A 115,343-nucleotide genomic window follows, 5' to 3' on the forward strand; every position below is an offset into this window, starting at 1 on the left:
CGGAAAACGCACGGCTGGCCGCGCTCGCCAATGACACACCTGCCATCATCCTGAATGTTCAGCGCCAGCCGGGGGCCAACGTCATCGCGACGACCGACGCGATCAAGGCCGAATTGCCAGAGCTTTTGAAAAGCCTGCCTGCGGGGCTTAACGCAACTGTCCTTGCCGACCGCACAACCGGAATCCGCAGTTCGGTTCACGATGTCGAATTCGAACTCGTCCTTGCCGTCGTGCTGGTGGTCATGGTGATCTTTTTCTTCCTGCACTCGGCGCGAGCTACGCTCGTTGCAGGACTGGCCGTGCCGATCAGCCTGATCGGCACGTTCGGCGTCATGTATTTGCTGAACTACAGCCTCGATAACTTGTCGCTGATGGCGTTGACGATCGCGACCGGATTCGTGGTCGATGACGCCATCGTGATGATCGAGAATATCCAGCGGCACATCGAGGATGGGATAAAACCGTTCGATGCGGCGCTTCGCGGTGCGCAGGAAATCGGCTTTACCATCATATCGCTGACCATTTCATTGATCGCAGTGCTGATTCCGCTGCTATTTATGGGCGACATCGTGGGCCGTCTTTTCCGCGAATTTGCGGTCACTCTGGCGGTAACGATCCTGATTTCGGCCGTCGTATCGCTGACGCTGACCCCGATGCTGTCGGCCCGCTGGCTGAAGTCTCCCGGCGAAGAAAAGCAAAGCCGGGTCGCAAAACGCTCTGCCGCCGCCTTCGCGTGGGTCGAACATCACTATGAACGCGGGCTTGATTTCGTCCTGGCCCGCCGTTTTGCGACGCTCGTGGTGGCCGTCACGACACTGGCCCTTACCGTGTTGATATACCTTATTATTCCCAAAGGACTCTTTCCAACACAGGACACCGGCCAACTCCAGGCTCGCATTATCGCCAGCACTGGTGTGTCCTACGATCGCATGGCCGAATTGCAGACACAGGCTGCGCGGATCATTTTGAAGGACGATGATGTCGAAACCCTGTCGTCCTATGTCGGCGTCGACGGATCAAGCAACGCTTCGCTGAACACCGGAACGATGCTCATCAATCTGAAGCCGAGTCACACCAATCAAGCCAAACTGATGACTCGGCTAAAACAAGCGGTCGATCAGATCCCCGGTCTGACCCTCTATCTCCAACCCACTCAGGATTTGACGATCGACGCCGAAAGCGGCCCGACGCAATATCGTTTTTCGGTGCAGGGTTCGAACACCGCCGACGTCGTCTCCGAAACAAAACGCATAACAGCCGCGCTTCAACCCGTGACCAAAATCGCCAACGTCTCCACCGACGCAGGAGCGATGGGAGCGGCTGCATTTATCAACATAGATCGTGACACGGCCGCGCGGCTGAACATCACTGCGTCGAGTGTGGACGATACGCTTTATTCCGCATTCGGTCAGCGGATCGTGTCCACGATCTTTACAGAAACCACGCAATACCGGGTCATCCTCGAAGCGGCACCGGGTCTTGTCACCGATCCGCAATCGCTTGGGCTTCTCCATCTCCCTGCATCCGGCGGCGCTACGCCATTGAACGCCGTGGCGCGCATTACCGAGGGGCAATCGCCACTCTCGGTGAACCATGTCGGACAGTTTCCGTCGGCCACGGTAAACTTCGATACTGCGTCGGGCGTGTCGCTCGGCACTGCGACTGGAGCTATCCAGAAAGTCGTCGACGGCTTGCAGTTAAAGCGCGGCGTTACGATCACGTTTCTGGGTGCAGCGGGAACCTTTGCCAATTCACTGAACAATCAGTTGTGGTTGATCCTTGCCGCGATCGTTTGCGTCTACATCGTCCTTGGGGTGCTGTACGAAAGCTTCATTCACCCGATTACGATCCTGTCGACGTTGCCGTCCGCAGCTCTCGGCGCGCTTTTTGCCCTGTGGGTGACGGGCCATGATCTCGACATCATCGGCATCATCGGCATCGTCTTGCTGATTGGTATCGTGAAGAAGAACGCTATCATGATGATAGATTTTGCGATTGCCGCCGAACGCGATGAGGGGCTTACTCCTGTCGCGGCGATTCGACAGGCGGCGCTGTTGCGGTTCCGGCCGATCCTGATGACAACACTCGCTGCCTTGTTTGCCGCCGTTCCACTGATGGCAGGGTTTGGCGAAGGTGCGGAATTGCGCCGTCCGCTCGGCATCGCGATCTTCGGCGGGCTGCTGGTTAGTCAGTTGCTGACGATGTTCACAACCCCGATCATCTATTTATATTTCGATCGCGCTCAGCAGCATTTCGCCAAACGGGGGTGGGGCGCTGGGCCTGCCTCCGCCGTTGGACCGGAAGCCGAGGCTTGAATCTCTCGGCGCCCTTTATCCAGCGGCCAGTCGGAACCGTCCTACTGACGATAGGGCTCGCTCTGGCCGGGATAGCGGGGTTCTTTTCGCTCGCGGTTGCCCCCCTGCCCCAAGTCGATTTTCCAACGATCAGCGTTTCGGCCAGTCTGGCCGGTGCCAGTCCCGACGTGATGGCGCAAAGCGTCGCCACACCGCTTGAGCGGCGATTATCCGCAATCTCGGGCGTGACCGAGATGACTTCGCAAAGTTCGCTGGGATCGACCCGGATCACGCTTCAGTTCGATCTCTCGAAGAGCATCGATGGTGCCGCGCGTGAGGTACAGGCGGCGATCAACGCGGCACGCGTCGATCTGCCCGCTACGCTCAAACAGAACCCCACTTACCGAAAAGTCAATCCGGCCAACCAGCCGGTCATCACGCTCGCGCTGACCTCCGACACGCGCACGCCAGGTCAGGTTTACGACGCGGTTTCGAACATCATTCAGCAGCGGATGCTCCAGATTCCAGGTGTCGGTGACGTCGAGCTTGGCGGAGGATCGCTGCCGGCCGTTCGCGTCGATATCAATCCCTATCAGTTGAACAGCTATGGTATTTCCATGGAGGACGTTCGCGCCGCGATCGAGGCCGCCAACGCCAATCGTCCAAAGGGTCTGGTACAGGGCGTCAACGGGCGGTCATGGCAGATTTACACCAATGAGCCGGGCCGGGTTGCCGCCGATTATCGCGTCCTGGTTGTTGCATGGCGCAATGACGCTGCCGTGCGGTTGGAAGACATTGCGACCGTCAGCGACGGCGTGGCCGACACGCGAACGATGGGCCTGTTCAACAGCAAGCGGGCGATTATCGTCAATATCACCCAGCAGCCCGGTGCCAATCTGATTGAAATGGCCGATGCCATTCAGGCCGAATTACCGGGCATCCGCGCGCAAATCCCGCCGACATCAAAGTCGCGGTGGCGATGGACCGAACGAGTTCGATCCGGGCATCGATCAAGGAGATCGAGATCACGGTCCTGATCGCGCTCATTCTGGTGGTGCTGGTTGTGTTTGCATTTTTGCGCGACTTGCGTTCCACCATGATTCCGGCTGTCGCGACCATCGTTTCGCTACTCGGCACGTTCGGCGTGATGTATTTGCTCGGCTTCAGTCTCGACAATCTGTCGCTGATGGCAATTACGGTCGCCACAGGCTTTGTCGTCGATGATGCTATCGTGGTGCTGGAAAACACGACGCGCCATCTGGAAGCGGGAATGGGACGTGTCGAAGCAGCGCTGAAAGGTGCGTCCGAGGTTGGTTTCACCGTATTGTCGATGTCGGTAAGTCTGGTGGCCGTTTTCATTCCGCTGCTTTTCATGGGCGGAATTATCGGCAGGCTCTTTCGGGAGTTCGCGGTCACACTATCGATTGCTGTTCTCATCAGCCTTGTCCTCTCACTAACGACCACGCCGATGCTTTGCGCATGGTTCCTTCGTGCCAAAGCTCCCGAGGACGAACGTCAACCGGGGCGGCTCTCAAGGAACCTCGAGCGCGTCTATGTCCGGGCCGAGCGGACCTATGCGAAATCGCTCGACTGGGCGCTCGCCATGAAGCCGCTGGTCCTGCTGTTACTGGCCTGTGTGATAGCACTCACCGGCTATCTGTACATCGTCGTTCCAAAGGGGTTCTTCCCGCAGCAGGAATCGCCGTTACTGATGGCGGGCGTTCGCGCCGACGAAAGTGTTTCCTTCCAGTCCATGCAGCAAAAGCTGCAACAGGTCGTCGGCATCATCAAGAGCGATCATGCGGTCCAGAGCGTTGTCGGCTTTACCGGGGGCACCCGAGCAGGTGGCGCGTTCATGATGGTGGCACTGAAGCCGGTCAATCAACGGCATGGGCAGACCAGTAGCGTCATCATTCAGCGGCTTCAGAAACACCTTCAGCCGGTGAAGGGGATCAGGTTGTTCCTGAACCCCGTGCAGGATTTGCGGATCGGCGGCCGACAGGGCAACTCCACCTATCAATACACGCTGATGGCCGACAATACCGCCAATCTGAAACTCTGGTCTCAAAAGCTAACCGATGCGCTCAACGATAGCCCCGTGCTGCGCAACGTCGACAGTGATCTTGCCGAAAACGGCGTCGAAAGTTTCATCACGATCGATAAGGATGCAGCAGCGCGAGTGGGCATTGCACCGGGCGATATCGACAATGCGCTTTACGATGCGTTCGGACAGCGTAACGTCGCGACTATTTATGAAGATATCAACCAGTATAGCGTGATCCTCGGGTGGAATCAGAACGCAACCGTGGGACCAGCCAACCTTCAGGACGTGCGTATTCCGGCCGGTGCCCCCTCGGTTAATACGCCGACGACAACATCTACGACCCCTGCGACGGAAACGACCACGGCTGCTGCGGCTGGGGCTGCGGCGATCTCGACCAACCCGGCATTGCGCGCGCCATCAACCGGGTCGGCGCTGGCGACGTCCGCGCACAACATGGTGCCGCTGAATGCGATCACGTCTTATGCTCAGAAAGCCACCGCTGCGAGCGTCAACCATCAGGGGACCGAAGTTTCCGCGACTGTCTCCTTCGACTTGGCGCCCGGCAAATCATTGTCCGATGCCACGATCGCAATCGAACAGGCTGAACGGCAGATCGCGTTGCCAAACACCGTCCACGGCGCATTTTCGGGAACTGCGCTAACGTATCAACAACAGCAAGGATCGCAGCCGCTGCTCATTCTCGCGGCGATCGTTACGATCTATATCGTGCTGGGTATATTGTATGAGAGTCTGATCCACCCGTTGACGGTGCTTTCCACGCTTCCTTCTGCGGGGATTGGAGCAGTGATTGCGCTGATGATCTTTGGCATGGATTTCTCGATCATCGCGCTGATCGGAGTCTTTCTGTTGCTCGGTATCGTGAAAAAGAACGCGATTCTGATAATCGACTTTGCAATCCATGCGCAGCGGACGCGTGGGATTTCAGCCGAAGCCGCAGCACGGGAGGCCAGTCTGATGCGTTTCCGACCGATCCTGATGACAACAATTGCGGCGGGTCTTGGCGCACTGCCTCTCGCCATCGGCTTTGGCGAAGGAGCTGAGCTGCGCCGTCCGCTCGGCATTGCCATCATTGGCGGCCTTATCGCAAGCCAGTTGCTTACACTTATCACCACACCTGTCGTCTATGTCGTTCTTGACGGACTCGCGCGTCGTCGCGAACGCCGGGTGGCAGCAAGACGCGTTCGCGAGCTTCCTGTATGACCAGCAAAATGACGTACCGCCAAACACTCGCCCTATGTGCCGCATTTGGTGTCGCAGGCTGTTCGCTTGCGCCGCCTTATCATCCCCCTGTCCTCGCCGCGCCCGCGCCGCCCGCGTGGAAAACGGCACCGGGATGGCGAGTTGCCACCCCTGCCGACGATGCTCCGCGCACAGATTGGTGGATGGCCTATGGCGATACCCAGCTCAACGAACTGATTACGCGGGCGATTCTCCACAATCAGACATTGGCACAGGCGGCGGCCACGTATCGGCAGGCTCATGCAACGACCAAAGAGGCTCGCGCCAGCCTGTTTCCGACCGTGACTGCCAACGGTCAGGTTACGCACAGCTATTCCGGAAGCAGCAGTTCGGTGATCTCGGGCAGCGGATCGACTGGCGGCACCACGACGACGACAAACTCGGGCAGCGGCAACGCTTCGAACAGTTACAGGCTCAGCGTGGATGCATCGTGGACGCCCGATCTGTTCGGCCAGATTACCAATACTGTCCGAAACGCGCGGCTGACCGAACAGGCAAGGCTTGCCGATTTGGCGAACGCACGGCTCGCGCTACAGGGTGAACTTGCCACTGATTACCTGTCGCTGCGCGCAGCGGATGCCCAAATAGCCAGCCTCACCGCGACGGTGAACGCATATCAACGCTCGCTGACGATCGCGACAAATACCTATAACGCCGGGACGGCACCCCGCACCGACGTATTTCAGGCCCAGTCGCAACTCGCCTCCGCCCAGTCCGACCTGGAGGGAGAGAAGCAGACACGCGCCCAGTTCGAGGATGCTATCGCCGTTCTGGTCGGCGAAAATCCGGCGAGTTTCACGCTCGCCTCGCTTGGAGGTAATTGGAAACCTGTGGTGCCCGATGTCCCGGCGATCATCCCGGCATCGCTAACGGAGCGTCGCCCCGACATCGCATCGGCAGAACGCGCGGTTGCGGCCGCCAATGCCGAGATAGGTGTCAATCGCGCAGCCTTTTTCCCGACCGTCAGCCTGTCTGCCGATGGCGGTGTAGCCAACAATGTGCTGTCAGGACTGTTTTCCTCAGCGGCGTCATTCTGGTCACTCGGTGCTCAGGTGGCCCAAACTCTCCTGGACTTCGGAGCACGTAAAGCGCGCGTCGCTCAAGCCCGCGCCGCCTATGATGGGGCGGTTGCCAACTATCGTCAGGTAACGCTCACTGCATTTCAGGAGGTGCAAGACAATCTGATTGCCCAGCAAATACTTGCTCGTCAGGAAACATTCCTGCGTGTCGCTTCGGTTGCTGCGGATAAATCCGAAACCTCCATTCGCTATCAGTATCAAGCTGGCATCGTTGTCTTTACAAACGTCGTCACTGCGCAAGCTACGGCGCTGACCGCACGCCGCGCGTTAATTCAAGCTCAGGTTGATCGACAGAATGCGACCGTCGCTCTTGTACAGGCTCTGGGAGGTGGATTTAGCAAGGCAGACCTCGCGAATGGAACAGAAACCGTTCGCGCTGCTGCAATAGAACGGTCTCAAAAAGACGGGCAATAGCAGTCGGCTTCGCTTGGATAGAGGCCCGTAACCGGACGGTGGACTTAGCAAATCTTGCTCAAAACGGTGGTGCAATTTCACGACATTAAGCCATCAAATTGGCATCCCCGAAATTCATTGATCTTGGGATATCTGGCTATGTTGACGGCGCTGGGACATCGACAGTCATCAGCCCTTGGGCGTAACCCAGACCTCGACCGGTGCAGCGAACTTGCCCGGCGCAGGCTGGCCGATATGGATGCGATCCGCAGTGACCAGTTCGCCCGTCGCTAGATTGAAACTGGCCCAGGGCTTGGGCATCCGCCCGAACGTCATTTTTTGAATGGGTTGGCCAGTAGCCGAATTCATGATGGTGGCAACGATACTCATGCAGCCGCCGATAGCGACGGACCGGGATCATGGTCCAGAAGTAAATGCCGCATTCGGAGGTATCTTGCAGATCTGCGTAATACTTCTCTCAGAGACAGCTTTGCGCCCAAACTCTACCGTAAATGGTCCTGTGCGGTGCCGCGGCACGTAATGGTGAACCGCCTACCAGCGGTAACGATAGGGCAACAAACCGGGCACCGGGACGTCGAATCGGAATAATGCGCCAGCGAGCGGCTGGCTGCGGCGATCGTGCGGCGAAAGGCCGATTGCGGCGCTCGTGGCGTACACAGTTGTCAGGTCGGGGCCACCAAAGGCGACCTTCGTCACGTTCGCGCAAGGGAAACGGACGGTTGCGAGCAGCCTGCCGTCCGGGGCATAGCGCCGCACCGCCCAACCGCCCCATAATGCAACCCACAGAGCTCCCTCGGCATCGACGGTGAGGCCGTCGGGCGCCCCGTGTCGGGGATCGATCATTACAAAAGGCTGCCCCTCGCCCATCAGCAGCCCGTCTCGCACGGCGAATTGCCAGATCGATCCAGCGACGGAATCCGCCTGATATAGCGTGGTGCCGTCGGGACTGAATGCAGGACCGTTTACGATCGGGCAACGACGGCCGTGACGGGTCATCTCGACTCCGTCGTACCGATAAAGGCGACCGGCCGGTTCCGCACCCTGTCGGTCCATCGACCCGAACCACAGTGCTCCTGCCGCATCCACGCAACCATCGTTCACTCGTGCGCCGGGTGGCAGATTTATCATCGTCACAAGATCGAGCGCATCGTCGGTGAGCCGGTGGATCGTTGATCCGGCACCAAGCAGCAGTCCGCCCGCGTCATCATGCACCACAAAGGCCGGTTCACCCGGAAACGCAATATGCGCATCGGCATTCCCGTCGGGATAATAACGGTGGAGGTGTCCACTGGCGATGTCGAGGAACCACAAGCACTGGCGGACGGAATCCCAAAGCGGCCCTTCCCCAAGCTCGCACCCCACAGCCGACACCAATTGAACATCGCTTGGACCTCGCCGGCTAGCGGTGATGGTCGGCCGCACCTTACGCATCACCCTGCGGAATCGCCCTATCGGACGCGGTACTGGTGGCGGATCGAAACGGTCCTGCGGTACATATCCGATTACGGCACGCGTATGCTCCAGATCCCACCGACCGTCCGGGACCAGCGATGTCAGGTTGATTAGCGCGAAACCCTCAACCGGGGCATCAAGCGCGCAATCGATGCCCCGGCAGAAGTCGCGATTGCTCAGCCAGCACTGATCCTCCCAATCGTTTTTGCGGATCGGCGGATTTGGGCCGGACGGACAGCCTCCTATCCGTAATGCAATCGTGACCGGCCCCCCCATAATCCCCTGTTCGCGTGCCAAACGTTCAGCGAACCGCTTTGACGCGCCATAAGCGTTGTCACCCGGTTGCGCATCATCGGCGAAGATCGGGAGTCTGTCATGAGCGCGCCCTGCCATCGCCCATACCGAACTGGCAAAGATCACACGCGAAACGCCATGCAATGCTGCCGCGCGGTAGAGATTGCGCGCGTTATCGATGTTGGAACCGGCCAGTGCGGCGCTGTCCGCGTTTGCGTCGGCATTGCCCGCAAGATGGACAATCGTGTCGACACCCGAGAATCGATCAACCCAGCTTGAGTTCCATTCTGACAGGTCCGCAGAGACTATAGCGGGGTCGTCACGCGACGCGCAGTCAAGCAGAACCAGATCAAGATCGTCGCGTTCCCACCAATGTATGCGCAGTCGACGCCCGAGATTGCCCGCTGCTCCGGTGATAACGATCCGACGTTTTGGATCGGCAATCAACTCTCAGCCTGCGCACGCCGACGATCAAGCGCCCGCTTGAGAGCCTGAATCATGCCGAGTTCGACCCGCGTCTTACCCTCGGTCATGTTACCACCGTGACGCCGCACCACCAACGTCGTGCGCTCGATCCGGCGAAGATCGCCGCCCCGCTCTTTCAGTCGCTGGAACCAGTCCGTGTCCTCGGCAAAGCGCAGGCCGTCGTCGAACAGGCCAATCCGGTCGAACACGCGCCGGCGGTACAGCGCCGAGCCGATATAATAGGGATAGGCACCACCGGATTCATCATAGAACGAGTCTTCGCAGTCATCGATGATGCGCGCCATCTGCGCGCGACCAATCACGACATCGGCTTCTGGCGTCGCCTCCATAATTTCGAACAGCGCTTCTATCGTTCCTTCAGGCCACAAATCATCGACGTCAAGAAAGGCGATCAGGTCGCCTGACGCGTCCCGCAGGCCGCGGTTTCGTGCTGCCGCCGGCCCGGCATTCATCTGGCGGAAAAACCGCACGTCTACCGGCGATGCGGCGACCGCCGCCTCGATCTCATCGGTCGACCCATCATCTACGATAATGATCTCGAGTGCCGGATAGCGCTGAGCGACGATACTCGCGATCGCCGACTCCAGAAAGTGCGCGCCGTTGAAGACCGGCACAATTACTGTCACCAGTGGCCGTGCCGCATGCCGGGCCTGTTCCACATCAGCCCCTTCCTCGATCAACCGCACGATCGCGCCGGGCACCGCGCTCACATCGCTCCCCAGCGTCATCTGGGCACCGGGCAACGCATCGATCAGGCGAGCGACAAACGCATGCGTCGTCGCGCCCGCATGGGGTAGTTGCAACAAAGTCGTAAACGCCGCAGCCTGATGTAGCGCAACCTGCGAAATTGGTTCGAACCGCGTCTCTGGGCCTTCCCCGAAGCGCGGTGTTACGAGCCAGCGCAATGGCAATGATCGCGCGAACCGTTCGGCATGGTCGGGATAGAGGCGGATCACCGCCTTCTCGTCGCCCGGCCCAATCGGATCGGCGAGCGGCTCCAGGTCCGGAAACGCTGCCAGTTGCTGGGGCGTGACTTTGGCGGTGCAATAGAGGCTCCAAACCGTCGGTTCGGGGTCGAACCCTACCACGACATAGTCGTCCCCGGCGAAACGCAGCCCCCTGACGAGCGACGAGAGCGACGTGGTAGATTTGCCAACTCCCCCTTTGCCGACGATCAGCACGCCACCCGCATCAGTGCCGATTGCCGCCGCATGCAGCAGCTGACGTCCGTGACGCTCCATCAGCCAGTGGAACAGGGTCCGCATTGGCGAGGATCGTGCCCAATATGGCAGGTTCGAAGTACGATTGACCCAATAAGCGCCTATCTGCGTTTCGCTATCGAAAACGCAAACCGAATATTCGCTCCAATGAAAAGCGCTGCGATAGCGGAAGCTGGAAAAGCCCCACAGGTCGCCGCGGTCGGTGAAACTTTCGCTGGGGAGTGGCGGAGGCAACATCGCAACCCCGGTCGATTCAGTATCCCACAAATGAAAGGTAGCATCCGTCGCTCCGACCCAGTCGACAAGTTCGAGATGAGCGAGCGCACCCATGAATTCATCGAGTAGTCGCTGTCCCGCAAAAACCAGCCGAATGCGTATCCCGGCCAGTTCTATCAACCGCGTCGTCGCGCCCGCCTGCGCCTGTGCCTCCAGCGCGCGATCGACCACTGCAGTGTAGAAACCGCGTTGTTCCTCCTCGGATCGTTCGTTGCTGCTCATACGACCTCTGCTTGGACTTGCGGGACGAGTTGCCCGCGATCGAGCCGGAATATGCTTTCGGCGAGTGCCACGACCGCCGTGTCGTGGGTTATCGTGAGCAGGCCCAGGCCGTCGCGCGCTGCCACCAGTCGGCCCATGATCGAGCCAACCGTCGCCGTGTCGAGATGATTGGTGGGCTCATCGAAAATCAGCAACCGGGGATCGCCGACCAACGCGCGCGCAATCGCCAGTCGCTGCGCCTCGCCGCCCGACAGGAGCATGCCGCCTCTCCGATCGGCGTCTCATAGCCCTGCGGCAGATCACGGATAAATGCGTGCACCCCGGCGCGTTCGGCTGCGGCGACAATGTCCGCATTAGATCGGTCGGGTCGGCCATAGGTCAGGTTTTCGGCAACAGTGCCGGTAAAGAAAGTTGGTCGCTGAGGCACAAAGCCAAAGCTTTGCCGGAGTACTCGCAGATCTAGCTGGTCATAGGGTATGCCATCCGCAAGCAATACTCCTTGCTGAGGCCGGTGGAAACCAAGGATCAGATCGACGATCGTCGTCTTGCCTGACCCGTTCGGGCCGATGATGGCGACGTTGCACCCCGGTGCCAAATCCAGCGATAGCTGATCAAGTAAGGGCGTGTCCCCATGACGAAAAGTCACGTCGGCGAGCGTGATGCGACCCACGAAGCGCGATTTTTGTCGGCCGGTATAGGATGTCCCGGTCACGCCGGTCCTGAGGGCTTCAAGTCGCCCCAGTGATCCATCACAGGTGAGCACGTCGGGCAGCAGCGTTGTCAGCTGTGACATGGCGTTATTGAGAAACCCGGCACCGAGATAGAAGGCGAGCAGATCTCCGAGCGACAATGCGCCCGCGATGACCTGAAGTCCGCCCACGATCAGGACCAGTACGCCGATTGCCCCGATTGCGATCGATTGGAGCTGCCCATGGGCGGCAAAGCTCATCGCCATGCGGACGCCCGATCGTTGGAGATCGTCTATACGGCTGCTTTGCGCTTGGAACTCCCCTTCTTCAAACCCGCGGCTCCGGGTCAGATCCATCTGACGTACGACGAACGAGATGCCCTGATGAAAACGTTCGAAATTATGCTGGAACGCGGTCACTTCTCGTTTCACATGCCGTCCCGCGACCAGTCCAAGCGCCCATGCGAACGGTGCAAACACACCGGCGATCAGCAGCAATCGCCAGTTGATCCACGCGAGCGTCCCGATCAGCACCACGATCGTCAGCAGCGCGGGCAACACCGCACTGAGCAGCGTGCTCGACAGATTGTCGAGCCGTTCGGTCTCCTGGACTATGCGGCCCTGAACATAGGCAGCGTCGTTGCGCGCCAGATAGTCACGTGGCGAGCGATAGAGCCAGTCGACCAGTTCCTGCCGCAAGCCAGCCACAGTCCGCTTGGCCAACCGGACGCTGAAAAATCGGGTTAGTAGAAGCAGCGCGCTCGAAACCAGTCGGATCGACAGAATTCCAGCACCGACCATTATTACCGCTTCGACGCGCTTATGAGGAATAGCGGTGTCAAAACAATATCGCACGAGATGCAGCATCGGCAGAAACAGCAGCGACTGGAGGCTCCCTAGTGCCGCAAGCATGAATAGCTGGCCGCGCGACCGGCCCAATCGACTAAGGAACCCGCGCCACAGCGACCACCGTATCAGTGACAGTTTCGCTAGAGGGTTCGCAATACGCGTTGCCGCCGACGGTACGGTTGCGCTTTCTGTCATCGTAGCGCCCGCCGCGTCTGACGCAGCAGCACCGATCCAGCCGCGACCGGTATCATCAACGGATGGCGAAGCTGCCACCGACGCGAAAGATATTCGGGAAACTCACGCCAGAACCGCCCTGCGCCACGCACACGGCGATAACGCCAGTAATCGACTAAGGGATAGAGGTATGGGCTGTACATGCGCTGCGCAGGACCAAGATAGACTATGTTCTCGACACGCTCGACAAAGCTGATGCCAGCGGCGTCGAGCTGCTCGATCACCCACCCCGGCACCGATTGTCCGAATTGTTCGACAAGGTAACCGAGACCCATGGATAAACGACAGGCAAGCCGGTGCTGCCGGGCGAGTACGACGATGCCAGACCAGTCGATCGGGTCCGCAGTCTGGCTCATCAGTGCCGCCGCGTCGCTTACCCAGCGGATCGACGGCTCAAGATTGGATCGCAAGCCATGCAGCACCGTCTGGACCAGCATCTGTGTCGCGCCCGGTTGCAGCGTCTTTACACCTTCAAACGTGAAGGGTTTGGCGGTCGCCCAGAACCAGGCGTCGAGCGCATCACCAGGCGCTTCGCGCAGGCAATGCCAGTGCAGGTCGATCTCAGTGCCCTCCGCATTGCGCAAATCCTGTGCGTGGAGATCGGGAAGCTCGCGCGCGGGATGCTTCGTGGTTGCTTTCCAGCCGAGTTTCGCCAGCAGATGCCGCGCGGCATCTGCCTGATCGGTTCGCACCATAAGGTCGAGATCGGCCATGGGCCTCGTCGCATGGCTCGCGTGATAGGTGAGCGCGATCGGCGTCCCCTTTAAAAGCATCGTCTTGATGCCTGCGGCCTCAAGCGCAGCGACAGCTGGCACGACACGGTGGAACAACAGGTTATTCTCATACCAGGCGCGGCGATAGACGCCCTTCAGCCGTCCCATCAGAGGATCGTCGATGTCGAGCGCCGACAGTCGCGCATAAAGCAATGGCAACAGACGATAGGTACCGCCATCGACCGGCGCTTCGATATCGGTCATTGCACGCCATGCGTCGAACGCCGCGCGGACGCCTTGCGCCGGACCGATCGCGGCGCGCAACAACAGCGTTTGCGCTTCGCTCGGCCATGGCATTCCGCTGCCGGCGAGTTCAGGACCACCGCGATGCATCAGTTCGGATTCCCGGCAGCTGTACGGCGGCGGATCGCGGCACGCATCACGGTGAAATAATCCGCGTAATCGGTCTGGGCCAGCACAGTATTGCTGCCATGGATGCGCCGCCGCAGCACGAGCGTATCGACGGTGGTTAACCGAGAGCCCAGTGCGGTGAGTCGGGATATCCAGTCCATCGTCTCGCCGATCGCCAGGCTGCTGTCGAACGCGCCGATCTGCTCCGCAACCGATCGCCGCACCAGCAGAGCACCCATCAATCGGGCGGCGACCTGCCCCGACGGACAGTGGAGGCGCTCGCGCGCTTCTGCATCCATCATTGGGCACAGGAATTGCTCGACCAGCCCGAAACTGCCCGCCACCGCCGGATCGGCCTCGATCGGCGCGATCCGACTGGCAAGACTGTCCACCGGCCAAATATCGTCGGCATCCAAAAAGGCAATCAGGTCGCCCGTCGCAGCAGCCAAACCGCTGTTGCGTGCGCGGGCAATACCGCCCTGTGCTTGAGGAAAAATGATGATGTCGGGCGCAATCTCACGTGCGATATCCGCGCTGCCGTCGGTCGATCCATCATCGACGAGGACGATCTGATCCACCGCGCGTGACTGATCGAGAACGCTGGCGAGCGCATCGGGCAGATAGCGACCGTAGTTATGACAAGGAATGACGACGCTTACTGAAAGTCGAGCCGGCTGCGTTTCAGACATGGTACTCAGGAGGCGTGGAAAGGAGCGGTGTCCTCGCGTCGGGTCGGCCAGCCCATCGTATCGACGTCATGGATTGGATCGAGCATAATCAAATCCTGCATATCTGAATGCTGATGCAATTCCGGACGAACATATGCGCCGATCGGCCAGACGGACGCGTCCGCCCCAGAACCACCTGATGCGGTTTCGACCAGCAAGCCGTTGCTGACGAGCAAGTTCAGGAAGGTATCGGCATCGGTGCCCACCTCCGCTGCGTCTGGATAGGCCGCGATCACGCTGGCAAGCAATGTTTGCCGGTCGTGCCCCGCTAATGCAGCCAACCATAGCTTTGCGCCGAGCGCCTCGGTCGAAAAATAATTACCCGACCGCATATCGATGATGATTGCCTCGCCGTCGATTACCTCACTGACAATCGCCAGCGCTCCCAAAGCAAAGCTCATGTTGCCCATCCAATTATTTCAGCAGTTTGCCTGTAACATTTTGGTCATGGGGCGTCTTTCAGTCAAGCGAACATCCAGTATCGCCTTGGGACAATATCGCGCTGTTGCAGACGGAACGGCTTGACATTTTCTCTAAAAATATACCAGAAAATTGTGGAAATCAGCCCATTCAGCTCGCACCTGCGATTCAGGTGTTAGTAAATGTCGACAGAGCGCCCACTACTCACCGTTCAGGTGCAGTTTAAATGTCTTATAAATGAAATAAACTAATTTACTGAAAAATATAACCTAATAACTATAAATAAGTTCCTAAAATGTAACAATAGAGAAATACATAGCTACCATGGGAGTGCCTCCAATCGCTACGGGGGCTCCACAATGTTTTTTAATCATGCGCATCTGATCAAGAGAACGCCGACTGCTACTACTTTGTTTGCACTATGCTTTGCTCTAGCGGCAAACCCTGCCCGGGCGGCTGATGCCGCCCCAGAGGAGGCCGCGGCGGATTCGGGGTCGCTGGAAGAAATTACGGTGACGGCCGAGAAGCGACCGCAGAGCCTGCAGACAACGCCGATTTCCATTTCGGTCCTCAGCGGAAAAGACATGGTCAATCGCCACGTCCAGTCGCTAACCGACCTTGGCGACGGCGCGATCCCGTCATTGCGAGTGGCACCCTTTTTTTCGCGCCCGGGCGCGCTGATCGTCAACATCCGGGGCGTTGGCGTGCTGTCAGACAGCAACCAGCCCGCGCGTGACCAAGGCGTCGGCATCTATATCGACGGTGTTTATCAGGGCCGTCCACAGGGATTGGGCGCCGCGCTCTACGACGTCGAGAATATCGAAGTACTGAAAGGGCCGCAGGGCACGCTGTTTGGCCGCAACACCGAAGGCGGTGCGGTCAACATCGTCACCAAGCGACCGAGCGGCGAATTCAGGATGAACACGACCGTCGGTGCCGGAAATTTCGGCAGCTACAAAGGTGAAACCCATATTGACTTGCCCGAATTCCATGACGTCAGCTTCAAAATCGACGCCGTCGTCAGTCACCGTGACGGGCTGATCAAGAACCCGCTTGCCGGCGCGTCAGACTTCAACGGTTATGACAAGCGCGGCGTTCATGCCGAATTGCTTTGGAAGCCATCGCCTAACTTCACGGTCGATCTGGCGGGCGATGTATCTTACGATGCGACGACCACGCTGTATCAGCAATTGCTATCACCTGGTACGAACAAGCTCGCCGCGGCGGCCAAGATTCAGGATCGTCGCGCGGAAACCGCCGCGGTCGGTTCACCCGAACAGCCCAGCGTTGGCAAGTCGAAGGGCGTGCGCCTCAACCTCGAATGGCAGATAGCGCCGGCGCTCATGCTAAAATCGATTTCGTCTTATCGTAAGCTGACTCAGAGCCAGTTTGACAATGCTTCGGGCAGCACATCAATGCAGCAGGCGCTGACGACCGCCAACCCGACAGGCAACTTCAACAGCTTCGCCTTCTCACGTTACAGTCTCGCCTATTTCAAGCAGAATCAGATCAGCCAGGAATTCCAGGCGATCGGTGAGTTCGGCGACCATCTGAAATACGCTTTTGGCGCGTTGTTCTATCAGGAAAAGGTGACGGACAACGCGCAGGCGTTCAACACCAACACGTTCACGAATGCCGACGGTAGCTCCTATACTACGGCGAACATCGATCCTGCCACGCAACGCATCGATCGGGCCAGCCATGTAAAGACCACCAGCATCGGCGCCTATGGTCAGGCGACCTACACACCGGCGCTGATGGAAGATATGTTCCACCTGACGGTCGGTGCCCGCTTCACACGGGACAAGAAGGTTGGTTCGCTATTTATCGTCAACAATGCGCCACCGGTCATTCCGATCAACGGTGTCAACGTGTCGGGGCCGATCGGCCTTAATTCGTCGTGGTCGCGGGTCGATCCAATGATTAACCTGTCGGCCGATCTGACGCGGGATGTGCACGTCTATGGCAAATGGAGCACCGGCTATAAATCGGGGGGCGCCAATTCACGTGCGCTGGATTATGAACCATTCAACCCGGAAACGGTCTCAATGTTCGAGATCGGGGCCAAAACCGAGTTCTTCGACCATCACGCACGCTTCAACGTGGCAGCCTATTACGGTCACTATAAGAACATTCAGCTCGATTTCAGCGGCCTTTACGAGGATGTCGTCAATGGCGTGCGTGTGGCGACAACGCGCACCACGACCAACACGGTCAATGCCCCTGGCACTGGCAAACTGAAGGGCGTGGAAGCCGAACTCACGCTCGCGCCGCTATCCGGCCTCACCTTGACCGGGAGCTATTCCTACAACAGCGTGAAGATCCCCGACACGCTCAACCCCTTCCCACAGACAGGTGGCGTCCTCATTACCGTGCCAATTCCGATTTATCAGGTCTATACGCCAGCGCATTCAGCGAGCGGCTCGATCGATTATGAAATCCCCATGAATGGCTTTGCGATCCGCGCCCATCTTGATGGGAACTATGACTCGGGCTTTTATGGCGCCTACACGGACTCGGCCTATAATTCGGTGACGCGCGCAGTGACCTACAAGCAACCCAAGGGCGATGCAGGGCTTATCTTCAACGGACGCCTTGCGCTCGCGGACATCGTGCTAGGCAACAGCGACACCAAGATGACCGTCTCGGTCTGGGCACGCAATCTGTTCAACGAGCAGCATGTATTCTTGAAGTCCGGCGCTCCCACGAGTGGCGTAGCCGGATTCTTCAATGATGCGCGGACCCTTGGCGGCGAACTGAACATGAAGTTTTAAATCCACAAACTGGCACGATCTATTGATGGGATAGCGCCCGCTCACACGTTCGAATTTTTTAAGGACGCAAATGATGATTAAACGTTCCGCACTCTTCTTCACTTTGGCGGCTGTGATCGCCAGCCAGACAGCCTTCGCCGGAACCGTCGACAAAGCGCAGGTGGAACGCATCGCAACTGGACAATTGTCGGTGGAATGGATCGATAGCGATCCGGTTGATGTGTTTGTAACGGATAATCCTGCTGGCAGTATCGAACAGGCCACGCTGCTATCGGATAATAATCATGACGGTCGTTATGTTCTAAATGTCCCCGGAATCGATCGCCACTATTTCCTGCTACGCGACGAGAAGACCAAACATGTGGTCACTGTTGCCGAACGGGTATTGTCTCTGGAACGCGGTTCCAATTTCCGGGACATCGGTGGTTATCCGGGCGAAGGTGGAAAGCATGTCCGCTGGGGGCTGATCTATCGCTCGGGCGCTTCGGCGATGTTGACCGATGCGGACGTGCAGCAGGTCCAGGCTTTGGGGTTGAAGCAATTGATTGATCTGCGTTCCAGCGAAGAGCGCGTGCTCGCGCCGACGCGGATCGATGGCATACCTTATACAGCGGTCGGCTATTCGATGGCAGCGTTGTTAAAACCCGCAAGCGGCGGCGGTGAAATTAGGAATGGCGGGGCGATGTACCGCAACTTCCCGATTTTCCTGGCTCCACATCTTCGGATCGTGTTCAATGATCTCCTCTCGAAAAATGGGCCGATCGTCTATAACTGCTCCGCCGGGCAGGATCGCACGGGTTTCGTGACGGCCATGATTCTAAGCGCCTTGGGAACGCCGCGTGATGTGATCATCCAGGACTATCATCTGTCGACAAAATATCGGAAGCCGGTGAATGAAATGCCAAAGATCAATCTGGTGGCGCATCCGAATGATCCTGCCGCCTCACTCTTTGCCAAATATCAGGATGACCCCCGCGCAGCGATTGCTCAGCCATTGAAGGAAGCAGATGGAACAGCATTTCTGTCGTCCGCCTTTGACGAAATTGAAAAGCGGTGGGGCTCGACAGACTCATATCTCGAGAAAGAGATAGGGCTCAATAGAGTAGACATTGCCAACCTGCGTCGGATTTACTTGCAGTAACCTGGTTTCGGTCGGTGGCAGGAGTATCTGATCCGGCGAACGTCTGTAAATACCAGAGTATGGTTAAAAAGCGTCCGTCGGCCCTATGCTTCGTGAATGACCGTCCATAGATTCACCGTTATAGCTGCAGCCGTCATCATTGCTATAAGTTGAATCCTCATACTTATCCTTCACTTCCATGTTATCGATTGAGACCAATCTGGTGGATGGCTGGAAGTAGTGAGTTGAAGACTGTCCGATTTTACGGTTGAATCTTGGCAAGAAGACAGTCGTCCACCATCAATTCTGCGCTTTAATTCACGCTAATGAAGCGACTGTCTTCATCGAACCGGCATGTGAAGAACCGCGTGTCTTTGTTCCTGTCATACCAACCTTGCACGATAGTTCCGTTTCTTTGTCGAATAGGTGCATTTGTCGTAATGTCGCTAGGGCGGCGATCAAAAGCAGCAGCAGCTTCTGCCTTGCAGTTGCGCGAGAGATCGCCGCCGCCTCCATAACGCCCTCGATAATTGTCACGCGCTGGCGGTAAATAGCGAGGCGCTCGCTCCCGATCCTTCAATGGCGACTGTCGGCAGTCGGGAGATGTTGTTGGCGTGATCGAGTCGTACCGCCCATTCATGGTCGCGATGGACACGCACTGCCGGCGATCGGAGTTCCACCAATAAGTGTAACTACGGTCGCCCCCCTTTTCGCCGCGCATATTGCGGTACCCTCGACGTTGAAGCTCATTCTCTGCCTGCCCAGCACGCGCACCAACCATATCTTCCAGTCCGGTTGACTGGGCGAAGACGGGCGCAATCGTCGTTAGAGAGCATAGAAAAGCGGTAACCGTTATCGGCAACTTCGAACGCATGTGACCTCCTGTTTGCCGCTCTCATCAAGCAGGCTTGTGTGGATCGGTTATCCTATCAGGGTGCAGGGCAACGACAACGGCGGGTTTCGCTGTCATGCTGCGGCTGCTCATATGCTTGATTATGAGGGATGGCTCCTGCCGGTTCGTTTTGGAGCAGAAAAGCTGGCGATGCGGGCGGATCCGACACTGGACTATCAATATATCGCGAACCGGGCCTACAATCGTGGTCGTGGGCCAGCCAACGTCCTTGCCGTCCGGATTTACGGACAATACTGACCGCTACCGGTATGACTAAACATCGCGGGCTTGTCGTTTTCCTCTCAGGTTTGCTCGTGGTCCTTCTGGGCTACTCGCTCTTGCCGCGCGCCTGGCAATTCCATGAACGCCGTGTGGGTTCACGGGGAATTGTCTGGGTTACGCATACCAAACAGGGCATTCCCGGCGACCCCATCAACATCACGCTGCAAGGGTCACAAACCGAGGTTGCCTGTCTTTTTCACCGTGCCGGATGGCTCCCCGCAAGTGGTATCACCGCTCGATCGAGCATGAAGATCGTCGATAGCGTGGCGTTCCACCGCCCCGACCCCTCAGCCCCGGTCAGCGCCCTCTATTTCGAGGGCCGGCGTGAGGATTTTGCGTTCGAAAAGGAAGTCGGCAACAGCGCGAAGGAGCGTCACCATGTTCGCCTCTGGCGGTCGGGTGCCGCTTCGGACACGAATGATCGGACGATCTGGTTCGCCTCAGCCAGCTTTGACCGCGCGGCCGGTGTCAATCATTATACGTTTCGCGCCACCCACCATATCGATCCGAACCTCGACGCCGAGCGGGACTTCCTGAGCAACGCGCTGGTCGCGACAGGTCGCACCGGACAGCCTACAAAGGTGCCCGGCATCGGAGCGACCCAATCAGGCCATAACGGCGGCGGGGATCGCTATTTCACCGATGGAAAGATCACCGTCCTGCCCCTCAAACTTGGGTGTTAGTCTGAACCACGGGGCACCTCAGTCTTAAATACCTGGAGTTCAGCCGCTTGCACACAAATGTGTGATCCCAATTGGTCACCGGTCAACGACTTACACATAGTTTTGAGCCTAGACCGGCCACGGCCAAATTCAGATATTTTAGCCTAAAGGTAAACCCACGGACGCATTTTCAAATCATGGGTACGGAAGGCTTCGATTTCGCCACGATGACACAGCGTCAGTTCGATCGCGTCCAGACCGTGCAGCAACATTTGATGTGCCTCCTCATCAATGGGAAAAGTCCAGTGATCGCCACGACTGGTAGATACCAAGCGCTGTTCCAGATCGATTGTCACAGGGGCTGCTGCGGGGTTGTCACCAAGCGTGGCTGCAATCTTGCGTATAACGCGGGCTTCGAGCTCTACCGGGACAATGCCGTTGTTGACGCAATTGCCCCGGAAAATGGGGTTGAACGACGAAGCGATGACCACGCGGAAACCATATTCAGCCAGCGCCCATGCAGCATGTTCGCGACTGGACCCGCACCCGAAATTCGCGCCTGAAAGCAGGATGCGGGCTGAGGCAAAGCGTGGATCGTTAAGAATGAAATTCGTATCGGGCACACGACCGCTGTTGCCAACATAGCGCCACCCGGCGAACAGTCCGTCGGCAAGACCCGTTTTAGAAACCGATTTCATTTCACGCGATGGGATGATCGCATCGGTATCGATGTTATCGCGCAACAATGGAGCGGCGATCGCCGTCAGAGTCGTGAACGGCGTCATGCCAGTTCTCGCGGATCGGCAATAGCACCGGCGATGGCGGAGGCCGCGACGGTTTCGGGCGAGGCCAGATGCGAACGCGTCCCCGGTCCCTGACGACTTTCGAAATTACGGTTGGTGGAACTGATCACCCGTTGCCGGTGTCCAAAGCTTTCGCCGCCCGCAAAGAAGCACATGGAACACCCCGACTCTCGCCATTCGAACCCGGCATCGAGGAATATTCGGTGCAATCCTTCGGCTTCGGCCCGCAAACGCACCCCGGTCGATCCGGGTACGCAAATCGCATTGACGCCTGCCGCGACCTTGCGTCCTGTCAGTATAGCCGCCGCACGCCGCAAATCGGATAACCGGCTGTTCGTGCACGATCCGATGAATGCGGCATCAATCGGCAATCCTATCAGCGGCATTCCCGCTTCGATATCCATATAGGTCAGGGCACGGTCGTAAAGGTCACGCTGATCGCGCGATGCCACCGATTCGAATCCCGGAACTGGCTTTCCCAGCGCGACGGCCTGCTGCGGGCTTATACCCCATGTGACCATCGGCGCGATATCGCTGGCATCGATGGCATATTCGGCGTCGAATGCCGCATCGGCATCGCTGCGCAACAACCGCCACGACGCAATTGCGACGTCCCAGTCCGCACCCTTGGGCGCATAGGCGCGCCCTTTCAGATAATCGAAAACCTTGTCATCCGGCGCGATGATCGCAGAAAACGCCGCAAACTCGGTCGCCATATTGCAAAGCGTCATTCGAGCCTCAAGATCGAGCGCTTCGACCGCCGTACCCGCATATTCAACGATATAGCCGGAACCGCCGCTCGATCCGAAAAGGCTGAGCAGATGCAGGGCAAGGTCTTTTGCCGTCACACCCTGGACGAGTTGCCCGTCGATCCTGATCCGCATCGTCTTCGGGCGTTTCACCCGGAGCGTCGAAGTTGCCAACGCATGTTCAGCGGCTGTGGACCCGATGCCCCATGCAAGCGCGCCCATCGCCCCTTGCGTACAAGTGTGGCTGTCGGGACAAACAAGCGTGACGCCGGGCAGCACGATTGCCTGTTCGGGAGAAATGACATGAACGATGCCCTGATCCGGGTCGCCCAGATCGAAGAGCGTCAGCCCAGCGGCGATGGCCGCGTCGCGCGTAGCGGTAATAAATGCGGTGCCGGTCGGCATAATCGTCGCATCCGTCCGGCCCGGACGGGTATCGACAACATGGTCCATCGTTACGAACGCCTGATTCGGTGCCCTTACGGGACGCCCGGCGGCCGCCAGACTTTCAAGGGCAACGCCGCCCGTCCGTTCATGCAACAGCACGCGATCAATCAGGACAAGATCGGTCGTTTCGTCAATCGTGGCGATCCGGTGCATATCCCAGATCTTTTCAAAGATCGTCCCGGTCATACCAGACCGCATTCTTTCAGAATCGAGTCACGATCTCCATTTATGTTGGGCACATCGTGGCGCAGTCCCATGCGAACACCGTCGAATTCCAGCGGAAGCGCGGGCAGCCGGGTCGGCGCGCCGCCGGGAATGGTAATGTCCACCAGTCCCCCGCCAGCATTCAGATGCGGATCGTCGAACAGTTCGTCGGGGCGAGTGATCGGTGCAAATGGCAAGCCGATCTGCTCCAGTTTTGCCACAAGACTCTCGCGCGTCATCCCGGCGAAAAGCGCACGAACCTGCGGCACTATGCGGTCGCGGGCGAGAACGCGCTCGTTATTGACTGCCAGCGTCGCATCCGCGGCGAACGCGTCGAGCGCAAAGGACTTGCAGAATGCGACCCATTGGCTGTCGCTGACAACGCCCACAAACAATTGCTCATCGGCATTCAGGGTGTCGAACACATCGTAAATCGCCCACGCGGAAACGCGCACGGGCATCGGCTGCGCTGCTTCTCCTGTCACTGCCTGTTGTGCCATATGCTGGCCGACGAGGAAGGCAGTCGTTTCGAACAGCGAGCATTTCACCTCGCCACCCTTACCTGTCCGGTGCCTGCGCTGAAGTGCCGCCAATATGCCGATCACGCCGAACATACCGCCAGTGACATCAATGACCGACGCACCCGCGCGCAGCGGTCGTCCGGGAGGTCCGGTCATATAGGCCAGCCCACCCATCATCTGCGTCACTTCGTCCAGCGCGGTTCGATGCTGATACGGACCGCTGAGAAAACCCTTCGCGGTACAATAGATCAGCGCGGGGTTACCCTGCGCAAAACTTTCGTAACCAAGCCCAAGACGCTCGAGCGCGCCCGGTCGGAAGTTTTCGATCAGGACATCGGCATTTTCGACCAGTTGCCGGGCTGTCGCGAGATCGCCGGAGGCCTTCAGGTCAAGACAAATGCTGCGCTTGTTACGATTGAACATCGGAAAATATCCCGAACCCGAACCCAGCAGTCGCCGCGTTGGGTCTCCGCCGGGAGGCTCGATCCGGATGACATCGGCCCCAAGATCACCCAATATCATTCCCACGGACGGTCCCATGACCATATGCGTGAATTCGATGACCCGAATGCCGGCCAATGGATAATCTTCGTCGTTCATCATGCCCCGTCTCGTTAAACCACTCTCGACAAGTGATGTTCATTTGATATAGAAATAATACAATATTGCAACGACGCAACTATGGGAGCCGCGTTTTGAGTGTCGATATTCTGATCAGTGAAGTCGGCCCACGCGACGGATTGCAGAGCATTTCCGCGATCATGCCGCTTGCCGCCAAAAAGGCATGGATCGACGCCGAGGCCGCTGCGGGCGTGCGTGAAATCGAAGTTGGCAGCTTCGTGCCAGCCAAGCTCCTGCCCCAACTTGCCGATACGGCAGAGGTGGTTGCCCATGCAAGGACGATTCCCGGCCTCACCGTCGCGGTTCTGGTGCCCAATGCGCGCGGCGCCGAGGCCGCTATCGCCGCCGGAGCACACAAGATCACCCTGCCCTTGTCGGTCTCTGAAACACACAGCCTGGCCAATTTACGCAAGACGCATGTTCAGGTTCTGGACGAAGCCCGCGCCATCACCGGGATGATCCGGGCTTTGCCAGCGGACCGTCGCCCCCATTTCGAGGGGAGCCTTTCGACAGTGTTCGGCTGCACGCTTGAGGGCATGATTCCCGACGTGCAGGTCGCGCGACTGGCAGAAGGGCTGATGGCCGCGGGTTGCGACGAAATTGGCCTGTCCGACACGACGGGGTTTGCCGATCCTGTAGCGGTAAAGCACATGATCAGGCTCGTCAGAGGCACCGTCGGCGACGCTGCGGTGACGGGCATCCATCTGCACAACACACGCGGACTAGGTTTGGCGAACGCGCTTGCCGCACTGGATTCAGGCCTGACCACGTTGGATGCGTCGCTGGGTGGCCTTGGCGGTTGCCCGTTTGCACCGGGAGCAAGCGGGAATATCGTGACCGAGGATCTGGTCTTCATGCTTCAGGCAATGGGACTGGAGACGGGGATCGATATTCAGGCGCTGCTCCGGGTGCGCGAGATTCTGAAGGCTGCGTTGCCCGACGAACCACTTTACGGATTTACACCCGACGCGGGTCTCCCGCTCGGTTTTAAGCCCAAACAGGGCATGAAAAGGGAGTTGGCATGACGGTTGGCACACGCATGGTTTCCGATGGCAAGACCGCGCGGCAATTGTTCGAAGAGGTAATGGCAAACCCCGCCCGGACCAAGTTCGGGTTCGGTGAAAAACTGGCGATCGTGAATGTCGATTTCCAGAACGCCTATACCCGCATCGATGAATTCAAGACGGCGTATGAAACCGATCCGCGCCAGATCGAATATACCAACACAATCTCACAGCTCGCGCGGGCTGCCGGGATGCCGGTGATCTGGACGCACGTTGCCTATATGGACGACGCCAGCGACGCGGGTGTCTGGGGTACGCGAACGAACACGCCGGACAGCCTTCAGAATATCAAGCTCGGGTCGCGCCGCTACGCATTTGATGACCGCTGCGAGATCGATCAGGCCAAGGACGCTATCTATACCAAGCGTATGCCCTCGGCGTTCTTTGAAACACCGCTGCAAAGTCTGTTGGTGTGGCACAAGGTGGATACGGTTGTGATAACCGGTGGCTCCACATCGGGCTGCATCCGGGCCACGGCTGTGGATTCGCTCAGTCGCGGTTATCGCACGATCGTCCCGATCGAGACGTGTGCGGACAAACATGAAAGCTATCACTTCGCGAACCTCACCGATCTTCAGCTAAAATATGCCGATGTTGAACCGGTGCAGACAGTGATCGACTGGCTGGAGGCGCGCGCGTGATAGAGGGTGCGGCCGATCCCGGCCTTTACGACTATAACCCGTACCGCAACCGCGCGAAAATCGAATGGCCAGAGGGCAAGACGGTCGCCGTATGGGTTTCGCCAAATCTCGAATATTATGAGATCGATCCGCCCGCCAATCCTCATCGTAAGAGCTGGCCCAAACCGCACCCCGATGTCGTCGGCTATGGCCATCGCGACTATGCCAATCGCGTGGGCCATTGGCGTTTGGCAGAGGTTATGGAAAAGCACGGCTTCAAAGGGTCGGTTTCGCTCTCCGTCGCGCTTTGCAACCACATTCCCGAAGTCGTTGAGAGCGCTAATGATCTGGGCTGGGAATTCTTCAGCCACGGCATTTACAACACGCGCTACAGCTATGGCATGGACGAGGCGCAGGAACGCGCGATCATCGAGGATTCGATCCGCACTGTTAAAGAGGCGACCGGGCAGACGATCAAGGGCTGGCTCGCCCCCGCGCTGACGCACACACCGCGCACGCTCGATCTGATTGCCGAATATGGGATGACTTATACCTGCGACCTGTATCACGACGATCAGCCACAGCCGGTCCATGTAAAATCGGGAACGCTGATATCGATGCCCTACAGCATCGAGGTGAACGATCATTACGGGTTCTTCGTCTATAATATGTCCCCCGCGAATATGCCGACACCCTGATCCGCCAGTACGAGCGGCTCGCCGCCGAGGGTGCGGAATCGGGAACCGTGATGTGCATTCCGCTGCACAGCTATCTGATCGGCCAGCCCCACCGGATCGGCCCGTTCGAGGAAGTGTTGAGGCACATCGCCGCCGACGGCCGCGCGTGGATTACCCGATCGGGCGACATTGCCGATCACTATCTGGCTCAAACTTCGGGAACCAGTGCATGACCCTCGACCCCAGCTATCTGGAATATCCGAAACGCCGCAGGGGCATGGATCACGACCTTTATCCCTGGTCCAATATGTTCGAACGTCCGCCAATCGCGTGGCCGAACGGAAAGACTGTGGCGGTCGCGTTTCTGGTCAACCTCGAATGGTTTCCGATCACGCCGGAGGACAAACCCTTCCGCGCGCCGGGCCATATGCAGACCGCTTACCCTGATTACCGGCACTATACCGCGCGCGAATATGGCACGCGCGTGGGTATCTACCGGCTGCTCGATGCTTTCGAAAAGGCGGGCGTAAAAGCAACCGTGGCGGCCAATGCGGCGATTGCCGAGCGTTACCCCAACCTGATCCACGATGTGGTTTCCGCCGGGCATGAGATCATCGCACATTCCACGGATATGAATGGGACCATCGCGAGCGGCCTTTCCGAAGCGGATGAGAGCGCACTGATCCAGCGATCGGTCGAAGTGCTGGAACGTGTGACGGGCAAGCGTCCGCGTGGATGGCAGTCGATCGCGCGTTCGCAAAGTTTCAACACGCCGCGTTTGCTGGCCGAGGCGGGCTTTGAATATCATTGCGACTGGGTGAACGACGAATTGCCCTATCGGATGTCGACCGCTTCCGGTGAAATCATCAACGTGCCCATCAATCATGAACTATCGGACCGGCAGGTCATTACGGTGCAGCAGCAATCGGTGGACAGTTTCGCCGGACAGATCCGCGACGCTTATACGCTGCTGGCTGGAGAAGCGGCGCGTTTTGGTGGACGGATGCTGCCTATCCAACTCACGCCCTATGTGACCGGCCTCCCCTTTCGCATCGGGGCGCTGGAAAGCCTTATTGGCGACCTTGCGGCCCAGCAGGGTAGCTGGTTCGCCAGCACGGGCGACATCGTGGATGCCTGGACCGCAAGCTGATTTTCAGCGTGAGGCTGGCCGCCCGTCGGTCGCCTCACGCGGGTCTAGCAACACACGCAACACACGCAACTGCATTGCCTCCAGCGCAAGCTGACGATGCTTCACCGCCTCTTCGGTGGGTGCGGTTTCACGCAACTGTTGCGCATCGACACCGCGCGTTTCCGCAAGCAGATGTTCGAGGCGGTCGATCCGTTCGTTCGACGCGGCAAGCTCAACCAGCAATGCCAGCGCGATATTCAGCACCTGCTCGGTTTCTTTATTTTCCAGACTATAGGGGCGTGTTCCCCGGCCCGATTCAATGACCGCGGCTATGGCTTCGCTGTTACTTGTCATACTGGCTTCCTGCCGCTGATTATATACCAGCGGTTGATCCCGCTTACGGCTGCCATGTCATGTTCGGCGACATCGCTTCGAGCAAAGCCCGCCCCGTACATATCCGCCACGAGGTCGGCATTGTTATAGATGTTCCAGAAACGCTCGCCGTTGAAATGCGTGTCCCAGTCTTTTTCGACCTGATGGACAATCGACGGGGCCATGCGCGTATCGACGTCCTGCAGGATCACGATACCGCCGGGCCGTGTGACACGCAGCGCCTCTGCCATCATCAGCCGTCGTTTTTCCGCACCGATTTCGTGAAGCATGTTGTGTGAGACGACGAGGTCGAAGAAACCGTCTTCGAAATTCAGCACGGACGCGTCCATCTGGTGAAAAGTGACACCAACGCCCAATGCTTCGGCCCGCGCATGGGCATAACGCAGCATTCCCGCGCCAATATCGACCGCATGAACGTCTGCATCGGGGAAATTCGCCGCATAGGCGGCCGATGCCGCACCCGCCGAACAGCCCAGGTCCAATATGCGCAACGGTTTTATCTCAGGAAATTCGGCGTCGAGCAGCTTGAAGATCACACCTGCTTTGCTGTCCGACTTACCGGCACCCTGGCCGAAGGAAAACACGTTGCCGCCCGTCTCATAGAACACACCCGCAATGATATCATCAGGTCCACGATCGAGCGCATATCCGCCCGGCTGGAGATGAATATCCACCTCCGCGATTTCGGGCGAGGGAACGTAGGAGGGATCGAGGTGCAGAGCGCCTTTCTTGTCCGGCGCGTCGATCAGGCCGCGTGCGGCCGTCTGCATCCGGTCGAGATCGCGATAAAGCGGCTCGCCGACCGACATCCAGATCATTTCCTGCGCCGAACGATTGGCCGCGCTCCACATCCGATAGCCCGAGGATTCGAACAGCGCGGCTTCGATATCCCGGGGGATTGAGGCTGCCGACCGTTTTTCGCGGCGAAAGCAGGTGCCCCTTCTTTTTCGAAACGACTGACGTTGGCGGAACGAACACGCGCATTGAGCAGCTTGCGCAACGACACCACCGCGCGCTGCCTGCTAAGCTCCTCCTGCGTCGTTTCCGGAAGCATCGGATGCTGAACGTCGCGCACTTTCATCGGAACCATTCCTTCGTCGATTTTGATCAATCCTATCCGCAATATTGCCCCGGACAAGAGAATTGTTTTAGGTTTAGGACAAATGCTCAGCTATCTTCGATAAACTCTGCCAGTTCACCCGTCGGGCCAACCGCCGTACAGGTAAGCCGACCATCGTATCCGATACCGTTACGGACACGCGGCGGCGTAATCGCCAGATCGGCGACCAGAGCGATATCGGAAATGCCAAAGCTCGCTATCGCGAAACCCGGCGGCAATTCGCCAATGGTTTGCGGGCGCGGACCGGCGATATAGCCCGGCCCGGTCCGATATTCGTCAAACTCGATCAGATAACCCTGCTCGCGCAACCCTGCCGTCGTCATTCGGATCGTCGAATCCGCATCAAGTCCTTGCGCGGTCTGGAGGATGCTAATTTTGCTTTCTCTCAGCGGACGTCGTTTCAGGTCGAATTTCCCGCAATAATATTCACGCAGGGCATCGAAATCGCCGCCAGCAATGACAAAGATGAACGGGCGGTCGACGAATGATCGGGGTGACGGCAGGATCGATGTCGCGCGATCGCCGGTTTCCATCGTGAAATACAGGCATTCTCCGGCAGGGCCGATTGCCTGCATGGCGACGATGGACGGCATGAATTGCAAAGGTGTTGGTTCGGCCAATATCGTGAAGGACGATTGCCGAAGCCGGTCATTCACGGCGTAAACGTCATCGACGATGATCTCTATCGCTGCCCAGCCAAAGCTCGTGAGCGGTGTGTATTCGGGGACGGCATCTATCTGAACGACCCGGATATAATCGTCGTGCGCTCCGTCCGTGCTCATCACGATATAGGGCCGCCCCTCCATTGCGGGGGCACCCCAGCCAGCGGCCAGATCCGCATCGACCCGCCCGCGCTCGCGTTCCGAATATCCAAGCCAGTGGCTATACTGGGAAAGCAGGGCCTCCGGGTCGGGCGCACCGACCGTGGCAAAACGAAAACGGGTCAACAATGGGTCGGTGTCAGTGGTCCAGTCGCTCACGTGCACTTCCCTATCCTGGTTTCGCTCAGACTAGGGATTTATTACTCTTATATCTATATCAAATCATCCAATTGTGAGACAAGAAGTGCCATGCACGCCAGCACTCCCCATCCCTCGCCGCCATCAACGGCTATTGGCGGAATGAAGGTCGAGGCGGATCTGGTAACGATCGGGCCGAAACCGCGCGAGGATATGTTGCACCGGGCGCTTGTCGATATCCATCACGGTGCGGTTCACGCGGAGGATCGGCGATCCGATATCGACAGCAAGGACGTTGGCCAGCGTGGCATCCGCCAGCGAAGCGGATATCGTCTGCGTCGCCGCACCGATCTTTATACCTGCCTGTTCCAGCAGGCTGAGCATCGGCGTGGTCTTCAGCGCCGCGCGTGTCATCTCGATTCCCAGAGCCACCGGAATATAGCTGATGATATAGCTGAGCGGCAGCCCATCGAGCCAGCGCACACGAACCACGCGAAACACCGGTGTGCCATTGGGAATTTGGAGCGCTTCACTCACCGGAGGCCGCGCCGGCACCTTGTCCATCTCCAGAATTTTGACCTGCGTGCTGCGGCCAAAGGAAATGAGCGAATCGAGCGCCTGTTCTATGCTGCCTTCGATCGGCTTGGCGGGTGGCTGAAAGATGACGTGCGTGCCGACTCTGCGCTTCCGTTCGACGAGGTGCGTTTGCGCCAACTCGTCCATCGCGCGCCGGGCGGTGATGCGGGAAACGGAAAAGCTTTCGGCCAGTTCCTGCTCGGTCGGCATACGCGAACCGAACGCCCGCGCGCCGCTTGTGATCTCTTCGCGCAATTGAAGAAATATCTGATGGTAAAGCGGAACGGCCTGAAGTCTGTCGACCGCGGACACATCGTCATCCAGCGTTTTCAATATGTCTTCCCTTGAAGAACCGCACCGTTCATCGCCACGCCCAAAATCTGAACATAACACTTATTGTTTCTCGCCCTTTGAACATCCTGAAGGAAATGTCACCATGAACACCAAACCTATACTCACTGGAACCGAACTGGATGCCATGCTGAGTGCTGCGCTGATGGAGGCGGGCCGCCTTGGTCTTGCCGCCACCATCGCACTCGTCGACGACGGCGGATACGCCCTTCGCTTGCACCGTACGGATGGTGCGGGCCCGATGACTCCGACCGTCGCGCTGGCCAAGGCACGGACAGCGGCGTTGATGCGCGCGCCCAGCGGCGCCCTAACCGCGCGACTGAAAGACGAACCCGAATTGCTGCGTCTTACCGAATATCTGCCGATGCCCGGCGGTCAACCGATCCGCCACGACGGGATATGCATGGGCGGAATCGGTGTTTCGGGAGGCAACCCCGCGCAAGATGAAGCGATTGCTCAAGCCGGACTCGACGCGCTAAAATCCGTTTAACACCAAACGGTCAGTGCATCTCCTCACCACCTGAAACGTTCATCGATTCACCGGTAATGTAACGCGCCTGCCCTGAACAAAGAAAGGCGCAGGCGTTTGCTGTATCGGCCGTTTCACCCACGCGACCAAGGGGGATGCGTCCGCGCATCGCATCCATGTATTCATCGAGTGTCTGACCCCGGGCTTTGGCCATATAGTCGTTCTGCCATGATCCAAGTCCTGTGGTGACGTGGTTGGGACACACTGCGTTTACGGTGATCTGCTGAGGACCGAGTTCGATCGCGGCGGAACGAGTCAGGCCGACGAGTCCGTGCTTCGAAGCGATATAGGACGACGTCAGCGCCGATCCGGATTTGGAACCGCGACTTCCGATGGATACGATCCGGCCACGGCCCCAATTGGGTTGCTCTTCCTGCTTCAGCATCTGTCGCACAGCATGCTTCATTGCAAAGAACGCGCCGCGCAGGTTTACGTCCAGAACCGTATCCCATTGCTCCTGCGTCTGATCGATGAGCGGGCCGAACAGGAAACCGACACCGGCGTTATTCACCAGAATATCCAGCTTGCCGAAATGCTGCACGGCACTACCAACAAGAGCTTCGACTTCGCTTTCTACGCGCATGTCTGCCTGGCAGGTGGTGATATGCGGCGTGATCGCCCGAATTTCATCGGCGACTTGATCCAGTTCGGTTGATTTTCCGACGCCATGTTCGGGAGCCATTGCGCCTGCTACGCGGCCAATATCATGGAGAACAATGCGGACACCGTCCTCCGCCAGCTTCCGTGCGATAGCGGCACCGAGACCGCGGTGCCGCCCGGCACCAGTAATGACGGCAACTTTCCCATCCAGATCAGGATACACGATCGACACTCCTCATTATAAGTCCATTCCTGCACGATAGCCTTCGGCCGTAGCGACCAGCACGGTTCGCGGGGAAAAGGCATCGCCGATGACACGAACGTCCATGCCGGCCGCGCGTAATGGCTCCAGCAACAGTTCATCCGGCACCCGCGCTGTGGCATAGGTGAACATCGAAACGTCTGTGACTACGCTTTCGCGTCCATTGAACACGTTGGCATAAGCGACCTCACCCTCTTCGAACCGCGACGACGCCAGCGGTCGAACCGATGTTACGATTTCTATCTGCTTGCGATAAAGCCGGGCATAAATGCCCTGTCGCGTTACCAAAGCCTCGTCGCTCGCGATGCGCTCGCGTTCGGTGAGCAGCACCACATTATCGAAACGTTCGCTCAGCAATTCGGCAGCCGCATAAGTGAAAGCACCGTGATCTGCATCGTGGATCACCACTGTACCCCGTTGCCTGCCTGTCACCCGGCTGAACATTGCCACCGCCTCGCGCAGATCAGGGAACACGCCCTCACCTTGATATTCCTTAGGCAGATAACCCGGCCACGCAGGCGTAGAGCCTGTGGCCAACAGGACATGATCGGGCGTCAACGCCAGAATATCGTCAGCGGTGGCTCTTTGTCCGAGCACAAGCCGTGCCCCTGCCCGCTCCGCGCTCAGACGTTGAAAATCATAAATGCTGCTCAAATTCTCACCGCCGGGTAGCAGTGCGTGGAGCCGCGTCTTGCCGCCGGATTCCTCCGAGGCACCCAATACGGTCACGGCATGACCACGCGCTGCAGCGACCCATGCAGCCTCCATTCCGGCAATGCCCGCACCGACGACCACCACACGCTTTTTGGAAAACGTCGGTTCGGGTTGCCAATCTGCTTCGTCAGCAGTCCCGACCCGCGGATTATTATCGCACAAGAGCCCTCGACCGATATTGATCGAATGCCAGCAGGTATTGCACGATACGCAATAACGGATCTGCGCTTCTCGCCCCTGCTCCGCCTTGATCCCCCAGGCTGGATCGGTGACGAGCGGTCGCCCGAGCATAACCAGATCGGCCAACCCGTCACGCACGATACGTTCGCCCTCATTAGGATCGGTAATAAGACCCAGCGCGCCGATCGGTACGCCAGGTGCCGACTTTCCCAGCGCCGCAATGCGGTCGACATAGGGAGTTCGCGGGCCGTGAAGATCGGGTAAATGCTCGTACAGCGTGTTGCCATGCGCGCCCCAGCAATAGGTGAGATAATCGACCCCGCCCGCCTTATGGACAATCTCAGTAATCCGCGCGGCTTCGGCCAGATCGATGCCCCCCGCGATGCCGTCCTCGGCGGGCAATTTTACGCCAATAATGAAATCGGCCCCACAGCCGCTTCGTAATGCCGCAATCAAATCTGTTAACAGCTTTGCACGCCCGATGACGTCGCCGCCATATTCATCGTCGCGCCGGTTGGATTGTGCGGACAGGAACTGGTGAAAGATATGCCCATGCCCTGCAGATATCTCGACGCCCGCAAAGCCCGCATCGGCCAGACGTTTGGCCGAAAAGACGAATTCCTCGATCATTTGCCGCACTTCGCCAGCGGAAAGCGCGTGCGGCACGGTCCAGCTAAGGTCGTCGGGCAACGCCGATGCGCCATAAGCATAGGGATTACGGAAGCCCGATCGAAAACCCCGACCATTATCCTGAATTTGCCCGAGCATCAGGCTGCCATGCGCACTCACCGCACCGGCCCAGCGTCGAAGCGCCTCCTCATTGGCTCCTGAAAAGACAGCAGGTCGCGTAGGGAGTTTTTGCCAGCTCAGCATCGCCATCGGCTCGCTGACCAACATGGCCGCGCCACCCCGCGCGCGATTGGCATAATAATCAATCAAGCGGTCTGTTATCAGACCCCCGACGGCAAAATGCGTTGACATCGACGCATGGACAATCCGGTTTTTAAGTTCGCGCTGTCCGACGCGGGTGCGCGAAAAGAGGTGAGGATAAGCGTTCATTTCCCGGACGGAGAATGCATCCGCAAAACGCGCTTCACATAGGCGTCGCGGACAGCCGCCCGCTCGGCTTCCGCCGCCGCATCAGGACGATAGGCTTCGATGTCGTCGCGTGAGACACTGCCCTTCGTATCGAGCAGTCGCTCAACCGTGTCGAGGCGGTCCCGGATCACCGAAACCTCTGTCATCAGTTCAAAAAAGAACGTCATCATCTGATCGATCGCGGGGTCGTCAAAGAAATGCGGGCGCGGCCCCTTAGCTGTTCGTGGCAGCTTCACTTTGTCGGCACTGGTCAATTCGGCCATTTCTCGCCCACTTCCTGAAACTTGAATTTACCTGTCGCCCAATAACTGCGGCGGGACGCTGCCGTACCGTCCCGCCGCCTCTCATCGCTGAAAGATCAGAAGTCGAAACGGGCGCGCACTGTCCAGCGGCCGGGTTCGTTCAGATACGGGAAGATAAGATAAGACGCGACATAACGCTTGTCCAAACAGTTGGTGCATTCGGCGGAAAGCGTCAGGCCCCGCGCAGTGTCACGCAACGACAGTCCTGCGTTGAACAGGCTGTGCTTTTTTTGATACCCGCGCACGTCATTCTGTGCCGATGGCCAGCTTCCGTCGGTATAGGCCCATGTGACTGAGGGGATCAGGCTGAAATCATCGTTCAGGACAGCCGTATAATTCGCACCGAGCGTGGAATTGAACGGTGCCACACGCGATGGCAGAGCGATCGCACCAGCGGCGGTTACGATGCCCTGGTTACACTGAGCACGTTGCGTCGCCGTTCCTCCGGCAAGTCCGGCCTGACAAGTTGCGGCCTGCGCCAGCACCGACGGATTCACATTCTTGAAGCGCGCATGTTGCAGACCCGCAGACCAGAAGATGTTCAGTCCGCGCGTCGGCACCACGGTCAGTTCGGCTTCGAGACCATAGTTGCGCAGATCGGCGAAGTTCTGGGTCAGGTAAGTGATCTGCCCTGGAACCAGCGGATTTTCGCGACCTGCGGGAAGCTGGTTATCCATGTCATTGAAGTAAAAGCTTGTCAGGTTGAGGCGAACCCGGCGATCGAAAAACTCGGACCGCAGCCCTGATTCAAAAGACCAGATCGTTTCGCGCTTGAAAGGAGTCATATTGGCGGCGTTGTACGACCGCGAAACCCAGCCGCCTGACTTGAAGCCCTTGGTCGCAGAAGCATAGACCGAAATCGCAGGCGTGATCTTATAATCGAGTGCAAAGCGTGGGGTCCACACCTTCGCATTCTGTGTCACGGGAAGTCCGGCGTTGATGATATCCTGCGTATCGAATGGCTGATTGATGCCAACCGAAGGCAGCGGCGACGCATTCGGGCTGAACTGGATGTCCTTGAATTCCGCAGTGTAGCGGATACCGGCGGTAAAGGTCAGGTTTTCCAGAACTTTAAAGTCACCCTGGAAATAACCTGCATACGCACTGGTGCTGTTCTTCATGGTTCGGTCAGCAGCCAACGTAGGAACCCCGGCAGCCGTGACGGTAACATTCGCGAAGATCGTCTTATTATCTTCCCGAATATAATAGAAACCGCCGGTATAGTTCAGGCGACCGTCAAGAGCCTTGCCGTTGATCTTGATTTCCTGGCTGAACTGGCCGTGATAGCTGTCGTTTGCAAGGACCGATGTGCTGCCCGCGACTGGCGTAACAATGTCCGCAGGGTAGTTCAGGATAGTCGATGCGCTGGTCAGGCTCATTGCGCTGTCGGTCAGATATTCATTAAAGATGTGACGATAACCGGTGATGAAATTGACGGTGAGGTCATCGCTTGCCTGAACCTGGAAGTTCGATGTCGCCGACCATGAACGAGCAAGGTTGCCGAGCTTGTTATCGGCAAGTTCGGGCGACAGATAAGCTCTGCCACCGCTGACGCCGGCAAAGGTCTGCGCGACCGTCTGGTCCTGACGGAGACGCGTATAGCTGACCCGTTCTTTGGTGGCAGGATCATAGAAGTTCGGGAAGTTGGCATAGGACTGCGAATTGAAATCGGCGGTGCCGTCCCATGTCACTGAATCCGAAAGGAAAGCACGGAGCGCGCCGCGGAAGCCATAGCTCTTTTCGCCGTTAAGACGTTCGCCGGTTACGCGGTTATGCACATAACCATCGTCCTTGACGTAATAGCCCTGCACCTTGCTGAGCAATTTGCCATCGATGATCGGCACATCAACCGATCCGCGCACATTAAAGCGATCGTAACGGCCATAACCGATCTCGCCAAAGCCCTTGAACTGGTCGCTGGGCTTTTTCATGATCACGTTGATTGCGCCGCCGGTCGTATTACGTCCGAACAGCGTTCCCTGTGGACCACGCAGAACTTCGATCCGCTCGACATCGAACAACGAGAAATTATTCGCGCTCTGACGCGACATATAAACGTCATCGACATAGGTGCCGACCGGAAGATCGAAGGTCGAAATCGTCTCGTTGTTGTTCAATCCACGCATCGAATAGCTGTTGGCTGTTCCGACAGACGTGTTGTTATGACCAATCAGATTGGGGACGTAGGCAAAAATATCGACCGTGCGCGTAATCTGACGCCGCTGGAGATCTTCGGAGGAAAAAGCGCTGACCGCGATTGGCACGTCCTGAAGATTCTGTTCGCGACGTTGCGCAGTAACTGTAATGTCAGGAATGCCCTCTTCGACTGCCGCGACCGGAGCCACATCTGTCGAAGCCTGCTGCGCGTAGGCGGCATGGGACATCATTGCAAAAAGGCTCAGCCCGGCGGCAGCCCCCATCTTGATCGACTTCATTGTAATCGCTCCCTTTGCTATAGTTTGGGGCCTGAAACGCATGTTCACGCCGTACCGTCCTGCAATGTCCGCCAGATCTTCGTCCGACTTAGTTGTTCGAAATTGTTCTAATATTATAGTTATTTAGGGGGCAGACGAGCGCATAGAAAAGCTGGGCGCAAACGCTCACCCTTCCAGTAACTAGCCTATACAAAATACCAGAATGCCAGTTCTTAATTGTTCTATTACTATATCAAAATGAAATCGATGTCACGAGATTTTTTCGTGGCCACAGCTTGCTCATTCATGCTGTGATACATCGGCCACAACCTCTCTAGTCAAATGCCCGGCGTGTGACGCGATAAAGCCCAAAATGGGGGCAGCCCATTCGCTCGACCGTTCGAAAACCATGCCTGCTCCACCGGGTAACTCGGCGTAATCCCAGTCAGGTTTTCGCGCGACGATCATCTGGCCCATCGGAAACAACCGATCGGTGACACTGGAAATCACAAGCACCGGACAGATGATCCGGTCGAGATCTAGCTGTGGATCATAGGCAGGCGCAGCACGGTGCCCATGCTCCTTCCACGGACCGTTGGCGAAATAAGTCACCAGCCCTAGATGGACGGTCTCATCGCTCCATTCGGGGTCCGCAATCCGGCGGACGACTTCCCAACGATCGGTGAAATGGCTGCCGTCCGGCTTGATTTCCTGAACATCGCTCAATTGCGTTAGCCGTTCGATGCGCTGAGCCGCATTGTAATACGGCATATTGTCCGTCACCAGCGCACCTACCTTATCGGCGTGCTCCGCTGCGAGCCGCGCCGCCACCAGAGCGCCACCATGATGCCCAATCACAACCACGGGATTAAGGTCCAGTGCATTGATTATTGCAGCGACCGCTTCGGCGTAAAGCTCGACCGATGGATCGCCAGAGGGCGGGTTGGACATGCCGTGGCCGGGCAAATCGGGTGCAATCACGCGATAACCCTTTGCTGCCAGCAACGGGATCGCATGGCGGTATTGAATCGAACTCCAGGGTGCCTGATGGATCAGTATGATCGGTTGGCCCGTGCCCTGCTCCCGGTAATGGACCTGACCACAGGGACCATCGACATAGCCACGGCGTTCCCCCGGCAAACTGGTGGCTGATGGCAACATCAACGCAAACCCAATGGCAGGATGCGTTGGCCCAGCAAACGACCGAAGGTGAGCGCGGGCGTGACCATCATGCCACCACACGCAGCCTTCCCCATCGTCTGCCCAGACCCGAGCAGTTCGCCGGCGGCATAGAGATTGGGAATGATACTGCCATCTTCACGGATCACGTGCAGGTCATCATCGACGGCAAGCCCGACTGCGCCAGAGATCGAACTCCCCTGCATCCGAATGGCGTAGAACGGCCCGGAGCCAATCGGTTCGGGCGCATGATTCCGGCCAAGAAAGTCGTTGCCCGTCTGGATGCCATAATTGAATCCGACGATCGAACGATCGAGACCGCCCGCTTCGATTCCCGCTTTTTCCGCCAGCGCAGCTATGGTCGCCCCGGTAATAAAGGCGGGGCCAGCCTCGGCAAAGGCTTTCGTAATGTCCTCGCGGGTCCAGCCAACGATAATCGGTGGCGCGTTATCGAGAATTTTCTGATCGAAAACGATCCAATAGCGCCGGTCGGGCTGGTGCAGCAGAGCCATCTCGCGCGCATCGACGCTACGGATATCTTCGCGGATGAAACGCTGTCCAAGCGCGTTTACATAAATTTCCCACGGTTCGCGGCGCTCGGGGAAAGTCTCGACTGTAGCAAGGGCGCGCGCGGGAAACTGGTCGCTGTTGAAAAGCGCACCAAAATTATTGAACACATTCTCGAACCCGCGGAGGGTGCCACCAACCGACTGCCCAAGTCGGTGCCCTGCCCCGCGCGAAAACGGATAAGGCCCGGCATTATACTGTGGGTAGCCATTCAATTCGGCAAACATCTCTGTATTGGCCGCATAACCGCCGCTCGACAGCACCACGTTCCTGCCGTGGAATTCGTGTCGGTTTCCGTTGCCGTCTGTGGCGGCGACGCCGGTCACTGCGGATGAGGCATCGGTTAATATCTCGACCACTTCATGTTCAAGGCGCAACGTGATTGCCCCTTCCGCGACATGACCTTCGACGATCGGCACCAGCACGTCTTTCACACTGATCCCGCCTTCTGCGCCCCAATAATAACGCTTTTCGCGATAAGGTTCGTGCCCGAACCCGACGACTGGATGGTCGGGCAGCGGCGCGAAACCCCGGTCGATCAGCCAGTCGAATGTCTCTGCGGCATTATCGACGGCGAGCCGGACCAGTCCGCGATGCGCGGTTCCACGACTAATTCGCATCACATCATCGAAATGAGCATCGGCGGTGTCGACTATGCCCCGCTCGTACTGAAGCCTCGTACCTGCCGCGCTCATTTGCCCCGTGGCGACCCAAAGTGTCCCGCCAAGCCGTGGAGCATGATCAACGACCAGAACCGATGCGCCCCGTTCGGCAGCAAAAATCGCGGCGGGTAATCCTGCCGATCCCCCACCCACCACAATCACATCAAACCGGGTCGTCGCTTCACTCATGATCAGCCATTCTCATGATGTTCTACATTATGATACATCGTTCCATATTTAAGCTAGGACGATCACGTCCCTCGCGTCAAGCGCCAAACTTCTCTCCGTTCATGGGCGCAATTATCCCTAGGGATCGAGTATGAATCAGATGATCTACCAACTGACGGCAAACAGTCGGCAAGGACCGCTTAAGCGATCTCAAACACCCGCGGTGCCGCGTTAAAATCGACGGATGCACCAAGCGCGCGCGATGCATCGGCAGCGGCAGACTGAACATATTCGATCAACGACGCTGCATTGTCGTCGGTAAAGCGATCGAGCGGAAGGGTGAGCCCCATAGCCGCCACAATCTGATTGTTCGGACCCCATACGGGCGCGGCGACCCCGCCGACGGCTGCTTCCCATTCGCCGGAGTTCACGGCAACGCCGGTCCGGCGGACATCTTCAATCGCTGTCACAAGCGCCTCGGGATCGGTGATCGTACGCGGTGTGTAGCGCCGAAGCGATACGGCAAGGGTATCGCGCATTGCGGTTGGGTGAAATGCGAGAAAAATCTTTCCGGTAGCCGAGCAATGCGTGGGCGCGCGTTCGCCAATCTCAGAAAAAGCGCGGACCGAATGCCCCCCCTCCGCCTTATCGACATAAATCACCGATGCACCTTCGGAAATGCCGAGATGCACGGTCTCCAGCGTCGCACTGGCGAGGCGGTCCATAATTGGCCGCACGGTTCTTCGCAGATCCAATCGTTCTATGACCCGCGCGCCCTGCTGCCAGATTTTCAGCGTCGGCGAATAGCGTCCGCCATCGCCCACCACATATCCCAACGCGGTAAAGGTCTGCAGATAGCGGTGGATATTGCTCTTCGTGAGGCCAAGTTGTCGCGCCAGTTCGGATACGCCAAGCGGCTCCGGTGCTGCCACGAGTGCTTCGAGTACCGTGATACCCTTGACTAAAGTCTTATCCATTGCTTCCTCAAATCACGTTTCTCGCATCGTTTTGGCGCGCCCCATGGGATGCGTCGGCGTTTACACTTTCAATGCGGCCTCCAGCTCATGCACTGCACCACGATAATGCTTCAGGCCAAGGCAAACCAACAATATTGAAGGGATTCCGACGATCAACACATAAGCGGAAAGGACCATACCGATCGATTTTGGATCGCCACTGGCGTCGATCGCCCAACCAATCAGGGGTGGCCCGAACAACGGACCGATCAACGCGATCACCGTATTGAAGATTGCCATGGACTGACCACGAATTTCTCCTGGAGTAACCGCCATCATTGATGCCGGGCCGCCAGCCGTTGCGACCGATTTCCCGATGAAGGCAATAAACATCAGGACGACGGCGACGCTCGCCGAAGGCATGACCGGATAAATCGCGCTGGCAGGGATAGAGATTGCCAGACCTAACAAGAGCACAATCATCGAGCCATCGGCCCGCCCTTCACCGAACCGGCGGTGCGTCCAAACTGCAATCGCAGTGCCGATCGGTCCAGCTGTAAAATAAAAGATCCCCGTGACAGTGCCGATCTCCACGACACTCCAGCCCCAGACACGCTGGAACAAGGGGATGTTCCAGAAAGCAAGCGCGCTCATTGCAAAGTTACAGGTCGATCCCACGAAGACCGCACCAAAGCCCTTCCAACGCTTGATAATATAGCGAAATGCCTTGCCGCCTCCTTGTGCGGCTGCCAGTTGTTCCTGACGTTCGGGCTCGCGCACCGTCAACATCAGTGCAGCGAACAGGAAACCGGGCAAGCCCACGATCACGAAAGCGGACTGCCAGGGCGAGAGCGTTCCCAGCAAAGGCCAGTCGATGTGGCCAACCTTTTCGAGCCAACCAACGATCAGTGCGCCGCCCAGAAACGCGAGTCCTGCGCCAAGATAAGGGCCAGCCATATAAACACTGATTGCACGCGTACGTTGCTTGCGATCGAAATAGTCGCTGATGATCGAAACCGAACAAGGGCTGACCACCGCTTCACCAAGCCCAAGGCCAAGCCGCATCAACAGCAGCGGGATAAATGTGACGACAAGCCCACTGCCCGTCGTCATCGCGCACCAGATTATAATACCGGCGATGAGCAAATATTTTCGGTTCGAGCGATCCCCGTACCAGCCCAATGGAATGCTGACGAGCACATGGAAAAGCGAAAACGCAGGGCCGAGTAAAAGGCCGACCTGAAAATCGCTGAGGCCCATCGCCTTTTTAATCGGCTCGACCAGCAAGGTAACGATGTAACGATCAAGATAGGAAAGAATGAAGATCAACAATAGCAGGATGACGACATACCATCGGTACAGGCTATTTTTATTCGTGGTCATGTCGCGTTCCCCGCGGGTTGCCTCTCCATTCGAAAACCTCCCCGACTGCGTGTTGATATCGTTTGTATTTGTGAGCTTCAAAACGCTTTGCGGCTGCCAAAGACATACCATCCGCCCCGACCGTGCCGCGGACGGCCTGGTTCTTCCCAAGCAAACGCGTTCGAGCGGTCGGGATAGGCGCCAACATCCGGCAAGATCAGAGCGAACGAATTTTCACGATCGAAACCGGCTTTGACACACAGCTCTATCGGATCCTGATCACGAAAGGCGGTATAGGATGGCTCGTTATTGTTACGCGTATCCCAGTTCCAGAAATAGTTTTCCCATACATCGACAAGGTCATGCGCGGGTAGTTCCTGGTGCACGATCAGACCACCGGGTTTCAACATGCGATGGCATTCGGCGAGTATCTTCCGGGTCGCCCAAACGGGAACCTCGTGAAAAAAGAAACTGGAGACGATCAAATCAAAATGGGCGTCCGGGAAATTCGTCTTCTCAGCATTCTGCTGGCTGAAATGCAGGGGCACTCCCGCGTGCTCGGCCAAGGCATGGCCATAACGCAGCAGTGGCGCGCCGACGTCGATGCCATGGGCCTCCACACCGGGGAAAGCCTCTACATACGGCAGCAGGTTTTTGCCTGATGTCGTTCCCAGGTCCAGCATACGCTTTGGCTGCAGATCGGGGTATTCATGCTTGATCCAGCGGCTGACGACCTTTGCCACGCCGCCCCATGAACGATGACTTTGCTGCGCGGTAAACACGCGCGAACCAAGGCTGATAACGGCAGCCTGTGCCACATCGTCAGCGGTGTATTCCGTGTGGAAGCAGCCGGGCGTCAAATGGACGTCGAGCGCCGTAACATAAGGGGGTATTTCAAAATCCAAACTCAGCGCCAGCGAACCTCCGGCAGGGTTCAAGTCTACCGCAGCGCGAACCACTTCTATCATCTCTGGAAGTGCGCGTTCGACTTCATCCTGGACGGATAGAAAACACATCTCCTGCGCATTATACCGAAGCGTGCTGTAAAATCGGTACAGGTTTTCGCCGCGCAGCGCCTTGTCGACTGCACGCCAGTTGTCCAGAGTTTCGCCTTGCGCTTTTAACGCTGGAGCCACTCGTTCATTAAAATCGGCTTCCAAGGCCGCAGGAAACTCCTGAATCGCATGGCGACGGAGCAGGCTGCAAAAACGCTGCCGCGCGTACTCGTCATGAGTCGGAACGGGGATCGCTTCGATATCGGCAATGTGGCTTGTTTTCGGTGCCCGCTCTAGCAGTGACATGAGATCCTCCATCGCCTGAATGGCCGTATCACCATACGACACGCCGTTCTGAACCCAAGGCGTATCATCGAACAAAAGCAATCGCAATGAGCATCTCGGAATTAAGCGAAACTCCGCCAGACCTTCCACTGAAGCCCCGCTTGCCCGGCAAAAAAATTACTTGCGCCAGCTTAATTACTATTAGAAGTGATACAAATAACCGGGGCGGATTTTAGCATGGCGGCGATTGAGAACAGAGTTATTATCGTAGGCGCAGGGCCCGTGGGATTGATGACCGCATTCCTATTGGATTCCCACGATATTCCCTATCTTCTGATTGCGTCAGAAGCCGTGCTCGCAACCGATCTGCGCGCTTCCACCTTTCATCCCCCAACGCTGGATTTGCTGGACAACCACGGACTTGCCGCTCCGCTCATCGAACAGGGCCTGCGTAGCCCAACCTGGCAAATTCGACTGCATGAGACCGGGGAGCGAGCTGAATTTGACCTAACGGTGATCGGCGATGCCACGCGTCATCCCTTTCGTTTGCAATGCGAACAATCAAAGCTTTGCGAACTGCTACTCAAACGGCTTTACGCCAGTGGCAAAGGTGAAATCCTGCTCGGGCGACGCATCGACGGCGTATCGCAGGACGATGATGGCGTGACGATCATAACCTATGACGCGGATGCACCTGAAAACACCCATCCAATGACGTTCACGGGACGTTATCTGGTCGGCGCCGATGGCGCACGCAGCGTCGTGCGCAAAAGCCTGAGCTTTGGTTTCGATGGCAAAACTTATCCCGAAACAACAATTCTCGCGACCACGCTCTTTCCGTTCCACGATCATTTACCGGGTCTTTCAAACGTCAATTACGTCTGGAAAGACGGCGGCACGTTCAGTCTGCTCCGCTTGCCCCATCTGTGGCGTTGCAGTCTTTATCCCGATCACGAAGAATCAATCGAGGATGGGCTGAAACCAGAGAGCATTCAGCGCAAATTGCAGGCCATCGTGCCCAATTCGGCTGGCCATGAGGTGATAGAGAGCCGTGCCTATCGCATTCATATGCGCATCACGGATACCTATCGAAAGGGGCGTGTCGCGCTGGCGGGTGACGCGGCGCACGTAAACTCTCCTTCTGGCGGCATGGGGATGAATGGCGGGGTCCATGATGCCTTCGAACTGACGGCGGCGCTGGCCGAAATCTGGCATGGCGGTCGGATCGAACTGCTTGATCGCTATACTCGACGTCGGCGTCCTATCGCCGAGCAGGAAGTGCTTGCTCAATCCGATCGCAACCGTGCGCGTATGCAGGAGCGTGACGGCACGAAGCGCCGCGAAATGCTGACGGCCCTACAGCGTATTGCAGGCGATCCTGTGGCGGCGCACGAACATTTGCTCCGTACTTCGATGATCGCTGGCTTGCGCCGTGCCGCGGAGATTGCATGACGATCGGCCGTTATGACTATGGCCGCGCAGGTCGGATTGGCATCGGGACACCTCAGGCAAATCCTACTGTGGAGGCCGAGTTTGCAATTCTGACGCCGCCGAGTGTGAGCATGGCCGTCATTCGATTGACCAGTTCGCATACCGATCCGGCAGATCGTCTTCGGTCCTATCTTGAACGATTGGAGGATCATCTTGCGGCCTATGACACCTATCGACCCGACGTTTTCGGTTTTGCCTGCACGGCTTCGTCGTATCTCGTCAGTCAGGTAGACCAGCACCGGATAGTAGCAGCCTGCGAACAGCGATTTGGATATCCAATCGTAACCGCAGCGGACGCAATTCAGTGGGCGTTAGAGCGTATAGGCGCGCGCCGGATCGCGCTCCTATCGCCCTATCCTCCCGCACTTAGCCAAGCCGCCCACGCTTTTTGGCAGGGTCGCGGGTTCGAACTGATTGAAACTGGGAACGCCGGAGGACTTGGCGCAGGTGCGGACACTCGCGGAATATATGCGATGGGCAGCATCGACGCTGCCAATGCGCTGGCCCGGATTGATATAGCCGGGATCGATGCCGTGTTGTTCAGCGGCACAGGTATGCCCTCGCTTCCCCTGATTGCAGAACACCGGACCGGGCCACCGCTCCTTTCGTCCAATTTGTGTCTGGCGGCGTGCCTCTTCGACCAGCTTGGCCTTCGCAATTTGCTTGATCCGGACAGCGCACCTGAACTTTCCTGGCGCGACCGTTGCCGGGCTGCGACCACCCAATTTTGATGGAGACCCCAATGACTGAAGTGATTTCTGCCGTGATCGATGGAGCGATCATCAGTGCCGGGGAAGCCCCGGTCTCGATCATCAATCCCGCAAACGACAGCCTGATCGTCGATTTACCCGAAGCGGGCGCCGACACTGTGGACCGTGCCGTTCAGGCCGCCCGTCGAAGCTTCGACGAGGGCGTCTGGCGGACAATGCCCGTCGATAAGCGTCAGGCTGTGCTTCGCCGATGCGCTGATGCGATCGAGAGTAATGCGGATGAACTCGCCGGTATCGAAAGTGCGAACACCGGCATCCCATTCTCGCAATTGCGCAATCGATCGGTACTTCGGGCCGCCGACAATTTCCGCTTCTTCGCCGATTATATCGGTCAGAGCGTTGGCGAACTTTACGAACAGAATCCGGATTATCTAACGATGGTCCGGCGTGAACCAGTCGGTGTGGCGGCGCTCATTTCGCCCTGGAATTCGCCGATCGCACTTGGCTCGATGAAAATCGCCTCGTCGATCGCATTTGGTAATAGTTGTGTGTTGAAGCCATCCGAGCAGGCACCGCTCGGGATCAGCAAACTGGCAACATTGATGACAGGCGCCGGTGTTCCGGACGGTGTCGTCAATCTCATCAACGGGCGTGGCGCAACGACCGGCGATCAACTTGTCCGGCATCCGGATATCGATGTCGTGACATTCACCGGAGGCACTCATACCGGGCGACTGATCATGAAGGCCGCAGGCGAAAATCTGAAACCGGCCACGGTCGAACTTGGCGGTAAATCGGCCAATATTATTTTCGACGATGCCGATTTCGATCAGGCGGTCGATGGCGCTCTGCTCGGCATCTTCACGAACAACGGCCAGCAATGCCTGGCTGGATCACGCATATTGGTGCAACGTGGCATCGCCGCGCGCTTTATCGAAGCATTCATTGCCAGAGCAAAGGCAATCCGCGTCGGCGACCCCCTCGATGCCGCGACCGAACTGGGTCCATTGGTTTCACAACGGCACCTGCAACACGTGATGAGCTTCGTGCCAGACGCAAACCTGGCCGGACACCGAATACTGACTGGCGGCCATCGCGCACCCGGCTTCGACAAGGGCTGTTATTTTGAACCAACGGTCGTTCAGGTCGATTCGAACGACAGCCGCATCTGTCAGGAGGAAATCTTTGGCCCGTTCGCTGCGTTGATGATTTTCGACACGGACGAGGAAGCCTATGCTCTGGCCAACGCCAGCCGTTTCGGCTTGGTCAGCTACGTCTGGTCTCAGAACATCGGCCGCATCATGGAAGCGCAAGAGCGCATTGCAGCCGGCATAGTCTGGTGCAACACCCCAATGATGCGTGAACTGCGCGCGCCATTTGGCGGATATAAGGAATCCGGTGTCGGCTCGGATGGCGGCAAGGCGTGCGAAGCTTTTTACACACGTCAAAAAACCGTGACGATTCCCCGGCGCCCGATCATATTACGTAAACTAGGAGTATGAAGCACCCACGCTCGCCGATAGAGAGCATCATCCTTTATTGCAGGCATAATACCAAGCGATAATAGGTGAAAATCTGTTCTAAAAAGTTATTGAGTGGAACGAATCTGGTCTAAGATTACCAAAGTCGGATATTCCGCTTTCAAGCAGCCGTGCCGACGTCCGAAAAACAGACGGTCCGTTTTCAAATTCGTCCGCATCGGCACCCCCGATTAGCGCACCGAGCTGCCCATAGTCGAAATCCCCATAAGCCTACGCTTGTTGCCCCGCGGGTTAGGGCACCGCCGACGTTCGTGCGCCGGGCGGCGTCCGAAACTCGAAACGAAAGTGGCCTGACAGCTTATGAACTAAAACGACGGTAAACCGTCGTCGATGGATCAATTCGGTGCGTTTCGGTTATCTTTGCGCGCATGTGACGATATCCTTGGCGGTTATCTCGGCGGCGGCGAGGTTTGCGGCAAGGCCTGCCAGAATCGCCAACCGATAGCTTGCGGTCGCATCATAGAGCAGGCCTGCCGCAACCGGGCCGACGAGCGTTCCGATCGCGACGCTTGTGTAAAGCAGCCCCATGATCCCGCTTAGCTTCGCTGTTCCGAACCGGTCGGCGACGACCGACGGCAGCACCGCGACCCAGCCGCCATAAACAACCCCATAGACCAGCGCAAAGACGATGAGCGCCGTACTGGTCGACGCCATGACCCACAGCCCCATCGAGAGCGCCATCGCGACATAGGTCGCCGCCAGAAAACGATCGCGACCCAATCGGTCAGCCACGCTGCCCAGCAGGAAACGACCGACGGCGCTTCCTGCCCCGATCAGCGCCGACGCGCGCGCCGAGTCCACACCGAGGTCGAGAGCAAGGGGACCAAATGGACGAGCGGAACGAAGCTGCTGAGCCCGCACGTAAGGCAGGCAAAATAGAGGCGAAAAAACTTCGGCGTGCGCACCATGCTGCGGAGGCTCGCACCGCGATCGGACGCGGCCGTGGCGGCATCGACCAGAGCGTCCTTAATCAGGAGCCATGCCGAATCCCGGTAACGCGGCGATGGCGCCCAGCATCTCCAATCGAACGACCGACGAGATACCATCAAAAATCCCATCATCTGGATGGTATACAGTAGAATTGTACCGGTCTGAATGAAACGATCATACCACGAAAAGGTGGCTTAAAACAGTCAGTTATGGCGCCTTATGGCACCTCGTGAAAGCAAATTTTGGTGCGGGCGGTGGGAATCGAACCCACACTCCTCTCGGAACAGGATTTTGAGTCCAGCGCGTCTACCAGTTCCACCACGCCCGCACTGCGCTGTCCTATAACGCCGCTCGTTTAGGACGCAATGCCAAAGGATAAATTCTGATGAATCGCTATGCCCGTCAACTGCGAGGGGCTTGCCGCCGATAGCTGAGCGCCTCGGCAATATGGATGCGGCCCACTTTCTCGGCATTAGCGAGGTCGGCGATCGTCCGGGCGACGCGCAGGATTCGAGTGTAGCCACGTGCGGATAGGCGCATAGCTTCAGTCGCTTGGGCGAGCAGCTTTCGTCCAGGTTCGTCAGGGGTGCAATACTCATCGAGCAATGGGCCATCGACCTCGGCGTTAGTACGCGGGCCATCGACGCCATAGCGCACCGTTTGCAACGCCCGAGCTTCAGCCACGCGCGCTCTAACCTCGATGCTTCCCTCGGCGGGCGGTGGCAAGACTAGGTCGGCAGCACTGACGGCGGAGACATCGACGTGAAGATCGATACGATCGAGCATCGGTCCGGAAACTTTGGCCTGATAGTCGGCCGCGCATTTCGGAGCGCGCGAACACGCCAGCGCTGCGTCGCCCAAATGACCACAACGGCACGGGTTCATGGCCGCGATCAACTGTACCCGAGCAGGAAACGTGACATGGGCATTGGCACGGGCAACGCTGACGCTGCCCGTTTCGAGGGGCTGGCGAAGCGAATCGAGAGCCGCACGCTGGAATTCGGGAAGTTCGTCGAGAAACAGCACGCCAAGATGCGCAAGGCTTACCTCACCCGGCTTTACGCGCAGTCCGCCACCCGTCAGCGCCGCCATCGATGCCGAATGATGCGGTGATCGGAAGGGTCGCGTCCGCTTCAGGCGGCCTGCTGTCAGTTCACCCGAAACGCTGGCCACCATCGAAACTTCGAGCGCCTCGCCCGCCGTCAAATCTGGAAGGATACCCGGCAAACACGCGGCCATCAGCGATTTTCCAGACCCCGGTGGACCGACCATCAGCAGATTATGCCCCCCGGCCGCCGCAATCTCAAGCGCCCGCTTGGCCGTCTCCTGACCCTTGACCTGTTGCAGGTCGGGACCGTGCACACGTTCCTCTACCTCCCCCGCGACCGCGCCGGGCAACAACACCGATCCCTTGAAATGATTGAGAAGGCTCAACAAATCGGGCGCGGGGATGACCTCTACCGAGCCAGCCCACGCGGCTTCGGCACCCTGCGACACAGGGCAGACCAGTCCCTTGCCCTGCTCGGAAGCGTGGATCGCTGCAAGCAAGACCCCCGGAGAAGGCGCGATTCGACCGTCCAACCCAAGTTCCCCCACGACGACATAGCCCGCCAACGTTTCGGCATCGACGATCCCCATCGCACCCAGCAACGCCAGCGCGATCGGCAAATCGTAGTGCGACCCCTCTTTCGGTAAATCGGCGGGCGACAGATTCACGGTGATGCGCTTGGGGGGCAAAGCCAACCCGATCGCGGCGATCGCCCCCCTCACCCGCTCGCGGCTTTCGGCAACTGCCTTATCGCCCAGCCCAACAACGTTAAAGTTTGGAACCCCGGCGATCAGCGAGCATTGCACCTCAACGGCGCGCGCCTCCAGACCGAGGTAAGCCACTGTCGGCACTGTCGCGACCATTCATTACGCCCCCGTTTCGACCAAGCGCTTAGGCGCAGAGGTGCCGTCTTGCCAATGCAACACACGCAACCCAAATGGTGTCGATGAAGATTATCGACCGAATCCGGAGCGTCGACCATAAGCCCCCGTGCGGACAGCTATGTTCTCGCTCGGCTGCTTCCTGGTAATATTGTCACCAATCGTCGGTGCGATACCTGGCCCCGGCGGTATGTTTGTGTTCGCGGCCGGATTTGGGTTGATGCTGCGTTATTCGAAATGGGTGAAGCGGCGTTATGTGCTGTTCAAGCGGCGCTGGCCGAAACATGGTCGCTGGACAGACTGGGGCCTGCGCCGCGCCAGCGCAAAGCGTCGTGCAGAACGAAAAGCTCGCCTCTCGGAGTCCAGAAGCGATTGACTTTTGTTCGGGACCGCCATAGTGCCGCTCCAACGGTCGTCCCCCTGGGGCGACCTTTTCTTTTCAAAGTTTCGTATCAGGGCATGAGCGATGAAGCGCACTTTTCAGCCGAGCAATCTAGTTCGCGCACGACGTCACGGTTTCCGTCATCGGATGTCGACAGTAGGCGGTCGTGCAGTAATCCGCGCCCGTCGGGCACGCGGACGCATAAAGCTGTCCGCCTAAAAACTGTTTCGGCCCGCAAGGATTTCCTTGCGGCTAACAGTGCCAAGCGACGGGCAACCTCTGGTTTTGTTCTGTTGGTGCGTGATCGCGCTGACGGAAGCCAAGCCAAGCGACTCGGCATTACCGTCACCAAAAAAATTGGCAATGCCGTCGTGCGTAACCGCATGAAGCGGCGTTTTCGTGCGCTTGCTCGCGAAGTCATTGCCGATGGCGGTTTTGTTGGTAGCGACCATATCCTTATCGGACGCGCTGGCGGCGTCGAGCGCGATTATGCGACCTTGCGCGACGATTTGACGCGGGCGGTCGCCAAACTTGCCACATGAAACAAATTCTCATCTGGATAGCAAAAGGCTGGCAGCGCGGACCGTCGCTGATCTTGCCGCCGACTTGTCGTTATGCTCCCAGTTGTTCGGCCTACGCCATCGAAGCCATCGAGCGCCACGGCGCTTTGCACGGTGGCTGGCTGACGCTCAAACGCATCCTGCGCTGTCACCCATGGGGCGGCAGCGGTTTCGACCCTGTACCCTAAAGGACCTGCCGCGTGGATAATCAGCGTAACCTGATACTGGCGATCGTGCTGTCGGCGCTTGTCCTGATGGGATGGAGTACGATTTCGAGCAAATATTTCCCAGCCGCAAATCCACCGGTCACAAAGGTCGTCGATGGCAAGACGGTTGCGATCACACCCGCTGACACCCCGGCGCCGACTACCGCTCCGGTCTTGCAGGACCGGGCGAAAGTTCTCGCGGCGACCCCCCGTGTCGTCATCCGCACGCCAAAGCTGGCGGGTTCGATCAACCTGACCGGTGCGCGCATCGATGATCTGGTGCTCAGCACTTATCAGGAAACACTCGACAAGAACTCATCGCCGATCCGCCTGCTTGCGCCACAGGGTGCGGCCAACGCCTATTATGCCGGATTCGGCTGGACTGGTGACGGCCTTTCGGCACCCGGCCCAGCGACCGTCTGGCGGGCCGACGGCACCGAATTGACACCGGCAAAACCCGTCACGCTACGCTGGGACAATACCTCGGGCCAGACGTTCGTGCTAAAGTTTGCCGTTGACGCCAACTATATGTTCACCGTCGAACAGAGCGTAGCGAACACCGGCACCGCCCCCGTCGTCGCTCGCAGCTATGCCTATATCGGACGTGACGGAAAATCGAAGGATCCCGACGTCTGGACCGACCATGTCGGCCCGTTGGGCGTGTTCAACCGCGCTGCAAACTATAGCGTCAATTGGAAGACTCTCGACGAGGCAGGACAAGCGGGCACACGCTTTTCGTCCCCCGGCGGCTGGCTCGGATTCGGCGACAAATACTGGCTAACCGCACTGGCTCCTGTTGGAACAGGAACGATCGACGCGGGCTTTCGCGCGGCAGGCACAGTCTATCAGGCCGACTTCACGACGCCTCCTGCAACAGTAACCCCCGGCAAAGCTCAGTCGACCACGACCCATTTCTTTGCTGGCGCTAAGGAAGTGAATACACTCGACGGATACGAAACAGATCTGAAGATTCCTTTGTTCGGCAAGGCTATCGACTGGGGCTGGTTTGAAATCGTCGAAAAGCCGATTTTCCATTATCTCCATTGGTTGTGGGGCCTCGTTGGCAACTTCGGGCTGGCGATCATGCTGCTTACGCTCACAGTTCGTGGCCTTATGTTCCCTGTTGCACAGCGACAGTTTGCATCGATGGCGGGAATGCGTGTCGTCCAGCCAAAGATGAAGGCCATTCAGGAGCGTTACAAGGACGACAAAACGCGCCAGCAGCAAGAAATCATGGCCCTTTACAAGGCAGAGAAGGTCAACCCGCTCGCCGGCTGCCTGCCGATCTTCCTGCAGATCCCTATTTTCTACGCTCTCTACAAGGTCCTCGTTCTAACGATCGAAATGCGGCACCAGCCGTTCGTCTTGTGGATCAAGGATCTGTCGGCTCCCGATCCACTGACCCCGGTCAATCTGTTCGGACTACTGCCGTTCAGCCCGCCCCACGCAATTGCGATTGGCGTTCTACCGATCCTCGTGGGTGTAACCCAGTATATGCAGTTTAAGTTGAATCCGACGCCAATGGATGCTGCTCAAGCGCAGGTGTTCAAGTTCATGCCGTGGGTATTGGTGTTCGTGATGGCACCGTTCGCGGCAGGTCTCCAACTCTATTGGATGACCTCGAACACGCTGACGATCCTTCAGCAAAAATGGCTCTATTCAAAGCATCCCGGATTGAAGGCGTTACCGGCCGAAGCGAAGTGAGTGTTTTCGAAGAGGAAGATGTCGAGGCAGCGCGCAAGCTGTTTGCAGGGCCGGTTTCATTCCTGAAATCGGCCCCGACGCTGGAGTTCATTCCCGACCCGACCGTTCCCGAAGTCGCTTTCGCCGGGCGATCGAACGTCGGCAAATCGTCGCTGCTTAATGCGCTGACCAATCGCAACGGCCTTGCCCGCACCTCGAACACGCCGGGCCGGACGCAGGAGCTTAATTTCTTCGAAGTCGGCGAACCGATGCGGCTGCGGCTCGTCGATATGCCTGGTTATGGCTTTGCCGAAGCGCCCAAGGACATGGTCAAACGCTGGCGATTTCTGATTAATGACTATTTGCGTGGACGGCAGGTTCTCGCACGTGCGTTCGTGCTGATCGACAGTCGTCACGGGATAAAGCCCGTGGATAACGACATTATGGATATGCTCGACGCGGCCGCCGTCAGCTACCGCGTCGTCATGACCAAGGCCGACAAAATCAAGGCGACTGATCTGGAAGCAGTTGCCGCGCGCACGGCGGAGACGATCCGCAAGCGCGCAGCGGCGCATCCCGACCTCATTCTGACGTCTTCGGAAAAGGGAATGGGTATCCCGGAGTTGCGCGCGGCGGTTCTCGAGGCGATAGCGACGACATGACCCTAAAGCTTTTTATCGGCAATAAGACTTATTCGTCTTGGTCCCTGCGTGGCTGGCTCGCTTGCAAACAATCAGGCCTGTTGTTTGAGGAAGCTGTCGTCCCGCTTTATGATGAAGCCTGGGACAAACGACGAGAAGGCGACGAATTTGCGCCGAGCCAAGGCAAGGTTCCGATCCTGTGGGATAGCGAAATCGTCGTCTGGGACAGTCTGGCGATCGTTGAATATCTCAACGAGAAAACTGATGGCACATTGTTCTGGCCTGCCGATGAAGCCGCACGCGCTATGGCGCGTTCGATGGCTGCCGAAATGCACTCTAGTTTCGCTGCGCTCCGTCGCGAACACGGCATGAACATCCGCCAGATTTATCCTCCGCGTCAGCCATCCGAAGCCGTAGTCGCCGAAATCAATCGCATTATGGAACTATGGGCACAGGCACGAGCGCGTTTCGGTACGGGCGGCGACTTTCTGTTCGGCGAATTTGGCGCAGTGGACATCATGTTTGCGCCAGTCGTGACACGGTTCATCACCTATTCGTTACCGGTCGCACGCTTTGCCCATGCCTATATTCAGGCAGTGATTGCTCATCCATTCATGCAAGACTGGATCGCGGGCGCACAGGCCGAGGATTGGGTGATCGAGAAGTTCGAAGCACCTGTGGAGGCGTAAAGCCGCGAACCGCTAGGCAAACGCCAACCCCGCCGTTACCGCTGAAATGATGACAGAAGCGCTCACTCTCGCCAAAGCCCTGATCTCCGCACCGAGCGTTACTCCAGCAACGGGTGAAGTTTTCGCCATTCTGGAAGCAGCGCTGATTGCCCAAAATTTTACGGTCGATCGCTTCGTTTCAGGCGCAGCCCCCGACGGCCCAGTAGAAAACCTGCTCGCCACCCGTGGTTCGGATACTGGTCCCCATTTTGCATTTGCCGGGCATCTCGACGTAGTGCCTCCGGGGGTTGGCTGGGAAACCAGCGCATTCGACCCACAAGTGCGTGGAAACTTGCTCTACGGTCGCGGTGCCGTGGATATGAAAGGCTCCATCGCTGCCTTTGTCGAAGCGGCATCGCGCGTCGCCGATCATCGCGGCCGGCTCACCCTCATCATCACCGGCGATGAAGAAGGTCCCGCCATGTTCGGGACGGTCGCGCTGATCGAACGGATGCGCGCGGGCAATCTGATCCCCGACCTCTGCCTCGTCGGTGAACCCACGTCGGCCACCCGATTGGGCGACACGATAAAAATCGGCCGTCGCGGATCGGTCAACATCTGGATCGAAGTGGCAGGAACACAGGGGCACGTCGCCTATCCGCAACTCGCCGACAACCCCATTCCCGCACTCATCCGCATCCTGTCAGCAATCGATGCGATCGTGCTCGATGAGGGAACCCAGTGGTTTCAACCGTCGAATATCGAGGTTACCACAATCGATGTCGGAAACCCCGCGACCAATGTCATCCCCTTGCTGGCCCGTGCCCGTCTCAGTATCCGGTTCAACGACCTGCAAAGCGGCGAAGCACTCGTCACGCGCGTTCGGGGGTCGCGGAACGGGAAACTGGCCGCGCTACCGTAACCGCGCGTATTTCTGGCGAGGCGTTCCTGACACCGCCCGGTGCGTTGAGCGCACTTGTTTCGGCAGCGGTCGAAGATGTTACTGGCCTGACTCCCGAACTATCGACAACTGGCGGCACGTCGGATGCACGTTATCTGGTTGCCCTATGTCCCGTCGTCGAATTCGGCCTTTGCAATGCGACGATGCACAAGCTTGATGAAGCGGTTTCGCTGACCGATCTGGCCGCACTCACCGACATCTATGAAAGCATCCTCGCCCGCGTTTTCACCTAGACGGCAATGACCTGGGGATCGTGCTGACCCCACGCCAAAAATTCGGCCTCCGACATCGGGTGGGCGATCGCAAATCCCTGCGCCGCATCGCATCCCATAACACGAAGCACCTCCATCTGATCGGCCGTCTCCACACCCTCCGCCACGACTTCGAAACCAAGGCCATGCGCTAGGCCAATGATCGACTGGACAATTGTCCGGGCATCGACGTGCGTGGCAATGTCGGCGATTAGTGTGCCGTCGATCTTCACCCGATCGATGGGCAAATGACTAAGGCGAGTAAGGCTGGAATATCCCGACCCAAAGTCGTCAAGCGCGACACGTGCACCACCTTCGCGCAACTTGGCAATCTCGCTCAGCACGGCTTCGCCACATGACATTGCAAGCCCCTCCGATATCTCGAATTCAAGCGTTTTCAGCGAGATACCGTGATGTTCGATTGCCTTGCGCAGCCTTGGGAAAAAGTCGGCGCGATTGATCTGGCGCGGACTGATGTTCACCGCGAGCCGATAAGGCAAATCCGCCTTCGCCCATTCCGCTGCCATCCTGCCCACAGCGTCGATCGACCAGTGGCCGACCTCAAAGATAATCCCGCTTTCTTCAGCCGCCGCGATAAAGGTTTCCGGCGTCCGCATCCCGTCGACAGGATGGTTCCACCGCAAAAGCGCTTCTGCGGCGATGATGGATCCGTCCGCCAGCGAAAGCTGCGGCTGCAACGCGACGGTCAGTTCATCGCGTTCGACCGCCAGTCGCAGATCGTTTTCCAGCCGGGTCCGGTCGGCCAACTGCGTCGCGAGCGCGTCACTGTAAAACTGGAATTGCGCCCGCCCGCTGGCCTTCGCATGATACATCGCAAGGTCTGCCGCTCGCATCAGGGCTGGCAACGACTGACCGGCCGCAGGGCGCATCGCCACACCAATCGAAGCCCCGATGTCAAGCGAATGCCCAGCTAAATCGAAAGACTCAGTCATTACGGCAAGCAGACCGCGCGCAACCCGCGTTGCACCAGCCACGCCATCGACGTGTGGGAACAGAATGGTGAACTCGTCGCCCGCCAGCCGCCCGACCAGCGGAAGATCTACCGTTGCAGACCGTACACCTTCGGCATCTGCGACCACCCGGAGGCGGTTGGCTACCATCGCCAGCAACTGATCACCCTGCGCATGACCGTATGTATCATTGACCGCCTTGAAATTATCCAGATCAAGAAAGAACAACGCGGCCTCACTCTCAGCGGAAAGCGAACGCAGGATATGATCGGCCTCGCGGCGAAAGTTAGTTCGGTTCGCAAGCGAAGTGACAGGATCAAACATCGCCAGAGCATGGACACTATCGAGATTGGCACGGACCTGCCGAAACAGACTGTCGAGCGCCATCGAAATTTCCGGAAGTGTTTTCCCGACTGCAGCGGGCGTAGGGCTTATTAAATCACCCTGAGCCGCCGCGACGATCCGGACACTTGCCGCATCGACCGACTCTGCGACACCTGCGATTGATCGTTCAGCCGAAGCCCAACTCATCACGCCACAAATAATCGCCACAACCAAAGCGCGTGTAATGCCAACACTTTCGTGTGCGGCATCGGCGGTAGCCAGCAAGGCAAGGATGAAAGCTGTGGCACCGACACAGGCTGCAAAGGCAACCGCGCGCGATTTCAGCGAAACGCCTTCCATCTTTGCCCATGTCCCCGCACCCTACCAAGCCCACCGCCCGATATAAGTCCGGCTTCTAAATGACAGGTCAGAGTTAATATTGCCTTGCAACAGCCCCCATTTTTGATCGTCTCAAAATGAGATACAATGCGCCTGCGCCACCATGTTTTGGATGCGCCGGGCGGATCGCCGCAATCTGTCCGGCATGGCGTGAAGCCGCTACCCAGTCGTGGATCGATGCCCTGATGATACCCCGCAACGGCAAGTCGATACGGCTCGCGTCACTCTTCGGTGCCTTGCCCGTTACGACGAGCAGGACCCGAATCTCATCGGCCAGCGCCAGATCGAGTTCGCGAAGCAACCGACGATGCGCCTGATCAACACCACAGCCGTGCAGATCGACCGTGCGTTCGGGCGCAGCCCCTCCCGATGCGATCCGACGGTCCCAGCTTCCGTCGAGTGTCACCCCGGCCTTGATCGCAACCGGCACCGGCGGGCGGGCAGGTTTGGGAGCTGGCGCGACAACGGGCGCTTTTGCTTTCACGCACGTAAGTTTGTGGGGCGGTGCATCCGGCGTTGCTTCGATTACTGGCAATACGCCTGCCGCTCGGCGAACCGATGCAACGACCCGGGACCAGACCGCACGTTCTTCGGGATTAAGGCGTCGTCCCGCCACCGGTCGCGCTCCCCATCAAGAGCCGCGCAAGAACACCCTTCGGCAGCATTATGAACGCCGTCCCGCGTGCCGACATTCCGCCTGCAATGACCCGCGCCTGATCGCCCGCTCCCCAGAACGTGTCGAAACGATTTGCGCCCTTGATCGCGCCGCCTGTATCCTGCGCAATCCACAATCCTGTCGCATCGGCGCGGTCCATTGACAGAAATACGGGCGCACCAAGCGGCACAAATGCAGGGTCGGCGGCAACGCTGCCCTGTCCCGTAACGGCTATTCCGAGGGCACCGATCGGTCCATCGCCGCTAATTTCGCGAAAGAATACCCAGCTTTTGTTCTCGCGCATAATCGCCCGGCCTTCATCAGGATGGGCCCGGAGATATGTCATGATCCCCTGCATCGAAAGCTGTCCGGGGACGACCAGACCACGCTGGTGCATCAGCTCACCGATACCTGTATAGTCACGACCATTCTGCCCACCATAGGCAATCTGCATGGTCGTTCCATCGGGTAGTTTAAGGCGTCCCGAACCCTGAATCTGCAGAAAGAAGAACTCGACCGGGTCGGCGGCATAGGCAAGCTCAAGCCCCTTTCCCGCCAGTGCCCCATCCTCGATTTCGCTGCGGGTAAAATATGGAACCAGTCCGGTCCCCACCACGCGGCCCGTGATTTTCTTGCCTACCAACCTGTCCGAGAACAGACCCAGATCGACATCAACCTCATCCGGCGGTCGGCTGTATATCGGAACCGGATAGCCCGGCGCCGGAGTACGTGACCCGGCGATTTCGGGTTCGTAATAGCCGGTTGCGTAGGACGTACCCGCGCCGACCTGCACCGTTTCAAAATTGTCGGTAAAAAATCGCACGGCCTGCGCGCCGTCCCATGTGGTTGCAGCAGCACAAACGGCGGTCCAGTCGGCATTCGTTGTCAGTCCCGAATAATCCGACCGGCGGAGCAGCGCGGGGCAACTCAGTTGAAAAGCCTTCAGGGCACGACTTGCCGCAACCTTGTCGATCTTCAGCGATGCGACTGCCGGACCTGAAACCACACCGTTCGACAATGCGGTCGTTCCGGGCGCTACCAACACGGGCTTCTGAACTATTGCCGGAGCAATCGGAGTGGAAGGCTTGATCGGATAATTGGCGACAGAAGCAGAACCGGGCGATTTCGGCGGACCATTTGCCGCGCATCCCGCCAACACCTGCGCCGCCAAAGCGACGCCGAGCAGCCGCTTCATGCCGATTCGTCGGTGTCTGTCAAAATCCAGTTGGGGTCCGAGGCACGCACGGTTCGCGTGAACGTCCACGCATCGTGCGTCGGCACCGCATCGGTCAGTGAGCCAGCAACCACCGCATTGTCAGCATCGCGCGTCACCGCAGCAATATCGGCATCAAAGCGAACGGTGATGTGCGCGACCTTGCCATCCAGCGAAGCCGCAGAGATAATCGCCTTTTCGATTTGCACCAGCCTGTTATCGAGGACATGGCCCGCTACCTTGCGATCAGCGATGGAGGCCGCGAACGACTGGCGGACATCGTCGTCGGTCAATTCAGCCAGTTCGGTCTCGTCGCCGCGCCAATACGCTTCGAGGATCATGCGATATGCCGTCTTCGAACCGTCGATAAAGCGCGCAACGTCGAAATTGCTCTCAGCGGCGATGATCGCGCGGATGCCGGCTGCGGCCGCAGGTTCGAACACATTGTTATTTTCGATCACCACTTGTGGGCGCGCTTCATCTCCAGCCACGGTCGGAACCAATTTCGGCTGATCGACCGGCGCAACAAAAGTCTGCTCATGACCCGTGCGTTTGCCGAGTACGGAGTAAAGACGGAGCGCCAGAAACCCAGCCACCATTGCTAGAAGTACGATACCGACCACAAAACCTCCGAATACTTATGACAGATATAGGCGCGATCGGTCAGGACTTCAAACTGGCATTGCCCTTTTGCCCCGTCGCCTGCTAGTCGCGCCCGATATTCATTCCATCGAACCGCAGGACCGATACGAAATGGCCGACGAACTGAGCCCCGAAATGGGCAACGAACCCCTTGCCAACGGCGAAGACACGACCCCGCAGGCTGGCGTCCTTTCGCAATATGTGAAGGATCTGTCGTTTGAAAATCCGAACGCACCAGCCGTGTACCAATGGCAGGGCCAACCGCAGATCGATGTTCAGTTCAACATCGGTTCGACCCAGTTGGGCGATGATGCTTATGAGGTCGTGCTGAAGATCGACGTGAAGGCGACTGCCGCAGACAAGACCGCGTTTCAGGTCGAACTGGCCTATGCCGGACTGTTCGCGCTTCGTAACATCCCCGAAGATCAGCTTCAGCCGTTCCTGCTCGCGGAAGCGCCCCGGATTCTGTTCCCCTTCGCTCGACGCGTGTTGGCCGATGCCGTGCGCGATGGCGGCTTTCCACCGCTGATGCTGGAACCGATTGATTTCGGGCAGCTTTACATGTCGCAGGCCGAACAGACCGACTCGCTCGCTTCGGCAACACCGGCTGGCGAAGCGTAAATCTACGCGACAGCGCATGAACTCTAAAACCCTGTGAACCTCGTCCGGGCCACCGCCTCGATCGGTGGATTGACGCTCGTCAGCCGCGTGCTTGGCATGGTACGCGATATGCTGATGGCGCGCTTTGTCGGCGCGGGGTTCGCATCGGATGCCTTCCTGATCGCGTGGCGGCTGCCTAATCTGTTCCGTGCGCTGTTTGCCGAAGGGGCGTTCGCAGCGGTCTTCGTGCCGATGTTCAATCGGCGGATGGCAGAGGCCGATGGAGAAGTACCGGGATCGGGTCTCAGTGCCGCAACGGATTTCGCTGGTCAGGTTCTGTCAGTCCTGTTTCCATTTCTGGTGATTTTTACTGCAATCATGATCGCCGCGACCGGGCCGATCGTCTGGGCGATGACTGGTGGTTTCCCCGATGGCGGCGCTGAGAAATTCGCTCTTGCCAGTCACCTGACCCAGATCACCTTTCCCTATCTGGCGCTGATTTCACTGGTATCGCTGCTGGGCGGTATCCTGAATTCGCTCGGGCGGTTCTGGGTCAACGCCGCCGCGCCGATCCTGCTCAACATCGCTATGATCGCCGCAATCTTGTTTTTCCGCGGCCATACCGGCGTCCAGACCGCAGAAACGCAGGCGATCGCGGTGACGGTCGCGGGTGCGTTGCAACTGGCGTGGTTGATCTGGTCGTGCCGTCAGGCGGGCATCGTCCTGAAGCTGTCGATGCCGCGCCTGTCGCCTGACGTTAAGCGGATGCTGTTCCTGATCGGGCCGGCCGCAGTCGGTCAGGGCGCGATCCAGTTCAATCTGTTGATTTCAACTTCGCTCGCCGCACGGTTCCTCCCCCAAGGTGCGGTAAGCTATCTTTACTATGCCGACCGCCTGAACCAGCTTCCCCTCGGACTGATCGGCATTGGCGTGGGAACTGCGATCCTGCCCAGCCTGTCGCGCCAGATCGCGGGCGGTAATGCTGTTGCAGCCGGGCATACCCAGAACCGCGCGATGGAGTTGAGCCTGCTGCTTGCCCTGCCCGCCGCCGTCGCGCTGGTGGTGTCCTCGACGCCGCTGATCCGTGGCGTGTTCCAGCATGGTGCGTTCACCGCGATCGACACGATCGGCGCTGCTGGAGCCCTGGCGGCATTTTCCGTTGGCGTTCCGGCCTATGTGCTGATCAAGGTGCTGACGCCCGGTTTTTATGCACGGCAGGATACTAAAACACCGGTTCGGCTCGCGGTGATATCGATGCTGTTCAATCTCGTCGGCAATTTGCTTTCGGTGCTTGTGCTGAACGCTGGCTTCGTCGGTATAGCGTTGTCGACCGCGGCGGCGGCGTGGGTGAACGTGATTATGCTGTACTGGACGCTGCACCGGCGCGAGCATCTGCGGTTCGATGCGCGATTCAAATCGAAAGCGGTCCGCATTGCTGCGGCCAGCTTTGCGATGGGAATTACGCTTTATCTGCTGAACCCGGTGCTCGACCCCTATATGGCGGGTCGCTCATTCGAGCGCGTTGCTGCACTGGTCGCGCTTTGCGGCATCGGTGCGGCAGTCTATGGCGCGGTGGCGCTGGCGACAGGGGCCGTGAACCTCGGCGAGTTACGCACACAATTCATGCGGAAGGGATAATATGAGAGTCGTTTCGGGCATCCAGCCAACAGGCAGCCTGCATCTCGGCAACTATCTCGGCGCGATCCGGAACTGGGTGCGGATGCAGGACAGTGTCGAGGGGGAGTGCGTGTTTTTCCTTGCCGATCTGCATTCGCTCAGCACACACGAAGATCGCGATACAAGACGCGCCAACGTCAGGGAAATGGCGGCCGCGCTGATCGCTGCTGGTATAGATCCAAAGCGTAGCGTTCTGTTCAATCAGGCGCGAGTTCCGGCACATGCCGAACTCTGCTGGTTGCTGATGGGGACCGCCCGGATGGGGTGGCTGAACCGCATGACGCAATTCAAGGACAAAGCTGGAAAGAACCGCGAAGGGTCTTCCGTGGCGCTTTTTGCCTATCCAGTTTTGCAGGCGGCCGACGTGCTGCTCTACAACGCGACGCACGTTCCGGTCGGCGACGATCAGAAGCAGCATCTGGAACTGGCGCGCGACATCGCGACCAAGTTCAACGGCGATTTCGGCGTCGATCTCTTTACTCTGCCCGAAGCCTATATCCCGCCCGCTGCCGCGAGGATCATGTCGTTGCGGGATGGAACGGCAAAGATGTCGAAGTCCGATCCGTCGGACATGAGCCGCATCAACCTGACCGATGATGCCGACCTGATCGCGCAGAAAGTCCGCAAGGCAAAGACCGACCAGGATGTCCTGCCCTCTGAGCCGGCGGGACTCGCAGATCGGCCCGAGGCGCGCAATCTGGTGACGATCTTCGCGGCGCTGTCCGACGTGAAGAGCGATGCAGTGCTGGCGGAATTCGGGGGTTCGCAGTTCGGACCGTTCAAGGCTCGCCTGATTGAACAGTTGGTCGCAACGCTGTCCCCGATCCGGGAGCGGTTGTTGGATTTGCGCGACGATGCGACAATCGACGCAATCCTCGAGTCGGGGGGAGCACGGGCACGAGTCCTTGCGCAACCAACGCTCGACGCGGCCTATGACGCGACGGGTCTGCAAAGAGGTTTGTCGCGGTCAGCCCGTGGCTGAGATACGACGGATCGATTGCGTTCAACATTCGTTCACCCAATGAGTCGCATTTACTAAGTAATGGCGATTCAGCCAAAAAGAGGTCGTTCCCGATGATCCGTTTTCTGAAATACGCTGCGCCCATCGCACTCTTAACTGTCGCCGGTTGCGCTGAACCATTCCAGGCAAGAGTTTCACGTTATCAGGCACTTCCGGCCCCACAGGGTCAGAGTTTTGCGGTGGTTGCAGACAGTCCTCGCGAAAACGGTTCGCTCGAGTTTCGTACCTATGCCGACATGGTTGCCAACCGACTTCAGCAGGTCGGCTATGTCCGCGCTGGAACGGCAACGGGTGCAAACCTGATCGTTTCCATCAATTATGGCGTCGATCGCGGGCATGAGAAAATCCGCTCGACTGTCGGATCGGGCTTTGGCGGTTTTGGCTACGGCGGCGGCTTTGGATATAGCCGCTTCGGCGGTTATGGTGGCTTTGGTCGGCCCTATTATGGCTATGGATTCGGTCGTCGCGCGTTCGTCGGCGGCTTTTACGATCCATTCCTGTTCGATGATTATAACAGGGTGGAAAGCTACACCGTCTATAACTCGCAGCTTCAGATGACGATCGAGCGTCAGGGAACCAAGGAGCGCGTGTTCGAAGGTAAGGCGCAGGCCATTTCGACCGACGACGACTTGACCACGCTGGTTCCAAACCTGATCGACGCAATGTTCACCGGCTTCCCAGGCAATTCGGGCGAGACGGTCAAGATTACCGTTGCCCCTCCGGGAAAAACGCGGCGCTAATCCGTTTGCGGCGTCCCTGATGGGGCGCCGCGATACCGCAGCCTGAATTCATCGGCATAAGCCGTCAGTTGCCGCCCCGATATAGCGTCGCGCAATCCGCCCATAAGCCGCTGATAGAACCACAAATTGTGGCCGGTCATCAGCATCGCACCAAGCATTTCCCCCGATTTGACGAGGTGATGCAGATAGGCACGGCTCCACCCCGTGCAAGTCGGGCACGCACAATCAGCCGACAGCGGCGATTTATCCTCAGCGTGTTTGGCATTGCGGATATTGACCGGCCCATCCCATGTGAAAGCCTGTCCATTGCGCCCGCTGCGCGTTGGCAGCACGCAATCGAACATATCGACCCCGCGTTCAACCGCACCGACGATGTCATCGGGCTTTCCGACGCCCATCAGATAGCGCGGGCGGTCTGCGGGAAGCATATCGGCGGCATAATCGAGCACGCCGAACATTGCGTCCTGTCCCTCCCCAACCGCCAGTCCACCGATTGCATAACCATCGAAGCCAATTTCGACGAGTTTTTCGGTCGATTTTGCACGTAAATCGGCAAACATAGAGCCTTGCTGGATACCAAACAGCGCCGAAACCGCCGAATGTTCGGCTCCACTGTCGAACCCGGCACGCGATCGCGCGGCCCAGCGCATCGACCGATCCATCGATTTATCAGCAACTTCATGGGTGGCAGGAAACGGCGTGCACTCGTCAAAGGCCATGACGATATCGGAACCGAGCAGACGCTGAATCTCCATCGACCGTTCAGGGGTCAGCATATGCCGCGACCCATCGAGGTGCGATTTGAAGGCGACGCCCTCCTCTGTGATTTTGGTCAAATCGCCGAGACTCATCACCTGATAACCGCCGCTGTCGGTCAGGATCGGACGGCCCCAACCCATGAATTCATGCAGCCCACCCAGTCGCGCCATGCGTTCGGCACCCGGACGCAGCATCAGGTGATAAGTGTTGCCAAGAATGATGTCCGCGCCGGTATCGCGCACGCCATCGGGGGTCATGCCCTTCACCGTGGCGGCGGTGCCGACCGGCATGAAGGCAGGCGTGCGGATTTCGCCGCGCTTCATGGCAATAGTGCCGGTGCGCGCAGGACCATCGGTGGCGGCAATCGAGAAGTTGAAACGGGGGGAAGTCATGCGGGCGTTATTGGCGTGCGCGCTTGCCCGTGTCGAGTGAGCTAAATTTACTGATCGCCAAATCGGTGGCGATCAGAGGGGTGTCGACAAACCCCTAAACCGACGTTGTCGTACACTTTATCAATACGACAGGGTTTGTCGTACACTTTCGGCCATTTGCGTCCGAGAGAGGGTGACGACAAACATGTGTTTGGCGTCAGGTGTGACGCCTAATGCAGACGTGCTCGCTCAAAAGCTCAACAACGATTAAAAAATACTGTCCCTTGCTCACTCGTCGGTCGCGTTCCATGAATGCTCATGGCTGATACTGTCGTTTCAAATGATTTTTTCTCCGAGGCATTTCATGGAGTTCATTCCCTTCCACTGAGGGGATTTGCTTTAGTAGGCGGGATTGGGGTCATAAACATCCTTGTTGACCTTGCTCTACGGCACTCGGGTCCCAGCATTTCGGCATCAGGTTATACTGTGGCAGGCTTGCTAATGTTTGTGTCGCTTGCGACCGTCTATGTCGTTGCAATGATGATAGCCGAGGCTCCGCTATCTTGGCTCGGTGGAATAAGGTTTTTGGGAATAATGGCCCTGTGCGTAAGCATTCCCCTTGGTCTGCTGTTTGGTGGCCTTCTGCTCCTGCGCACTGGTGGCGGGATCACAGCAGTGATCCTCGGACTGTCTCTCTTGGCAGCTTTGATTGCTATCCCGCTGCTGTCGGCATGGCCCGTTACTCAAGCATTATCTGGGGTTTTTGTATCGCCGGTGAGAATATTGAGATCAACAAAAGGCTATAGATGGGGACTATTTACCGCAAGCTATGCCAGTACTGTACTAAACAAAATTTTACCGGCAACAGATACTGCAAAAAGCGGTGGCCAAGCTATTATTCTCGCAATTGGAAATGGCGCAATTAGCTGTATCAGCCTTCTCCTGTTAGCAAGCATCGCCGCAACAGCATGGAAATTTGCTATTCGTCAGGATGCCACACTTGCTAAATCGATAGAATTCCAAAACTACTAAACTATTGAGCCGCTCGTTCGGCTTGCCACTTTTGCCATATACGCCAACACAGAAGGCCGACGAATAGGATAATTCCGATTAGCCACAGGCGATTCCAGCCCGAAAGAATATCAAATTTTGAAGAGACCCATGCTCCTCCGATAACCGTTACAAGGCCTGACCAAACAAGCTGCCCCCACGTCATTCTCTTTAAAGCGGCAAGCTTGGCTTCACTTTTACCCAAAGCGGGACCCTCGCATTGTCTATCTGCCAATGCGCGAACTGGCGCTTTCCAAGCCCAACGCCAGAACAGGAAAAATCCAAGAACTGATATTCCGGCACCGATGTATGTGCCTCTGCTCATTCCGGCATCATCCATTCGCCCAAAAACAGCAGTTACCAAGGCAACGGTCGCGATCGTGCCAACCACTAATCCCCAGCTAGCTCGTCGCCTTGCTTTAATAAATCCATCGACAAAAGCAGTCCGCTCCGAGGACGAGACCTTTATTGGAGCACCACTTCGATTGTAACGATAGATAAAATAACCGTCATCCAGCGCCTCGAACTGATCTGCAAATACGTGGTCAGCACGGTTGGATGAAAATATGGCCAATCTTCGCCTCTCAGTCATTAGTTCAGGCCGCATTGAGTATGCGACCAAACGAGTTACAGCTTGCGGCTATACCGTCACGTCCGATGCACGACAAACAGGTGTTTCCCGACACCCGCCCCTCACCCCCGCGTCACGTTAATCTGCTGTTCGAACATCGTCGCGCTGCCGAATACCGTCATGAATGCAATGTCGGTGGCATCCCTGCCCACGCCGATGCGGACGATTTCATTGGCCTGTGCCATGCCGGTGGCGTCGACCAGATGCCATGATCCGTCGAGCCATACTTCGACCACCGCGTGGAAATCGGGCGGGGTCACGTCGGGGGCATAGGCGGCAACGAGTCGGGCGGGGATCATAGCAGCGCGCGACAGGCTGGCGAGCAGATGGGCAAAGTCGCGGCACACGCCCTGTCGCTGGACAAAGGTGTCCGCCGCAGTCGTGACACCGCTGGACGAGCCGGAAACATAGTCGATATGGGTCGCCATCCATTCAAGCATCGCAATGATCTTTCGACCGCCGCTCACTTTTGAAAACTCGCGGGTGACGAACGCTTCGAATTTGTCGCTTTCACAATAACGACTGGGCAGCAGATAGGGAACGACGAGTGCAGGGAGCGTCCGTGGGTTGTTCGCTTTCAGGTCGGTGAGGACGACGCGGGGGCGGTCGATTTCGACGCGGGCGCGGTATTCGACGCGAAACTGGCCGAGGCCGACCGCCCATGTGCGCTGGCCGATCGATTCCTCGCCCTCTACGGCGCGAAGGCGTTCGGGCGAGGTCACGGTGAGGTTGCTTTCGATAATCCGCTGGTCGGTCATCGCAGCAGCCTCGACCTGCAACAGCACGTCGTGGCGATCGGGTATTCCGTAATCCAATAGAACGTCGATATCGATTATCATGGCAACTCCGCGCACGCGTTGTGCCTCGAACAGGCTTACCCCTCCGATGTTCCGATCATTTGGATGGCAACAGCAAACTCGTGTCACCATAACTGTAGAATCGATAGCCGTCTGCAATGGCGTGAGCATAGGCGGCCTGCATGGTTTCCCGGCCCATCAAAGCGCTGACCAGCATGAACAGCGTCGATTTCGGCAGGTGAAAATTGGTCAGGAGGCCGTCGATCGCGCGGAATTTATAGCCCGGCGTGATGAAGATTGCAGTGTCCCCTTCGAAGGGGGCGATGCCCGCGCCGTCGCGATGAGCGGATTCCAGCAGGCGGAGCGAGGTGGTGCCGACGGCGATGACGCGGCCGCCTTTTGCCCGGATCTCGTTCAGTCGCGCGGCGGTTTCGGCGTCGATGGTTCCCCATTCCGCGTGCATCTTGTGGTCAAGGGTATCGTCCACCTTCACCGGCAGGAATGTCCCTGCGCCGACATGCAGAGTCAGGGTTTCATGGGCAATTCCGGCGCTGTCCAGCGCGGCCATCAGGTCGGGGGTGAAGTGCAGCGCAGCGGTCGGCGCGGCGACGGCCCCCGGCAATTCGGCAAACATCGTCTGGTAATCGCTGGCGTCGCGTTCATCGGTGGGGCGTTTACTGGCGATATAGGGAGGGAGCGGCATGTGGCCGGCGCGTCCCAGCAAGGTTTCGACCGGTTCGGTTCCGGCGAAGGTCAAAAGCCAGCTACCGTCCTCGGCGCGGTCGCTTGCGGTGGCTGAGACCTGGTTGCCGAAGTCGATTTCGTCCTGTTCACGCAGGCGCTTGGCGTTGCGGACGAAGGCGCGCCACGCACGCAGGCTTTCGCGTTTGTGCAGGGTCGCGCCGATGGTGGCATTACCGCGACGCCCCTGAAGCTGGGCCGGGATGACGCGCGTGTTGTTAAAGACCAGGCAATCGCCCGGACGAAGAATCGCGGGGAGGTCGCTGACGATCCTGTCGGTTCGGGTTGCACCATCCACGACCAGCATCCGGGCGGAATCGCGCGGAGATGCCGGGCGCAGGGCTATGCTGGCGTCGGGCAGGTCGAAATCGAACAGGTCAACGCGCACGGTTTATTTGGGCGGGACTGGTGCCGGTGCTGGGGTTGCCGGAGCAGCTTCCACTGGCGCTGGCGTTGTCACTGGAGCAGCGGGTGTTGCGGGCGTCGCCGGAGCTGGGGCTGGGGCCGTTACCGCAACGGGGGCGGGAATTACGAGCGGCACTTTCGCGGCGGTCGGGCCATCGGTTTCCATCCACGCATGGATGATTTTCGACGGATTGGCGGGTGGCTCGCCACGCGCGATGGCGTCGACATATTGCATCCCCGATATCGCGCGACCGACGACGGTGTATTTCCCGTCGAGGCGGAGGACCGGCATCAGGACGATGAAGAACTGGCTGTTCGCGCCGTTGATATCGGTGGGTCGTGCCATCGACACCGCCCCGCGCAAATGCGGCAGGTCGTTGAATTCGGCTTTCACGTCAGGAAGCGGCGATCCGCCCTCGCCGGTGCCCTTGGGATCGCCGGTTTGCGCCATGAAGCCTTCGATGACGCGGTGGAACACGACGTTGTCGTAAAAGCCGGCACGGGTCAGGACGCGGATGCGTTCGACGCTGTTGGGGGCTTTGTCAGGACGCAGGAGAATGACCACGCTGCCGCCGGTGGACAGGTCGAGATGCAGAATGTTCTTTGGATCGCTGGGGGGCGCAACCGGGGCGGGAGTAGGCGCGGCCACGGCGATGACAGGCTTTTTTGCAAACGCGGTGCCGGAAAAAGCCGCGAGCACCATAAAACCCAACATCAGACGCATCTTGATCGCTCCGTTACTTCTTGGCCGGGCGCTTTGCCCGGCGCGGGCTTAGCGGCGAATGAACCGAATTGCTAACTGCCCTTGCGACCGATTTGCTTCACGCGCGCCGTAACCTCGACCTCGACCTCGGGCATGACGAACCGCCCGATCGCGCCGCCGTACATCGCGATTTCCTTTACCAGTCGCGATGCAATCGGTTGCAACGCGACATCGGCCATCAGGAAGACAGTTTCGATACGGTTATTGAGCTGCTGGTTCATGCCCGCCATCTGATATTCATATTCGAAATCGGCGACCGCGCGCAGCCCGCGCACGATGATGCTGGCATTCTGGCGTTCGGCGAATTCCATCAGCAACAGGTCGAAGGGAACGACGCTGACGCCGGGTATGCCTGCGGTTTCGCGCATCACGGTCGCAAGGCGTTCTTCGACCGAAAACATCGGGGATTTCGATGGGTTGGTGGTTACACCGATGACAAGGTTATCGACCAGTTTGGCACCACGCCGGATGATGTCCATGTGGCCGCGCGTTATAGGGTCGAAAGTGCCGGGATATACCCCAATGCGCTCTTGCATATTAACGGTCTCTTTCAATGCTGTAACGCGCGATGGCACGGAGAAGGTCGGCGCTTTCGCCGTAGCTTTGCAGGTGTTCGATTGCCTGATCGACAAGAATACGAGCCTGTTCGCGGGCGCGCTCGACGCCGAGCAGGGACAGGAAAGTTGCCTTGCCAGCAGCTTCATCCTTGCGGAGTGCCTTGCCAGCAGCCGCTTCGTCACCCTCATAGTCGAGCAAGTCGTCGGCGATCTGGAATGCGAGGCCGATATCGCGAGCATAGCCCCGGAGCGGCGCGCGGCCTTCGGGAGGCAAACGGCCCATGATCGCGCCCGCCTCAACCGAAAATGAGATCAGCGCACCGGTTTTCATCTGCTGCAATCGGGTGACACCGCCAAGGTCGAACGTTTCCGTCTCGGCGACGATATCCATCATCTGACCACCCGCCATGCCGCTGGGGCCGCTGGCACGCGCGAGACAGGCAACGAGTTCACTGCGAACGAAAGGGTCGGAGTGGACGCTTTCGTCGGAAATCATTTCGAACGCGAGTGCGTGGAGTGCGTCCCCGGCAAGCACAGCCGTCGCCTCGTCAAAGGCGCGGTGGACGGTGGGTTTGCCGCGCCGCACATCATCGTCGTCCATGCACGGCAAATCGTCGTGGATCAGCGAATAAACGTGGATCGCTTCGACAGCACAACCAACGCGCAGAGCTGCCGCGCGGTCGATGTGGAACAGGTCGCACGCCGCCACGCAGAGGAGCGGGCGCATCCGTTTGCCGCCGCCGATGCTCGCGTGGCGCATCGCCTCATACAATCTGCGGCGGGGATCGTCAGGGATTTGTAAAACGGCATCGAACAGGGCATCGACGTCCATCGCAATACGCCCAAGCGCGTCTCCCAGGATGGGCGATACCGTTGCCACGTCAGTGTCAGGCCGCGTCGAAGGGTTGCGTGCCGGTCGGCGCACCATCGGCACCAAGGCTGATCTTTTCGATACGCATCTGGGCGTCCTTCAATCGTTTCTCGCACTGGCCCCGCAAACGGTCACCCTCGCTGTAAAGGGTAATCGATTCATCAAGGCTTGCGTTCCCACTTTCGAGGCGCTGTACGATCGCCTCCAGTCGTTTCAGCGCATCTTCAAAGGAAAGTTCGGAAAGTTCATCGGACATGAACGGCTTTTGAAGCCCCGGCCTATGGCGGTCAAGGTGGGACGGTCAGTTGGACCAATCAAGCCGGGCGCTTGGCCCGTTCTTCGGCGATCAACTCCTTGCGGCTGAGTTTCCCGACGAGGGTCTTGGGCAACGACGTTCGCACTTCGACTTCCCCGACGCGTTCGTGCTTGCCCAGTTGCGGGTTCAGCCATTCGCGCAATGCCGAGCCATCAATCTTTGCCCCTGCGTTCAAGGTCACGAACGCCTTGGGCAATTCACCATGATACTGGTCAGGGACGCCGATCACGATGGCCTCTTTTACCGCGTCATTGCGATAAAGCACGGTTTCGATCTGGCTCGGAAAAACCTTGAACCCGCCGACCGCGATCATGTCCTTCAGGCGATCGACGATGCGGATGAACCCTTCCGCGTCAATCGTTGCGATGTCGCCGGTGCGAAGGGCATTGCCGACATAGGTTTCAGCATTCGCTTCGGGACGACCCCAATAGCCCTTCATAATCTGCGGACCCTCAACCACCAGTTCACCCGGTTCGCCGACGGGTGCCGGTCTGGATGGGTCATCCCGATCGACCAGCCGCACGATCGTACCGGGCACCGGTTGACCGATCGACCCATCGTGTTCACCCCCTCATACGGGTTGCAGGCGACGACGCCCGCGCTTTCGGTCAGGCCATAGCCTTCGACCACATGGGCCTTGGTCGCAGCTTCGAAGCGTTCTTTCAGCGCGCGCGACAAAGGTGCGCCCCCCGAAATGCAGACGCGGAGTGAAGCAAAGGACGTGGCGGCCATTTTCGGATGGTCGAGCAAAGCCTGATACATCGTCGGCACGCCGGGCAGCGACGTTGCCTTGACGCGAGTGATCGTGGCGAGAACCTGTCCAGCATCGAATCGAGGCAACATTGCGATCATGCCGCCGGTCAGCACGGTTCGATTAAGGACACAGGTGTTGGCGAAAACGTGAAAGAAAGGCAGCGCGCCGACAATCCGGTCGGGCATTTCCTGATGCGGGTCGATTTCGTGAACCTGCCGCGCATTTGCCGTCAGGTTCTGGTGAGTCAGCATCGCGCCTTTCGGAACGCCGGTCGTTCCCCCGGTATATTGGATCAGGGCAACATCACCGGGATCGATAGCAACTTTTGGAGAAGCCGAGGCCTCTGGCAAAGCGAAAGCGGTCATCGTGCCAAGGCGGATAATGTGCGGGTCGCCCGTCGGCACCCGGGCGATCTGTTTGCGTTTGAAAAGCCGGAACAGGACACGTTTCAGCGGTGGAAGCCATTCCGAGACCGATCCGATAATGATCCGATCGACGGCGCGAGCGTCGAGCAGCGCCTTTGCCGTCGCGTACAACTGCGGCACATCACTGGTCACGATAATGCGAACGCCACTGTCGCCGACCTGATGTTCCAGCTCTTCGAGCGAATAGAGCGGCGACATATTCACAACGATCGCCCCCGCTTTCAATGCCCCGTAATAGGCGATCAGATAGTCGGGGACGTTGGGCAGATAGAGGCCGATACGATCGCCCTTTACAACCCCCTGCCCGGCCAGCGCGACTGCGAAACGATCAACCAAAAGGCCGACCGCAGCATAACTTAGCTGCGCACCCATAAAGTCGCTGAGTATCGCCCCCGGATGGGCGGCGACGCTGGCTTCGAACAATTGCGGCATGGTCAACGGCGGGAAGCTGCGGTCCCATTGGCCGGGGTGGGCATAATGCGTGCGCCAGATGGCGTCGGGGTTTGTTTCAGAAACGCTCATTCACAAAGGTGTAAGCATAGGAACGACAGCCAGCAACTAGGCTGCGGAATAATACCAAACACCGTCACGGACTTTTTTCACCGCACGCCCGGTAATTTCCAGATGACGCAAATGCGCCATTGCTTCGCCGGTCGCCAGCCCGAGAATGCTGTCGTTGATCGCCCGTTTGAATAACATGGTGAAGCAATCCACCACACGTCGCGGTTCGATTGCAATGTGCGCATGGAGGCGCTCCAGCCCCTCGCTATGCCCGTTTTCCAGTCGGTCGAGCCGCGCACGAAGCCCGAGAAATGGCTCGCCGTGCGCGGGCAGCACAAGCAGATGTTCGGGCAATGCGCGAAACTTGTCGATCGAAGCCAGCCAGTCGCCGAGCGGGTCGCCCTCCGGCTCGCTGAGCGACAGGGACACGTTGGACGTGATTTTCGGCAGCACCTGATCGCCGGCAATCATCAAACCGCCAGCGTCATCGACCAGACAGACGTGTTCGGGCGTGTGGCCGCTGCCGATCCACACCGTCCAGTCGCGCGCGCCGATACGGATAACGTCACCATCGCTCATACGGATATGGCCGACCGGCAGCGGTGACACGACCGTTGCAAACCTGCCCCAGCCGCTTGCTTTCATGGATGTGATTTGTTCGTCATTCCATCCGGCGGCAATCGCCTGAGCAATGGCCTCAACGGGCGGCCCATCGCGGACGTCGGCACACAGCATCCGGGCAAACAGCCATTCGGTGCGGTTCATCCACAAGGGAACGGCGTGAGTGTCACACAGCCAGCCAGCCGCACCGATGTGATCGGGATGGAAGTGCGTGGCAAAAACACGAGTGACCTTGCGCCCGGATAGCGCCTTTACCCACGCCTCGTGCGTGTCTGGCAAGTTGAGGCCCGTATCGACAATGGCGACCCCATCGCCATCGTCCAGCACCCAGACATTGATGTGATTGAGCAAGCCCGGCACCGGAAGCCGGGTCCAGCCAACGCCCTCCGCAATGGGATGGACGACGCCGTATTCGGGCGCAAAGCTGCCGAGCGGATAGGTCAGCCCGCGCGCGCTGAGAGGTTCGAAGCCGTGATCGGTCAGGCTTTGGTCGAACGGGACTAAACGCTTGGTCATGTCGCCCTCCATACCATCACACCGTCATCCTGAACTCGGTTCAGGATCCATGCCTCTGTCCGAACCGATTTTGCGGACGGACAGATGGACCCTGAAACACGTTCAGGGTGACGGAATTCATTAAAACCCAGCGTTCGGACTTAGCGTTTGAACGGATCGACAATGCCACCAGCAAGCAACGGCCGGTCGACTTCGCCGGACGCGATCTGTTCGGCCAGCTTCGTCGCATCGTCACGCTCTGTGCGAAGCTGCGAGATAAGCGCGGCACGGTCACCTTCGAGACGGTTATCGACCGGTGCTTCGAGGCCAGCAGCCTTGGCCGCTTTTGCAACGATGGCATCGAGTTCGCGCTGCGACGACAGGCCGAGCGTTACCGGATCTTTTGGCGTGATGTTCGCCATGTTCCAATGCGTGCGGTCGCGGATCGCAGCGATCGTCGTGCGGGTCGTGCCGATCAGCTTGCCGATCTGGCCGTCCGAAACTTCGGGGTGGTTACGGATGATCCACGCGATGCCGTCCGGCTTATCCGCACGCTTTGAAACCGGCGTGTAACGCGGCCCCTTGGTGCGGGTGACGGCCTCTGGTTCGCGGAACATCTTCAGCGAATAGCTGGGGTCGGCCTGGCCCTTGTCGATTTCGGCAAGCGTCAGTTCGAACGCGCGGATCGGGTCGCGCCCGGTCAGCTTGGTCGCCGCCGTGTCGTCCGCAATCGCCTGAACTTCGAGGATATGCAGGCCGCAGAAATTGGCGATCTGTTCAAAGCTGAGCGAAGTCTGATCGACAAGCCACGATGCGGTCGCATGGGGCATTAGCGGCTGAGCCACGGCGAAATCCTTATGATAAAAGAAGGGCCGCCCCTTTCGGAGCGGCCTGATAATGGGCAGAGCTTAGTCCGAATGGCCCATTGAGGCAAGAAGCATCGCGGCGCTCCTGGCCCATTCATATAACCGCTTCCCTGAGCCTGTTGAAGGGTTGTCCTGCTTCAACCTTTTAGAAAACTGGCGACTGTGTTTAAGCCGCTATCAGGTGCTTGCTGGCGGGCACGAGCGCGCTGAGGAATTGCCGGGCGCTGGCCTCCCATGTGTAAGCTGCTCCGCAAGCGGCACAATCGGATCGATTGCGGGACAGGGCGGCGGCGATGGCGGTTTGGATCGTTTCATCCAGCGCGCCGGTTGCGGGGGTTACGATATCAATGGGGCCGCTGACCGGGTACGCCGCTACGGGCGTTCCACAGGCCAGTGCTTCGATCATCACCAGTCCGAAAGTGTCGGTGCGGCTGGGAAAGACGAACACATCGGCTCCGGCATAGGCTCCAGCAAGTTCGAAGCCTGACAGCGGCCCCATGAAGCGGACGTGCGGGTAGCGCGCCTGTAGCGTGGCACGGGCGGGGCCATCGCCGACGACGATTTTGGTGCCGGGATGATCGGAGGAGAGGAAAGCTTCGATGTTCTTTTCGACCGCGATGCGCCCGACGTAGAGTTGGATGGGCCGCGGTAGTTTGGCGTATAGTTCGGGTGGTGGCGCGTCGGAGGAGAAGTTGGCGAGATCAACACCTCGGCTCCAATGGCGCGTGTGTGGGATACCGTGAGCGGTGAGCATGGTACGGACCGAGGGTGTCGAGACCAGCACGGCTTCGGATGGACCGTGGAACCAGCGGATATAGCGCCAGACCCACGCGGCGGGCATCCCGGTGCGGGCGGCGAAATAGTCGGGGAATTGCGTGTGGTAGGCACTGGTGAACCGATAGCCGTTGCGGACGCACCAGCGGCGTGCAGCGAGGCAGAGCGGACCTTCGGTGGAAAGGTGAACCGCATCGGGCGCGAAGGCGGCAATGCGTGCGCCGACCCATGTTGCGCGGGTCATTGCCAGCCGGATCTCGGGGTAAGTCGGACAGGGTATCGACGGGTAATAGTTGGGCGAGATTACCTCGACGACATGGCCCTGTTTTTCCAGTTGCGCGCGCGTGGCGAGGAGAGTGCGGACGACACCGTTTACCTGCGGGGTCCAGGCGTCGGTGACGATTGCAATCCTCACGCTGCGAGCCTGAGCGACGGTGCTTCGCGTTTGGCTATTTCATCGGCCCAGTGCAGCACCTCCATCCGTCCGTCGAAATGTTCGACCAGTGCGGTGCAGCCCTCTACCCAGTCGCCGTCGTTATAATATTCGATGCCCTGAATATCGCGCAGTTCGGCGTTATGGATGTGGCCGCAGACGACGCCATCGACACCGCGCGCACCGGCTTCATGCGCAACGATCTCCTCAAACCGACCGATAAAGGCGACCGCGTTCTTGACCTTATGCTTGGCGTGTTTGGACAGCGACCAGTACGGCAGGTCGAACCAGTTGCGCACCCGGTTCACGACATGGTTACACCGCATCAGCATTTCGTAAGCGGCATCGCCCACGAACGCCAACCAGCGGTGAGCAAGCATCACGGCGTCGAATTCATCGCCGTGCATGACGAGCAGGCGGCGTCCATCGGCGGTCTGGTGAATGGCTTTGCGTTTGATTTCCACGCCACCGAAGCTGAGGCCGCTGAACTGGCGAAACATCTCGTCGTGGTTGCCGGGGATGTAGATCATTCTTGTGCCACGCTTGGCGCGCTTCAGAATGCGCCAGATGATGTCGTTGTGCGCGGCAGGCCAATAAAATTTTTTCTTCATGCGCCAGCCGTCAATGATGTCACCAACAAGGAACATGGTCTCGCTATCGACCGAGTCGAGGAAGTCGATGAGCATCGCCGCCGCACAGCCGCGCGTGCCGAGGTGGACGTCGCTGATCCAGATCGTGCGAAAACGGCGGCGGATGCCCTCGCGTTCAGGGATGGCTGGCGTATCGCTGTGGAAGTCCGGCAGTTCATCGCCGAACGGAAACCGCGTGATAGCATCCATGAATCTGCTCCCCGAGGCTCCAGGTCCTCGGGCAATCCCTATGGCGCGGGTTTGTTACTTCCGTCCGGCAGTTTCATGCGATTATTGTGACATGGGCCGGGAGGGCAGCGACGTCGGCCAGCCAGCGTGAAACGTGGGGATAGCGGCTGAGGTCGAAACCGCCCTCCTTTGCTGTCGATGTGTAGGGGAACAGGCAAATATCGGCGAGCGTCGGCGTATCGCCAACAAACCACTTCCGTGTCGCAAGGTGGCGGGTCGCAAGATGATCTTCCATCAACCCAAGCGCACGATTGCCCATTTCAGTCCGCGTCGGGACCGCGGCGCGCTGTTCGGCGGACCAGTTCTCCTCAAACAGGAAGGCACGGAGGAAGCGCATAGTGCCGATGTGCGGTTCGTGGAAATACTGCTCCCAATTCATCCAGTGAAGCATATCCGCGCGTTCGAAACGGTCGATCGGAATCAGCGGCGACGAATCCGCCAGCCAAAAGCAGGCTGCATTGCTTTCGGGTAGGAAACGATCGCCGATCTGAAGCACCGGGATGCGGGCATTGGCGCTGATATTATTGACAAATTCCGGCGTCCGCGTTTCCAGTTTCAATATATTATATTCGCGCCGTTGCAGGACTGCGCCGACGTGCGCGGCGGTCAGCCGGATCTTGTAACAATTACCCGAAAGGGCAAATTCGTGCAGAATCAGGGGTTCGGTCATTTATGCAGTTTGGCACCCCGTCTTCGCACTCGCAACATTTCCAAACTTCTGCTACAGGGCCGCCCATGCTCAACCTTAATGGTATCACGGTGCGTCTTGGCGGACGCACGATATTGGATCGCGCCACGGCTTCGCTGCCGACGGGCGCTCGCGTTGGCCTGATCGGGCGTAACGGCGCTGGCAAGACAACGCTGATGAAGGCGATCACTGGCCAGCACGACCCCGACGACGGTGCCGTGGAGATGCCCCGCGCGACCAAGATGGGCTATCTCGCGCAGGAAGCTCCATCGGGTAACAGCACGCCATTCGAGACGGTGCTGGCCGCCGATCTGGAACGTGCCGCGCTATTGAACGAAGAAGAACATACCGAGGATCACCATCGAATCGGTGAAATCCATGAGCGCCTGATGGCAATCGACGCACACGCGGCCCCCGCCCGTGCGTCGCGGATTCTGGTCGGTCTGGGCTTCGACGAGGAAATGCAGCATCGTCCGCTCGACAGCTATTCGGGCGGCTGGAAAATGCGCGTTGCATTGGCGGCATTGCTGTTTTCCGAACCCGACCTGCTGCTGCTCGATGAGCCTTCGAACCATTTGGATCTCGAAGCGACATTGTGGCTGGAATCGTTCCTGAAATCCTATCGCGCGACAATGGTTGTCATCAGTCACGAACGCGATCTGTTGAACAATGTCGTCGATCACATCCTCCATCTGGAGGGCGGCAAGTGCACGCTCTACGTCGGCGGTTACGATGCGTTCGAACGGCAGCGGGCCGAACGGATGGCGCAGCTTGCCTCCGTCCGTGCCGCGCAGGAAAACCAGCGTAACAAGTTGCAGGACTATATCGCCAAGAACAGCGCCCGTGCCTCGACCGCCAAGCAGGCACAGTCGCGGATGAAGGCATTGGCACGGATGCAGCCGATTGCCGAAATGGCGAGCGATCCGACGCTGGCATTCGAATTTCCAAGCCCGAACGAACTAAAGCCGCCACTGGTTACTCTGGACATGGCGGCAGTCGGTTATACCGAGGGTAAGCCGATCCTTCAGCGGTTGAACCTGCGGATCGACCCGGATGATCGACTCGCGCTGCTAGGCCGCAACGGTAACGGTAAGACGACGATGGCCCGGCTGCTCGCAGCGCAGCTTGCCCCGATGGAGGGCACGGTCAACGCGAGCGGCAAGATGCGCGTGGGCTATTTCACCCAGTATCAGGTCGAAGAGTTGGACGGCACGGATACGCCGCTGGAACATATGACACGCCAGATGAAGGGCGCAACGCCTGCTGCTGTGCGCGGGCAATTGGGCCGTTTCGGGTTTTCGGGTGCGAAAGCAACGACTTTGGTCGGCAAGCTTTCGGGTGGTGAGAAGGCGCGGCTGGCGCTGGCTCTCATCACGCGGGATGCGCCACATATGCTGATCCTCGATGAGCCGACGAACCATCTTGATGTCGATGCGCGAGAAGCTTTGGTGCAGGCGCTGAACGATTATGAGGGCGCAGTTATTCTCGTCAGCCACGACCGGCATATGCTGGAACTGACGGCTGATCGGCTGGTGCTGGTCGATAACGGGACGGCGACCGAATATAACGGCAGCCTCGATGATTATGTCGACATGATCCTCGGCAAGAACCAGCCGAAGGCAGCCAAGGTCGATAAAAAGGGCGACCGGAAGGCAGCCGCAGCGGCGCGCGAACGCGACCAGCAATTGCGCAATGCCGTGAAGGTGGCTGAAGGCGAAATGGCCAAGCTGACCGCCGAACGCAGTGCGGTCGAACGCGCGATGTTCGATCCCGCGACGGCCGAGCCACAGCACGCCAAACTGTCGATGACCGACCTGATGAAGCTGCGCGCAAATGTGGCCGAGCGGCTTGATGCAGCAGAAGCGAAGTGGGTGCAGGCGAGCGAAGGACTGGAGGTCGTGGCTTAGGGCTACGACTTAAGCGCCAGGGATCTCCAAAATACCCGCATCCCTGAGCCTGTCGAAGGGGTGTCCTTCTGTTCGCAAGCCAAAAAGCAGGGCAACCCTTCGACAAGCTCAGGGATGCGGTTTCATTTCGCTCAGCCTTGATTCGGCCATCTGGCCGGATTATATTGGCCAGATGGCGACGGCGTTTTCCCTCTCGAACTTTCTTGCCGCCGACCGGCTGCCGCGAGCGCGCGTCGTGGCAAAGGGATTGCCAAACAAGGCGCTGCGCGATTTGCTGGCCGATCCAGCCATTACGATTACCGATTTGTCGCGCGTGATTGCGCCCCGACGGACGCTCGACCGGCGGCTGAAAGAGCGCCAGTCCCTGACGCGCGAGGAAAGCGATCGGCTCGCGCAGTTCGTGCTTATTCTCGACCTTGCGGGACAGGTGTTTGGCGAGCGCGCCATCGCGATGGAGTGGCTGCGGACACCGAAGAAGTTTCTGGACAATGATAACCCGCTGGACCTGATGAATTCGGCGACCGGCGCGGCGGTGATCGAGGAACGGTTGTTGCAGGCGAAGCACAGCTTCTTCGCATAGGCCGTTGATATTATGGCGCATCTCTGACCATTTGACGATCGACGGACGCGGCGGTTTGCGGATCGGTGGGCGTTGGCACCGTGTCGGAACCGAGATCGTCTACACCGCCGAATCTAGCGCGCTGGCCATTCTGGAGGTGCTCGTTCATCTCGAGGCTCCGCACATCCCGCGCGACTATCAGTTGTTGCGGATCGAGGTTCCCGATGCCCTGAATACCAGTGCGTTTTCGGGCGATCCCGCACAATCGGTATCATGGGGCACGAACTGGGCGGCGTCCGGCGACAGCGCGCTGGCGAAAGTGCCATCTTTCGTCGCGCCCCATGCGTATAACTGGCTGATCAACCCGCGCCATTCAGATGCGACAGGGATCGTGGTCGCCGATGCCAGTCGCTGGCCGTGGGATGAGCGACTGTTTCGCTGAGCGAGAACGCCTCGTCCAGATCTTTGCGTATCTTCATTCGATAGCGTCGCCCACCTTCAGCACGATCTTCCCCACATGCGCCCCTGAATCCATCAGCGCATGGGCACCGGCCGCGTCACTCAGCAGAAACACCCGGTCGATCACCGGCTGCAGCCGCCCTGCCTCGGCGTGCGGCCACACTGTGCGCACCAATTCGTCGGCGACCAGCGCCTTAAACGCCACGCTGCGCGCCCGCAGCGTCGATCCGGTCAAAGTCAGGCGGCGGGCCATGATCTGAGGAATGAAGATTTCCGCTTTTGGGCCGCCCAGAACCGCGATAGAAACGTGGCGACCGTCTTCGGCAAGGCACTTCAGATTGCGCGGCAAATAGTCCCCACCGACCATATCGAGAACGGCGTTGACCCCCTGTCCGCCTGTGATCAGCGCCACCTCTGCGACGAAATCGGACGCCTTGTAATTGATGGCATGATCGGCCCCGATCTCCAACGCTCGTGCGCATTTTTCTGGTGTACCACAGGTTACGATCACCGTCAGGCCGAACAGCTTGCCCAGCGTGATCGCCATTGTGCCGATGCCGCTGGTGCCACCGTGGATCAGGACGGTATCGCCCTCCACCGCATAGGCGCGCTCAAACAAGTTGGTCCACACGGTGAACAGCGTCTCGGGGAGCGCAGCGGCTTCGGTCATCGTCAGTGCGGGCGGGACTGGCAAACACTGACCGATGGGGGCGACGCAATATTCGGCATAGCCTCCGCCTGCGACCAATGCGCACAGCGGCTGACCGAGGTGAACGTCGTCCACGCCCTTGCCCAGCGCAACGACGGTCCCTGCAATCTCCAGCCCGAGGATCGAGGGAGCTCCCGGCGGTGGCGGATATTTGCCCTGTCGTTGCAGAACATCGGGACGGTTCACCCCTGCGGCGGCAACGCGGATCAGGACCTCCCCCTCTCCCGGCGTCGGAACGGGACGTTCGACCAGCATCAATACTTCGGGGCCACCTGCGTCTGTCGGGTCGATTGCGCGCATCGTTTCGGGAATAGTCACCCACGTCTCCGCATTTATGGTTTTCGGACAAGGCTTTGCCGTCCCCACCTGCGCTATAATATGATGGGTGCTTCGACAAGCAAAGCATCGCTTTGTCGCAACTCTCCTACAGTTTGTTGACAGCGGGCATTTCTCCAGCGACTTTCACGGATATGGACACGGACGACATCTCGCCGCCTCCTCGCGCTGGCGACCCGCTGGCCCTTGCGGTCAGGGCGGACCTTGATCCGTTGTCGGTCGCGGAGCTTCATGCGCGCATTGCGACGCTCGAGGGTGAAATCGTCCGGACGCGCGCGAAGCTGGATCACGCGACACGGCACCTTTCGATCGCCGACGAGTTATTCAAAAGATGATGATTCAAACAGCGACATTTTTTGACGTTCTTGATGAACCGCTCCGGACACCCGACATAGAACGGGACTGGATGCCGCTTCTGCCGGCCTCCCCAAAGGACCTACACTATGCCTTCATTCGCCCGTGAACTTGAAACCACGCTCCACAATGCGCTCGCAGCGGCGGCCGGACGTCGTCACGAATATGCGACGCTGGAGCATCTCCTCCTCGCGCTGATCGACGACGAACATGGCAACGCCGTGATGGTCGCCTGCGGTGTCGATACGGCAGAACTGAAAAACGTCGTTACCCATTACCTCGATACCGAACTCGAAGCTTTACGCGTCGAGGGACAGACCGACCCGTCACCGACAAGCGGCTTCCAGCGCGTGGTTCAGCGCGCGATCCTGCACGTACAGTCCTCCGGTCGCGACGAAGTGACGGGCGGCAACGTGCTCGTCGCGCTGTTCAGTGAGCGGGAGAGCTATGCCGTCTATTTCCTGCAACAGCAGGACATGAGCCGGCTGGATGCCGTCAGTTATATCAGTCACGGGGTCGGTAAAGGCACCGGAGCAACGGAGGCGCGCGAAGTGAAAGGTGCCGACGAAGACAAACCAGCCAAGGGCGAAACCAAGCAAAAGGGTGAATCCGCCCTCAAGCAGTTCTGCGTCGACCTGAACGAGAAAGCGAAGGCCGGAAAGGTCGACCCTTTGATTGGGCGTGGGCCAGAAGTTGACCGCACGATTCAGATCCTGTGCCGTCGGTCGAAGAACAACCCGCTTTATGTGGGTGATCCGGGCGTTGGAAAGACCGCGATCGCAGAAGGTCTGGCGCGCAAGATCGTCGAGGGACAGGTGCCCGACGTGCTGCTGCCTGCGGTAATCTACTCGCTCGACATGGGTTCGTTGCTGGCGGGCACGCGGTATCGCGGTGACTTTGAGGAGCGGCTGAAGGCTGTCGTCAACGAGCTTGAGAAACTGCCAGATGCCATCCTGTTCATCGATGAGATCCACACGGTGATCGGTGCGGGCGCGACTTCAGGTGGCGCGATGGATGCATCGAATTTGCTGAAGCCTGCGCTGTCGGGCGGAACCATTCGTTGCATCGGATCAACGACTTACAAGGAGTTCCGTAACCACTTCGAGAAGGACCGCGCCCTGCTGCGCCGGTTCCAGAAGATCGACGTCAACGAACCGACCATCGAAGATACGATCAAAATTCTCGCCGGTCTGCGGTCCGCTTTCGAAGATCATCACAAAGTCCGCTACACCCCCGACGCCATCAAGTCAGCGGTAGAGTTGAGCGCGCGGTACATCAACGACCGGAAATTGCCCGATAAGGCGATCGACGTGATCGATGAAGTCGGCGCGATGCAGATGTTGGTCGTGCCAGCCAAGCGCAAGAAAGTCATTACCTCCAAGGAGATAGAGGCCGTTATTGCAACGATGGCGCGCATCCCGCCCAAATCGGTATCGAGTGACGACACCAAGTCGCTGGCGTCGCTGGAAACCGATCTGAAGCGAGTGGTGTTCGGCCAGAATGCCGCAATCGAGAAACTGGCTTCGGCGATTAAGCTCAGCCGCGCTGGCCTGCGCGATCCCGACAAGCCAATTGGCAACTATCTGTTCACCGGCCCTACTGGCGTCGGCAAGACGGAAGTCGCGCGGCAGTTGGCGTCGATCATGGGCATTCCGCTGCAACGCTTCGATATGTCGGAATATATGGAGCGTCACAGCGTCAGCCGATTGATCGGTGCGCCTCCGGGTTATGTCGGGTTCGATCAGGGCGGCCTGCTGACCGATGCCATCGACCAGCAACCGCATAGCGTGTTGTTGCTCGATGAAATCGAAAAGGCGCATCCCGATCTGTTCAACATATTGTTGCAGGTCATGGATCACGGACGCCTGACCGATCAGCACGGCAAGTCGGTCGATTTCCGCAACACGATCCTGATCATGACGACCAATGCAGGTGCCAGCGACATGGCGCGTGAAGCGGTCGGGTTCGGGGCCATGACGCGCGAAGGTGAGGACGAAGAGGCGGTGAAGAAGATGTTCACCCCCGAATTCCGCAACCGCCTCGATGCAATTGTGCCGTTCGGTTATCTGCCAACTGAGGTTGTTGCCCGCGTGGTCGACAAGTTCATCCTCCAGCTCGAAATGCAGCTCGCCGACCGCGAAGTGCATATCAGTCTGGATGATGATGCGAAGAAGTGGCTGACGACCAAGGGCTATGACAAGCTATACGGTGCAAGGCCGATGGGTCGTTTGATTCAGGAAAAGATCAAACAGCCGCTCGCCGAAGAGTTGCTATTCGGCAAGCTGATCCACGGCGGCGAAGTGCTCGTGCATCTGAAGGACGATGCGCTGGCGTTCGAGGTCACTCCTGCGGCTCCGAAAAAGGGGCGCAAGGGTGGCAAGGCAAAGATCGGCGCGCCGGTTTAAGCTGCGTGGCATTATCTGATCCCGGCGGTGTGACCTTCCTTCACGGGTTGGGTAGCACCGCCGGATCAATGCACACTTTGGAAATAGCTCTCATCGCATTTGTTCATGGACGAGAAAGCCCGGTGCGCGCATAATCGCCCGATGAAGATGCTTCTCGCCCTTATGCTTATCTCTGCGCCTGTCGCCGCGATGGCTGACACCGTAACGCTGACGCCGGAACAGGCCGAAGCTGCAAAAGAGGCAGGAGCCGCCCGTAACGCTCGTGCTGCTGCGCTGGGGCTTGAGCCGGGTCAGGACAAGGCGATCCACGGTGAGATGGGTGTTGCCATTGGCACAGGCGGATACCGGTCAGTGTACGGCACCGCGATCGTGCCGCTGGGTGACAATGCCACACTGGGCCTGTCTTTTGCGAACGAGCAATATGGCAACGGACGCTATCGTCAGGGTTATTGAGTTTGTCTAAGCCTTGGCCGCGGTAAAACCGGTCGCAAATTCCTGATTTGGCTATAATCTCTGTCAGGGTCGCAAAAGCGCCCTGAGAGGATAGCTACCCATGACCGACGCCGATTTCAGCTCGAATCCTGATCTCCGTCAGCGCGCGATCGCGCTCTACGACGCGTTTACTCACGCTGCGCAATCGGGACAGCGGGACCGCCGAGCGTTCATGCGTGAATTGTCATTGCTGGTGGGCAGCGCAACTGCGGCACAGGCATTGCTTGCCGGGATCGGTGCCAACTCCGCCGCTGCCGCGATCCTTCCGGCCGATGACAAGAGGATCAAGGCGCAATCCATTGATTGGCCGGCGGCAAACGGTCGCAAACTGACTGGCTATACCGCACGCCCCGCCGGACCTGTTGTGAAGCGCCCTGCCGTAATGGTCATCCATGAAAATCGGGGGCTGAACGATCATATTAGAGACATTACTCGTCGCATTGCGCTTGCCGGCTATCTCGCTGTCGCTCCCGATTTTTTGAGTGTCGCAGGAGGAACACCGACCGACGAGGACAAGGCGCGCGATATGATTGGTAAGCTCGATCTGGCAGCGACAGTCGCCGATGCCGTTGCGACCGTGCATTGGCTTGGCCACATCGCGCAATCGACAGGAAAAGTCGGCGCGGTCGGCTTTTGCTGGGGCGGTGCGATGGTCAATCGGGTTGCCATCGGTGCCGGGGACATGCTGCGCGCAGGCGTCGCCTATTATGGGCCGACCCCCGATCCCACCCGCGCCGCCAGCGTAAAGGCAGCTATGCTGCTTCATTATGCGGGGCTGGACGACAGGGTAAACGCAGGCGCTCCGGCGTGGATTTCCGCACTCAAGGCAGCGAAGGTTGATGTTCAGGCGTTCACCTATCCTGGCGTCAACCACGCTTTCAACAACGACACTTCGGCGGACCGTTATAACAAGGGCGCCGCCGATCTTTCCTGGGAACGGACGCTCGGGTTTTTCGAAGCCAAACTCGGAGGCTGACATCGGCATTTGTTCTTGTTATGTTCGAAAATCGAAAAGGAGAACTGCCATGACTGCACCTCTTACGTTCTACACAAACCCCATGTCGCGCGGTCAGATTGCGCGTTGGATGCTCGAGGAGGTCGGGCAACCTTATGAACAGGTCGTGCTCGATTACGGCACAACAATGAAGGCACCTGAATATCTGGCGATCAACCCGATGGGCAAGGTTCCGGCCATCAAACACGGTGACACCGTCATTACCGAAGTGGCAGCAATCTGTGCCTATCTGGCAGATGCGTTTCCTGATGCTGGGTTAGCGCCAGCCCCTGCCGATCGTGCCGATTATTATCGCTGGCTATTTTTTGCTGCCGGGCCTGTCGAAGCGGCTATCACCAATAAATCACTGGGGGTCGAACTGGCTCCCGGCAAGTCGATGATGGCGGGCTATGGCAGCTTCGATGCCGCAATGGACGGTCTTGAAGCGGCGGTGACTGGCAAGCGCTACATCGCTGGCGACCGTTTCAGCGCTGCGGATGTCTATGTCGGCTCGCAGGTCGGCTGGGGCCTCGCATTCGGCTCGATCGACAAACGGCCTGCGTTCGAGACGTATTGGGATGGGTTGAAGGACCGGCCAGCCTATCTGAAGGCCAAGAAAATCGACGAAGCCCTGATGCCAAAACAGGCATGAAAAAGCCCGGCGGATTGCTCCGCCGGGCCTCTCATCTTTGTTACTGAAACGTCGGTGTTAGCGACGGTCGCCCATGAAGCGCAGCAGGAACATGAACATGTTGATGAAGTCGAGATAGAGCGTCAGCGCGCCCATGATGACTGTCTTGCCCATCATATCCGAACCCTGAACGTGATAGTACATCGACTTGATTTTCTGCGTGTCATAGGCCGTCAGACCGGCAAACAGCAGCACGCCGACAAAGCTGATAACCAACTGCAAACCGCTCGACTGAACGAACATGTTGATTACGCTTGCCACGATCAAACCGACTACGCCCATGATCAGGAACGTGCCGAATGCCGACAGATCGCGCTTCGTCGTATAGCCATAAAGGCTAAGCCCGGCGAAAGCGGCTGCGGTCGAGAAGAACGTCGTCGCGATCGACGCACCGGTATAGACAACAAAGATCGTCGACAACGACAGGCCCATCAAGGCAGCATAGCCCCAGAACAAGCCCTTCGCGGTCGATTCCTGCATCTTGGCAATGCCAAAGCTAAGCACCATAACGAGGCCCAGCGGTGCCAGCATGACGATCCAGCCAAGACCGGTCGGTTTTCCAACCTGATTGAACAGAACGCTCATATATGGGCTGTTGGCGAACAGCATCGCGACGATGCCGGTCAACATGACGCCGGACGCCATGTAATTATAAACGGACAGCATATAGGACCGCAGACCCGCATCGACTGCGGTGTCGCGTGTGCCAGCCAGTGATGCGGCCGCGCCTGCTGTCGAACGGGGGTCAGACCAATTGGCCATCGAAATATACTCCTTCACCCGGCGACCATCGCCGAACCTCATCAATATCGGATGAAACGGCTTCTCTTTCAAGCGAAACACAAAAAATCCGCCGAAATGCAGCGTAAGAAGCAGCGAAAAAGTCCGTTAGCAACAAAATGTAACAAACCTCTGCCTCGCAGCAACATGGCTGGACGCCAGTTATCCGTATGCTAACATTTGGAAATGGAGAGAAAAAAAAGCGTAACTTCGAACAGGCGTTACGCTAACTATGTCCTGTTCGTACTGACGATTGTTTACGTTCTGAATTTCGTCGACCGGCAAATTCTCAGTATTCTGGCGAATGACGTGAAGCGCGACCTTCACCTGACCGACGCCGACATTGGATTTCTGTTCGGGACTGCGTTCGGCGTATTTTATTCCTTGTTCGGCATTCCGTTGGGCAGGCTCGCGGATGGCTGGAGCCGGGTGAAACTCATGACCATTGGCCTCGCGCTCTGGTCGGCCATGACTGCCTTTTCGGGGTTGGCGCGCAGCGGGACACAACTCACTCTGGCCCGGATCGGAGTCGGCGTCGGAGAGGCAACTGCTTCGCCATGCGCCTATTCGCTGCTGTCCGACTATTTCCCGAAAGAACGCCGCGCGACCGCATTGGCAATATATTCATCGGGAATATTCATCGGTGGAGGGCTGTCGCTATTTCTCGGCGGCGCCGTTGCCGAACATTGGAATCAGGCATTTCCGAATGGCTCATGGGGCATCGTCGGTTGGCAAGCGGCATTCCTTGCGGTCGGCCTGCCCGGACTGGTCATCGCCATCTGGATCGCGACGTTGAGGGAGCCTTTGCGCGGGTCGGCGGATGGTATCGCCACCGTCCTCCCCCCTCACCCATTCCGTGATTTTCTGGGCGAACTGGTGACTATCGTTCCGCCACTAACGTTGATTGGCGCGGCACGAAGAGGCCCGCGCGCGTTCGCCTTCAACCTGATCGTACTCACCGCAATTTCAGCGGTCGTTTACGCTTTGATTGCGGTTACACACACGCCCGCACAATGGATTGCGGTCGGCGGAGGAGCCTATGCCGTGTTTTCGTGGGGCAACGCCCTGCGCGATCGTGACCCGCCTGCCTTCAGGCTGATCTGGGGCACACCCGCCTTCATCTATGTCGCTCTTGGCTATGGGCTGATTGCCTTCGTATCGTACGGCATCAGCGTCTTCGCAGCCCCTTATGCTGAGTCCGTCCTCCATCAGAGCAAGACAACCATAGGCCTGCTACTCGGCGGCGGCGCGGCGGCGGGCGGCTTTATCGGCATCGTGTCGGGCGGCCGCATTGCCGATGCGTGGAAAGAGAAAAAGCCCTGGGGACGCATTCCGGTCATTATGGTCGGAGCGGTGGCCCCGGTGATACCATTGATCATCGCGTTCACGACACCCAACGTCACCTTGTTCTACATCCTTGCGTTTTTCCTGCAGATGCTGGGATCGAGCGCACTCGGTGCAACTGCCGCAACGGTGCAGGATCTCGTCCTTCCCCGTATGCGCGGCACAGCCACTGCGACATTCTTCATCGCTACGACTTTAATCGGTCTCGCGCTCGGGCCGTATATGGCAGGGTTCGTCTCCACGGTGACAGGCAGCTTACGCACCGGGATCTTGTCACTGCTTGTCGTTGCGCCGTTTTCGACGCTGCTATTGATCCTTGCATGGCGCAGCGTCCCGGCGGCGGAGGCAAGCGTAATCGCCCGCGCCCGCGCCGCCGGAGAGGTCATCTAGCGTGCAGTAAAGACCCCGCACGCGATCCGCCCACCGCTGTTCCCGCTGGGATCGGTCTTATAATCATCCGGTGCTGCATGAACGACGATCGACGCGCCATCCGCATCCAGCAAGGCGCTCGCATCACCCGGCAGATCGAAAGATACCGTACCTGTGCCATCTGTCCCAATCTGCAAATTCGGCAGATCGCCACGATGTGCGCCCATTGGATTGTCGCGTCCGTGCATTTTCATATCGGGGTTCCAGTGCGGCCCGGCGCTGGCAAATGCAGGGCCTTCGCAAAGACCAATCGTATGAATATGCAAACCATGGTCGCCCGGCGGCAGCGCGCTGCCCTCTACGATCACCCGGGTCGCGCCGCCAACCCGTTCGATCCGCGCTGTGCCGTGCGTTGCGCCGCCCGCATCGCGGAGTTGCGCACTCGCGACGACATTAGCCGTTCCGCGCGGTTTCATTTGCGCCATGCAGCCACTCAACAACGCCGTGACCGCAAGCCCTGCTAATAATGCCGTCGATTTCGCCATCTTTCGTCTCCCCAATTACTACATTCAGCATTGCACGGCGGATACATCCCGCCAAGCGCTTCTGGCAAAACGCCCCGCTTCGCCATATGGCTACATCGCAATGCTAGAGGGCGGCAGGGACATTTCTGATGACGCGTATTCTGATTACCGGTGGGGCTGGATTTATCGGACACGCGCTGACGCAAATCCTGCTCGCACGCGGGGATATGGTTTTTGGGATCGACAATCTTAACGATTACTATGACCCGCAGCTAAAGCGCGACCGTTTGGCTTCCCTGACGTCACAAAATTTCACATTCGCGCAGGTAGATTTCGCCGACCGTGTAGCACTCGATACGGCAATGGCCGGGCAGCATTTCGACACGATCGTACATCTCGGCGCTCAGGCGGGGGTCCGTTACTCGATCGACAATCCGCGCGCCTATGTTCAGTCGAACCTTGTTGGTCATCTGGAAATTCTCGAACTCGCCCGGACGCGCGCCATCCCGATGGTCTATGCCTCTTCGTCGTCGGTCTATGGGGGAACACCCAACTGCCATTCCGCGTCGAAGACCGGGTGGACCGGCCGCTGTCGCTTTATGCCGCGACGAAAAAGGCCGACGAATTAATGAGCGAAACATACGCCCATCTCTATCGCCTGCCGCTGACTGGATTGCGGTTTTTCACGGTTTACGGGCCATGGGGTCGCCCCGACATGGCGATGTGGATGTTCACCGACAAAATTCTGCGGGGCGTGCCGATCCCCGTCTTTAACAATGGTGCGATGCGTCGTGATTTCACGAATATCGCTGATATTGTCGCCGGTATCGCCGCCTGTATCGACAACCCGCCTCTCGACGATGGCGCGATCAAACCCGGTGGCAGCGTCGCGCCGCATCGGATTTACAACATCGGCAATAACCGGTCGGAGGATCTGATGACAATGATCCGGCTGATCGAAACCGCTTGTGATCGAAAAGCCGTGATCGAATACAAACCCATGCAGGACGGCGACGTTCACGAAACTTTCGCCAACATCGACGCGATCAGCGACGATCTGGGTTATGCGCCGACCACAACGATCGAAACCGGCATTCCGGCCTTCGTGTCGTGGTTCCGAAATTACCGGGGAATTTAAAGCGCTTGTCGTTCAACGGGGTGCGGGTCGTCCGACGCATTCATACTCAATACCGAGCTTAGCCATATCGTCGGCATCGTAGAGATTGCGCAAATCGACGATGCGCTTTTCGACCATCAAGCCGGTAAGCCGCGCCAGATCGAGCGCCCGAAACTCATTCCATTCAGTGACGATCGCGATCGCGCTCGCGCCCTCCGCAACGGCATATGGCCCGTCGCAATAGACGACATCCGGCATCATCGTCCGCGCAACGTCCATCCCCTCTGGATCGAACGCGCGGACGGTCGCACCGGCATCGAGCAACGCTTGAACAATCGCCAGTGAAGGGGCATCACGCATGTCGTCGGTATTCGGCTTAAACGTAAGCCCAAGCAAACCAACCGTCTTGCCGCGAACATCGCCGCCCATCGCTGTGATTATCTTGCGCCCCATCGCGCGTTTGCGACCGTCGTTTACCTGAACCGTCGCCTCGACAATGCGCATCGGCGTTTCAAAGTCCTCGGCAGTCTTCAGCAGCGCCAGCGTATCTTTGGGAAAGCATGACCCGCCATAGCCCGGTCCAGCGTGGAGAAACTTCGACCCAATGCGATTGTCCAGTCCTATCCCCCGCGCAACATCCTTGACGTCCGCGCCCACCGCTTCGCAAAGATCGGCCATCTCGTTGATAAAGGTGATTTTGGTCGCAAGAAACGCGTTCGCTGCATATTTGGTGAGTTCGGCCGTGCGCCTGCTCGTAAACAACAACGGCGACTGATTAAGATACAGTGGGCGATATATATCACGCATTACGCCACGTGCCCGCTCATCATCGGCCCCAATCACGATACGATCGGGCCGTTTGAAATCATTGATCGCCGCACCTTCGCGCAAAAACTCCGGGTTGGAGACTACAGTAAGGTCGATGTCGGGCGCGACCTCCCTAAGAATACGTTCGACCTCGTCACCCGTACCGACCGGCACCGTGGATTTGGTAACCACGACAGTCGGCTTGGTAACGGCAGCTGCAATGTCACGAGCAGCCTGAAACACATAAGTCAGGTCGGCATGACCGTCGCCACGACGCGATGGGGTTCCGACCGCGATAAAGATCGCGTCTGCATCGGAGGCCGCACTGGCCAGATCAGTCGTGAAACTGAGTCGGCTGGCGGCAACATTGACCCGGACCAGTTCAGCCAGTCCAGGTTCAAAGATTGGCATTTTTCCAACATGCAGCGCGTCGATCTTTGATTGATCGAGGTCGACGCAAATGACCGAATGCCCAAAATCTGCGAAACAGGCACCGGACACCAATCCGACATAGCCCGCACCGATCATCGCTATCTTCATTACATGCTCACTTGATGATTGCGCATTGAAAGCCGGGTTGTCTCTGTCGCCGATTATCCGGCGTTCGCCAAGCCGTGCACGCCGTTTTGGCTACAACGAAAAAGAGCCGACCTTTCGGCCGGCTCTTTCCCAATTCAAATCCTGTGAAGGAATTGAAAGTATTAGTTGCCCGAACCCGGACCGTACGTGATTTCCACGCGACGGTTCTGCAGTTCGCGAACACCGTCTGCGGTCTGAACGCGCAGGTTGGTTTCGCCGAACGCCTTGCTGGTGATGACACCGGCAGGAACGCCCTTCGAGCTGACATAGGCACTGACAGCATCGGCACGACGCTGCGAGAGGCCGAGGTTGTACTTCGGTGTACCCGACGTGTCGGTGTAACCAGCCAGCATGACCTGAGCCTGACCGCAATCGCCATAAGCGGTTACGGCGTTGTCGAGGATCGACGCGGCTTCAGCTGTGATGTCCGACTTGTTCCATTCGAAGAACACGATGTACGGCCCAGGCGTGCACACAGCAGCCACTGGTGGCGGCGGTGGAGCAGGCTCAGGAGCCGGTGGTGGCGGTGGCGGTGGCGGTGGTGGAGCCGCTGGTTCACCGAAGTTATAGATCAAGCTTGCGAGCAAGCTGTGCGAACGGAACCGAGTCCGCTGGCTGACACCGTCGGTGTTGATCAGATCGACGCGGTTTTCGTTGAAGAAGCGATACTTCAAACCAACGTCAACGTTCGTCGTGACGGGATAACGGACGCCAGCAATTGCCTGATAAGCAAAGCCAGTATCTGAATCGTCAGTCAGAGTACCCTGCGTACGGATACCGTAGTTACCAAGCTTGACACGACCAACACCGGCACCGCCGCCGACGAACCCGCTAAGGCCATCGTCGCTGCCGAAGTCGAGCAGACCGTTGACCATGAAGCTAAGTACCGAAGTACGGCCGAACGAGTCATTGACACCCTGAGTCGAGATGCTCTTCAGGATAGCCTGCTTGTAGCCAACTTCACCTTCCAAACGGAAAGGTCCAAAGTCGTAACCGATGATGCCGTCGACATCGAAGCCGACCTTCTGCTTCGACTGAGCGAGGACGTTGTCGATCCTGTAGTCAGCCTTCTCAACAAGCATCCCGCCACCCTCGGCGCCGATGTACCATGCATCATTACGCGCGAGCGCGGGTGTTGCCATGGCGGTTGAGGCGAGCACGGCGAGTATAGCCAGCTTCCGCATATAAATCCCTTTTCATGTTTGTCACTTGAGACAGCTTTAACGCACTAGCCAAAGCACGGTTTCCACGCAAGTATTCAAATTAGCCGAGTGTGGCTAATTTGACACAATAGGGAGCCGCTACTCTCTAGTCGAGGCAGCAACGAGTATTGGATCAATTGGTTCCATAAAATTATGTCTTCAGAAAATCAGGCCATGACTTGCCAGCGTCTCAAGCATGGCAACCACCGCAGCGCGTGCCTGTAAATCGACGATCACCGCTCCAGTCGGTGCCGCAACCGCGGGGCGTCGGGCACCCACCACCTGCTGACCTGCAATCTATCCGGTCTTCACGCCGCGACCCACCTTCCCTGCGTGCTCTCTGAATGCCAGCCTGATAATCACGACCGACCTCATAATAGGCGACACTTAAAACCTCGGGGATAGTCGCCGCCGCCCGGCGGTTCTCGACGATGCGCGGCTCCGGCTTGAACCCTGCCGTCGCTCGGAACTGTTCCACGTCCAGCACCCGAACAGTGCCGTTCCCGTCGGAAAGCATCAGCCGCCCCCCCCATATCCACCAGCGAAACCGGCAGCGCCGCCGCCAGCGTTTCCGCAACTCCCCGCACACTGTCGCCCTGAACCGCCAGCCCCTGCATCAGCGCCGCCGTTTCCCCGACGACTGCCCCACCACTAAGCGCACCCAATATAGAGCCGACCCCAATCGCTCCCTCATCGGCAACAATCTCGAAACTCAGCGTCGGTATCCGGTTGCCATAATCGGCAAGCTGAAAATCCTCGAACACAGCCACCGCGCACCCCCGGTAAGCGGGCGTAACCCCCAGCCCCTCTGCCGAAGCGATCAGCGGATCGACCGCCTGATCCTCCCCACCCAGCAACAACCGAAACCCCGTCGCAGTCTTGAAATCGCCCCCCGCCCCGCGCAGCAGATTGCCATCCGCCCAGATCCGCCCCACGCGCATCACCGCCCGCGCCGACAGCGCCACCGCAAACGACGCCGCATAGTTGAACGTCGTCGTCTTCGGCTTGCCCTTGCCGTTCGACTGGCTCCCCCGCGTCTCGATCAGATCGGTCGACCAGATCACCGTCCCCGCCGCCCGCACCGTCCCGAACACGCGCGGGATCGGCGAACCGTAGCTCGAAGTCTGCACCGACAAATCGCCCAGCCTCGGCCCCTGCCTACCCTTTGGCGCAAAGATCCGCTGATCCGCTGCCTGCCCCAGTATCGCCCCGATAGCGCCGCCAATCGGTCCGCCGATAGCGGTCCCGACTGCCGTCAACAGCAATGTCGCCATGTCAGTTGTCCCTTTTTCGCCAAGCACCGATCATCGACCAAACCGGTATCCCCGGCGTCTCCACCACGCGCCGCAACAGCGCACACGCATGGACAAAGCCCCGCCCCGTCATCACCCCAAGATGAAACTGCGCCGGTCCCGCCTCGAACAACAGAACGTCACCCGCCTCCGCCACAGCAACCCGCTCAAATAATGCTGCTTCCCCTGTGGATAGCCCAGCCGCGCATTGACCGTTGCCAACCCCCGCGCACTTGCCCCGGTATTGCCCGCTGTTACCCAGTCGTAATCCTCGACCTGCAACACATCGAACGCAGGCGACGCCCATCCCACCGGCACATTCGCCCGCACAGCTTCCGGCGGGTCCAATACCGTCGGCAGGAACACCAGCATCAACCGCTCGGTCGCCGGATGATCTGCGCGTACAGCCGCAAACAAAGCCGCCGTCGAAGCCGCCAACACCGCCCCGCCGCATCCAGCGTCGCCTTCTGCGCCAGGCTCAAAACTCCGCGACATCGGCAATCGCCACCAGATTGAACGCCGCCACAGCCGCCGCGTCGTAAAGGCAGATCCGCCCACCCGGCAGGGTCCACCACCACGGCTCACCGATCTGAAAACGCGGAACCTGCCCCGCTGCCACCGCAATGCCGACAAACGCCCGCGCGACCGCCTTAAGATACGCCATCGCGCCCGCATTCGACGGGGACAGCACCACCGAAGGCGGCGCATATCCCAGATCGAGCGCCGCATCCCATGCCGTGCAAAATGCCGGCGACCGCTTGCGTAATTTATACAGGCCCGTCTGCGACATTCCCGCCTCGACAAGGCTCAACGAAACATTGCCGGTCACCGCAAGGCTGGTCACGAACATCTCCTGCTTGCGCGCGGTCCATCGCTCCCTCGGTTTCACCACAGTTCTTAATGCCGGTTTTTTCGCCCGGACCCTTTTTGCCTTGGCCCCATCAGTCGCGATCGCAGTCTTTCCGTCCGTCATCGCGCGCCCCTCCTCGACAATTTGAATATTCAGCAGCGCTGGCTCGATCCGAACGAGCCACCTCTCTGCCTTGTTCACGTTTTGTACCGATGCAACCCGTAAATGTCAAGCAAAAAGTGCCTATTTGGTTATTATCAACTGCTGATAGCTGTTCGCAACCGGAACAATCCCGCTCCCTGCGCTTTCACGGTGAATGGAAATCGCGCTCCCCGTTGTTGAAACTACCGGCGCGCGCAAATTTGCCCCTGTCCGTATCGGGCTCACATATTTGTGGCGCCATCGCCGCCTGCCCGACTTCATCACGCCGCAGACCTTCACCGAACTCGTGCAGCACCGCAAACTCCACGACCGCGATGCTCGCTTGCCGCTTCTCGCGGACAAGGTGCGGGCAAAGGCCGTCGTCGCCGATCGCATAGGAAGTGAATGGATTATTCCGACATTGTGGCACGGCACCACCCTGCCCGAGCGCCCCGACTGGCCGCTTCCATTCGTCGTAAAGTCACGGCACGGTTGCAATCAGATCAGCTTCGTCCGCGATTGGCGGACAACGGACTGGAATGCCCTGACCGCGCGCAGCCGTCGCTGGATGCGCGCCGACTATGGATTTTGGCTCGATGAGTGGCTCTACAGTCGCATTCCTCGCGGCATAATTGTCGAACCATTCGTCGGCACCGGCCCCGGCCTCCCCATCGACTATAAATTTTATGTCTTCGATGGTCGCGTCGAATATATCCAGATTCATCTGGATCGTGGTGCGCGACATCGCTGGATCATTATGGATCGTTCCTGGCGCCGTCGATCTGCTATTACCACAGACCCCGACCCTGCTCGCCCCGACACCCTGACACGCATGATTGCCGCGGCCGAAGAACTCGGCTGCGGCCTGGAGTTTGCAAGGGTCGATCTGTATGAAATCGATGGACATCCCTTGTTCGGGGAAATGACCTTTTACCCCGGTTCCGGTCTCGATCCTTTCAACCCTATTTCGCTCGATCAAGAGATGGGTTTTCACTGGCTGAACGCGAAGGCTTCGTTATCGCCTTAATTGAAAATCGATCACTCCGTTACTGTAAAGAATAGTACACAACCTCTGTAATAACACGAACCTCGTGGTCGGATTTTGGCCTTTTCGGACTTATTACCGCACCACAACTTATAGGTTCATTTTGCATTATATTCTTAAACCGCTTTTACATCATCGTCGGATAATCAAAGTTCAGGGACCGCGTTAGGCCGAACCCAGTTAGTCAGGATGCTCAATGGCCGCAAAGCCCGTCCCTCTCTCGATCCCACCCGATATCAAAGACGATCGGCGTGATTCAGAACGGCACATGACGATCTTTCGCGCCGGCAAGATAACGCACGCAAACCGCGAAAACCTTTGCCTCGTCAGGAATATATCGAGCAGCGGCGCGATGGCGCAGGTTTTCCAGCCCTTGCAGGTGGGCGACCAGATTTATCTCGATTTGCGGCTCGAAGAACGGATCGTCGGTCGCATCGTCTGGGTGCGCGGCGAACACGTCGGCATCGCCTTTTCACTCAACATCGCCCTTTCCGAAGTCCTGCGCTCCGAACTCGATCGCGGCCACCGCCGCCGCGCTCCCCGCGTCAACGTCGAAGCCACTGGTCGGCTTCAAATCGGTGACGATTTTTTGCCCGTCGCCATCGACAATGTCTCTCAAACCGGCACCCGCATCTTTTGCACCCGATCGCTGGCAACCGGCTGCGAAGTTCGTTTGTGGGTTGATGGTCTCGGCGCGATGCCTTCGTTCGTGCGCTGGACAAAGGACGGCATTGTCGGCCTGGCTTTTCTAAAATCGCTGTCCATCTGGGATCTTACCACTTGGGTTCGCGACCTCACGCTTGCGACGATCGGGCAAAACAAGGCGTAACCGTCGGCAAACCCTTGCCTTCAAATCCGATTTGTACGACACCGGAATCCTGAATGGTTAATCAGGGTGCCACCATGATCACACGTATTCGTGAAGTCCGTCGCGCTCAGGGACTTACCTTACTCGACGTCGCGAACAAATGCTCGCCACCGACCACCGCGCAAACAATAGGCCGTCTCGAAACCGGAACGCGCACCGTATCGGTTGGCTGGCTGAACCGGATCGCGGCAGCACTCGGCGTCACTGGCGGCGACCTCGTCGACCTCCCGACCCAACCCGACTTGCCCGTCGCCGCAACCCTCGGCTTCGCCGGCGTCAATGCCCCCCGACACAACACCGTCGTCGCCCCCCTTCACCAACGCCCGGCATGGTTGCAATCACCGTGGACGGCAGCGTCGGCGAATACCGGAGCGGCGATGTCATATGGTGCGAACGGATTGCGCCCGACGGGTTTGCCGCCCTGCTCAATCGCGACGTCCTGATCCCCCGCCCCGCCGGACGCTTCGTCTTCGGGCGCATGATCGGCCGCGACGGCGATCGCGTCCAGATTTTACCCTTTGGCAGTGGCAGTCGCCAGCAAGTCATCAGCGATCCCGCCTGGGCCGCCGTCGCGGTCAAACTCATCCGCCCAATCTGAACGACCATCCAAATCTCGCGTTCTTTTCGTTTTACGCGCGTCGAGCCAGTTCGATAATGGACGCTGTCCCATCAGTGGTTGCTCGATCACCTTGAAACCTATGACCCCGACGCCGATCGAAAGAACTGCACTGAGCATTATGACCCCGATCAGCTCGACCATGCCCATAGCGGGATAGCGACCGACACCGACAATCATATGGCTGACAATCCACAATGAGAATGGATGCAGCAAATACAGGCTGAAACTAATATCGCCCAGCAACCGCAACGGCCGCATCCCGAGCAACGCGAACCATCGACGGCCCTGCAATACGGCGATGAAAAAGGGAGTGAGCAGAATTGCCTGCGGCCATGCGCGACTGTCATGATAGCCAAACAGCACAATCAGAAACCCGGCCAGACCCAAAATCTGCCACAAAGTTTTTCCGCGCGGGCTATCGCAGCCGACGAGCACCCATGCCGCAGCACCCACCACAAAAAAGCTGAACAGCGGATTATATACCGAGCACACAAACAGCCCGAAAAAAAGCGGCCATGGGGATCGAGCGATCCGCATGAAATAGCCTAAAATCGGCAACAACGCGTAAAGCATCCATTCAAAGCGGAGCGTCCACACCTGCCCAAAAAAGTGTAAAATGTTGGCGGTATTTACCGGGTAAATCTCGACGAAAGAGAAAAGACCCAATCGCACAATAGACGTCACAATTTTTTGCGGCGAGACGAGCAGGGTAAAATCCGTCAGGTAAAATGCGCAAAAAACTGTCAGGCAAACCAGAACGGAATACAGCGGAATAATCCGCCACAAACGACTTTCAACGAACTTCACCAGATCCAAACGGCCATCATTCCTGATAAGCGCGCCGCAGAATAGATAAGCTGAAATCATGAAAAATATGGCGACCCCGGTCGAGCCAAGCTGGTTTTGAAAATGACTCTCCGGAGCGCCAGTCCGCCCACGCGCCTGCTCAAGATAAGTCATTATCGCGTGGTGAACGACCACCCCTAATGCAACGACGCCGCGCAATCCGTCGAGCGTGTGAATTTTGGCCGCGCTACCCTTCACCATGGCATCAGACGGCAAAGGCAAAATGCGAATCACAAGCGCCAGCACCGCTATCGTCAGAAGAAACGCAAAGGCCGCCGCCCCGCTCACCCAATCGATCATTCACAAACCTTATCGAGGGTAAGCTAAATTTGAGAGCAGCCGATGCGAGCCCGGCATCCAAACCAACTCAGCCGTTCGCGCCGGATATCGTCATATTGTTCCGATATCGCAACGAAAATCTTTATAGCAATTTAACCGATTGTTCGTCTCTCACAACTAACCTCGCCCAATAACAAAAAATGGCAAATCGGGCATGTTGGTTTTCGCGGCGCTAAATTTATCTCGAAACGTGCAGTTCCACCTGAACATCGTACCCGGTGTCGCAGTATCCATTTGCCATTACCCCGCGCGTGACTGCCGGAGCCGAAAGTAATGGCTATTACTCTTGTTTTCACTTTGATTTTGGCGCTGTCGATATGGATCGTGCTCCGCGAACGCGCGATCAGGGTGCTGGCTGACCGACTTGAAACCATAGTGAATGCACCCGATCGTCAGGACCATGCAAAGTCTGGCGCTCTGCCTCGCCTGAGTAACGCCATCGGCATCATGGTCGCGCAACTGGCCTCCGTCGGACATCGTTTGCCACAACGCCACCCGATAACCGGCATGGCAACGCGTGAGCTGCTGATCGACGCGATCGACACCAGAGGGCCGGGCCATTCCGAAAGCTGCCTCGGCGTGATCGAAGTCCTCGACTTCGATCGACTTTGCGCCTTCGATGCTCAGAGTGCCGAACAACTTATCAAGGCGATCGCAACGCGGATCACAGATATGGTCAACTCCAGCCGCGTGGTCGCACAGATCGACCGCGGTCGCTTTGCCATCTGGTTCGGCGCAACACCGATGTCCGATGCAAGGGCAGAATTCGATGCTCTGCTTTATGCCCTGCAAAACAGGGTGACGGCGGACACGATCGACCTCCTTCCGCAATTCGCCTGCGGTCTGGCCATCGAACAGGGTGAAAGATTGCCTGGAACCGAGTTCTTGGCGCGGGCAATTGCGGCGCTGGTTTCTGGAACCGGCGATGGGGCTGCTGACGGCGATGTCCGGATCGTATCGGCCAAGCAGCGCTTTGTGTTCGAACAAGGTCTTCGTCAGGCGATTGCCCGGCACGAATTTCGGCTGGTCTATCAACCGTTCGTCAATGCCGATGAGGAACGCGTCAGCGGAGGCGAAGCCCTGCTGCGGTGGGCAAGCGCGGAACACGGGGACGTTCCGCCAACCACATTCATTCCGATCGTCGAAGCTGTCGGCATGGCCGAAGAAGTCGGCATGTGGGTTTTGAACGAGGCGTGCGACGAAGCGGCACGCTGGCCTTTTTCTGGCCTCAGCGACCTGAAAGTAGCGGTCAATCTTTCGGCTCTGCAACTTGGTCGCGGTGACTTCGACGCGGTCGTCGAACGCATGTTGAAACGGCACTCCATGCCTGCCCGTGCGCTGGAACTGGAATTGACAGAGACCGTAGCGGCGGGAAAATCGCTCGGAATCGGCAATCTTTTCCAGCGCCTGCGCGCGCTGGGCGTATCGATGTCGATCGACGATTTCGGTACGGGATTTTCCAGTCTCAGCTATCTGAAGAACCTCAAATTCGACAAACTCAAGATCGACCGTGAATTCGTCACCGATGTTCATCGTCAGCGCGACAGTCAGGCAATCTGCCAGAGCATTATCGCACTCGGTCGCGGTCTCGGCATCGAAGTCCTTGCCGAAGGCGTGGAACAGTGGGACGAATTCGCCTGGCTGCGTCGCTACGGTTGCGCGCTTTACCAGGGTTATTATTTTTCCAAGCCGCTGATGCCGCGTGAATTTCTCGCTTTCGCATCCGACAAGGATCACATCCGCTCGCTCGTCGAAGTCGGCCCAACAACATTAAAAAACCGCATCAACGAGCATATGACATGACTGTCTCTCTTTCTGTTTCCCGCAAAAATCTGCGGGGATATCTCGCTGTTTCGGCAATGATCGCGCTTGCCGCGTGTTCGTCATCGTCGGTCATTCATCGCCCCGACATGATCCAGCCGATCAGCAATCGCGCGCAGTTCGACGATGCGGTCGCGTTGCTTGTCGATGGCGACGTCAAAGCCGCACGCAAGATGTTGTCGATGATGGCAAAACGCGACCCCTCCGATCAACAAACAGCGGCGTTAATCGCGAGTCTCGATGCCGATCCAGTGGCTGCGCTCGGCACCAAGAGTTTTGCTTACCGGGTTCAGCCCGGCGACCACATGACCTCACTTGCCCAGCGCTTTCTTGGTGATCGGCTGAAATTCTATTTGCTGGCGCGGTACAACAGCATTGACGTTCCGAAGAAGATTGTCACCGGGCAGACCCTGCGCATTCCGGGCACCGCGCCCCCGGTCGTGGCCGCTCCGCCGCCCCGGCCCATCGTCAACGTACCTGTCCACCCTCCTGTCGCGCCGCCTGTCGAAGCCAAACCAGTACCTAAGCCACCAGTCACCGCACCCTTGGCAACCCCACTCACGCTTCACCGCGCGGCTCAATTGCGCGGGGCGGGGCTTGCGGCTCTAAACGCGGGCAAAGTCGATCGCGCGGTGACGCTGTTGCGACAAGCGGCGGCGCTCGACCATGACAGCCCGGCGATCCGAACCGATCTGGCACGCGCCCTGCGGATTCAGGCCACTGTGGCGGCGCGCCGATGACCCGGATCGGCCGCTACCGCATCGGAGCAGCAATCGGCGAAGGCGCGATGGCTCAAGTATTCCTTGCCCATGATCCGAGCATCGAACGCACCATCGCGATCAAGGTTCTGCGCCCGGAACTGCGTGGCGACCCCGAGGTGGTACAGCGATTCCTGAAAGAATCACGCGCCGCCGGAATGTTGTCACACGCCCACATCGCAACGATCTATGACGTCGGCCAGTCTGACGGCATTCCCTATATCGCGATGGAACATGTCGACGGCGATTCGCTTGAGACGATGCTCACTCATCAGGGTCGGCTGACGACGGAGCGCGTTCTGGCACTCTCGGTGCAGATTGCCGATGCGCTCGATTTTGCCCATCGTCACGGTGTCATCCACCGCGACATTAAACCATCGAACATCCTAATCACCGATAAGGGACGCAGCGCCAAACTGCTCGATTTCGGCATCGCGCGCATCGAAATTCTGGGCGAGGCGCGGGCCGAACGTGAGGTATCCAGAACGGTCGTCGGACAGATCATGGGAACGCCGCGTTATATGAGCCCCGAACAGGCGATGGGATTGCCCGTCGATCATCGTTCCGATCTGTTTTCGCTAGGATCTGTCATTTATGAAATGACCGTAGGCAAGCCGGCGTTTCCCGCCAATGGTCTCGCCAGTCTGGCTATTCAAATCGCGCAAGGTTCGCCGATCCCCATCGAACAAGCCATAACGGATTGCCCCCGCGGGCTGCGGTTCGTCATTGCCAAATTGCTCGCCAAGAAACCGGCGGATCGGTTCACGAGCGCTGCTGCCGTGCGTGACGTTTTGAAGCTTGAGCTAGAGGCTGTGCAGCAGGATCGCGATGTTCGGCGGCGCGGGCTTGCGATGCGCACGAAACTTTCGCTGACGATGGCGGCAACGGCGGCAGTCGCGCTGGGATTGAGCGTCGGCTTCGTCCTCGATAGCCAGAAATCCGCGCTGGAGACAATGGCACTGACATCTGCGTCGTCGATGACCAGTTTCGTCGCCCGCAACGTCGGCGTTCGTATGGCTGAAAACGCGGACCTTCCCGTCGCCGAACAGGACTGGCTGCCAGTACAGGCATTTGCCGAAACGGCGGCGGCACAGGGTAATGTCCGCCTGCTGACTGTGGCCGACGAGGGTGGAGTTATTCGCGCAGCGGACGACAAAGCACTGATCGGCAAACGGTATGTGGCCAGGGGAGCCAGCGATGCGGCGATCGTCGGCGACAAGGGTTTTCGGATCACCCGCACGGTTCGTTACGCGGGGCATAATTTTGGCAGGGTCGATATGGTTATCGGCCGTGGCGCGCTCGACGGTGCGATGCGCACTGCCGAGATTTTGTTGTTCGCACTGTCGCTTTTCGTTGTCCTCGTCGTTGCTGCGGTTGGTTATTTCAGCGCCCGGCAATTGTCCGCTCCCCTCCGGCGGCTGAACAAGGCGCTGACCGATGTCGCAGGCGGGAATACCGCATTTCGGATCTCGCATCGACGGCGCGACGAAATCGGCAGCCTGTTCGACACGTTCAACGATCTTGTCGAACACATTGAACTGAGCCGAAATCCCGATGCTACGGGTGACGGTCCCGTCTCCGATGCTACCAAGATCGTCGTAGCACCGACCCTTCCTCTCAAACGCCGGGTGGCCTGATGTCTGCACTTTATATTCTCAAGATGTTCGAAAACGCCGATCTGGCTCAGCCGGTCGATGCCCGTCTGCTGCGAGCGGGAACGATCACGATCGGGCGCGACCCGGCGAACGACTGGGCAATTGCTGATCCGAAATGCGAGATCTCCCGGCGACATTGTCAGTTCGATGCGACGGACGAGGGGCTGACGCTCACGGTTCAGGGCGCAAACGGCGTTTACGATGCCGATACGCAGGTGCGCTTACCGGATAATGTCGCTGCCCCGGTTTCGGTGCCGAGCAGTTTCCTGATTGGTGACTACCGCATCGTCGTCGCGCCCGCACCGCAGACCAACGATGGCGATCAGCGCGAGGGGCAGACGCTCATCCTTTCGCCACCGCTCGGGACTTCGATCGACATACCCGCCGACTATAACGACTCCGAATATAAATCGGGGCAGCCGGGCGACGGCTCGCTTCTGGGCGCGTTTTGTGAAGGTGCCGGGCTGGACGTCTCGGCCTTCGCTCTTGAAGATCCCGATGTCATCATGCGGCGCGCTGGCGCGGTTTATCGGCAGATGGTGCTGGGCCTTGGCGATCTGATGGTCGAGCGCGAACGCGTTCGCCAGCAGTTCCGGATCGCGCGAACGACGATCGGCAGTGCCAATAACAATCCGTTCAAATGGGCACCCACGCAGCGGCTGGCGCTCGACCTGCTCCTGGCCGAGGAACATGGGTTTCTGAGCGGCCCGGCAGCACTCAAAGCCTCGTTCAAGGACATTAAAAAGCACCTTATCGCGACCTTCGCAGGGCTGCACAAATCGCTCATCGCGGCCGTCAAAATGTTCGATCCTGAAGTGATCGACGCTGCCACGGCCAGTCAGGGGTCGCTGCTGAAACCCCGGTCCACGATCCATGTCGAGGAACATGGGCGGCGGCACCGCGATCTCATGCGCCAGATAGAGGGCGGAGAAGACGGCACGCTGAACCACGTATTCGTCGCCGAATATGATGCAATATCCGCCGATCTGGAAAGCCGCCTCGCGTGATCAGACCGGCGAGCATCGGGTTAGAGGCCACGGTGTTCGACACCGCGTCACGAACCCATGTTGGCAAGGTCAGGGAGATCAACGAAGACCGTGTGCTGATGCAGTCCGAAGTGGGACTTTGGGCAATCGCAGACGGAATGGGCGGCCACAGCCTTGGCGATCAGGCGGCAACAATAGTCGTGCGCGCGCTGGGTTCCATGAATCGCGCAACGCCTGATCAACTGGCCATCGGCGCTGCGCTCCAGTTTGCAAATGATGCCACGCTGGAACTGGCGCAGACGGCTGGCGTCACTTGTGGATCGACGGTTGCCGGAATTTGCATCTCGAACGATGACTGCATGGTCTTTTGGGTGGGGGACAGCCGCGTCTATCGTTTGCGCGGCGACAGCCTGGTTCGGCTAACCCACGATCATAGTTTCGTCCAGCAGCTAACCGACGCCGGCGTCATGACCGAGCGTCAGGCCCGCGCCGACCCACGATCGAGCATCATCACCCGCGCACTTGGCATCGCTCCCATCTTCGAAATAGATATCGTGTGGACTGATGTCGTGACCGGCGACCTGTTCCTGATCTGCTCCGATGGCCTAAGCGACATGATCGACGACGCCGGAATATCGTCCTTGATTGCCCACGGCCACCCCGAAGACATGGCCGACCGCCTGATCCGCGCCGCGATGGCCGCTGGTGGAACCGACAACATCAGCGTCGCAATCATCATCTGCAACGGGTAAATTTCTGCGCGTCTAATTCGGCCCCGTTAACAACCGGCACCTCGTTCACACCGCGCTTGGCTCAATGGCGAACACCAACAGCGTCGAAGTCGCGGATGCGCACAGGCGTCCCTCGGCATCTTTCAACGTCGCCTCGGCAAAGGCAGCACGTCGGCCGATCGACAGGATGCGACCCTCGGCGCGTACCGGTCCGCTCATGTCGCTCAAGGGTCGGTGGTAAGCGACCTTCAACTCCAGCGTCGTGTAACCCTGTTCGGCGGTAAGCCGCGAATGGACCGCACAGCCGCACGCACTGTCGAGCAGCGTCGCCGCATAGCCACCGTGAACCGATCCGATCGGATTATAGACGCTGTGGTCGGGATGCCCCTCGAACACGGCGCGCCCTTCCTCGATCTCGACCAGCGAAAAGCCCATCGTCACCCCGATGGGCGGTGGCGTACCGGCATCGATCAGCGTGCGCAGTTGTTCCAGCCCGCTTCGGCCAGCCACATTGTTCTTAATCACGTCCATAGCCGCGCTCCGTTCTAATCAGTTGGCCCCCTTTACCCGCGTGGTCGCCGACTGACAGGGCATTATACTTTCTTAACGCCGGGGCATTCCAATCCCCGGCGAACCTTAACGCCATTCGCTGGCATGGGTCGCGTCTGACTTAATGACAGGCGGACCCATGCCCATCGATTTAATGCTCGGCGCGATCGTCGCCGCAATCATCCTGTTCTACCTGCTGGCCGTGCTCGCACGCCCCGAACGATATTGAGGGAGCGCACGACATGACACTCGTCGGTTGGGGGATGATCCTCCTGTTTCTTGCGCTAACTGTCGCACTTGCCCGGCCTGCCGGGGCGTGGATGTACGCGCTGTATAACGGCAACGATCTGCCGCTCGCCCGCCCGCTGATGGCAATCGAACGCGGGTTCTACAAAATCGCCGGTATCGACCGGAATAAAGAACAAAGCTGGGTTGGCTATGCCTGTGCAATGATGGTCTTCAACGTCATGGGCCTGTTGTTCCTGTTCGGCATCCTGAAGCTTCAGGGCGTTCTCCCCCTCAATCCCCAGGGATTTCCGGGGGTCGAAAACGACCTCGCGTTCAATACCGCGATCAGCTTTGTTACCAACACGAACTGGCAGAATTACGGCGGCGAAAGCACATTGTCGCATTTGTCGCAGATGCTGGGTCTGACGGTGCAAAACTTCCTGTCGGCGGCAACCGGCATCGCTGTCGCCTTTGCCTTCATCCGCGGTTTTGCGCGCAAACAGGCAAACGGCATCGGCAATTTCTGGGTCGATGTCACCCGCATCACGCTTTACCTGCTGCTGCCGATCTGTTTCGTTTTGGCGCTGGCCTATGTCGCGCTGGGCGTGCCACAGACATTTGCGGCTTCGGCGACGGCCACCACGGTCGAAGGTGCCAAGCAAGTGCTCGCACTCGGCCCCGTCGCATCGCAGCTCACAATCAAATTGCTCGGCACCAATGGCGGCGGTTTCTTCAACGCCAACTCGGCTCATCCATTCGAGAATCCGACGGCAATCACCAACTTCATCGGAATGCTCAGCATCCTCGTGCTTGGCGCTGGCCTGACGCTGACTTTCGGCAAGGCTGTCGGCAACATTCGCCAGGGTTATGCGATCCTGGCCGCCATGCTTCTCCTCCTCATCGGCGGAATCGCGATCACTTATGGTGCCGAGGCTGCCGGCAACCCCATCCACCATGCGCTTGGTCTTGTAGGCGGGAATATGGAAGGCAAGGAAGTCCGCTTTGGCGTCGCAACCTCCGCTCTATTCGCCACCATCACCACGGCCACATCGACCGGCGCAGTTATCGCCGCTCATGACAGCCTGATGCCGATCGGCGGGTTGATCCCGATGTTCAACATGCAGTTGGGCGAACTCGTCATCGGTGGCGTCGGATCGGGGCTTTACGCCATTCTGATCTACTCCATCCTCGCGGTATTCATCGCCGGGCTGATGGTCGGCCGCACGCCCGAATATGTCGGTAAAAAGATCGAATCGCGTGAGATGAAGCTGGCGGTTATCGCCATCGTCATTCCGCCGTTGATGACCCTCGGGCTAACGGCTGTGGCAAGCGTATTGCCCGCCGGTCTCGCGGGACCACTGGCTAAGGGGCCGCACGGGTTTTCCGAAATCCTGTACGCCTTCACCAGCGCGACTGCGAACAACGGATCGGCGTTCGGTGGGCTGTCGGGCAACACGCCCTTCTATAACCTGCTGCTCGCCCTTGCCATGTTCATGGGACGCTTCGGGGTGATCCTGCCGGTTCTTGCCATTGCTGGCGGTCTCGCAACCAAACAACGCATTCCGGCGGGCGCGGGATCGTTCCCGACAACGGGTGTGCTCTGGGTCAGCTTGCTTGCGGCAGTCATCGTTATCGTCGGGGGGCTGACATTCCTGCCCTCGCTCGTCCTCGGACCGATTGCCGATCAGGTGCAAATCGCCGCCGGCACCGTCCTTTAAGGGTATTCGAAATGGCTAATCAAACCTCGCTGTTCACCGGCCCGTTAATCTCGGCCGCGGCCCGTGACAGCTTCGTAAAGCTCGATCCGCGCACATTGATCCGTAACCCGGTGATGTTCGTGACCGGGCTGGTCGCCGCGCTTTCCACGGTGTTGCTCGTCAAGGGCATCTTCACCGGATCGACCAGTGTCGCATTCCAGGCGCAACTGGTGTTCTGGCTGTGGCTAACCGTCCTGTTCGGTAACTTTGCCGAAGCGATGGCAGAGGGTCGTGGCAAAGCTCAGGCTGCGTCGCTTCGTTCGACCAAGGCCGATCTACGCGCCAAACTTATGCTCGGCGTTGGAGAGACATGGGAGTTGGTTAACGCGACCACGCTCGGCATCGACGATGTCGTACTGGTCGAAACCGGCGACCTGATCCCCGCCGACGGTGAAGTCGTCTGGGGCGTCGCCAGCGTCAACGAAGCGGCAATCACCGGCGAAAGCGCGCCCGTTATCCGCGAAGCCGGCGGTGACCGTTCCGCGGTCACGGCGGGAACGCGGGTGATCTCGGACTCGGTAAAGGTCCGCGTTACTGCGGCCGCCGGTCAGGGCTTTCTCGACCGGATGATCGCGCTTGTCGAAGGGGCGAGCCGCCAGAAAACACCGAATGAAGTTGCCCTGACGATCCTGCTCGCCGGCCTGACCCTTGTCTTCCTGATCGCGGTCGGCACTTTGCCCGCCTTTGCCACCTTTGCTGGGGGCAGCCTTGCAGTTCCCGTTCTCGTCGCGCTGTTCGTCACGCTCATCCCGACGACGATATCGGCATTGCTGTCGGCCATCGGTATCGCGGGCATGGACCGGCTCGTCCGCTTCAACGTGCTCGCCAAATCGGGACGCGCGGTGGAGGCCGCTGGCGATATCGACGTGCTGCTGCTCGACAAGACCGGCACGATCACCATCGGCGACCGTCAGGCAACCGCGTTCCTGCCCATTCCCGGCGTTTCCGACCGTGACCTGATCGCCGCCGCCCGGCTTGCCAGCCTTTCCGACGAAACACCCGAAGGCCGCTCGATCGTCGCTCTGGCGGGCGAAGGAGAGGCAATGCCGACCGGTGCCGAACCGATCAAGTTCACCTCGCAAACCCGCGTCAGTGGCCTTCAGATCGGCAACCGCTCGCTGGTTAAAGGTGCAGTCGATGCCGTCCTGAAACGTCTCGGCAACACGGTCGATCCAGTCGCCGCGACCGAACTGAAAAAGATCTCCGACGAAATCGCACGTTCGGGCGGAACGCCCCTCGCCGTTGCCGACGGCACCCGCTTGCTCGGCGTCGTGCATCTGAAGGACATCGTGAAGGCGGGCATCCGCGAGCGGTTCGGTGAATTGCGCCGCATGGGCATTCGCACGGTGATGATTACCGGCGACAACCCGCTGACCGCCGCCAGCATCGCCGCCGAAAGCGGCGTCGATGACTTCCTCGCCGAAGCCACGCCCGAGGACAAGCTGGCTCTGATCCGCAAGGAACAGGAAGGCGGCAAGCTGGTCGCCATGTGCGGAGACGGCACCAACGACGCCCCCGCCCTCGCGCAATCCGACGTTGGCGTGGCGATGAACACAGGCACACAGGCCGCGCGCGAAGCCGGGAACATGGTCGATCTCGACAGCGATCCGACCAAGCTCATAGAGATCGTGGGCCTCGGCAAACAATTGCTGATGACCCGTGGTGCGCTGACGACATTCTCTATCTCGAACGATGTCGCCAAATATTTCGCGATCCTGCCCGCGATCTTCGTCGTCCTCTATCCCGGCCTTGGCGTGCTGAACGTCATGGGACTGGGCAGTCCACAAAGCGCGATCCTGTCGGCGATCATCTTCAATGCGCTGATTATCCCGGCACTTGTTCCGCTCGCGCTGAAGGGTGTGAAATACCGGCCAGCGCCTGCCGGGACGCTGCTCGCCCGCAACCTTGCGGTCTACGGCGTCGGCGGCCTCATCGCTCCGTTCATTGGCATCAAGCTGGTCGACCTCGTCGTCAGCGGCCTTCACCTCGCCTGAGGATATCACAATGTTGACCGAAATCCGTTCCGCTCTCCGCCCCGCTATCGTCCTGCTTTTGCTGTTGGCGGGCATCACTGGCCTCGCTTTCCCGGCAGTTATCACCGGCATCGCGCAGGTCGTGTTTCCCGCTCAGGCCAATGGCAGCCTGATTGTCGACGACGGCAAGGTGGTCGGCTCCGAACTGATCGCTCAGGGTTTCACGGGTGCCGGCTATTTCCACCCACGCCCCTCCGCAGCGGGCAAGGGTTATGACGCGAGCGCATCGTCGGCGAGCAACCTCGCCCCCGGCTCAAAGGATTTGCGCGATGCCATAGCGACCCGCGTCGCAGAGGCTCGCGCTCAAGGTATGACGAGGGATATTCCCGCCGACCTCGTCACCACTTCCGCTTCCGGGCTGGATCCCGATCTCAGCCCGGAAGCGGCCTTTTCGCAAGTCGCACGCGTCGCTAAGGCGCGGGGAATGTCCGAAACCGCCATTTATGCGCTCGTTAAGGATGCAATTTCTTATCCTGCGCTGGGCCTGATCGGCGACCCTCACGTCAACGTTCTCATGCTCAATCGACAGGTCGATAGGAGTTCGGCTAAATCGCCTCGGTGAACGAACCTTCCCGCCCCACGCCCGAAGCGCTGCTGAAGGCCGCCAAAAAAGAATCGCGGGGGCGGCTGAAGATATTTCTCGGCGCTGCACCGGGCGTCGGCAAGACATATGAAATGCTTCGGGAGGGGGCAGAAATGCTCCGGGGCGGCGTGGACGTGGTGATCGGCTATGTCGAAACCCACGGTCGCCCCGAAACAGAGGCCCTGGTCGCTCCCTTCGAAGTGATCGAACGCACCGCCGTCAGCTATGGCGCTCAAAAGCTTCAGGAATTTGACATCGACGCCCTGCTGGCTCGCCATCCGGCGGTCGCGCTGGTCGATGAATTCGCACACTCGAACGTGCCCGGCAGCCGCCATCCCAAACGCTGGCAGGATATCGAGGAACTGCGCGACGCAGGTATCAACGTCCTCACCACCCTGAACATCCAGCACGTCGAAAGTCTGAACGACGTCGTTGCCGGATTCACGCGGGTCCGGGTTCGGGAAACTGTTCCCGACGCGATGCTCGACGATGCAGAACTAGAGGTGGTCGATCTTCCGCCCGACGAACTGATCCAGCGGCTAAAGGACGGCAAAGTTTATGTCCCCCACGAAGCGTCGCGCGCGCTGGGGCATTTCTTTTCAAAGACTAACCTGTCCGCACTCCGCGAACTCGCCCTGCGCCGCGCCGCACAAACCGTTGACTTACAGATGCTTGATCATGTCCGGCTGGCAGGCGAAAGCGGCAATTGGGCAGCCGGCGAACGCGTCGTGGTTGCTGTTGGAGATCAACCCGGCAGCGAAGCCCTGATCCGCGCCGCCCGCCGTCTGGCCGATGCCCTTCGCGCACCGTGGACTGCGGTAAACGTCGAAACCCCGCGCACCGCCGCTCTCGGCCCTCACGCACGCGAACGAATGGCAAGCGCACTCAAATTAGCGGCAGCACTCGGCGCCACTATCGTCACAGTCCCCGCCCGCACCGTCCTCGCTGGCCTATGCGCACACATCGTCGAAACGCGCGCGACCGCCATCGTGATCGGCAAATCACAGCGAAGCTGGTGGTTCGAACTCCGCCACGGATCGGTCGTCGATCAACTCGTCCGCGAACTGGACGGCGTCGCGATTCACGTCGTTCCCGTAAGCGATGCCGTCGCCATTCATGATGACATTCCCGTCGCACGTCGCGGGGCAACGCGCGGCGTCCTCGGCGGCCTCGGCCTGATCGCACTGACAACGGCGCTCGCCAGCATCGTGGCGCCTTTTGTCGGCGCAAACTCCATCGACCTGATCTACCTGTTGCCCGTCATCGCCACCGCAACCCTGTTCGGATTGCGGTCATCGCTGATCGCCAGCTTTGCAGCAGCCCTCGCCTATAACTTCTTCTTCCTGCCACCGCTCTACACCCTCACGATCAGCGATCCCGGCAATGTCGTGACGCTGCTGGTTTTCGTGATCGTCGGCACGGTCGCCAGCCAGATGACAGGCCGCCTGAAACGCGAAGCAACGATCGGCGCACGAACTGCGACCGAAAACGCATCTCTCGCGGCATTCGGGCAACGTCTGGCGGGTGTGTCAGATGAGAAAGGCACGGCCGAAGCGGTCTGTGAAGAGATCGGTGCAATGCTCGATGTTTCGACTGTGCTTTTCACCACGCGGACTTCACCCCTTGTCGTCACCGCCGCCAGCCCCGTCGACCCGCCACTGGGTCCGGTTGATATCGCTGCCGCCGAATGGGCGTTCGACCGGGGCACCGTGTCGGGTCGCGACAGCGAGACACTGAATGCCAGCGACTGGCAGTTTCACCCTCTCGTCACCGCCCTTGGCACGCTCGGCGTTCTGGGCATCGCACGCACCACTTCGGGCGATCCCGTTCCCGCCGAAAAGCGCATCCTCTTCGCCACGCTGATCGGTCAGGCGGCTCTGGCGCACGAACGCCTGAAACTGGAAGCCAACGCACGCGAGGTCGATGCGCTGACCCAACGCGACGATCTTCGCGCGACGCTGTTGTCATCGCTCGGCCACGATCTGAAAACCCCGCTGACGGCAGTCGTTGCTGCGGCAGATGCACTTGCAACCGAACATGGTTCTTCGGCGACATCCGACACGCTGAAAAGCGAAGCCCGGCGATTGCGCCGCGTTTTCGACGATCTGGTTGAAATGACCCGCCTCGAGGCAGGCGCGCTTGTCGTCAGGCGCGAGGCTACCGATCTGGTCGATGCCGTCGCATCGGCGGCTCAGGATCTACGCGCCGAACTTTCCGCCTATAAACTCGTCCTCGACGTCGCCCCGAATTTACCGTTCGTCGAGGCCGATCCACGCATGCTGCATCACATATTGATAAACCTGCTCAGCAACGCCGCCAAATTCTCCGATACCGGCAGTCGGATCACCGTTTCTGCGATCCGGTCGCGCGACGGCTTGCGACTGATTGTGGGTGATGAAGGGCCGGGGCTGCCGGTCGGTCGCGAAGCCACGATGTTCGAACGGTTCACCCGCCTCGACGGCGATGACCGCAGTGGGGGAACCGGCCTCGGCCTCGCTATCGTAAAGGGTTTTGCCGATGCGATGGGACTGATCGTGCGCGCGTCGAACAGCGAGGAAGGCGGCGCGCGGTTCGAACTCGAATGGCCCGAACCCATGATCCGCCGCGCCGTCTCAACCCTGCCATGACCAAACAAATCCTGATCGTCGATGATGAGCCGGCAATCCGCCGACTGGTCAGCGCCGCGCTCGGTCGGGCAGGTTATGCCGTTGAGGAAGCCCCCAACGCTGCCGATGCGCTGATCTTTGCCCACCGTCCGGGGTGCGAGCTTGTCCTCCTTGATCTCGGCCTCCCCGACCGCGACGGTCTGGAACTGATACCGCTCCTGAAAGCGATGGATCGGGAGGTCATTGTGCTGACGGCCCGCGACGATACCAGCGAAAAGGTGACTGCACTCGACCTGGGTGCTGACGATTACGTCGTAAAGCCATTCGATACCGAGGAACTACTGGCGCGCGTGCGAACCGCGCTTCGTCGCCGCAGTCCCGGATCGTCGGTGAGTGGGCCAGTGATTGTCGGCGACGTCGTTATCGACATGGCCGCCCGACAAGTAAGCCGAGATGACAGGGAAGTGCATCTGACGCCCAAGGAATACGGCGTTCTGGCCGAACTCGCGCGGCACCTCGATCGCGTTATCACCCATACCGAATTGCTGGCAGTCGTCTGGGGCGCGGCGCACAAAACGGACGTCGAATATCTCCGTGTAGCGGTCCGTGGCCTGCGTCTGAAACTCGAACGCGATCCGGCAAACCCCGAATTAATCAGAAACGAGCCCGGCGTCGGCTATCGACTGATGGCGTCCCCTCGCTAGCGCCCCCGCTGGCTCAGTGTGCGTGCTTTTTGCCGCCAAGATAGGTCCGCACCAACACGAAGAACATTGGCACAAAGAAGATCGCCAGCAATGTCGCAGTCAATGTCCCCCAACGACTGCAGTTCCGATGGCAACACGGCTCTTGGCACCCGCGCCGGTGGAGATGGCAAGCGGCATCACGCCAAAGATAAATGCGAGGCTGGTCATTATGATCGGACGCAGACGCAAGCGCGCCGCCTCCAGCGCCGCATCGAAGGCGCTTTTGCCCTCTTTTTCCGCCAATTCGGCAAATTCCACGATCAGGATCGCGTTCTTTGCAGACAGGCCCATCGTGGTAAGTAGCCCGACCTGAAAGAACACATCGTTATCCAGCCCGCGCACGGCGACAGCGATAGCCGCCCCGACCAATCCGAGCGGGATCACGAGCATCACCGAAATCGGAATCGACCAGCTTTCATACAGCGCGGCCAAACACAGGAAGATCACCGCCAGCGAAAGCGCATAAAGGTAAGGAGCCTGTGCGCCCGACAACCGTTCCTGATACGACAGGCCACTCCAGGCGATCGTCGTGCCAGGCAATGTTGCCGCGATCGCCGTGATAATGTCCATCGCCGCGCCCGACCCGACGCCAGTTGCACCCTGCCCCTGTATCTCGAACGCGGACAGCCCATTGAAACGGCTCAGCGTTACCGGAGCAATCCGCCACGACGTCGAGGAAAATGCCGAAAATGGTGCCATCGCGCCATTCGTCGATCGCACATACCAATTGTCGAGATCCTCGGGCTTGCTGCGGAACGGCGCATCGCCCTGAAGATACACGCGCTTCACTCGCCCGCGATCGACGAAATCGTTGATGTAATTTCCGCCCCATGCAGCCGAAAGCGTCGCATCGACCTGCGATTGATCCAGTCCAAGAGCGCCTACCTTTGCCTGATCGATATCGACGCTCAACGTCGGTGTGTCATCGAGCCCGTTCAGGCGAACGGCAGTCAGGCGATCATCCTTGGTTGCCGCCGCGATCAAGGCATCCTTGCGCCCAGCGAAGTCCGCACGATTCAACCCGCCACTGTTCAGCAACTCCACGGTGAATCCGGTCGAGTTGCCAAGCCCACGGACCGTCGGCGGATTGAGCGCAAAGAACTGAACATCGCGCAAATTGGCAAGGCTCGCGGTGGCGCGTCTCACGATACCGGCCGCACTATTCTCTTCACCTTTACGATCGTCCCAAGGGGCAAACGCGATAAACCCACGTCCTGCGTTCTGACCGCCGCCGCCCTGCCCCTGCCCGGCGACAGCATATACGAGCGGAACGTTGTCTTTCTCCTTGGTGAAGAAATACTGCTCGATCGCCTGCGCCGCCGCGACTGTTCTGGATAAAGTCGCGCCCGGCGGCAGCGTAAATTGCAACTGCGCGCGCCCCTGATCCTCGCTTGGCAAAAAGCTTGTCGGCAAGCGCACGAAAACCACCACGAGCAGCCCAACCACGACCACGTAACCGATCAGCGCAATGACTCGGCGCTCCCAGATTTTCGCGACTGCCCCACGATATCGATCGGCGGTGCGATTGAACCAGCCGTTAAACTTTTCGCCTACCCGGTGAGCCCGTGCGCCGATGCCATTGCCTGCGGTACGCGCCTCATGGTCGGGACGCTTCAGCAAAGTCGCTGCCAACGCAGGCGACAGGGTCAGCGCAACCAGAACCGACAGCGCCATCGCCGAAACGATAGTAATCGAAAACTGGCGGTAGATGGCGCCGGTCGAACCGCCAAAAAACGCCATCGGCAGGAATACCGCCGACAGTACCAGAGCAATCGCGATCAACGCGGTCTGGATTTCGCCCATCGACCGGATCGTGGCATCGCGTGGCGAAATGTCGGGATTTTCCTCCATCACGCGCTCGACGTTCTCAACGACGACGATCGCGTCATCGACCAGCAGGCCGATCGCCAGCACCATCGCGAACAGCGTCAGCGTGTTGATCGAATAGCCCGCCACGGCAAGCACGCCAAACGTCCCGAGCAGAACAACCGGCACCGCGATTGTCGGGATCAGGGTTGCTCGCCAACTCTGCAGGAACACGAACATCACGATT

Annotated in this window: 100 protein-coding genes, 1 tRNA gene and 8 pseudogenes (2 of these 109 only partly in view); 53 read left to right on the top strand and 56 right to left on the bottom strand. The window is 58.7% G+C overall.

Features of this window, described 5'->3' with window-relative positions; genetic code table 11:
- From D3Y57_RS07590 to D3Y57_RS07600, 3 genes and pseudogenes are all read left to right on the top strand, one after another.
- On the top strand, nt 1-2,315 hold the 3' portion of the coding sequence (locus D3Y57_RS07590; protein WP_121152487.1) for an efflux RND transporter permease subunit. It extends 796 nt beyond the left edge of the window; the window shows 2,315 of its 3,111 coding nt (coding positions 797-3,111); the start codon falls outside the window, past its left edge; its stop codon occupies nt 2,313-2,315.
- A pseudogene (locus D3Y57_RS07595) lies at nt 2,267-5,559 on the top strand (efflux RND transporter permease subunit). Before D3Y57_RS07590 ends, D3Y57_RS07595 begins: the two are co-directional and overlap by 49 nt.
- Before the next feature lie 8 nt (nt 5,560-5,567).
- Complete coding sequence (locus D3Y57_RS07600) at nt 5,568-7,091, top strand: efflux transporter outer membrane subunit (RefSeq protein ID WP_121155591.1); 1,524 nt, start codon at nt 5,568-5,570, stop codon at nt 7,089-7,091.
- Nucleotides 7,092-7,259: 168 nt separating this feature from the next.
- On the opposite strand, the gene D3Y57_RS07605 is transcribed toward D3Y57_RS07600, so the two are convergent.
- The 8 genes from D3Y57_RS07605 to D3Y57_RS07640 all read right to left on the bottom strand — a co-directional run bounded on the left by D3Y57_RS07605 (nt 7,260) and on the right by D3Y57_RS07640 (nt 15,065).
- A complete protein-coding gene (locus D3Y57_RS07605; protein ID WP_121152488.1) occupies nt 7,260-7,460 on the bottom strand; it encodes a hypothetical protein in 201 nt (66 codons plus the stop codon).
- A gap of 162 nt (nt 7,461-7,622) precedes the next feature.
- Nucleotides 7,623-9,284, bottom strand: coding sequence for an SMP-30/gluconolactonase/LRE family protein (locus D3Y57_RS07610; protein WP_121152489.1), 1,662 nt, complete (start codon nt 9,282-9,284; stop codon nt 7,623-7,625).
- Nucleotides 9,281-11,041 (bottom strand): glycosyltransferase, encoded by a 1,761-nt coding sequence (locus D3Y57_RS07615; protein ID WP_121152490.1) that lies wholly within the window; start codon nt 11,039-11,041, stop codon nt 9,281-9,283. Before D3Y57_RS07615 ends, D3Y57_RS07610 begins: the two co-directional genes overlap by 4 nt.
- Entirely contained in the window at nt 11,038-11,301 is a 264-nt protein-coding gene (locus D3Y57_RS21080; RefSeq protein ID WP_121152491.1) for an ATP-binding cassette domain-containing protein, read from the bottom strand. The genes D3Y57_RS07615 and D3Y57_RS21080 overlap by 4 nt, the downstream gene beginning before the upstream one ends.
- The gene (locus D3Y57_RS07625; RefSeq protein ID WP_162987036.1) at nt 11,229-12,773 is read right to left on the bottom strand and encodes an ABC transporter ATP-binding protein; all 1,545 of its coding nucleotides are present in this window, start codon (nt 12,771-12,773) and stop codon (nt 11,229-11,231) included. Before D3Y57_RS07625 ends, D3Y57_RS21080 begins: the two co-directional genes overlap by 73 nt.
- Nucleotides 12,770-13,918 carry a nucleotidyltransferase domain-containing protein gene (locus tag D3Y57_RS07630; protein ID WP_121152493.1) on the bottom strand — a complete coding sequence of 383 codons (1,149 nt, stop codon included), beginning with the start codon at nt 13,916-13,918 and terminating at the stop codon, nt 12,770-12,772. Before D3Y57_RS07630 ends, D3Y57_RS07625 begins: the two co-directional genes overlap by 4 nt.
- Nucleotides 13,918-14,625, bottom strand: a complete 708-nt coding sequence (locus D3Y57_RS07635) for a glycosyltransferase family 2 protein (RefSeq protein ID WP_121152494.1) — start codon at nt 14,623-14,625, stop codon at nt 13,918-13,920. The genes D3Y57_RS07630 and D3Y57_RS07635 overlap by 1 nt, the downstream gene beginning before the upstream one ends.
- A 5-nt stretch (nt 14,626-14,630) precedes the next feature.
- A complete protein-coding gene (locus D3Y57_RS07640; RefSeq protein ID WP_162987037.1) occupies nt 14,631-15,065 on the bottom strand; it encodes a PqqD family protein in 435 nt (144 codons plus the stop codon).
- Nucleotides 15,066-15,443: 378 nt separating this feature from the next.
- Here D3Y57_RS07640 and D3Y57_RS07645 point away from each other — a divergent pair, with 378 nt between their 5' ends.
- The 4 genes from D3Y57_RS07645 to D3Y57_RS07660 all read left to right on the top strand — a co-directional run bounded on the left by D3Y57_RS07645 (nt 15,444) and on the right by D3Y57_RS07660 (nt 20,835).
- Nucleotides 15,444-17,858, top strand: a complete 2,415-nt coding sequence (locus tag D3Y57_RS07645; RefSeq protein WP_121152496.1) for a TonB-dependent receptor — start codon at nt 15,444-15,446, stop codon at nt 17,856-17,858.
- A gap of 70 nt (nt 17,859-17,928) precedes the next feature.
- On the top strand, nt 17,929-18,999 hold the full coding sequence (locus D3Y57_RS07650) for a tyrosine-protein phosphatase (RefSeq protein ID WP_121152497.1): 1,071 nt from the start codon (nt 17,929-17,931) through the stop codon (nt 18,997-18,999).
- A gap of 964 nt (nt 19,000-19,963) precedes the next feature.
- Nucleotides 19,964-20,128 carry a hypothetical protein gene (locus D3Y57_RS20140; RefSeq protein WP_162987038.1) on the top strand — a complete coding sequence of 55 codons (165 nt, stop codon included), beginning with the start codon at nt 19,964-19,966 and terminating at the stop codon, nt 20,126-20,128.
- 11 nt (nt 20,129-20,139) lie between these two features.
- Nucleotides 20,140-20,835, top strand: coding sequence for an LssY C-terminal domain-containing protein (locus D3Y57_RS07660; protein ID WP_162987039.1), 696 nt, complete (start codon nt 20,140-20,142; stop codon nt 20,833-20,835).
- Between the two features lie 143 nt (nt 20,836-20,978).
- Here the strand turns inward: D3Y57_RS07660 and leuD are convergent, their stop codons facing one another.
- The 3 genes from leuD to D3Y57_RS07675 are packed head-to-tail and all read right to left on the bottom strand — an operon-like array spanning nt 20,979 to nt 24,141.
- Entirely contained in the window at nt 20,979-21,599 is a 621-nt protein-coding gene (leuD, locus tag D3Y57_RS07665; protein ID WP_121152499.1) for a 3-isopropylmalate dehydratase small subunit, read from the bottom strand.
- Nucleotides 21,596-22,999: a 3-isopropylmalate dehydratase large subunit gene (locus D3Y57_RS07670; protein ID WP_121152500.1), complete on the bottom strand. Its 1,404-nt coding sequence runs from the start codon at nt 22,997-22,999 to the stop codon at nt 21,596-21,598. The genes leuD and D3Y57_RS07670 overlap by 4 nt, the downstream gene beginning before the upstream one ends.
- On the bottom strand, nt 22,996-24,141 hold the full coding sequence (locus D3Y57_RS07675; protein ID WP_205590100.1) for a CaiB/BaiF CoA transferase family protein: 1,146 nt from the start codon (nt 24,139-24,141) through the stop codon (nt 22,996-22,998). Before D3Y57_RS07675 ends, D3Y57_RS07670 begins: the two co-directional genes overlap by 4 nt.
- A 92-nt stretch (nt 24,142-24,233) precedes the next feature.
- Here D3Y57_RS07675 and D3Y57_RS07680 point away from each other — a divergent pair, with 92 nt between their 5' ends.
- The 5 genes from D3Y57_RS07680 to D3Y57_RS07695 are packed head-to-tail and all read left to right on the top strand — an operon-like array spanning nt 24,234 to nt 27,670.
- A complete protein-coding gene (locus D3Y57_RS07680) occupies nt 24,234-25,184 on the top strand; it encodes a hydroxymethylglutaryl-CoA lyase (protein ID WP_121152501.1) in 951 nt (316 codons plus the stop codon).
- A complete protein-coding gene (locus D3Y57_RS07685; RefSeq protein WP_205590101.1) occupies nt 25,181-25,864 on the top strand; it encodes an isochorismatase family protein in 684 nt (227 codons plus the stop codon). Before D3Y57_RS07680 ends, D3Y57_RS07685 begins: the two co-directional genes overlap by 4 nt.
- The gene (locus tag D3Y57_RS07690) at nt 25,861-26,541 is read left to right on the top strand and encodes a polysaccharide deacetylase family protein (protein ID WP_239025983.1); all 681 of its coding nucleotides are present in this window, start codon (nt 25,861-25,863) and stop codon (nt 26,539-26,541) included. Before D3Y57_RS07685 ends, D3Y57_RS07690 begins: the two co-directional genes overlap by 4 nt.
- A 50-nt stretch (nt 26,542-26,591) precedes the next feature.
- On the top strand, nt 26,592-26,753 hold the full coding sequence (locus tag D3Y57_RS20855) for a hypothetical protein (protein WP_239025984.1): 162 nt from the start codon (nt 26,592-26,594) through the stop codon (nt 26,751-26,753).
- Nucleotides 26,750-27,670, top strand: coding sequence for a polysaccharide deacetylase family protein (locus D3Y57_RS07695; RefSeq protein ID WP_121152502.1), 921 nt, complete (start codon nt 26,750-26,752; stop codon nt 27,668-27,670). The genes D3Y57_RS20855 and D3Y57_RS07695 overlap by 4 nt, the downstream gene beginning before the upstream one ends.
- 3 nt (nt 27,671-27,673) lie before the next feature.
- Here D3Y57_RS07695 and D3Y57_RS07700 read toward each other — a convergent pair whose 3' ends face one another.
- The 4 genes from D3Y57_RS07700 to D3Y57_RS07720 all read right to left on the bottom strand — a co-directional run bounded on the left by D3Y57_RS07700 (nt 27,674) and on the right by D3Y57_RS07720 (nt 31,030).
- Complete coding sequence (locus tag D3Y57_RS07700) at nt 27,674-28,003, bottom strand: hypothetical protein (protein WP_121152503.1); 330 nt, start codon at nt 28,001-28,003, stop codon at nt 27,674-27,676.
- Complete coding sequence (locus tag D3Y57_RS07705; protein ID WP_162987040.1) at nt 28,000-28,860, bottom strand: class I SAM-dependent methyltransferase; 861 nt, start codon at nt 28,858-28,860, stop codon at nt 28,000-28,002. Before D3Y57_RS07705 ends, D3Y57_RS07700 begins: the two co-directional genes overlap by 4 nt.
- Before the next feature lie 349 nt (nt 28,861-29,209).
- Complete coding sequence (locus tag D3Y57_RS07715; protein ID WP_121152506.1) at nt 29,210-30,142, bottom strand: hypothetical protein; 933 nt, start codon at nt 30,140-30,142, stop codon at nt 29,210-29,212.
- Nucleotides 30,143-30,265: 123 nt separating this feature from the next.
- Nucleotides 30,266-31,030, bottom strand: a complete 765-nt coding sequence (locus D3Y57_RS07720; RefSeq protein ID WP_239025985.1) for a GntR family transcriptional regulator — start codon at nt 31,028-31,030, stop codon at nt 30,266-30,268.
- A gap of 103 nt (nt 31,031-31,133) precedes the next feature.
- Here D3Y57_RS07720 and D3Y57_RS07725 point away from each other — a divergent pair, with 103 nt between their 5' ends.
- The gene (locus D3Y57_RS07725) at nt 31,134-31,538 is read left to right on the top strand and encodes a GlcG/HbpS family heme-binding protein (protein WP_162987041.1); all 405 of its coding nucleotides are present in this window, start codon (nt 31,134-31,136) and stop codon (nt 31,536-31,538) included.
- Nucleotides 31,539-31,548: 10 nt separating this feature from the next.
- On the opposite strand, the gene D3Y57_RS07730 is transcribed toward D3Y57_RS07725, so the two are convergent.
- The 9 genes from D3Y57_RS07730 to D3Y57_RS07770 form a co-directional block, all read right to left on the bottom strand.
- A complete protein-coding gene (locus D3Y57_RS07730; protein WP_121155600.1) occupies nt 31,549-32,400 on the bottom strand; it encodes an SDR family NAD(P)-dependent oxidoreductase in 852 nt (283 codons plus the stop codon).
- Between the two features lie 15 nt (nt 32,401-32,415).
- Nucleotides 32,416-34,392, bottom strand: coding sequence for an oxidoreductase (locus D3Y57_RS07735; protein ID WP_121152508.1), 1,977 nt, complete (start codon nt 34,390-34,392; stop codon nt 32,416-32,418).
- Nucleotides 34,389-34,694, bottom strand: coding sequence for a hypothetical protein (locus tag D3Y57_RS07740; protein WP_205590102.1), 306 nt, complete (start codon nt 34,692-34,694; stop codon nt 34,389-34,391). The genes D3Y57_RS07735 and D3Y57_RS07740 overlap by 4 nt, the downstream gene beginning before the upstream one ends.
- Before the next feature lie 95 nt (nt 34,695-34,789).
- A complete protein-coding gene (locus D3Y57_RS07745) occupies nt 34,790-37,168 on the bottom strand; it encodes a TonB-dependent receptor (RefSeq protein WP_162987042.1) in 2,379 nt (792 codons plus the stop codon).
- 279 nt (nt 37,169-37,447) lie between these two features.
- Nucleotides 37,448-38,308, bottom strand: coding sequence for an alpha/beta fold hydrolase (locus D3Y57_RS07750; protein WP_121152510.1), 861 nt, complete (start codon nt 38,306-38,308; stop codon nt 37,448-37,450).
- A complete protein-coding gene (locus D3Y57_RS07755; RefSeq protein ID WP_121152511.1) occupies nt 38,308-39,744 on the bottom strand; it encodes an FAD-dependent oxidoreductase in 1,437 nt (478 codons plus the stop codon). The genes D3Y57_RS07750 and D3Y57_RS07755 overlap by 1 nt, the downstream gene beginning before the upstream one ends.
- Nucleotides 39,745-39,923: 179 nt before the next feature.
- The gene (locus D3Y57_RS07760) at nt 39,924-40,700 is read right to left on the bottom strand and encodes an IclR family transcriptional regulator (RefSeq protein ID WP_121152512.1); all 777 of its coding nucleotides are present in this window, start codon (nt 40,698-40,700) and stop codon (nt 39,924-39,926) included.
- Nucleotides 40,701-40,760: 60 nt separating this feature from the next.
- Nucleotides 40,761-42,062: an MFS transporter gene (locus D3Y57_RS07765; RefSeq protein ID WP_162987043.1), complete on the bottom strand. Its 1,302-nt coding sequence runs from the start codon at nt 42,060-42,062 to the stop codon at nt 40,761-40,763.
- Between the two features lie 77 nt (nt 42,063-42,139).
- On the bottom strand, nt 42,140-43,471 hold the full coding sequence (locus D3Y57_RS07770; RefSeq protein ID WP_162987044.1) for a class I SAM-dependent methyltransferase: 1,332 nt from the start codon (nt 43,469-43,471) through the stop codon (nt 42,140-42,142).
- 87 nt (nt 43,472-43,558) lie between these two features.
- On the opposite strand from D3Y57_RS07770, the gene D3Y57_RS07775 reads away from it, so the two are divergent.
- From D3Y57_RS07775 to D3Y57_RS07785, 3 genes are read left to right on the top strand one after another with little or no spacing between them, the layout of a single operon-like run.
- Complete coding sequence (locus D3Y57_RS07775; RefSeq protein WP_121152515.1) at nt 43,559-44,773, top strand: FAD-dependent oxidoreductase; 1,215 nt, start codon at nt 43,559-43,561, stop codon at nt 44,771-44,773.
- On the top strand, nt 44,770-45,543 hold the full coding sequence (locus D3Y57_RS07780; protein WP_121152516.1) for a maleate cis-trans isomerase family protein: 774 nt from the start codon (nt 44,770-44,772) through the stop codon (nt 45,541-45,543). The genes D3Y57_RS07775 and D3Y57_RS07780 overlap by 4 nt, the downstream gene beginning before the upstream one ends.
- A gap of 11 nt (nt 45,544-45,554) precedes the next feature.
- Nucleotides 45,555-47,024: an aldehyde dehydrogenase gene (locus tag D3Y57_RS07785; RefSeq protein ID WP_205590104.1), complete on the top strand. Its 1,470-nt coding sequence runs from the start codon at nt 45,555-45,557 to the stop codon at nt 47,022-47,024.
- Between the two features lie 393 nt (nt 47,025-47,417).
- Here the strand turns inward: D3Y57_RS07785 and D3Y57_RS07790 are convergent, their stop codons facing one another.
- The 3 genes from D3Y57_RS07790 to D3Y57_RS07800 all read right to left on the bottom strand — a co-directional run bounded on the left by D3Y57_RS07790 (nt 47,418) and on the right by D3Y57_RS07800 (nt 49,904).
- Nucleotides 47,418-47,924 (bottom strand): MFS transporter, encoded by a 507-nt coding sequence (locus tag D3Y57_RS07790; RefSeq protein WP_162987045.1) that lies wholly within the window; start codon nt 47,922-47,924, stop codon nt 47,418-47,420.
- 312 nt (nt 47,925-48,236) lie between these two features.
- A tRNA-Leu gene (locus D3Y57_RS07795) sits at nt 48,237-48,321 on the bottom strand.
- Between the two features lie 74 nt (nt 48,322-48,395).
- A complete protein-coding gene (locus tag D3Y57_RS07800) occupies nt 48,396-49,904 on the bottom strand; it encodes a YifB family Mg chelatase-like AAA ATPase (RefSeq protein WP_121152519.1) in 1,509 nt (502 codons plus the stop codon).
- 139 nt (nt 49,905-50,043) lie between these two features.
- Here D3Y57_RS07800 and D3Y57_RS07805 point away from each other — a divergent pair, with 139 nt between their 5' ends.
- From D3Y57_RS07805 to dapE, 8 genes and pseudogenes are all read left to right on the top strand, one after another.
- Nucleotides 50,044-50,298: a hypothetical protein gene (locus D3Y57_RS07805; RefSeq protein WP_121152520.1), complete on the top strand. Its 255-nt coding sequence runs from the start codon at nt 50,044-50,046 to the stop codon at nt 50,296-50,298.
- Between the two features lie 90 nt (nt 50,299-50,388).
- Nucleotides 50,389-50,523: a 50S ribosomal protein L34 gene (gene rpmH, locus D3Y57_RS07810; protein WP_121155604.1), complete on the top strand. Its 135-nt coding sequence runs from the start codon at nt 50,389-50,391 to the stop codon at nt 50,521-50,523.
- A 14-nt stretch (nt 50,524-50,537) separates the two neighbouring features.
- Nucleotides 50,538-50,846: pseudogene (gene rnpA / locus D3Y57_RS07815) on the top strand (ribonuclease P protein component); the annotation flags it as partial.
- Nucleotides 50,843-51,052 carry a membrane protein insertion efficiency factor YidD gene (gene yidD / locus D3Y57_RS07820; protein ID WP_121152521.1) on the top strand — a complete coding sequence of 70 codons (210 nt, stop codon included), beginning with the start codon at nt 50,843-50,845 and terminating at the stop codon, nt 51,050-51,052. The pseudogene rnpA and the gene yidD, both read left to right, overlap by 4 nt.
- A gap of 12 nt (nt 51,053-51,064) precedes the next feature.
- Nucleotides 51,065-52,774: a membrane protein insertase YidC gene (yidC, locus tag D3Y57_RS07825; RefSeq protein ID WP_121152522.1), complete on the top strand. Its 1,710-nt coding sequence runs from the start codon at nt 51,065-51,067 to the stop codon at nt 52,772-52,774.
- On the top strand, nt 52,771-53,415 hold the full coding sequence (gene yihA / locus D3Y57_RS07830) for a ribosome biogenesis GTP-binding protein YihA/YsxC (RefSeq protein WP_239025987.1): 645 nt from the start codon (nt 52,771-52,773) through the stop codon (nt 53,413-53,415). The genes yidC and yihA overlap by 4 nt, the downstream gene beginning before the upstream one ends.
- Complete coding sequence (locus D3Y57_RS07835; protein WP_121152524.1) at nt 53,412-54,083, top strand: glutathione S-transferase family protein; 672 nt, start codon at nt 53,412-53,414, stop codon at nt 54,081-54,083. The genes yihA and D3Y57_RS07835 overlap by 4 nt, the downstream gene beginning before the upstream one ends.
- A gap of 49 nt (nt 54,084-54,132) precedes the next feature.
- Nucleotides 54,133-55,256 (top strand): annotated as a pseudogene (gene dapE, locus D3Y57_RS07840) (succinyl-diaminopimelate desuccinylase).
- On the opposite strand, the gene D3Y57_RS07845 reads toward dapE, so the two are convergent.
- The 4 genes from D3Y57_RS07845 to D3Y57_RS07860 form a co-directional block, all read right to left on the bottom strand.
- Nucleotides 55,253-56,929 carry a putative bifunctional diguanylate cyclase/phosphodiesterase gene (locus D3Y57_RS07845; protein ID WP_121152525.1) on the bottom strand — a complete coding sequence of 559 codons (1,677 nt, stop codon included), beginning with the start codon at nt 56,927-56,929 and terminating at the stop codon, nt 55,253-55,255. The pseudogene dapE and the gene D3Y57_RS07845 sit on opposite strands and share 4 nt — an antisense overlap.
- Before the next feature lie 73 nt (nt 56,930-57,002).
- Entirely contained in the window at nt 57,003-57,584 is a 582-nt protein-coding gene (locus tag D3Y57_RS07850; protein WP_121152526.1) for a Smr/MutS family protein, read from the bottom strand.
- Nucleotides 57,565-58,818: a murein transglycosylase A gene (gene mltA, locus D3Y57_RS07855; protein WP_121152527.1), complete on the bottom strand. Its 1,254-nt coding sequence runs from the start codon at nt 58,816-58,818 to the stop codon at nt 57,565-57,567. Before mltA ends, D3Y57_RS07850 begins: the two co-directional genes overlap by 20 nt.
- Entirely contained in the window at nt 58,815-59,459 is a 645-nt protein-coding gene (locus D3Y57_RS07860; protein WP_121152528.1) for a Tim44/TimA family putative adaptor protein, read from the bottom strand. Before D3Y57_RS07860 ends, mltA begins: the two co-directional genes overlap by 4 nt.
- Nucleotides 59,460-59,589: 130 nt before the next feature.
- Here D3Y57_RS07860 and secB point away from each other — a divergent pair, with 130 nt between their 5' ends.
- The 4 genes from secB (at nt 59,590) to D3Y57_RS07880 (ending at nt 63,516) form a co-directional block, all read left to right on the top strand.
- On the top strand, nt 59,590-60,099 hold the full coding sequence (gene secB, locus D3Y57_RS07865) for a protein-export chaperone SecB (RefSeq protein WP_121155606.1): 510 nt from the start codon (nt 59,590-59,592) through the stop codon (nt 60,097-60,099).
- Nucleotides 60,100-60,132: 33 nt separating this feature from the next.
- Nucleotides 60,133-61,716, top strand: coding sequence for a murein biosynthesis integral membrane protein MurJ (gene murJ / locus D3Y57_RS07870; protein WP_121152529.1), 1,584 nt, complete (start codon nt 60,133-60,135; stop codon nt 61,714-61,716).
- Nucleotide 61,717: 1 nt separating this feature from the next.
- Nucleotides 61,718-62,737 (top strand): tryptophan--tRNA ligase, encoded by a 1,020-nt coding sequence (trpS, locus tag D3Y57_RS07875; protein ID WP_121152530.1) that lies wholly within the window; start codon nt 61,718-61,720, stop codon nt 62,735-62,737.
- A gap of 92 nt (nt 62,738-62,829) precedes the next feature.
- A complete protein-coding gene (locus tag D3Y57_RS07880; protein ID WP_121152531.1) occupies nt 62,830-63,516 on the top strand; it encodes a DUF4136 domain-containing protein in 687 nt (228 codons plus the stop codon).
- On the opposite strand, the gene tgt is transcribed toward D3Y57_RS07880, so the two are convergent.
- Complete coding sequence (gene tgt / locus D3Y57_RS07885; RefSeq protein WP_121152532.1) at nt 63,513-64,667, bottom strand: tRNA guanosine(34) transglycosylase Tgt; 1,155 nt, start codon at nt 64,665-64,667, stop codon at nt 63,513-63,515. The two genes, D3Y57_RS07880 and tgt, sit on opposite strands and share 4 nt — an antisense overlap.
- A gap of 297 nt (nt 64,668-64,964) precedes the next feature.
- Here tgt and D3Y57_RS07890 point away from each other — a divergent pair, with 297 nt between their 5' ends.
- Nucleotides 64,965-65,678: a hypothetical protein gene (locus D3Y57_RS07890; protein WP_162987046.1), complete on the top strand. Its 714-nt coding sequence runs from the start codon at nt 64,965-64,967 to the stop codon at nt 65,676-65,678.
- Nucleotide 65,679: 1 nt separating this feature from the next.
- Here D3Y57_RS07890 and D3Y57_RS07895 read toward each other — a convergent pair whose 3' ends face one another.
- The 13 genes and pseudogenes from D3Y57_RS07895 to D3Y57_RS07955 form a co-directional block, all read right to left on the bottom strand.
- Nucleotides 65,680-66,270 carry a hypothetical protein gene (locus D3Y57_RS07895; protein ID WP_121152534.1) on the bottom strand — a complete coding sequence of 197 codons (591 nt, stop codon included), beginning with the start codon at nt 66,268-66,270 and terminating at the stop codon, nt 65,680-65,682.
- Between the two features lie 119 nt (nt 66,271-66,389).
- Nucleotides 66,390-67,166 (bottom strand): transglutaminase-like domain-containing protein, encoded by a 777-nt coding sequence (locus D3Y57_RS07900; protein ID WP_121152535.1) that lies wholly within the window; start codon nt 67,164-67,166, stop codon nt 66,390-66,392.
- 55 nt (nt 67,167-67,221) lie between these two features.
- On the bottom strand, nt 67,222-68,253 hold the full coding sequence (gene queA / locus D3Y57_RS07905; RefSeq protein WP_121152536.1) for a tRNA preQ1(34) S-adenosylmethionine ribosyltransferase-isomerase QueA: 1,032 nt from the start codon (nt 68,251-68,253) through the stop codon (nt 67,222-67,224).
- Between the two features lie 3 nt (nt 68,254-68,256).
- Complete coding sequence (locus tag D3Y57_RS07910) at nt 68,257-68,994, bottom strand: peptidylprolyl isomerase (RefSeq protein WP_121152537.1); 738 nt, start codon at nt 68,992-68,994, stop codon at nt 68,257-68,259.
- A 71-nt stretch (nt 68,995-69,065) separates the two neighbouring features.
- Nucleotides 69,066-69,569 (bottom strand): pantetheine-phosphate adenylyltransferase, encoded by a 504-nt coding sequence (gene coaD / locus D3Y57_RS07915; RefSeq protein ID WP_121152538.1) that lies wholly within the window; start codon nt 69,567-69,569, stop codon nt 69,066-69,068.
- A 1-nt stretch (nt 69,570) separates the two neighbouring features.
- Nucleotides 69,571-70,422 (bottom strand): polyprenyl synthetase family protein, encoded by an 852-nt coding sequence (locus tag D3Y57_RS07920; protein WP_239026055.1) that lies wholly within the window; start codon nt 70,420-70,422, stop codon nt 69,571-69,573.
- Nucleotides 70,423-70,477: 55 nt separating this feature from the next.
- Nucleotides 70,478-70,717, bottom strand: coding sequence for an exodeoxyribonuclease VII small subunit (locus D3Y57_RS07925; protein ID WP_121152540.1), 240 nt, complete (start codon nt 70,715-70,717; stop codon nt 70,478-70,480).
- A 58-nt stretch (nt 70,718-70,775) separates the two neighbouring features.
- Nucleotides 70,776-72,478: pseudogene (locus tag D3Y57_RS07930) on the bottom strand (long-chain-fatty-acid--CoA ligase).
- 36 nt (nt 72,479-72,514) lie between these two features.
- The gene (locus D3Y57_RS07935; protein WP_121155608.1) at nt 72,515-73,594 is read right to left on the bottom strand and encodes an MBL fold metallo-hydrolase; all 1,080 of its coding nucleotides are present in this window, start codon (nt 73,592-73,594) and stop codon (nt 72,515-72,517) included.
- Nucleotides 73,595-73,734: 140 nt separating this feature from the next.
- Nucleotides 73,735-74,403: a DUF1013 domain-containing protein gene (locus D3Y57_RS07940; RefSeq protein WP_205590131.1), complete on the bottom strand. Its 669-nt coding sequence runs from the start codon at nt 74,401-74,403 to the stop codon at nt 73,735-73,737.
- A 202-nt stretch (nt 74,404-74,605) separates the two neighbouring features.
- Nucleotides 74,606-75,628, bottom strand: a complete 1,023-nt coding sequence (locus tag D3Y57_RS07945) for a glycosyltransferase family 4 protein (protein ID WP_121152542.1) — start codon at nt 75,626-75,628, stop codon at nt 74,606-74,608.
- On the bottom strand, nt 75,625-76,485 hold the full coding sequence (locus D3Y57_RS07950; protein WP_121152543.1) for a UDP-2,3-diacylglucosamine diphosphatase: 861 nt from the start codon (nt 76,483-76,485) through the stop codon (nt 75,625-75,627). Before D3Y57_RS07950 ends, D3Y57_RS07945 begins: the two co-directional genes overlap by 4 nt.
- Before the next feature lie 73 nt (nt 76,486-76,558).
- Nucleotides 76,559-77,194, bottom strand: a complete 636-nt coding sequence (locus tag D3Y57_RS07955; protein WP_121152544.1) for a glutathione S-transferase family protein — start codon at nt 77,192-77,194, stop codon at nt 76,559-76,561.
- A 65-nt stretch (nt 77,195-77,259) separates the two neighbouring features.
- On the opposite strand from D3Y57_RS07955, the gene D3Y57_RS07960 reads away from it, so the two are divergent.
- The 3 genes from D3Y57_RS07960 (at nt 77,260) to D3Y57_RS07970 (ending at nt 80,120) form a co-directional block, all read left to right on the top strand.
- A complete protein-coding gene (locus D3Y57_RS07960) occupies nt 77,260-79,119 on the top strand; it encodes an ABC-F family ATP-binding cassette domain-containing protein (RefSeq protein ID WP_121152545.1) in 1,860 nt (619 codons plus the stop codon).
- Between the two features lie 172 nt (nt 79,120-79,291).
- Nucleotides 79,292-79,699, top strand: coding sequence for an antitoxin Xre/MbcA/ParS toxin-binding domain-containing protein (locus D3Y57_RS07965; protein WP_121152546.1), 408 nt, complete (start codon nt 79,292-79,294; stop codon nt 79,697-79,699).
- 4 nt (nt 79,700-79,703) lie between these two features.
- Nucleotides 79,704-80,120, top strand: a complete 417-nt coding sequence (locus D3Y57_RS07970; protein WP_121152547.1) for an RES family NAD+ phosphorylase — start codon at nt 79,704-79,706, stop codon at nt 80,118-80,120.
- Nucleotides 80,121-80,153: 33 nt separating this feature from the next.
- On the opposite strand, the gene D3Y57_RS07975 is transcribed toward D3Y57_RS07970, so the two are convergent.
- Complete coding sequence (locus D3Y57_RS07975; protein ID WP_121155610.1) at nt 80,154-81,146, bottom strand: NAD(P)H-quinone oxidoreductase; 993 nt, start codon at nt 81,144-81,146, stop codon at nt 80,154-80,156.
- Nucleotides 81,147-81,316: 170 nt separating this feature from the next.
- On the opposite strand from D3Y57_RS07975, the gene D3Y57_RS07980 reads away from it, so the two are divergent.
- The 5 genes from D3Y57_RS07980 to D3Y57_RS08000 all read left to right on the top strand — a co-directional run bounded on the left by D3Y57_RS07980 (nt 81,317) and on the right by D3Y57_RS08000 (nt 86,079).
- Nucleotides 81,317-81,517 carry a DUF1192 domain-containing protein gene (locus D3Y57_RS07980; protein WP_121152548.1) on the top strand — a complete coding sequence of 67 codons (201 nt, stop codon included), beginning with the start codon at nt 81,317-81,319 and terminating at the stop codon, nt 81,515-81,517.
- Nucleotides 81,518-81,625: 108 nt separating this feature from the next.
- A complete protein-coding gene (gene clpA, locus D3Y57_RS07985; RefSeq protein ID WP_121152549.1) occupies nt 81,626-83,941 on the top strand; it encodes an ATP-dependent Clp protease ATP-binding subunit ClpA in 2,316 nt (771 codons plus the stop codon).
- A gap of 141 nt (nt 83,942-84,082) precedes the next feature.
- Nucleotides 84,083-84,394, top strand: a complete 312-nt coding sequence (locus D3Y57_RS07990) for a hypothetical protein (RefSeq protein ID WP_162987048.1) — start codon at nt 84,083-84,085, stop codon at nt 84,392-84,394.
- A gap of 100 nt (nt 84,395-84,494) precedes the next feature.
- Nucleotides 84,495-85,409: a dienelactone hydrolase family protein gene (locus D3Y57_RS07995; RefSeq protein WP_121152551.1), complete on the top strand. Its 915-nt coding sequence runs from the start codon at nt 84,495-84,497 to the stop codon at nt 85,407-85,409.
- Between the two features lie 49 nt (nt 85,410-85,458).
- The gene (locus D3Y57_RS08000; RefSeq protein ID WP_121152552.1) at nt 85,459-86,079 is read left to right on the top strand and encodes a glutathione S-transferase family protein; all 621 of its coding nucleotides are present in this window, start codon (nt 85,459-85,461) and stop codon (nt 86,077-86,079) included.
- Between the two features lie 57 nt (nt 86,080-86,136).
- Here D3Y57_RS08000 and D3Y57_RS08005 read toward each other — a convergent pair whose 3' ends face one another.
- Nucleotides 86,137-86,880 carry a Bax inhibitor-1/YccA family protein gene (locus D3Y57_RS08005; RefSeq protein WP_121155612.1) on the bottom strand — a complete coding sequence of 248 codons (744 nt, stop codon included), beginning with the start codon at nt 86,878-86,880 and terminating at the stop codon, nt 86,137-86,139.
- Between the two features lie 204 nt (nt 86,881-87,084).
- On the opposite strand from D3Y57_RS08005, the gene D3Y57_RS08010 reads away from it, so the two are divergent.
- Entirely contained in the window at nt 87,085-88,632 is a 1,548-nt protein-coding gene (locus D3Y57_RS08010; RefSeq protein ID WP_121152553.1) for an MFS transporter, read from the top strand.
- On the opposite strand, the gene D3Y57_RS08015 is transcribed toward D3Y57_RS08010, so the two are convergent.
- Nucleotides 88,629-89,156 (bottom strand): superoxide dismutase family protein, encoded by a 528-nt coding sequence (locus tag D3Y57_RS08015; protein WP_121152554.1) that lies wholly within the window; start codon nt 89,154-89,156, stop codon nt 88,629-88,631. The genes D3Y57_RS08010 and D3Y57_RS08015 overlap by 4 nt on opposite strands.
- A gap of 128 nt (nt 89,157-89,284) precedes the next feature.
- Here D3Y57_RS08015 and D3Y57_RS08020 point away from each other — a divergent pair.
- Nucleotides 89,285-90,273 (top strand): annotated as a pseudogene (locus D3Y57_RS08020) (GDP-mannose 4,6-dehydratase).
- 12 nt (nt 90,274-90,285) lie between these two features.
- On the opposite strand, the gene D3Y57_RS08025 reads toward D3Y57_RS08020, so the two are convergent.
- From D3Y57_RS08025 to D3Y57_RS21600, 5 genes and pseudogenes are all read right to left on the bottom strand, one after another.
- Nucleotides 90,286-91,599, bottom strand: a complete 1,314-nt coding sequence (locus D3Y57_RS08025) for a UDP-glucose dehydrogenase family protein (protein ID WP_121152555.1) — start codon at nt 91,597-91,599, stop codon at nt 90,286-90,288.
- A 161-nt stretch (nt 91,600-91,760) separates the two neighbouring features.
- Nucleotides 91,761-92,822 carry an OmpA family protein gene (locus D3Y57_RS08030; RefSeq protein ID WP_121152556.1) on the bottom strand — a complete coding sequence of 354 codons (1,062 nt, stop codon included), beginning with the start codon at nt 92,820-92,822 and terminating at the stop codon, nt 91,761-91,763.
- A 208-nt stretch (nt 92,823-93,030) separates the two neighbouring features.
- The gene (locus D3Y57_RS21595) at nt 93,031-93,327 is read right to left on the bottom strand and encodes a phage tail protein (protein ID WP_430739029.1); all 297 of its coding nucleotides are present in this window, start codon (nt 93,325-93,327) and stop codon (nt 93,031-93,033) included.
- Nucleotides 93,212-94,114, bottom strand: coding sequence for a hypothetical protein (locus D3Y57_RS08035; RefSeq protein ID WP_162987049.1), 903 nt, complete (start codon nt 94,112-94,114; stop codon nt 93,212-93,214). Before D3Y57_RS08035 ends, D3Y57_RS21595 begins: the two co-directional genes overlap by 116 nt.
- A 168-nt stretch (nt 94,115-94,282) precedes the next feature.
- Nucleotides 94,283-94,844 (bottom strand): annotated as a pseudogene (locus tag D3Y57_RS21600) (non-contractile tail sheath protein); the annotation flags it as partial.
- A gap of 454 nt (nt 94,845-95,298) precedes the next feature.
- Between D3Y57_RS21600 and D3Y57_RS08050 the strand changes: the two are divergent.
- The 3 genes and pseudogenes from D3Y57_RS08050 to D3Y57_RS08060 all read left to right on the top strand — a co-directional run bounded on the left by D3Y57_RS08050 (nt 95,299) and on the right by D3Y57_RS08060 (nt 97,634).
- On the top strand, nt 95,299-96,150 hold the full coding sequence (locus D3Y57_RS08050) for an ATP-grasp fold amidoligase family protein (protein ID WP_121152560.1): 852 nt from the start codon (nt 95,299-95,301) through the stop codon (nt 96,148-96,150).
- Nucleotides 96,151-96,364: 214 nt separating this feature from the next.
- Nucleotides 96,365-96,997 (top strand): PilZ domain-containing protein, encoded by a 633-nt coding sequence (locus D3Y57_RS08055; protein ID WP_121152561.1) that lies wholly within the window; start codon nt 96,365-96,367, stop codon nt 96,995-96,997.
- A gap of 74 nt (nt 96,998-97,071) precedes the next feature.
- Nucleotides 97,072-97,634 (top strand): annotated as a pseudogene (locus tag D3Y57_RS08060) (helix-turn-helix domain-containing protein).
- Here D3Y57_RS08060 and D3Y57_RS08065 read toward each other — a convergent pair.
- A complete protein-coding gene (locus D3Y57_RS08065) occupies nt 97,548-98,747 on the bottom strand; it encodes an acyltransferase family protein (protein WP_162987051.1) in 1,200 nt (399 codons plus the stop codon). The pseudogene D3Y57_RS08060 and the gene D3Y57_RS08065 overlap by 87 nt on opposite strands.
- A gap of 366 nt (nt 98,748-99,113) precedes the next feature.
- Here D3Y57_RS08065 and D3Y57_RS08070 point away from each other — a divergent pair, with 366 nt between their 5' ends.
- The 5 genes from D3Y57_RS08070 to D3Y57_RS08090 are packed head-to-tail and all read left to right on the top strand — an operon-like array spanning nt 99,114 to nt 104,812.
- Nucleotides 99,114-100,643 carry a putative bifunctional diguanylate cyclase/phosphodiesterase gene (locus D3Y57_RS08070; protein WP_121152563.1) on the top strand — a complete coding sequence of 510 codons (1,530 nt, stop codon included), beginning with the start codon at nt 99,114-99,116 and terminating at the stop codon, nt 100,641-100,643.
- Entirely contained in the window at nt 100,640-101,401 is a 762-nt protein-coding gene (locus tag D3Y57_RS08075; protein ID WP_121152564.1) for a LysM peptidoglycan-binding domain-containing protein, read from the top strand. Before D3Y57_RS08070 ends, D3Y57_RS08075 begins: the two co-directional genes overlap by 4 nt.
- Nucleotides 101,398-103,056, top strand: coding sequence for a protein kinase domain-containing protein (locus D3Y57_RS08080; protein WP_121152565.1), 1,659 nt, complete (start codon nt 101,398-101,400; stop codon nt 103,054-103,056). Before D3Y57_RS08075 ends, D3Y57_RS08080 begins: the two co-directional genes overlap by 4 nt.
- Complete coding sequence (locus D3Y57_RS08085) at nt 103,056-104,081, top strand: type VI secretion system-associated FHA domain protein (RefSeq protein WP_121152566.1); 1,026 nt, start codon at nt 103,056-103,058, stop codon at nt 104,079-104,081. Before D3Y57_RS08080 ends, D3Y57_RS08085 begins: the two co-directional genes overlap by 1 nt.
- Nucleotides 104,078-104,812 (top strand): PP2C family protein-serine/threonine phosphatase, encoded by a 735-nt coding sequence (locus D3Y57_RS08090; protein ID WP_121152567.1) that lies wholly within the window; start codon nt 104,078-104,080, stop codon nt 104,810-104,812. The genes D3Y57_RS08085 and D3Y57_RS08090 overlap by 4 nt, the downstream gene beginning before the upstream one ends.
- 45 nt (nt 104,813-104,857) lie before the next feature.
- Here the strand turns inward: D3Y57_RS08090 and D3Y57_RS08095 are convergent, their stop codons facing one another.
- Nucleotides 104,858-105,322 (bottom strand): PaaI family thioesterase, encoded by a 465-nt coding sequence (locus D3Y57_RS08095; RefSeq protein ID WP_121152568.1) that lies wholly within the window; start codon nt 105,320-105,322, stop codon nt 104,858-104,860.
- 157 nt (nt 105,323-105,479) lie between these two features.
- On the opposite strand from D3Y57_RS08095, the gene D3Y57_RS08100 reads away from it, so the two are divergent.
- Genes D3Y57_RS08100 through D3Y57_RS08125 form a run of 6 tightly spaced genes read left to right on the top strand, consistent with a single transcriptional unit; the run spans nt 105,480 to nt 113,251 of the window.
- Nucleotides 105,480-105,569 carry a potassium-transporting ATPase subunit F gene (locus tag D3Y57_RS08100; RefSeq protein WP_121155614.1) on the top strand — a complete coding sequence of 30 codons (90 nt, stop codon included), beginning with the start codon at nt 105,480-105,482 and terminating at the stop codon, nt 105,567-105,569.
- A 13-nt stretch (nt 105,570-105,582) separates the two neighbouring features.
- The gene (kdpA, locus tag D3Y57_RS08105) at nt 105,583-107,286 is read left to right on the top strand and encodes a potassium-transporting ATPase subunit KdpA (protein WP_121152569.1); all 1,704 of its coding nucleotides are present in this window, start codon (nt 105,583-105,585) and stop codon (nt 107,284-107,286) included.
- An 11-nt stretch (nt 107,287-107,297) separates the two neighbouring features.
- On the top strand, nt 107,298-109,319 hold the full coding sequence (kdpB, locus tag D3Y57_RS08110) for a potassium-transporting ATPase subunit KdpB (protein ID WP_121152570.1): 2,022 nt from the start codon (nt 107,298-107,300) through the stop codon (nt 109,317-109,319).
- 10 nt (nt 109,320-109,329) lie between these two features.
- The gene (gene kdpC, locus D3Y57_RS08115; RefSeq protein ID WP_121152571.1) at nt 109,330-109,920 is read left to right on the top strand and encodes a potassium-transporting ATPase subunit KdpC; all 591 of its coding nucleotides are present in this window, start codon (nt 109,330-109,332) and stop codon (nt 109,918-109,920) included.
- Entirely contained in the window at nt 109,917-112,568 is a 2,652-nt protein-coding gene (locus tag D3Y57_RS08120; protein ID WP_121152572.1) for a sensor histidine kinase, read from the top strand. The genes kdpC and D3Y57_RS08120 overlap by 4 nt, the downstream gene beginning before the upstream one ends.
- On the top strand, nt 112,565-113,251 hold the full coding sequence (locus D3Y57_RS08125; protein WP_121152573.1) for a response regulator transcription factor: 687 nt from the start codon (nt 112,565-112,567) through the stop codon (nt 113,249-113,251). Before D3Y57_RS08120 ends, D3Y57_RS08125 begins: the two co-directional genes overlap by 4 nt.
- A gap of 13 nt (nt 113,252-113,264) precedes the next feature.
- Here the strand turns inward: D3Y57_RS08125 and D3Y57_RS08130 are convergent.
- Nucleotides 113,265-115,343: pseudogene (locus D3Y57_RS08130) on the bottom strand (efflux RND transporter permease subunit) (it continues 1,058 nt past the right edge of the window).

It is taken from the genome of Sphingomonas paeninsulae, assembly GCF_003660165.1.
GTDB lineage: Bacteria > Pseudomonadota > Alphaproteobacteria > Sphingomonadales > Sphingomonadaceae > Sphingomonas_O > Sphingomonas_O paeninsulae.

Excerpts from the sequence above, each read along its gene's own strand:
- D3Y57_RS07995 (WP_121152551.1), top strand. The coding sequence starts at position 84,495 with ATGACCGACGCCGATTTCAGCTCGAATCCTGATCTCCGTCAGCGCGCG.
- D3Y57_RS08005 (WP_121155612.1), bottom strand. The coding sequence starts at position 86,880 with ATGGCCAATTGGTCTGACCCCCGTTCGACAGCAGGCGCGGCCGCATCA.
- coaD (WP_121152538.1), bottom strand. The coding sequence starts at position 69,569 with ATGCAAGAGCGCATTGGGGTATATCCCGGCACTTTCGACCCTATAACG.
- D3Y57_RS08010 (WP_121152553.1), top strand. The coding sequence starts at position 87,085 with ATGGAGAGAAAAAAAAGCGTAACTTCGAACAGGCGTTACGCTAACTAT.
- D3Y57_RS08025 (WP_121152555.1), bottom strand. The coding sequence starts at position 91,599 with ATGAAGATAGCGATGATCGGTGCGGGCTATGTCGGATTGGTGTCCGGT.
- D3Y57_RS07880 (WP_121152531.1), top strand. The coding sequence starts at position 62,830 with ATGATCCGTTTTCTGAAATACGCTGCGCCCATCGCACTCTTAACTGTC.
- D3Y57_RS07675 (WP_205590100.1), bottom strand. The coding sequence starts at position 24,141 with ATGATGAACGACGAAGATTATCCATTGGCCGGCATTCGGGTCATCGAA.
- D3Y57_RS08075 (WP_121152564.1), top strand. The coding sequence starts at position 100,640 with ATGACTGTCTCTCTTTCTGTTTCCCGCAAAAATCTGCGGGGATATCTC.
- rpmH (WP_121155604.1), top strand. The coding sequence starts at position 50,389 with ATGAAGCGCACTTTTCAGCCGAGCAATCTAGTTCGCGCACGACGTCAC.
- D3Y57_RS08100 (WP_121155614.1), top strand. The coding sequence starts at position 105,480 with ATGCCCATCGATTTAATGCTCGGCGCGATCGTCGCCGCAATCATCCTG.
- D3Y57_RS21080 (WP_121152491.1), bottom strand. The coding sequence starts at position 11,301 with ATGCTCCTGTCGGGCGGCGAGGCGCAGCGACTGGCGATTGCGCGCGCG.
- tgt (WP_121152532.1), bottom strand. The coding sequence starts at position 64,667 with ATGACTTCCCCCCGTTTCAACTTCTCGATTGCCGCCACCGATGGTCCT.
- D3Y57_RS07705 (WP_162987040.1), bottom strand. The coding sequence starts at position 28,860 with ATGATCTGGATGTCGGTCGGCGAGCCGCTTTATCGCGATCTCGACCGG.
- D3Y57_RS08125 (WP_121152573.1), top strand. The coding sequence starts at position 112,565 with ATGACCAAACAAATCCTGATCGTCGATGATGAGCCGGCAATCCGCCGA.
- D3Y57_RS08035 (WP_162987049.1), bottom strand. The coding sequence starts at position 94,114 with ATGGCGACATTGCTGTTGACGGCAGTCGGGACCGCTATCGGCGGACCG.
- D3Y57_RS07775 (WP_121152515.1), top strand. The coding sequence starts at position 43,559 with ATGGCGGCGATTGAGAACAGAGTTATTATCGTAGGCGCAGGGCCCGTG.
- D3Y57_RS08015 (WP_121152554.1), bottom strand. The coding sequence starts at position 89,156 with ATGGCGAAATCGACGGCATTATTAGCAGGGCTTGCGGTCACGGCGTTG.
- D3Y57_RS08070 (WP_121152563.1), top strand. The coding sequence starts at position 99,114 with ATGGCTATTACTCTTGTTTTCACTTTGATTTTGGCGCTGTCGATATGG.
- D3Y57_RS07685 (WP_205590101.1), top strand. The coding sequence starts at position 25,181 with ATGACGGTTGGCACACGCATGGTTTCCGATGGCAAGACCGCGCGGCAA.
- D3Y57_RS07760 (WP_121152512.1), bottom strand. The coding sequence starts at position 40,700 with ATGGATAAGACTTTAGTCAAGGGTATCACGGTACTCGAAGCACTCGTG.
- D3Y57_RS07910 (WP_121152537.1), bottom strand. The coding sequence starts at position 68,994 with ATGCGTCTGATGTTGGGTTTTATGGTGCTCGCGGCTTTTTCCGGCACC.
- D3Y57_RS07800 (WP_121152519.1), bottom strand. The coding sequence starts at position 49,904 with ATGGTCGCGACAGTGCCGACAGTGGCTTACCTCGGTCTGGAGGCGCGC.
- D3Y57_RS07965 (WP_121152546.1), top strand. The coding sequence starts at position 79,292 with ATGGCGACGGCGTTTTCCCTCTCGAACTTTCTTGCCGCCGACCGGCTG.
- D3Y57_RS07980 (WP_121152548.1), top strand. The coding sequence starts at position 81,317 with ATGGACACGGACGACATCTCGCCGCCTCCTCGCGCTGGCGACCCGCTG.
- clpA (WP_121152549.1), top strand. The coding sequence starts at position 81,626 with ATGCCTTCATTCGCCCGTGAACTTGAAACCACGCTCCACAATGCGCTC.
- trpS (WP_121152530.1), top strand. The coding sequence starts at position 61,718 with ATGAGAGTCGTTTCGGGCATCCAGCCAACAGGCAGCCTGCATCTCGGC.
- D3Y57_RS07890 (WP_162987046.1), top strand. The coding sequence starts at position 64,965 with ATGGCTGATACTGTCGTTTCAAATGATTTTTTCTCCGAGGCATTTCAT.
- D3Y57_RS07650 (WP_121152497.1), top strand. The coding sequence starts at position 17,929 with ATGATGATTAAACGTTCCGCACTCTTCTTCACTTTGGCGGCTGTGATC.
- D3Y57_RS08030 (WP_121152556.1), bottom strand. The coding sequence starts at position 92,822 with ATGCGGAAGCTGGCTATACTCGCCGTGCTCGCCTCAACCGCCATGGCA.
- D3Y57_RS07925 (WP_121152540.1), bottom strand. The coding sequence starts at position 70,717 with ATGTCCGATGAACTTTCCGAACTTTCCTTTGAAGATGCGCTGAAACGA.
- D3Y57_RS07645 (WP_121152496.1), top strand. The coding sequence starts at position 15,444 with ATGTTTTTTAATCATGCGCATCTGATCAAGAGAACGCCGACTGCTACT.
- D3Y57_RS08085 (WP_121152566.1), top strand. The coding sequence starts at position 103,056 with ATGTCTGCACTTTATATTCTCAAGATGTTCGAAAACGCCGATCTGGCT.
- D3Y57_RS07745 (WP_162987042.1), bottom strand. The coding sequence starts at position 37,168 with ATGAAGTCGATCAAGATGGGGGCTGCCGCCGGGCTGAGCCTTTTTGCA.
- D3Y57_RS07725 (WP_162987041.1), top strand. The coding sequence starts at position 31,134 with ATGAACACCAAACCTATACTCACTGGAACCGAACTGGATGCCATGCTG.
- leuD (WP_121152499.1), bottom strand. The coding sequence starts at position 21,599 with ATGACGCCGTTCACGACTCTGACGGCGATCGCCGCTCCATTGTTGCGC.
- D3Y57_RS20140 (WP_162987038.1), top strand. The coding sequence starts at position 19,964 with ATGCTTGATTATGAGGGATGGCTCCTGCCGGTTCGTTTTGGAGCAGAA.
- D3Y57_RS07835 (WP_121152524.1), top strand. The coding sequence starts at position 53,412 with ATGACCCTAAAGCTTTTTATCGGCAATAAGACTTATTCGTCTTGGTCC.
- D3Y57_RS07935 (WP_121155608.1), bottom strand. The coding sequence starts at position 73,594 with ATGACCAAGCGTTTAGTCCCGTTCGACCAAAGCCTGACCGATCACGGC.
- D3Y57_RS07955 (WP_121152544.1), bottom strand. The coding sequence starts at position 77,194 with ATGACCGAACCCCTGATTCTGCACGAATTTGCCCTTTCGGGTAATTGT.
- D3Y57_RS07805 (WP_121152520.1), top strand. The coding sequence starts at position 50,044 with ATGTTCTCGCTCGGCTGCTTCCTGGTAATATTGTCACCAATCGTCGGT.
- D3Y57_RS08080 (WP_121152565.1), top strand. The coding sequence starts at position 101,398 with ATGACCCGGATCGGCCGCTACCGCATCGGAGCAGCAATCGGCGAAGGC.
- D3Y57_RS07960 (WP_121152545.1), top strand. The coding sequence starts at position 77,260 with ATGCTCAACCTTAATGGTATCACGGTGCGTCTTGGCGGACGCACGATA.
- kdpC (WP_121152571.1), top strand. The coding sequence starts at position 109,330 with ATGTTGACCGAAATCCGTTCCGCTCTCCGCCCCGCTATCGTCCTGCTT.
- D3Y57_RS07735 (WP_121152508.1), bottom strand. The coding sequence starts at position 34,392 with ATGAACGCTTATCCTCACCTCTTTTCGCGCACCCGCGTCGGACAGCGC.
- D3Y57_RS07695 (WP_121152502.1), top strand. The coding sequence starts at position 26,750 with ATGACCCTCGACCCCAGCTATCTGGAATATCCGAAACGCCGCAGGGGC.
- mltA (WP_121152527.1), bottom strand. The coding sequence starts at position 58,818 with ATGAAGCGGCTGCTCGGCGTCGCTTTGGCGGCGCAGGTGTTGGCGGGA.
- D3Y57_RS08000 (WP_121152552.1), top strand. The coding sequence starts at position 85,459 with ATGACTGCACCTCTTACGTTCTACACAAACCCCATGTCGCGCGGTCAG.
- D3Y57_RS07635 (WP_121152494.1), bottom strand. The coding sequence starts at position 14,625 with ATGTCTGAAACGCAGCCGGCTCGACTTTCAGTAAGCGTCGTCATTCCT.
- D3Y57_RS07615 (WP_121152490.1), bottom strand. The coding sequence starts at position 11,041 with ATGAGCAGCAACGAACGATCCGAGGAGGAACAACGCGGTTTCTACACT.
- D3Y57_RS07845 (WP_121152525.1), bottom strand. The coding sequence starts at position 56,929 with ATGGAAGGCGTTTCGCTGAAATCGCGCGCGGTTGCCTTTGCAGCCTGT.
- D3Y57_RS07920 (WP_239026055.1), bottom strand. The coding sequence starts at position 70,422 with ATGGACGTCGATGCCCTGTTCGATGCCGTTTTACAAATCCCTGACGAT.
- D3Y57_RS07900 (WP_121152535.1), bottom strand. The coding sequence starts at position 67,166 with ATGATAATCGATATCGACGTTCTATTGGATTACGGAATACCCGATCGC.
- D3Y57_RS07625 (WP_162987036.1), bottom strand. The coding sequence starts at position 12,773 with ATGACAGAAAGCGCAACCGTACCGTCGGCGGCAACGCGTATTGCGAAC.
- D3Y57_RS07785 (WP_205590104.1), top strand. The coding sequence starts at position 45,555 with ATGACTGAAGTGATTTCTGCCGTGATCGATGGAGCGATCATCAGTGCC.
- kdpB (WP_121152570.1), top strand. The coding sequence starts at position 107,298 with ATGGCTAATCAAACCTCGCTGTTCACCGGCCCGTTAATCTCGGCCGCG.
- D3Y57_RS07950 (WP_121152543.1), bottom strand. The coding sequence starts at position 76,485 with ATGGATGCTATCACGCGGTTTCCGTTCGGCGATGAACTGCCGGACTTC.
- D3Y57_RS08095 (WP_121152568.1), bottom strand. The coding sequence starts at position 105,322 with ATGGACGTGATTAAGAACAATGTGGCTGGCCGAAGCGGGCTGGAACAA.
- D3Y57_RS07740 (WP_205590102.1), bottom strand. The coding sequence starts at position 34,694 with ATGGCCGAATTGACCAGTGCCGACAAAGTGAAGCTGCCACGAACAGCT.
- D3Y57_RS07670 (WP_121152500.1), bottom strand. The coding sequence starts at position 22,999 with ATGACCGGGACGATCTTTGAAAAGATCTGGGATATGCACCGGATCGCC.
- secB (WP_121155606.1), top strand. The coding sequence starts at position 59,590 with ATGGCCGACGAACTGAGCCCCGAAATGGGCAACGAACCCCTTGCCAAC.
- D3Y57_RS07765 (WP_162987043.1), bottom strand. The coding sequence starts at position 42,062 with ATGACCACGAATAAAAATAGCCTGTACCGATGGTATGTCGTCATCCTG.
- D3Y57_RS07660 (WP_162987039.1), top strand. The coding sequence starts at position 20,140 with ATGACTAAACATCGCGGGCTTGTCGTTTTCCTCTCAGGTTTGCTCGTG.
- D3Y57_RS08055 (WP_121152561.1), top strand. The coding sequence starts at position 96,365 with ATGGCCGCAAAGCCCGTCCCTCTCTCGATCCCACCCGATATCAAAGAC.
- D3Y57_RS07605 (WP_121152488.1), bottom strand. The coding sequence starts at position 7,460 with ATGAGTATCGTTGCCACCATCATGAATTCGGCTACTGGCCAACCCATT.
- yidD (WP_121152521.1), top strand. The coding sequence starts at position 50,843 with ATGAAACAAATTCTCATCTGGATAGCAAAAGGCTGGCAGCGCGGACCG.
- D3Y57_RS07780 (WP_121152516.1), top strand. The coding sequence starts at position 44,770 with ATGACGATCGGCCGTTATGACTATGGCCGCGCAGGTCGGATTGGCATC.
- D3Y57_RS07940 (WP_205590131.1), bottom strand. The coding sequence starts at position 74,403 with ATGCCCCATGCGACCGCATCGTGGCTTGTCGATCAGACTTCGCTCAGC.
- D3Y57_RS07640 (WP_162987037.1), bottom strand. The coding sequence starts at position 15,065 with ATGAGCTTTGCTTTGGGAGCGCTGGCGATTGTCAGTGAGGTAATCGAC.
- D3Y57_RS07700 (WP_121152503.1), bottom strand. The coding sequence starts at position 28,003 with ATGACAAGTAACAGCGAAGCCATAGCCGCGGTCATTGAATCGGGCCGG.
- D3Y57_RS07600 (WP_121155591.1), top strand. The coding sequence starts at position 5,568 with ATGACGTACCGCCAAACACTCGCCCTATGTGCCGCATTTGGTGTCGCA.
- D3Y57_RS08050 (WP_121152560.1), top strand. The coding sequence starts at position 95,299 with ATGGAAATCGCGCTCCCCGTTGTTGAAACTACCGGCGCGCGCAAATTT.
- D3Y57_RS07990 (WP_162987048.1), top strand. The coding sequence starts at position 84,083 with ATGAAGATGCTTCTCGCCCTTATGCTTATCTCTGCGCCTGTCGCCGCG.
- D3Y57_RS07755 (WP_121152511.1), bottom strand. The coding sequence starts at position 39,744 with ATGAGTGAAGCGACGACCCGGTTTGATGTGATTGTGGTGGGTGGGGGA.
- D3Y57_RS07630 (WP_121152493.1), bottom strand. The coding sequence starts at position 13,918 with ATGCATCGCGGTGGTCCTGAACTCGCCGGCAGCGGAATGCCATGGCCG.
- kdpA (WP_121152569.1), top strand. The coding sequence starts at position 105,583 with ATGACACTCGTCGGTTGGGGGATGATCCTCCTGTTTCTTGCGCTAACT.
- D3Y57_RS07750 (WP_121152510.1), bottom strand. The coding sequence starts at position 38,308 with ATGTTGCCATCAGCCACCAGTTTGCCGGGGGAACGCCGTGGCTATGTC.
- D3Y57_RS20855 (WP_239025984.1), top strand. The coding sequence starts at position 26,592 with ATGTGCATTCCGCTGCACAGCTATCTGATCGGCCAGCCCCACCGGATC.
- D3Y57_RS07975 (WP_121155610.1), bottom strand. The coding sequence starts at position 81,146 with ATGCGCGCAATCGACCCGACAGACGCAGGTGGCCCCGAAGTATTGATG.